Source organism: Bacillus cereus group sp. BceL291 (assembly GCF_051776705.1).
GTDB classification, from domain to species: Bacteria; Bacillota; Bacilli; order Bacillales; family Bacillaceae_G; genus Bacillus_A; species Bacillus_A cereus.
Genome location: NZ_JBPWAP010000008.1, coordinates 57,672 through 140,429, shown reverse-complemented (window position 1 = coordinate 140,429; position 82,758 = coordinate 57,672). Strand labels below are relative to the sequence as shown.

Below are 82,758 nucleotides of genomic sequence, written 5' to 3'. Positions count from 1 at the left end.
AAAAGTTGAAATAAAAGATGTTGAAGATTATGTTGGTGGAATCGGTAATCAAACTGTATTACGGAATGTTCTTTGGAAGAATGATACAAAATATTGGATACTTCAATCAGGAACAACAAGAGATACAACCGTTTTATATAAGGGGTGTAATACACTTCGTACAATCTCCACGGGAAATACAGCAGACGTATACAGGGGTGCAACACATGAAGTTATAAATGCCGGACCTGGTTGGAATTACGTTTTTTCTGCATACTTTTATACAGATAATAAGTCTAGCATTGATAATGGTGCGAAAATGGAGCTGAAATGTTTAGATGCAAATGGAAATGTGTTAAAGCAATACGGACAAGAGATTACGTTAACACAAGGAATGTGGGTAAGACATCATGTGTTTGGTCTACTTGTAGAAGGAACGAAAAAAGTACAAGTACAATACTGGCTGCGTAGAAATGGAAGGCTGTGGGCAGCTCAACCTATGTTGCAGATCGGCGATAAACCTTCTTCATTTATGGAGAATCCCGTTGATATTGTAGATATAGATAAAATCATGGAAGAAGTGGCCGATAAGATAGCAACTGAAGATTACACTAAAAAAGTAACCGAATTAGAAAGAAGTATTAGTGCTAATGAAAAAGGCGTTTCGATCATCTCTGGAAAACAAGAAACGTTTATAAATGAAACTTATAAAGCTTATGTAACCAAAACAGAATCTAGGTTAGAAGTGTTAGATGAAGGGATCTTAGCACAAATTTTAAAAGACGGTATCATTACTTCTATCAATATGTCACCTGGTAAGATTACAATCGATGCTGAGAAACTGAACATTAATGCCGATACAATGGTGAAATGGTTAACTGCAAAAGGCATTGATACGAATCTTATTAGAATTGACGGCGATAAGATAACTATTGATAAAGATGGTGTAACTGTTAAAATGCTAGACTTCCTATTCCAAGACGAATGGGGAACAAAAACAACTGCGGTATCAAGACGAAACCTAATAGCAGATCCCGACTTTTCTAGTGTTACAAAGAAAAACATTGGACATAACGATTATTATGGATTTGAAGGTGGATATGGCCTTACTTGGAAGTCCTGGGGAAATGTCGTAATAGAAAAGAATACACATATATTCGATTATGAGCAGATGGTGAATGCTGCAAGGGTAGATATGTATAACTACCCAGAAGCAATCGTGAATAACGGTATACATCCTGGTAATGAATATACAGCATCCGCTCATTTTAGAACTGCCATGATAAATGGCGTGCGTAAGACAGGAAAACCGAGAATACACATATGCTGTGTTAAATTCCGAGACAACGTAAGTTACGACATATTGAGTGAACAAAAAATGGACTTTCCTGAACCGTCTGCTTTTTATGGAGAAATCAGAAGATACTCTTTTACTTTCAAAGTGCCGACCAACTATATTCCGCAACAACACGCATTGATTATTAAAGTTTGTTCTGGAAATGCTGACATGAGACAAGGGACAGCGATTTGTGTAAGTGGTGTAACACTATACAGTGGGAAATATGCATCTATGTATAATTGGGATCGTGCTGCAGCAGAAAGGGCAGATGGCATTCAGCCGTTTAACGCACTTGCTGTAGGTGGTGTGAATAATAATATTGCTCCAGCAGCAGACGGACAAACGTTTGATATAAGTACTGAAAAAGAAGTTAAAATCTATAGAAATATACGAGCAATGCAGGGAATTAACTTAGGTGGCGGTGGATTCCAACAATGGGGCCATATACGTTTTACAGATGGTAATGCTGGAGCGGGTTTTTATGTGAGTACTCCAAGTGGTTGGAAATTTAACGCACTTGGATAGAAAGGGGAAGTAGGAATGAATGAGAATCAAATGATGCCACTTCAAGCAGGTGAAAGCTTTCCTTTTATGGGGAGGCTGGTGGATGCAGAGCGAACAGAAACAGGAGTTTTTGTTCAAATACCTGCTGATATGTTAAATAATGCAGGTATTCTACAAGGTATTAGCAGGGTTGAAGTATGGAGAGAGATGGATGGGACAGTAAAGTTTCGAATTGCTACGTTGTGTGAAATATGTAAACGCGGAGCGCGTCTGTACGCACTAGATATGGGATTCGCGAAAAAGAATATTTGTTTAGAGTGTTATACATCGCTGACAGGGAATTATCCATCTCAAGAACCGCTAACATCAAATAATGAAAATAACACACAAACAGAGCAAGAGCAGCAATAGCTGGTCTTTTTTTATTTTGTACAAAATACGGCTTTGAATAAATTCAAATCATAGATCAAGAGGGGCGATATCGCTTCTCTTTTTATTTTGAGGAGATGATTAGTGTGAAACGAATAGTAGACCAAGCAATTTACGAAAAGCATGTTAGCCAAGGAAATAAAAACCTAGTCAAAGATTTTCTGATTGAAAAGAAAGCACAAGGAAAAGCGGCAAGCACTTTAAAGCAATACGGTTGGGATTTACGAATTATTTTGTTTCTAATACATCAACACTTCGGAAATAAAAATCTTATTGATTTAACGCGTAAAGATATTCGAAATTTATCTATTATTTTTCAAGATATGGGGATGTCTAATGCTCGTGTGAACGGATTAATGAGTGCATTAAGGTCCGCGTTAGAGTTTTGTGCGGATGATGATGACTATGATTATGAATTTAATGTAGGTTCTCGAGTGCGTGGTTTACCTAAGAATCCAGTTAGAGAAATCACTTTTATAACAGAAGAACAAATTGAGTGGTTAATCGATGAGCTAATAGCACAAGAAAGATATATGTTAGCTACGTATCTAGCAATATCATATTACAGTGCAGCTAGAAAGAATGAGGTTTACCAGGTTCAAAAAGAAGGGCTTACAGAACATTATTATACAAATGTGGTACGAGGAAAACGTGGTAAGAAGTTTAGATTATATTACAATCACCGGGTGCAGAAATGCATTCGTTTATATATAAATCAACGAGGTAAGGATACTATTCCAGATTTGTTTGTGCGTGTTTATAAGAATGGTGAGAGAAAAAGATTGAACAAGAGTGTATTTAATTATTGGTGCGAAATATTTGCTAAGATGCTGAACGAAAAGGAAGGGAAGGGATTTAAAATTAATCCTCACTGTTTCCGTCACAGCAGATTAGATAATTTAAAAGTTCAAGGAGTACCGCTTGAAAAACTAAAATCACTCGCTAATCATTCTGATATCTCCACAACTGAATCTTATTTGAAAGATAGAAGTGAGGAAGATATTGCAGAAATATTTGGAATGGACCCAAGTTATTTTGCAGCTTAAAAAGGAGAGGAAAAGATGGATCGCATTGATGTATTACTGAAAGCATTTATAGCTATGTTTGGTGGCTTCTGTGGGTATTTCTTGGGAGGATGGGATGCAACATTGAAAATCTTAGTGACGATGGCAGTTATTGATTATTTAACTGGCATGATTGCAGCAGGATATAACGGAGAATTAAAAAGTAAAGTTGGTTTCAAAGGCATCGCCAAAAAGGTGGTGCTTTTTCTTTTGGTCGGAGCGGCCGCTCAACTAGATTCAGCACTGGGAAGTAACAGCGCAATTCGTGAAGCGACTATTTTCTTCTTCATGGGCAATGAGTTACTTTCACTTTTAGAAAACGCTGGTCGTATGGGAATTCCCTTACCTTCAGCATTAACAAATGCAGTTGAAATTTTAGGTGGTAAACAAAAACAAGAAGAGAAAAAGGGAGATGTTCAATAATGGAAATCAGAAAAAAATTAGTTGACCCAAGTAAATATGGTATAAAGTGTCCTTACACAATGAATCCAGAATTCATCACAGTTCATAATACGTATAATGATGCTACAGCAGAAAATGAAGTATCTTATATGATTCGTAACGATAACCAAGTATCGTTTCATATTGCGGTAGATGATAAAGAATCTGTACAAGGAATTCCTTTAGAGCGTAATGCTTGGCATTGCGGTGATGGTGGTGGTAACGGAAATCGTAAATCTATTGGAGTTGAAATCTGTTACTCTTTAAGTGGTGGAGATCGATATTATAAAGCAGAAGATAATGCAGCTATCGTTGTAGCTCAACTCATGAAACAGTACAATATTCCGATTAGCAAAGTTCGCACACACCAATCATGGAGTGGAAAGTATTGTCCTCATCGTATGCTAGCGGAAGGACGTTGGAATAGCTTTATTGAAAGAGTCCAAAATGCATATAACGGAAGTAATAATCCAGTAATGCAAAAACCTACTCCACCTTCAACTGATGGTACAAAAGTTGCTTACATTAATGGCGATAACGTGAATTTACGAAAAGGACCTGGAACTGGATATGCAGTTATTCGTAAGTTAGGTAAAGGAGAATGCTACCAAGTATGGGGGGAGTCAAATGGGTGGCTAAACTTAGGTGGCGATCAGTGGGTATATAATGATTCATCATATATTCGTTATACAGGAGAAAATGCACCAGCACCTTCTAAACCTTCAATTGATGGCATTGGTGTAGTGACTATTACAGCTGATGTATTACGCGTTCGTACTGGTCCAGGAACTAACTATGGTGTCGTAAAAAATGTGTATCAAAGTGAAAGATATCAGTCTTGGGGATATAGAGACGGTTGGTATAATGTTGGTGGCGACCAATGGGTTTCTGGTGAATATGTGAAGTTTGAAAAATAAAACATACTACTATACAAAAGAATAGTTTTATGAATAAAACTATTATCTGATTCTATAAGTAGGTAATTATATCTTGAATTTCAGATTTATAAATGTTAGTGTAAATATATACCGTTTCTTATTTATCTATGAACCAGTATCTGTAGAACGAATAGATTAATTTAAAAACTCCCCTTTCGCACCCATATGCAGAAGGGGAGTTTTTATTAATCAATATTGTTTAGATAGTACATGTAAACCAAATGCTCCGTTTGACCACTGACCACAAAAATGACCACACACTTGAAATAAATTAAATTCATTCAAAATAAAAAGAATGAATTTGGATTTATTTTCTTTGCAGAAGAATGCACTATAGTAGTATAGGGTACACCAAAAGATATGATATACTTTATACGACTCACGTAGAGTGTGTCGCTTGGCTTAAGTTAGTATAATAGGAAAGCAGTTGATATAGGAAAATCTATACCATCTGCTTTTTGGTTTACAAAAATACCATTCATAAGCGATTTTAGTTAAAATAAATATTGCTGATTTTCACAAATTATAAATTGAGATTTTGAAATTGTATTCATAGTGAGAGGATTTGAATTTAAAATGATAGATAATTTTTGGCGTGAATTACCACGACCATTTTTCGTACTTGCACCAATGGAAGATGTGACAGACGTTGTTTTCCGTCACGTAGTAAGTGAAGCTGGTCGTCCGGACGTATTCTTCACAGAGTTTACAAACTCGGATAGCTATTGCCATCCAGAAGGTATGAAAAGTGTACGTGGCCGTTTAATTTTTACAGAAGACGAACAACCGATGGTAGCACATATTTGGGGAGACAATCCCGAATACTTCCGTCAAATGAGTATCGGTATGGCAGAACTAGGATTTAAAGGCATCGATATTAATATGGGTTGCCCAGTACCGAACGTTGCATCAAGAGGAAAAGGTAGTGGCCTTATTCTACGTCCAGACGTTGCAGCAGAACTTATTCAAGCAGCAAAAGCGGGCGGACTACCTGTCAGCGTAAAAACAAGACTTGGCTTTAAAGAGTTAAGCGAGTGGGAAGATTGGTTAACGCACATCTTCAAACAAGATATTGCGAACCTTTCTATTCATTTACGCACAAGAGAAGAAATGAGCCAAGTAGATGCGCATTGGGAACTAATTCCAGAAATAAAAAAATTACGTGACCGCATTGCACCAAATACGTTAATAACAATCAATGGAGACATCCTTGATCGTAAAATGGGACTGGAACTTGCTGAAAAATACGGCATTGATGGCGTAATGATCGGACGAGGCATCTTCAAAAATCCATTTGCTTTTGAAAAAGAGCCAAGAGAGCATAGCAGTAAAGAACATCTAGATCTTTTAAGACTACAACTTGATCTTCAAGATCAATATGCAGAAGTACTGCCACGCTCAATCACAGGACTTCACCGCTTCTTCAAAATTTATGTAAAGGGCTTCCCTGGCGCTGCTGAATTGAGAAATCAATTGATGAGCACGAAGTCGACGGATGAAGTGCGTGGGTTGTTGGATAGATTTGAGGATAGTGTTGGTGAGGCTCAGGATAGTGAGACGGTTTAACTTTTAAGCACTTAAATCATTTCATATGTAGTGCATGACATGAGTGAGTCGAAAATAAGTGCAGAGCTAAAAAAGAACAGTGTATTTGAGAAATCAAAGCACTGTTTTTTCTTTTAGTTAATGTTAAGAGAGAAATCTTTTTATAGGCATATAAAAAACATGTAAGAGCTCTGTAGATACAATGATAGAGAAAAGTTCGGGTAAGACTATAAAACATATCTTTAAAATGTTAAAGTATTAATTTAGCGGACAATAACTAAAAGGTTAGATTAAACATGATAATTTAAAGCAGGTTATAGCATAAACTTTAACCGCTGAATAAATAATCAACATTTCAGGAGGAAACCCAATGGCAATGAGCAACAACGATATATTAAAAAGAGTAAGATACGCTTTAGATATAAAAGATATAGATGTGGTGGAAATCTTTAAACTAGGTGGCGTAGAAGTAACGAAAGAAGACGTAGTTGATATGCTTACAAAAATAAAGAGAGCTCCTCAGCATGAAGCTGAAAATGATGAGGTAGCTGAAGATGAGTACGTAAAAACATGCGATATGATGATGTTAGAGGCATTTTTCAATGGATTTATTACTTTAAAAAGAGGAAAGCAAGATCCGAAACCAGGACAACCAGCACCTGTACAGAGCAAGGAGAGTGCCAATAACCTTCTTCTAAAGAAAATGAAAATCGCACTATCTTTAACGAGTGAGGATGTACTTGATATATTAGATAGCGTGGGCGTTACGGTAACAAAAGGAGAGTTAGGCGCTCTGTTAAGAAAAAAAGGCCATAAAAATTACAAAGAGTGCGGCGATAGATACGCAAGGAATTTCATTAAAGGATTAGCTGTAAAGTATAGAGGATAATGAGTTCGTTAAAGCAGTAAATGATATAATAGGTAGAGTAGGACGTTCGTATCCTACTCTTTTTTATTTGTAAAAATACTATGCTAGGTGATGAAATGGTACATACATATTTAGGTGAGACAATTAATTTTCATATAACTTATAAGAAGAAAAAGTCCGTGCGTCTTTTTGTAGATTCGTATGGAAATGTAGAAATACAGGCTCCGAAAGGGACACCTGTTGAATACTTAGTCCAGTTGCTAGAAGAGAAGTGGGGCTGGATTCAGACAACACGTAAGGAAATGCAGGAGCGAGCGCATGGACCACAGGAAAAGGATTATGATCAAGGAGAAGGCTTTTTGTATTTAGGGAATACGTATCCGATACAGATTTCCCAAGATGCAAGCATTGAGCAAGACAACGCAGTATTTGAAGGGGATAAGTTACATATTTATGTGAAAGAGCTTAAGGATGAGAAAATACAACAAGCTTTAAAACGATTTTACTATAAGCAGTGTAAATCTTTAGTAGAGAAGAGTATTAAAGCGCATCAAAGTAATTTCAAAACAAAACCACGTTCTATTCGTATTACAGATAGTAGTCGTACTTGGGGTACTTGCGATTCGAATTTACAACTAACATTCAATTGGAAGCTAGCAATGGCACCACAGCGAGTAATTGACTATGTAGTTGTTCATGAAATGTGTCATATGGTTCATTTAAATCATGATCGATCGTTTTGGCGTCTTGTCGGGAAGATAATGCCTGATTATAAAGAAATGGAGAACTGGTTAGCTTTATCTAGTTGGAAGATGACGGTTTAATGTTGCGCTTTGTATAGGTTGCAATTATTGTCAATCTTTGTCGGTAAGTCGATATATTTCGAAAATCGCTGATATATTTGAAGTTGCGCCGATATATTTCGAAAATCGCTGATATATTTGGAGTTGCGCCGATATATTTCGAAAACCGCCGATATATTTGGAGTTGCAATCGATATGTTCAATGAAGAGAAAGTAAAAGGAGATGTCACAGCAGACATCTCCTCTTTTCGAGTATATAGATTATCGCCCAAACTTCACAATGAAAGTATCTGCTGTTTTCTCCATCTCATACCCACGATACCCCTCCGAAAGCAAAGCCTGCTGTCCACTAGCATCATTCATTAGAATACTTTGAACATCTGTCCAATCGTTTTCCTTATCTCTGCGCAATTCCTTCACAAAAACATACCGCAGACTACCACCATACTTTTCCTTCAGCGCAGCAATCTCCATTCCTTGCGCAAATTTATCCTTCAAACTCGGAATGTTAAAAGGAGCAACGGTGCAGCATACATAATCATATTTGCTGTCTTCTTTTTGCAATTCTTCCATAATGACTTTTGCTAATATTTTTTGCATACCATTTCCTCGGCAGTTCGGATGAACGTTTGAGATTTCTTGATAGATGAAGCGGTGTAGTTCATTTTCTGGCAAACCAATATCAAGCCCTAAATGTTCATCGTCGATAGGAGGGACGAGTAGAGCGCGAAATGCGATGAGTTCGTTTTCGATAAAAGCACCGATCATCATGCCGTTTCCTTCTAGAATGTATTGAAATTCTTCTTGTGAGAGTGGTTGTAAACGACTTTTATCTTCTAGTGCTTCAACTACGATGTTTTGTAGTGATAAAATTTGTTCGATGTGCTCTAGTGATAGTAATGTAACGTGAAATGATTCGTTATTTTGTTTTAATGTTCCTTCGTATAGAACCGTCATATGATAGTCCTCCTTTAGCGTACAACGTCTTGAAAGACGGTTAGTTCTTGTAGTGTATCTTCGTTTATTTCAATGCCGAGTCCGGGCTTTTCGTTTAAGCGAATGAATGGTACATCGTAATGTAAGTTTCCAATGTCTTTCGTGAATTTTAATGGTCCTGTTAGCTCTACGCTCGTAATGATTTTCTTTGAGAAAGCGACATGGAATCCTGCGGAAGAGGCAACAGATGATTCGACCATTGATCCCACTTGGCATTCAATGCCGGCCATTTCAGCTTGATGAGCGAGCTTTACAGCTGGATGTATGCCACCGCATTTCATTAGTTTTATATTCACTTTATCAGCAGCTTCTAATTTAATAATTTGGCGCATTTCACGAGAACTTTTTAGTCCTTCATCAATCATAAGCGGGAGGTCTGTCTTAGAACGAATATGAGCCATGGCATCAATATCGTCCGCGATAACAGGTTGTTCAATCCAGTCAATGTTTAAATGTCCTAATGACCGCAGTGCTGTTAATGTGTTTGCGCTATTTTTCCAGCCTTGGTTTACATCAACGCGAATAGCGATGTCATTTCCTACACGTTCTCGTACAGCTTCAATACGTTTCACATCTTCTTTTACATTCGTACCAACTTTCATTTTGAAAGATTGGTAACCTTTTTGAATCATAGAAGCAGCTTCTTCAGCCATATCTTCAGGATCGGCAATACTTAAAACGTGAGTGACAGGGAATTCTTCATGATAGCGCCCGCCAATTAATTGATATACAGGTTGATTTAGTTTTTTGCCCATTATATCAAAACAAGCAATATCAATTGCAGCTTTCGCTGTTGGAACACCGTAAATTGTATTGTCCATCATGTCGTGTATTTTTTCGATATTCATTGGATTTTTCCCGATTAGAGCAGGGGTTAGCGTATGTTTTAAAGTATGGAAAGTACTTTCCCATGATTCACCTGTGACGTGATCATCAGCAACGCCTTCACCGTAACCGATAATACCTTCATCTGTTTCCATTTTGACGATAATAGAGGGCATATCAGAATAAGAGCCATAACTAATAACAAACGGATTGCGAAGCGGTAAACGAATTGCGTAAAGATGAATAGCTGTAATTTTCATTGAATAGAAACCCCTTCCTGTTTACAATAGTTTTGTACATTTGATATAGTTGACGTTAAATAGTCGTTAATTAATGATAAGGAGTTAGAGAAAATGATGATAAAAATTGCAGTTGTCGGTTCAAAGGAGTTTATGGAGAACCTTTTTCCTATTGCTCAAAAATTAGAAGGAATAGAAATTGATCCATATATTTACCTTCATCCGGCGGAATCTTCTGAATTATTAAAGTGTCTAAAGCCTTGTGATGTCATCTTTTTCTCAGGTGCTTTACCTTATTATATGGCAAAAGAAATAAGAGAACAATTACGAATTCCAAGTACATACTTACAGCAAGACGAGACAACTGTCGCATCTTCAATTCTTTCTATCATGTATCATCAAAGTATTCAACCACATAACATTTCCATCGATTTAGTAGACCGCTCGTTTATTACAAATGTGTTCCATGATATTGGTATAAAAGAAAGCCCGCAAGTGTTGGATTATGAAAATATGCTGTGGAGTAAAGATGAGATAAATAGAGTTATCGATTTTCATGTAGCTAAATATCAATCTGGAGAGGCTCATTTAGCTTTAACTAGTATTCACGCTGTTTACGATGAGCTTCAAAAAATAGGTGTTCCTTCAGAGCGTATGATTGATCCAACACAATCCATTATACATGGTCTAAAAGATGCAAAAATAAAAGCTGAGTTAGCAAAAAGCTATTCAGCTACTGTTGGTGCTTGTATTATTTCTTCCTTAGAATTACGAGCGAGTTTGCTTGAAAAACTAGATGTCATTTCAAAAGAACTACGTGGTTCATTTAAACAAGTGGATGAAATGACATGCATTTTGTATACAACTCGTGGTGATATCGAATCAATTATTAAAACAAATGCGATAGATAACTTGTTTGCGAGCGTAGAAGGAACGATAGCTATTGGATTTGGTTATGGGAAAACCGTGAAAGAGGCGGAGCAAAATGCAAAAATTGCTCAAAGTTTTGCAAAGAATAATCCAATAGATCGTTGTTTTTATATACTAACAAGTGATAAAGATTTGTTTGGTCCGTTCCCGAAAGAACAGAGAGTACAAAGTTTGAAAAATGATAATCCGGAACTAATGAAAATAGCGAAGGAAACGAAGCTTAGTCCCGCGAACTTGTCAAAAATCATTCAATTTAGTCAATCGCATCCGTCATTGAAGTTTACAGCAGCTGACCTTTCTGAGTACTTACAAGTGACTCGAAGATCGACAGAAAGGTTGTTAAAGAAATTAGTTGATTACGGGTATGCTCATATTTGCGGCGAGGAAATGCCCTATCAACAAGGGCGACCTCGCGCACTATATGAACTGAATTTACCGCTATTTTTAAGCTTCTAGTTGAGCTTTTTGTTTCTTTAGTAATTCTGCTTTTTCAATGTCTGATAGTTTTACAATTGTGAAGCCTGTTATGCCATAAATGATTGAGATAATAGGTACGATGAAATTCAAAATAGCATAAGGGGCATATTCAAATGCACCTACGCCAAGTGTAGCGAGAATAAATACACCGCACGTATTCCAAGGAACGAAGACAGAAGTTAATGTTCCGCCATCTTCTAATGCTCTGGATAAGTTTTTTGAATGTAGTCCTTTTTCTGTGTATGCATTTGCGTACATTCTTGAAGGGACAACAATTGAAATATATTGTTCAGAGCAAGTAAGGTTTGTTGCAAAACAAGATGCGATAGTAGAAGCGATAAGCCCTTTTGCTGATTTCGCTAACTTTAAAATTTGATTTACAATTGAGCGAAGAATACCTGTATGTTCTAATACTCCTCCGAAAGTCATAGCGACAATTGTCATAGAGACTGTATTCATCATCGAATCTAAGCCACCGCGGTTAAATAGTTCGTCTACTAGCTTGTTTCCAGTGTCTATAACAAATCCAGCTTGGAGTGCACCGACAGATGCTGAGACAGAACCACCTTGAATAAAGACTTGTGATAAAAATCCTAAAATAATACCGACGAGAATCGCTGGTATAGCAGGAACTTTTTTTGCGACCAATACCATAACGACTACGGGTATAATGAGTAGGAAGGGTGAGATAACAAAGTTTTGTTGCAATACTTGTAACGTTTGATCGATGCTCTTCGCATCAATATTGTTAGCGCCGAAGCTTCTTCCTAAGAGCGCGTAAACGATAAGAGTAATAATTAAACCTGGAACTGTAGTAAATAACATATGACGAATGTGTGCGAATAAATCTGTATTTGTTAATCCTGCGGCTAGGTTAGTTGTATCTGAAAGCGGTCACATTTTATCGCCAAAATAAGAGCCGGAAATAATGGCACCAGCAACCATTGGAGCTGGGATTCCCATACTTAGGCCAATTCCCATTCCAGCAACACCAATTGTCCCCATTGTAGACCAAGAGCTACCAATTGCTAATGCAACGATAGAACAAATGACGGTAATGGAAACTAAAAATAGTGATGGAGTTAAAAGTTTTAAACCGTAATAAATCATCGTTGCGACGATTCCACCGCCAATCCAAGCACCAATTGTTAAGCCAACAAGAATAATAATGACGATAGCAGGTAATGCAAGACGAATCCCTTTATACATTGCTTCTTCAAGATCATTCCATTTGTAACCATAACGCCAAGCGACAATAGAAGCAACGGTTGTACCGATAATAAGTGGAACGTGAGGGGTTTGTTTTAATACAACAATTGTAACCATCATAACTGCAACGGTAATGATAATAGGGATAATCGCTATTCCAAAAGGTATTTCTTTTTTCATAAAGTTCCTCCTTGTTACGTATGTTTGTTTGTATTTTTAGAATTGTCGTAAAATAGACGTTTATTAGGTTATGATAACTAAAAGTTTATGTAAGCGTCAACGTAAAAAACAGAAAATAAGGAATATTCTAGTTGTTTGTTTAGTTTGTAATATAAGTGCAGAGTAAGGTTTTTAAGTATTTAAAAATAAACAATTGACTTTTTTCTTAAAATTCAATATGTTCATAAAAACATCTGTTTTTCATAAGTATAATTAACCCGAATCGTTTGTAATGTGGGAAGGAGACTGGAACGTTGAAAACATTAGAACTACAAGAGCGCTTAACGGAAATTTTTCAGCATTTACACGAAAACCCTGAAGTAAGTTGGAAAGAATATGAAACGACAGCGTATATTACTGACTTTTTAAAAGAAGAAGGAATTTCATATAGAACATTTGATGATTGTCCAGGTGTAATTGCTGAGATTGGAGGCGGGAATCCAGTTATTGCGATTCGTGCTGATATGGATGCACTTTGGCAAGAAGTAAATGGAGAATTTAAAGCGAACCATTCATGTGGCCATGATGCTCATATGACCATTGTAATGGGACTTATTTTACAATTGAAAAATATGAGATGGAAAAGTGGTATGGTTAGATTTATTTTTCAGCCGGCAGAAGAGAAGGGGAATGGTGCTTTGAAGATGGTGGAGAAAGGTGCTGTAGATGATGCTGATTTCTTATTTGGCGTCCATCTAAGACCAATTGAAGAACTATCTTTGAAACAAGCAGCCCCATCTATTCGCCATGGAGCAGCAGGATTTTTAGAGGGTATGATTCATGGGGAGGATGCACACGGGGCAAGACCACACCAAGGTGTGAATGCAATTGATGTCATTTCCATGATTAATATCGGTTTGAAAAATATTTGGCTGCCACCGCAAAGTTCCTATTCAGTAAAAATGACGAGATGCCAAGCAGGTGGTGATAATTTAAATATCATTCCAGGAAATGGTCATTTCAGTTTAGATGTAAGAGCTGAGAGTAATATACTATTAGAAGAATTAAAGAAAAAGATTGAGCATGTAATAGAATCAGCTGCATCGATGGGGTCGAAAACTTCATACGAATGGATGGATCTTGCACCAGGAGCAGAGGTTTCCGAAGAAGCAGAGCGCTTTATGCGTAAAGGTATTCTCGAAGTGTATGGGGAAGAGAGATGCACAGGGCCTCTCTATACGACAGGAAGCGATGATTTCCATTACTATACAGTGAAAAGACCACATTTAAAAGCTGTCATGCTTGGACTAGGAGCAGACCTACAACCTGGATTACACCATCCGTATATGAGATTTGATCATAATTGTATTATGGATGGGGTAGAAATATTGAAACAAACTGTATTGAAAGTGTTAGAAGACAGGGGCTAAAGAGCTCCTGTTTTTTTGTCGTGAATTGTCGGTAAATCGATATATTTGAAAAATCGTTGATATATTTGAAGTTATGATAGATATATTGAGAAAATCGTTGATATATTTGAAGTTACGATAGATATATTAAGAAAATCGTTAATATAATTTCACGTACCTATTAATTTGATGAAAAATGAGCCTCCAGTACATGGTGTATAATAATAAGTACCATTTTTTAATAGGAGAAAACGAATGAACGAACAATATTACGATGCAGTTTTACATATAAAAACAGTCGGTGAGCAAAAAGGGTTTAACAAATCTATGCATTATCACCGTTATGAACCGACGCCGTATAGCGGATTAGATGAGTTACTGAATCAATATGAAATAAAAAGTAGTGACCGAATTGTAGACTTTGGGTGCGGAAAAGGGCGATTAAACTTTTATATGCATCATAAATGTGGGGCTTCAGCAGTTGGAATTGAAATGAATGAAGAGTTTTATAAAGAAGCGATTGATAATCGAGATCGTTATGCACGAAAGGCAAGAAACAGTAAGGGGAAAATTCAATTCCAATGTTGTTTAGCGCAGGAATATAAGATTGATCCACATGATAATAGGTTTTATTTCTTTAATCCGTTTTCTGTGCAAGTGTTTATGAATGTAGTAAATAACATTTTGCTTTCAGTAGAAAATACGGGGAGAGAAGTGGATATTATTTTATATTATCCTTCTGAGGACTATATTTTCTTCTTAGAAAATCAGACTGCGTTTGAGCTGAAGAAAGAAGTTAGATTGCCAGGTGCTTATGAGAAGAATGGGAATGAGAGGTTTTTAGTTTATACATTAGGGTAATAAAAAAACAGGTGCCAAGGCACCTGTTTTTTATTAGTTACGGATTAAGTAATCAAATGCACCTAAAGCTGCGTTTGCACCTGAACCCATAGAGATGATGATTTGTTTGTACGGATTATTTGTACAGTCACCTGCAGCAAACACTCCTGGTACGTTTGTAGCGCCGTGCTTGTCTGTTACGATTTCACCGCGAACGCGTTCAACTGTTTCGCCTAACCAGTCTGTGTTTGGCACAAGACCGATTTGTACGAATACACCTTGTAATTCAACGTGATGAACTTCTTCAGTTTCACGATCGATGTAAGAAATACCGTTTACTTTATCAGTACCAGTGATTTCTTTCGTTTGAACGTTTTTCAGAACAGTTACGTTTGGTAAGCTGTTAAGACGCTCTTGTAATACAGCATCAGCTTTTAATTCTGGCATGAATTCAAGAACAGTTACGTGCTTAACGATACCTGCTAAGTCGATAGCTGCTTCAATACCAGAGTTACCTCCGCCGATAACTGCTACGTCTTTTCCAGTGAATAATGGACCGTCACAGTGTGGGCAATATGCTACACCTTTATTTTTGAACTCAGCTTCACCTGGTACGCCAACATTACGCCAGCGAGCACCTGTAGAAACGATTACGCTCTTACTTTTCAGAATAGCGCCGTTTTCAAGTTCCACTTCAATAAGTTCTTTTTTCTCTAAACGTTTCGCACGTTGTAGATTCATTACATCGATGTCGTATTCTTTTACGTGTTCTTCAAGGCTTGCTACTAGCTTAGGACCTTCAGTCTTTTTTACGCTGATGAAGTTCTCAATGCCCATAGTATCCATTACTTGACCACCGAAGCGCTCAGCAACGATACCAGTGCGGATGCCTTTACGTGCTGCGTAAATTGCTGCACTTGCACCAGCAGGGCCCCCACCAACAACAAGAACATCGTATGGATCTTTATCAGAAAGCTCTGATGCATCTGGACCGTTACCCATTTTAGCTAAAATTTCTTCAAGTGTCATACGACCGCTTCCGAAAGATTCGCCGTTTAGGTAAACAGTTGGTACTGCCATGATGTCTTTGCTTTCTACTTCCTCTTTGAATGCAGCGCCATCAATCATAGTATGTGTAATACCAGGGTTAAGAACGCTCATTACGTTAAGAGCTTGTACAACATCAGGACAGTTATGACAACTTAGGCTGATATAAGATTCAAAATGATATTCGCCTTGAATGTTTTTAATTTGATCGATTAATTTTTGTTCAACTTTTGGAGCGCGTCCACTTACTTGTAGTAAAGCTAACACTAATGATGTAAATTCGTGTCCTAATGGAATACCAGCGAATACGACACCAGTGTCTTCACCAGGGCGGTTTACGCTAAAGCTTGGTGTTCTCTCTAATTCAACTTTTTCTACTGTAATCTTAGATGACATAGTAGCTAATTCGTCTACTAGAGCTAACATATCTTTAGATACGTTATCGTCTCCTGCGCTTACCTTAAGTAAAATATCGTTCTCCATTAATTGAAGGTATTGGGATAGTTGTGTTTTTATATCTGCATCTAGTATCATTTTGATCGAACTCCTTAGATTTTGCCTACAAGGTCAAGGCTTGGTTTAAGTGTTGCAGAACCCTCTTGCCATTTAGCTGGGCAAACTTCACCTGGGTTGTTACGTACGTATTGAGCAGCTTTAATTTTGTTAACAAGAATGCTTGCGTCACGGCCGATACCATCAGCATTGATTTCCATAGATTGGATAACGCCGTCTGGATCGATGATGAATGTACCACGAGCGGCAAGACCTTCTTCTTCCATTAAAACGTTGAAGTTTGTAGTGATTGTGCGAGTTGGGTCACCAATCATGATGTACTCGATTTTGCCGATAGTTTCTGAGCTATCATGCCATGCTTTGTGAGTGAAGTGAGTGTCTGTAGATACAGAGTATACTTCAACGCCTAAGTCTTTTAGAGTTGCGTATTGGTTTTGTAAGTCTTCAAGTTCAGTTGGGCAAACGAATGTGAAGTCAGCTGGGTAGAAACAAACTACACTCCATTTTCCTTTTAAACTTTCGTCAGTAACTTGGATAAATTCTCCATTATGGTAAGCATTAGCTTTAAACGGTTTTACTTCTGTGCCGATTAATAACATATTAAAATTCCTCCTAAATGTTGGTTTTGAGCATCAAAAAATAGTGTGCTCATAAAATATATTTTTTAATTAACTATAATAATTCTAATTCGATATTAATTATCATATAGAAGTGGTTATTTTGTCAAGAGAATAAACCAACTTTATACCAATTTAATTAATATTTATTCTCAATTAAGGCTAACAGGGAATGGAAAGGTAACTTTAAGTTTATAAATTTTCAATGATTGTTTGAAAGAGTAGTGTGTATGTTAGAAATATGGTGTAAGTGTAAATTCTTAGGAAGGAAATATTTCTTAGAAGTTATGTATTTGAAAAGGAACTGCTTATTTCTATTTTACAAAGAATTGTGCGATAAATAAAATAAAATGAATCGAAATCTTTTTGAACAATTTTTGTCATCTCAAATATATAATTAGGAAGTATATTACGCTGATAGTTAGAAACATTGACTCAAAGTGCTAACAAGATATAATAAAACCTAGATATACCTTTCAAAAAGAAGAATACATATTTATAGGATGAAAAAATTCAACCTATTATTTTTTATAGCTTTTAGAAAACGCTTACAATTGGTGTGGAGGGGAAACCATGTCTAAGTTCACAAAGTATTTTTTAATGGAAGCTAGCGATGTGATTGCATATGTGAAAGAGAAATTATCTAAGTTTGAACATGCAAAGGGGCTAAAGTGTAAAGAAATAGGTGATGGCAATTTAAATTATGTGTTCCGCGTTTGGGATAAAAAAGAGAACATGTCTGTCATCGTAAAGCAAGCTGGGGATACAGCTCGCATTTCAGATGAGTTTAAGTTATCGACGAATCGTATTCGTATAGAATCAGATGTTTTGCAGTTAGAGAATGAGTTAGCACCTGGACTTGTTCCTAAGGTGTATTTATTTGATAGTGTGATGAACTGTTGCGTAATGGAAGATTTATCGAATCACACAATATTACGTACAGCACTTATAAATCATCAAATATTTCCGCAGCTTGCTGACGACTTAACTACTTTTATGGTAAATACACTTTTATTAACATCTGATGTTGTAATGAATCATAAAGAGAAGAAGGAACTTGTGAAGAATTATATAAATCCTGAATTATGTGAGATTACAGAGGACCTCGTATATTCAGAACCATTTACAAATCATAATAAGCGTAATGAGTTATTTCCTTTAAATGAGGGATGGATTAGGGAGCATATTTATAGTGATAAAGAGCTTCGTATGGAAGTAGCGAAACGTAAATTTTCTTTTATGACGAATGCACAGGCATTGCTTCATGGTGATTTACATACTGGTTCTGTTTTTGTAAGAGATGATTCTACAAAGGTTATTGATCCTGAGTTTGCTTTTTATGGACCTATGGGATATGACGTTGGGAATGTAATGGCGAATTTAATGTTTGCTTGGGTGAATGCAGATGCAACGATGCCACCTGGAGCTGAGAAAGATACGTATATGGATTGGTTACAAACTACGATGGTAGAGGTAATTGATTTATTTAAGAAGAAGTTTTTAGATGCTTGGGATATTCATGTGACCGAGATTATGGCGAAGGAAGAAGGCTTTAACGAAGTATATTTACAATCTGTATTAGAGGATACAGCTGCAGTGACAGGTCTTGAATTAATCCGCCGTATTGTTGGATTAGCGAAAGTAAAAGATATTACTTGTATTGAGAATGAGGAAGCACGTGCTAGAGCGGAGCAAATTTGTCTTAAAGTAGCGAAGAGTTTTATTTTACGAGCGAATCAATATAGAACAGGTAGAAGTTTTGTAGAAACGTTAAAAGAACAGTCAATGCACTACGCGGAGTAAGGGGAGAATATGATGGAAGAGCAATTAATACCAATTCAGTGGAAAGATGATGCTTTAGTTTTGTTAGATCAAACGTTATTACCGAATGAAATTGTCTATGAATCATTTAAAACAGCTGAAAGTGTGTGGGATGCCATTCAAGTAATGAAAGTACGAGGTGCACCAGCGATTGGTGTTTCAGCAGCTTATGGAGTGTATTTAGGGGTAAAGGAATTTGCTGAAAGTACGGAAGAAGGATTTATGGATGAAGTAAGAAAGGTATGTACATACTTGGCGACATCAAGACCGACTGCAGTAAATTTATTTTGGGCACTTGAAAGAATGGAAAGTGTAGCGGCAGATAATATTCATTTATCAATCTTACAGTTGAAAGATAGATTACTAGAAGAGGCAAAAGAAATTCATAGAGAAGATGAAGAAATTAACCGTCAAATTGGAGAACATGCATTAACATTATTCCATGATGGAATGGGAGTATTAACACATTGTAATGCTGGTGCGTTAGCGACGACTAAGTATGGTACTGCGACGGCTCCAATGTACTTAGCAAAAGAAAAAGGATGGGACTTAAAAATCTTTTCGGATGAAACACGTCCAAGATTACAAGGGTCAACGTTAACGGCATTAGAACTACAGCGAGCGGGAATTGATGTTACTGTCATTACGGATAATATGGCGGCTATGGTCATGTCACAAGGGAAGATTGACGCTGTAATTGTTGGATGCGACCGTGTGGCAGCGAACGGTGATATAGCAAATAAAATTGGAACATTAGGCGTATCTATTTTAGCGAAATACTACAACATTCCGTTTTATGTAGCAGCGCCAACGCCGACAATCGACTTAAAAACACCGACAGGAAAAGAAATTCCCATCGAGGAAAGAGATGCTTCTGAAGTGATTAATCGCTTCGGACAATATTCTGCTCCGAAAGAAAGTAAAGTATATAATCCAGCATTTGATGTTACTCCACATGAAAATGTAACAGCGATTATTACAGAAAAAGGGATTGTAAAGGCACCGTTTACGGAGAATTTAAAAAAGCTATTTCAATAAATAGATAAATATAAAAGTCAGTCATCATAAGCTTCATACTTAGGGGGATGTATATGTTATTACAAAAAGAAAGAGAAGAAATTGTAGCGTATGGAAAGAAAATGATTTCTAGTGGTTTAACAAAGGGGACGGGTGGTAATATTAGTATCTTTAATCGTGAACAAGGTCTTGTTGCGATTAGCCCAAGTGGTTTAGAGTATTATGAAACAAAGCCTGAAGATGTAGTTATATTAAACTTAGATGGTGAAGTAGTAGAAGGAGAGAGAAAACCATCAAGTGAATTAGATATGCACCTTATTTACTATAGGAAGCGTGAAGATATAAATGCGCTTGTGCATACACATTCTCCTTACGCGAAGACGATTGCGTCATTAGGATGGGAGCTTCCGGCTGTGTCATATTTAATTGCTTTTGCAGGTCCGAATGTCCGCTGTGCGCCGTATGAAACATTTGGTACGAAGCAATTAGCGGATGCTGCTTTTGAAGGCATGATTGATCGTCGTGCTGTGCTACTTGCAAATCACGGTTTAATTGCTGGTGCAAATAATATAAAAATGGCATTTACTGTTGCAGAAGAGATTGAGTTTTGTGCTCAAATTTATTATCAAACGAAAAGCATTGGGGAACCAAAGCTATTGCCAGAAGATGAGATGGAGAATTTGGCGAAGAAGTTTGAAGGGTATGGGCAACAGTAGAATGAAATAAAAAACACCCTCAAGAAAAAATCTTGAGGGTGTTTCTTACGCCTTTTTAAGCAATAAATACATAAAGTAAGGAGCACCAATTAAAGCAACGACAATACCAGCTGGAATACCGTTAGGATCGACGATATTACGTCCGATTGTGTCTGCTAATAACAATAGCCATCCGCCGATTAAAAGGGCGATAGGCATGAAAATTTGATGTCTTGGACCTACTAAAGATTTTGCAATATGAGGAGCCATTAGTCCGACAAAACTAATTCCTCCTGTTACGGAAACAGCTGCAGCTGCAAGCGCAACGGCTGCGACTAATAAGTATCTGCGTTCTTTTTCAATTTCAATCCCAACGCCGATTGCGACTGGCTCGTTTAATGCTAGAATGTTTAATCGATTTGCTTTATAGAAAACGAACGGAATTAATACGATTAACCATGGGAGCATTGCTAAAACGAAGACCCAGTCATCTCCCCAAGTATTTCCTGCAATCCATTTGGCGATAAAGTCCACTTTCATACGATCAGCGGATGAAATAAGGACAATCATCATTCCAGATAGTGCAAATGAAAAACCAATACCAGTTAATGTTAGTCGGATTGGCTGAAGTCCAGTTGATTTACTATAAGAAAATACATAAATTAGAACAGCTGTCAGAAATGCGCCGATAAATCCAACAACAGGTAGTAAGTAAAGAAATGAACCTACATCTATTGGAAAGTATAAAAAGAAAATAGCAACAGCAACACCGGCTCCAGAGTTGATACCGAGAATACCAGGTTCCGCTAAATCATTTCGGGTAATTCCTTGTAGGATAGCACCTGATAAAGCTAGAGCCATACCAGCTAATAATGTAATAACAATTCTAGGTAGTCGTAAAGAGTATAAAACAAACTCCTCTTTAAAAGTCCCTTGTCCCATTAATGTTGGGAGTAGCCGATCATAAGATAAAGATGCTGAACCAAGTCCCATTCCAACTACAATGGTTGTGATGGTTAGTATTAGTAAAGCGAGTATAATAAGACGTTGTTTTCTTAGAATAGATTGCATCATGAGAATGTTTTTCCTCCTTTACGTACAACGAATAGGAAGAATGGCAGCCCTACAATTGCGACAATAGCGGCAACTGGTGTTTCGTACGGAGCGTTAATAGTACGTCCGACTGTATCTGCAAGTAGCATAAAGGAAGCTCCAGTAATTGCTGACATTGGTATAACAAATCGGTAGTTTGGCCCGACAATTGGACGTACCATATGAGGTGCCATTAAGCCGATAAATGCCATATTTCCGACAAGAGCTACAGACGCACCAGCAAGTAATATAATAATGATAAATAAAATGGTTTTAATAACAATAATTTTTTGACCTAGTCCAATAGCAACTTCTTCACTGAAACTAAGAACTGTCAATTTTTTTGCTAGTAAGATAGCGATAAAGATACTAATTGAAATGACTGGAATAATAATTTTTAATTGGCCCCAAGTTGTTCCAATTACGCCCCCAGCAGTCCAAAGTGATACCTCTTGTGAAATTTTGAAGTAAATGCCGACTCCTTCTGAAATTGCGAGTAGAAATGCTGAAACGGCAGCACCGGCTAATACAATTCGAAGAGGGGACAGCCCGCCTTTTTTCACCATACCAATTCCAAATACCATAATCGCACCGATTGCAGCACCGATAAAGCAAGCTAATGTTAAGTAAAGATAGCTGATGGAAGGGTTGAAAGCAAGTGTCAGTGCAAGTGCAGCATTTGCTCCACCAGATAGCCCTAGTAATCCAGGATCTGCAAGCGGATTTCGTGTTAATCCTTGCATAATTGCTCCAGAAACAGCAAGTCCAGCTCCTACAAAAAGTGCAGCTACTTCACGTGGTAAACGAATTTCTCGAATAATAGATATTTTGTCCCCTTTAGCAGAGGAAGTGAGCGCTAACCATACATCTTTTATTGAAGTATCGGCAGCCCCTAATACCATTGCCACCATAAAAATAAGAAAGAATGCAATTATGCTCAAAATTAGTTTGTATGTAAAAGCTATAGAACGTGGATTGTCGTGATCTTTTGTCATTCGTTTCACATCTTTTCTGTTCATAGAATAAAGGAAGAGGAATTCTTAATTTAAGAATTCCTCATGTTTGTATTATTTACCAAGAAAGCTCTTCTTGAAGAAGTCTAGTTGGAAATCTAGTGTAAGTGGATCGTTGAAATAGAATTCCATCATGTTTGCTTCGTATACGCGATTATTTTTTACTGCTGGGATGTTTTTATATGATTCTGTCTCCTGGAATGAGTTATCAGTATCTTTGTTTTTACTTACGATTAAGTAATCACCAGCAAACTCAGGTAATACCTCAGTAGATAATGCGTAGTAACCTTCTTTTAATGCTTTTTCTTTTACTTTTTCAGGCATTTTTAATTTCATTTCTTGGTACAGAATTTCTGTTCCACGGCCCCAGTTTTCGCCGTATACATAAAGCTGTTTGTTGAAGTTTTCTACAACAGAAACTGTTGCATCTTCACCGATTTTTGCTTTAATTTCTTTACCAGCGTCTTGTGCACGTTTTTTGAAGTCATCAACCCAAATTTTTGCTTCTTTTTCTTTGTTTAATAACTTACCGATTTCTAAATGCTGTGTTAAGTAATCAACTTTTCCGTAAGTGTATGTTACAGTAGGAGCGATTTTCTTTAACTTATCAGCATTTTTAATATTTGATAAACCAATGATTAAATCTGGATTTAGTTCAGCGATTTTTTCAACGTTTTCATCTGATACTTCAGCGACATCTTTCAGTTTGCTATCAAAACGTGGGTTTTGTTTAGACCATGAATCTACCCCAACAAGATTTACTCCTAATGACATTACGTTACCAGCGAATGATGATAAAACAACAACGCGTTTTGGATTTGCAGGAACTTCTACTTTACCATTTTCAGATTGGTATGTAATTGTTTCTGAGTTACTACCTTTTGCATCATTCTTTTTGTTTGTAGAGCCATTGCTACAAGCGCTCATAACAAGAACGAAAAGAACTGTTAGTGAAATAAATAACTTTTTCATCGTCTTTCTCCTTTAACATAGATGATATGTGTATACAATAATTTGTTTAACTGTAATCTTTTTGAAATAGTAGTGGTAATGCAAAATAATTTATTAAAAATCTTGAATATAAGATTTTATAATATAGTAATAACCATATTAATGAAAGAAGATGTAATCTCAAATTTGCTAATTATTAACAAAATGATAATGATTATCAATATTGATTCTTTAAATAATATAATTTTATATAGGTGTATTGTCAATAGTAATTTTGATTGTAAATTTTGCGGAAACAGGTTATATTTTATTGAGAATGATAATCAATGATTAGTAGCTGAGGAGTGAGCACGAATGAATCGAGAAGAATTGTTTGATGTAACCGTGATAGGCGGAGGACCTGCAGGGCTTTATTCAGCTTTTTATAGTGGACTCAGAGAAATGAAAACGAAAATAATAGAATTTCAACCACATTTAGGTGGAAAAATACATGTGTATCCGGAAAAAATGATTTGGGATGTAGGAGGACTATTACCAGTTACAGGTGATAAGTTAATTGAACAACTTGTACAGCAAGGGTTAACATTTAAGCCAGAAGTTGTATTAGATACAAAAGTGGAATCAATTATTCGTAATCAAGATGGTACTTTTACATTAAAAACAAGTACTGGGGAAGAACACTTTTCAAAAACAGTTATCGTCGCAACAGGAAGTGGTATATTGAAACCGCAAAAGTTATCTATTGAGGGTGCTGAGCGATTTGAAGTATCGAATTTAAATTATACAGTTAAATCTTTAAAGCGTTTCAAAGGTAAAACAGTTATTATTTCCGGTGGAGGCAATTCTGCTGTTGATTGGGCAAATGAATTAGAACCAATTGCGGAAAAAGTGTATTTAACCTATAGAAAAGAAGAATTATCTGGTCATGAAGCACAAGTAAAACAACTTATGAACAGCTCAGCGGAGTGTTTCTTTAATACATCGATTACAAAATTAATTGCTGGTGATAATCATGAAGCAATCGAATATGTAGAATTAACAAATCATGAAACAGGTGAGGTTTCTCATTTACCTATTGATGAAGTTATTATTAATCATGGATATGAACGCGACATTACATTATTAGAAAATAGTGAGTTAGACGTTGCAATTATAGATAATTATTATATTGCAGGTAATGCAAATAGTGAGTCTTCAGTAGATGGATTATATGCTGCTGGAGATATTTTAAAGCACGAAGGGAAACTACATTTAATTGCAGGTGCATTCCAAGATGCTGGAAATGCTGTGAATAAAGCCAAACAATTTATCCAACCAGATGCAAGTGAGTACGGAATGGTTTCTTCTCATAATGAAGTATTTAAGAAGAGAAATCGCGAACTGATTAAGCAGATGATGAAATAATAAGGAACAAGTATACCCCCACGTATTTCTCTATTCAAATGGATGAGAGATGTACGTGGGGGTTTTCCTGTTTACTATATTTTCTATCATTATAATGACACCGGTTTCATCAGTTCGTATGATATGAACTTTTTATTGGTAAAGCATCCTAGAAAACAATTTAGCTATGTTTTGCTTACGCAGAACATGGCTAAATTACGCTGTCCCTTTAGCGCGTTCATTAGGAAATGGCATATTTAGTATAGAAGCAATATATTGTTTTCCATGCATTCGAGCTAATGATTCTAATATTTGGCGAACACGTTTTGTAAGATGACCTTGTTTTTTGATGGCTTCACAATATGCGTCATAGAAGGCATATTTAGCCCAAAGGAAATCATCTTGTTGGAATAAGAAATGATTTTTGTACCATTCACCAATTGTATGATAACAATTGTTTTCATGTATTGCTGTGCTTTGAGAAAGAAAACGATCAGATAAAGATACATTTAAATGAGAAATTGTGTTTTCTGTTTCAACTTGTAGTGTTTTTTCTAACATTGTAATGATGTGACGAGTAGCCATATGTTAACTCTCCTTTGTGTAAATGGGTAATACCATTCTATATTTAAAAAATTCTTACTATATAATACTATACAATATATGGAATGCATCTACCTGCTTTTTGAACTGCATTTACAAAATCTTTTTTATTTGTTTACAAAAATAAAGTAAAGTAAGATACAGTATAGATGAAAAAATAATAAAGGAATGAACGCATTGTATATAACAGTAGAAGAGACTGCGGAGTATTTGAATTTACCAAAATCGTATATTGAAGAGTTAATTCAGCAAAAGAAAATTCGTGCGCTATTCGATGGAGAGCAATATTTAGTAAATAAAGAACAATTTAATACACATTTAGAACAAATGGAGAAATATAAGCAATTAGTGGAAGAAATATTGAACGAACCAATTCCAGAAGATATGGATGTTAAAGACGAAGATTAAACTATGGAAAATCCCTTATGAAGATATGCAGAAATGTATATTCATAAGGGATTTTTTGTTTGAAGATATCAAAAACATAAGGAGTTCTTAGCCTTTCTTCAAATTTTGATAGGTAGTAGTCTACCATGTTAAAAGCATATTTTTTTCTAGCTAGGACAAACATAGAGAACGTAACCTGTACAGATACATATACTATCAGTGCAAAAGCTTATAAATTAATGGAAGGGGTTTTCTCGTGAGTTTATTTCATTGTGATTTTCTGAAAGACTTAATTGGATCTTTTGTGAGAGTAAACAGGGGTGGTCCAGAATCTCAAAAAGGAACAATAGTCGCTGTATGTTCGGATTACTTTGTATTAAAGAATGAAAAAGGAGAGCTCTATTACTATCAGATTCGTCATCTGAAAAGTATTACAAAAAATGCGAAAGATTGTAAAGCAGATGATTGGAATGTGAATGTGAAGATGACTTTGAAAAGTTACTTCAAAGCTTCAAATATTGCTGGGTGAAAATTAATCGTGGTGGCCCAGAGAAAGTTGAAGGTATTTTACAAGATGTTTCTTGTGAATTTGTGACACTAATTGTAAAAGAAGAAGTTATATTAGTTGCAGTATCTCATATTAAGAGTGTCGCAGTAGCTTGTAGAGAAAGCGAAGAAAGCGACAGTGAAAGCAATAGTGAAAGTGATGATTCGGGTCGAGCTCGCGCACAAAGACAGTCAAGAAGAGGAAGATAATAAGAAAGGAGGATACAAATTTGGAAAGTATATTATGCTGTGAACAAATTAAAGGCTTAGTCGGTGAGACTGTAAAAGTAAATCTTCGTGGACCAGAGAGTCGAGTGGGGGTACTTGTATCGTTAGGAAGAGATTACCTTACATTACAACTTCCTCTTGGTGAATTAGTATATTACCAATTGAAACATGTGAAGAGTCTAGTTAAGAAAGTGAAAGAAAGTAAATGTGGCGATGGCTATGTTTCATGTTTCTGCTCTGATGATGATACTTTCGTCGATGTATTACGTGACTTGAAGTATAAGTGGGTAAAGATTAATCGTGGCGGCCCAGAGTGTGTAGAAGGCCTATTAAGTGAAGTGCATGAAGAATGTATTACGCTAGTAAACGGTGATGAAGTTATTTATATCATTAATTATCATATTAAGAGTGTGAGTCAAGTAGTGAAATGTAAAAAGAATGAAGATGAATAATGTTTAATAAATAAGAGGGGCATTATGAGGGAAAGAGAAGAACAATTTCTTATTTCGATAGTATGAAAAGGAATTACTTACTATTAAGACAGAACATTGCCCTGATTATTTTTTTGAAATGGAAGATAGTAAAGCTGAAATTCATAGGAAGGAGGATATAGATGAATGAGTTAAACAAAAGTATTGGGGAAAATATATATGTTAAATTAATCGGTGAAAAAAGGTTTAAAGGTATATTAATAGACGTAGGAAATGACATTATTGTTCTTTACAATGGACAAGACTATGTATATATATCTTTATATCATGTACAATACTATAAATTTTTAAGAGCACATGACGAAGACATACTAAAACCAGATGTTGATTCTGTAATTAAGAGGGAATCCCCTTCAATTTCTTTGAGAAAAGTATTAAGTACTTCTAAAGGGATTTTTACAGAAGTTTATGTAGCAGGAAATGCTCCAATACATGGTTATGTTACAAGTGTGATGAACGACTATATTGTTTTTTATAGTCCGGTTTATAAAACGGTATATATATCTTTAAAGCATTTAAAATGGTTAATTCCGTATAAAGAAAACCAAGTACCGTATGCCCTCAATAAAAATGAACTCCCCGTAAATCCGTTAAATATTACATTAGCTAGAACATTTGAAGAACAGCTTATTAAAATGACTGGGAAAATTATGGTGTTTGATTTAGGTGAGGAGTCCAATAAAATTGGAAAAATGGCGAAAATTGATGAAGGTCATATTGAAATATCAAAAGCACGTGATGCAAAAATGTATGTGAATATTCAACATGTAAAATCCGTCCATTGTCCGTAGATTAGTTGAAAGGGCTGACTTTTTCTTTTATCCGGAGAAGAAAAGGTCGAGCCTATTTGTTTTAGTTTAATTTGGATATGAGGGGAAAATGAATTGAATATAAACATAGTATAGTGTGATTTTTTAAAAGGTAACTTTGCACTAACTTATAAAAATTGTGTACGAGCTATCTTTTTATGTATTCAATTTATTTTTTGAGGAGGAGCTGCTCAACTAATTTATTAAAGGGGTTTTGTTTGTGGAGCAGTTTCCGAATTCGTTATCAATTACATTGCTTGGTAGTGCTGGTGGAGCAGCAAAAGCAGTTTTAGCAATTTTAAATCAAGCGATAGCAAATGAAAAAGATCCAATTTATAAAGTATTAAAGAATGCTAAATTTCATTTGGTGGATATAAAACAAAAAGATAGGAATTATTACGATGAGTTGTTTTCGAATTTGAAAGATCAATTATATTTATATGAAATAAACCTTCAAAATGTAGTGGAATTTAAAAAACATTTAAAAGAAAAAAGAACGAGTGTTGTGATTGATGTTTCAGGGGCAGATACAATTAGAGTATTAAGCTGTTGTAATGAACTAGGAATTTGTTATATTAATTCAGCCTTGGAAAATGAAGCAGTAGATCAGGACGACAGCTTAATCGGCTTTCAGCTTACGGAAAGATATACAAGGTTTGAGAAGGAGAAAGAGAAATTTACAAATACAAAAGCGATTATAGGTTCAGGTATGAATCCAGGTGTTGTTCAATGGATGGTTGTTGAGCTTATGAAGGAACGACCAAATGAAAGGCCAAGAGCATGTTATATTGTAGAACATGACACGTCGTTTTTGCATGATACAGCACTTATAAAGCCACATACACTTTATGCTTCATGGGCAGTAGAGCGATTTTTAGATGAAGCAATCTGGAGTTATCCGATGTATATGAGTCATCATCGGCCTCTTTACTTTTATGAAGATGTATATGCTTCAGAGTATAAAGTGAAGTTAGGAGAAAAAGAATTCTATGGTTGTTTAATGCCACATGAGGAAGTATTAATTTTAGGGAAAAACTTCAATATGGAAGTTGGTTTTCTTTACCGAATTAATGAGTATACAACAAATATAATTAGACAGAACTTAGATCAAGTAGAAGATTTATGGAACTGGAATCGTAAAGTGTTTAATCCAGCGGAAGAAGAGGTTGCTGGAGAGGACTTGGTCGGTGTGTTACTCGTTTATGAAAATAGTGAGACATATATGTATAATGTAATGAATAGTAGCCAAGTTTTTCGTAAATATAAAACGAATGCAACGTATTTTCAGGTAGGGTGCGGAATTTATGCGGGCTTGTCTAGTTTACTTTTAGATCAATTTGAACAAGGTGCTTATTACGTCGAGGAGTTGTTATTAAATACAGAAAGTAAGTACGGTGAGTATTTAAATTTATATATGAAGGATTTTGTAATAGGGCATAATAATTTTACTGATGGATTGTTACATGATAGGGTAAGGTGGATATAAGTTGTTACTAAAAGGAAGGAGAGATCTCCTTCCTTTTAGTATTATAAGGTTAAATATTGCCCTGAAAGCAATTTCATACTTATACTTTAAGGAGATAACAATGAAAGTTTTTTGTATCGATCAAGGGGAGTTTTTATATGAACAAATACAAGAGCTTGATTTATGAAGAAAGAAGAGCCTTAAAGGTATTTATATTATTATTTTATATTATATTCTTTTTATATGACGCTATATATTATTTTGTATATCCTGCTATGAATATTAGTGGAACAGCGGTAGGGTGGCCAGAAGGTAGTCTTGGGATAGGTGTGCCTATATTTGTAATAGCATTATTTCCTATTTCTATATATCTTCAAAAAAGAGGGTATGTATATTCTGTAAAATATTTATTTTTATTTGGATACATGTTTATCAATCTTGTTAATAATTTAATGATTTATTTGCGAACGGATAGACCTTTTGAACATGGTAGTATGGTAGAAATGTTGTTAATTTTATTTGCCCCAGTTTTCGTGAATAGAAAATACTTTTATTTAGTTTCCTTTAGTGTAATTGGAAAGTACGTATTTTTCACATTGCTATTACAAGATTTAAAAGTGATAATTCCACTTGTTTTATGTGTATTTTATTTCATTATTTCACATTCTTTATTAAAACGATTTCAATCTTATGTAAGAACAGTGGTTGAAATGATGAACAATATGAAAGAGACGGAAAATTTAGCTGTGATTGGGACTATGTCTACAACAATTGCCCATGAAATTCGAAATCCACTAACAGCGTTAAAAGGGTTTACGCAAATGCAAAAAGAAAGAAATCCAACTGATACGATGAGCTACGACATTATGCTACAAGAAATTGAAAGGGTTAATGGATTTGTTAGTGAATTGATGTTGTTAGGGAAACCAAAGCCAACAAATTATGAAAGGTGTAATATACGAGACACCCTTCTATATGTTGTGCATCTAATGGAAAGTTATGCAACGCAATATAGAGTTAAATGTAATTTACAAGTAGATGGAAATTTACCGGCTATAAACGGTGATGATAAGCAATTAAAACAAGTGTTATTAAATATCATTAAAAATGGAATAGAATCAATGCCAGAGGGTGGAGAAATTCATATCTGTGCATATCAAAAAACGCAAGGACATTTGTGTATTTCTGTTGAAGACCAAGGATGTGGTATAGAGAATGAGAAGTTAGAAAAAATCGGCAAGGCGTTTTACACAACAAAGGAGAATGGTACAGGACTTGGATTAATGATTACATATAAAATTATTAAGGAACATCAAGGGAGTATCACGATCCAAAGTAGTCTAGGAGTAGGAACGAAAGTAGAAATTTTTCTGCCGACCGTTTAATGTATTTGAGAAAAGATTTTTCAGAAAAGTGTTCTTGTTGTGTAAATATAAACATTTTATAAAATGTTTCAAGAAGGGTTTTTTTTATAAAATACTTCGTTTATAATGGAGGAAAATATCGACATGAGATTGATTGCTCATGTAACGGTTCAGTAGTGTTATGAAAAGATAAGAAGGGGTGCACGCGCATCCTTTTTTCTATGCAGATATTATGAAAGAGGTGGTATGATGGAATTAACATTAAATTCGACTGTATGTTTACACACGATTCAATTTCGAAAAGAGCAAAAGAATTATACTGTAAAAGACACAATTACAGGAGAAAAATATGAAATGCCGCCACTTTGGATTGATGCATTGGCAATGATGCGTGACGGTTTTTTATTGGGGGAAATTGAGGAGAAATTAAAAGAAGAGTATCCATCCGAAGAAGTGAATATGTTAGCATTCACGAAGCAACTGTTAGAACTAGAACTTGTTGAAATGGTAGATGGGGAAGAAATAGCTTGTACAAAGAAGAAAGAGAAGGATTATTTAGCTTGGTTACGTCCTCATGTTGAGCAATTCTTTCTTAATTTAAATAAAAAAAATAGAAGCAAAGGTCAATGATGATCTTTGCTTTTTTGTATAGTTTGTTTAAAAAATTACAGCAAATGCTCTTGCAAAAGCACCGTCGCTATCTTTAATTTTTAAAGGTGCTGCTGAGAAGAAGAAACGTTTCGTGTGAATGGCATCTAAGTTTGTTAAGTTTTCGATTAAATAAATATTATTCCCAAGTAGTATGTGATGAATTGGTGATGTTTCTGTCGTTACCTCATCAGGAGAAATAAAATCTAAACCGACAGATTTTACTTTTAATTGTACTAGTTCCTCGGCTAATTCTTCAGAAAGATAAAAAGCTTCTTTCTCATACGCCTCTGTATTCCATTTAGTAGATAGATTGGAATGGAAAATAACAATATCTCCTTCTTTTATATCGGCATCGTCCAGTACTTCTTTAGGTAGTTTTCGTTCTTGTACATGAGTTACATCAATAAGAACCGCTTCGCCTACAAATTGATTTAGGGGTAATTGATCGATGGTCGTTGCGCCTGAAATAAAATGCGCAGGAGCATCACAATGCGTGCCAACATGAACGACAGAATGAAAATCTGTAACTTGATAGCCTGATTCTTCAACACTTGTAACAGCTTCTAGTTGTATTTTAGGTGTTCCAGGAAATTGAGACATATTATTTTCAAATGTTTGCGATAAATCAATTACTTTCATTTTACATACCTCCAATATATGTTTTTCAAATAATAAAAAGCTCACCCTTCAATATCAAGAAAGGTGAGCTTTACATGCTAGTTGAGTTTTATCTTCCAAAATGCAATGCATTTTGCAGGAATTAGCACCTATTCAGTTCGTATAAACTGAGGTTGCTGGGCTTCAAAGGGCCGGTCCCTCTGCCTCTCTTGATAAAGAAGTATTTAATTTTGAAATCGGAATTTTCCGATAGTTAAATTGTAATTCATTTCCTTTTTGCGTGCAATACAAAATAGGTATTCACCCAAATAAAGCTACGCGCATATTGTAGCTTATGTAAATACAATGCTGCGAAGGAGTGAGTGCAGTGACAGGAAATGTATTGAATTATTATGCTGGTGGTAATACAGCTAGGGGATTTCATAATTTATATGAAGAGAATTTAAAAGGGTTAGACAGATTATTTATCTTAAAGGGTGGTCCAGGAACGGGGAAATCTTCTTTAATAAAGGCCATCGGTCGTGAATGGGTTGAAAAAGGATATGATATTGAATTTTTACATTGTTCTTCTGACAATAAATCGGTTGATGGTGTAATTATCCCAAAATTAAAAGTAGGAATTGTTGATGGGACATCACCACATGTAATTGAGCCCAAAATGCCAGGAGTTGTTGAAGAGTATATAAATTTAGGAATTGCTTGGGACTCAGATAAATTAAGGAAGCAGAAGTTAGAAATTGAAAGATTTGTTTCAGAAGCAAGTAAAGCTTTTCAGTCTGCTTACGCACGTTTTAAAGAGGCATTGCTTATACATGATGAGTGGGAGAAGATATATATTGATAATATAGATTTTAATAAAGCAAATGAACTAACCGATCAGCTAATCCAGAAATTATTTGCAGATAAAAGCGGGAGAAAATCGCTTGTAAAACATCGTTTTTTAGGAGCTGCTACACCGAAAGGAGCAGTTGATTTTGTTCCTAATTTAACAGAAGGGTTACCACATCGTTATTTTATAAAAGGGCGCCCAGGTTCTGGAAAATCAACGATGCTTAAAAAGTTAGCTAAGGCAGCTGAAGAAAAAGGGTTTGAAGTTGAAGTATATCATTGCGGATTTGACCCGAATAGTCTTGATATGGTTATCGTAAGAGAATTAGGCTTTGCAATTTTTGATAGCACCGCACCGCATGAATATTTTCCAAGTCGTGAGGGTGATGAAATTATTGATATGTATGCCCTTATTGTTACGCCAGGGACTGATGAGAAATATGCGAAGGAAATTCGTGATGTTTCCATTCAGTATAAAGCAAAAATGAATGAGGCAATGTCTTTCTTAGCGAAAGCAAAATCGGTTCGTGATAAATTAGAACGAATTTATATTGCTGCTATGGATTTTTCAATAGTAGATGCATATAAAGAGGAGATTCAAAAAGAGTTTGAACGAATTGCTGCTACTGTAATTGAAAAGCAACAATAGAAGTTTTATTAGGCTGTCAGTAATTTCTGACGGTTTTTTTAGTATGTAGTAAAATTAATAGTGTATTGTCGAATTTCCAAGGAAATAATCAAAAAATGGAGATGTTATGAAATGAGAGAGAAAATTGAGTTGGAGTTAGAAAGAATTGAAAAAGAGAATGATGTGAAAATTTTGTTTGCGGTGGAATCAGGGAGTCGTGCTTGGGGGTTTCCATCGAAAGATAGCGATTATGATGTTAGGTTTGTTTATATACATCCGGTAGAATGGTATTTATCAATTCATGACAAACGAGATGTAATTGAATATCCAATTAGTGATGATTTAGATATAAGTGGTTGGGATATTAAAAAGGCGTTGCAACTATTCGCGAAGTCGAACCCAGCTTTACTTGAGTGGATTCGATCACCAATTTTTTATTCGAAAAACTCTAATTTTCCAGAACTACTTCAACAGATGAGTGAGAAGAATTTTGATCCAAAAGCAACGATATATCATTATTTACATATGGCGTCGAAAAATTATCGTGAATTTTTGCAAGGTGAGAATGTAAAGCTGAAAAAGTACTTTTATGTATTACGTCCTATTTTAGCTTGTAAGTGGCTAGAAGAGAAAGCAACTTTACCACCTGTAGAATTTGATCGATTGATTACAGAATTACCATTAGAACGTAGTGTATTAGATGAGATTGAAAAGTTGTTAATAAAGAAAAAAGCAGGTACTGAATTAGATGTTGGATTGAAAATTAAGGTGCTAAATCAATTTTTAGAAGAACAAATTCATTACTATGGGCAATATGTAAAAGGAATTGAAAAGGGATCAGGGATCGATATTGAAATTTTAAATACACTATTTCGAGACATGCTGTTTGAAGCATATGAAAAAGAGCACAAGTAAGTTTGTGCTCTTTTTATTTTGTAGGAATGAAGAAAACAGATATAGCTGCGATAAGACCTGCAAAGGAGAATAAGTAAAAATTCCATGCTAAGTCATATTGTATTGTCATAATAATACCGACGAGAATAGGGCCAGCAATTGCACCAACTCGGCCAAGTCCCAGTCCCCAGCCTAAGGAGGTAGCTCGGATATGTGATGGGAAGTATTGTGTTACATATGCATTTAATATTTGAGTAATACCGACAGATCCAATACCAGCAAGGCCAATTAAAAGATAAATGATTGTAACAGATGGCTTGATTGTTAATAGTCCGATACATATGGCTGCCATAAGATAAGAGATGCTAATAACAATTTTTGCGCCTATACGATCAGCAATTGCTCCAGCGAATAACGCACCAACAGCTGCGGTAATATTTAGCATAAGTAGAAAAGACAGACTAGATCCAAGAGGATATCCCGCCTGGCGCATCATCTGTGGTAACCAAGTATTTAAACCGTATATTAAAAACATTCCCATTATATAAGTGATCCAAAAAAGTAGCGTTGCTTTTATGTATTCTTTTGAGAATAAAGTAAAAAATCCATTTTTCTTTCGTATAGTAGATGGAGCTTGATGAGTTTTATTTTTTACATGAAATTCAATTTGAAAACGATTAAGAATTTGGTTCACTTCTTCTTGGCGATTACGTGATAATAAAAATTGAATGGACTCAGGTAAATAGCGAATAATGAAAGGAATGAGGAGTAGTGGAATCATTCCGATACCAAACATAATTCTCCATCCGAAATCTTCTAACATAAACATAGACAAAATAGCACCTAATACGATACCTAAAGGATAGCCAGTAAACATAAGAGCATAAATAAAAGATTGCCTTTTTTTTGGTGAATATTCAACAGTAAGTGCTGAAGCCGTTGGGATAACACCGCCTAATCCGATTCCTCCTATAAATCGAGATAATCCAAATAACTCAGGAGAAGAAGCGATAGCCGCTAAACCCATTGTGATAGAAAAAAGTGCTAAACAGCATATAAGCGTCCATTTACGCCCAATTAGATCTGTAATCGTTCCAACTAGAATAGCCCCAATAAACATCCCAAATAAAGCATAGCTTGCAATTGTACCAGCGTGCGCTGGTGATAGCGCCCAGCTTTTGTCTTCTAGGAGCTTTGGTAGAACGGCACCGTAAATACCTAAATCATATCCATCAGCTAAAATGGCTAGCCAACAAATAAAAACAACAAGTTTTGTAATAGAGCTTGAAAAGATAGTTTCTGTAGATTCTAGATGAGGTGGAGCTAAAGGTTGCATAATATTCACCCCTTTTAATTTGTAGATGAATATATTATTTTATTTAATGTTAATATTTTCCTTCCTGTGTCGAAATTTATCTGAACAGGTTTTATAACAAATAAAGAAGTTCAACCGTAATTCTGTTGAACTTCTTTATTTGTTTACTCATTATCAACGCGTTTTAACGGTTGATCTGCTGGGCCTTCAAGAACGTCTCCCTCAATTGAAAAACGAGAACCATGGCAAGGACAATCCCAAGTACAATCACCATTATTCCATTCAACTTCACAGCCGAGATGTGTACAAGTTGTATCGACGATATGTAATTTTCCTTCTTTGTCCTTATAAGCACCTGCTCGTTTACCGTTAACATGTACGACAGATCCTTCACCAACTTCGAGATCTTCTGGCTTACGTAATGCGGTTTCAATCTTTCCTTCAATTAAATGTTTCGCAACATCAATGTTCTGGGAGAGGAACGTTTTTATATCTGGATTTGCATGGAAGCGTGATGGTGCATACAGTTCTTTATAGGGACTGTGGACTTTTAGGATGGAGTCCTTCAGTAGGTGAGCGGCAGCAGTTCCAGTTGTCATGCCCCATTTGCGATATCCAGTTGCAACAAATATATTTGGATTTCTTTCGTTAATATGTCCGATATAAGGAAGCTTATCTAGAGTGATTAAATCTTGTGCTGACCATCTATAAGGAACTTCGTCTATTCCAAAAGTTGCTTCAGCAAAAGAATAAAGTGCTTCATAATGAAGCATCGTATTTATTCCTTGTCCTGTTTTATGACTCTCTCCGCCAATCAAAATTAATTTTTCTCCATTGTTTGTTATATAGCGTAAGGAGCGCTTTGGATCATCAATACTTAAATACATGCCACCTGGATAATCCGTTTTTGCTTTTATTGCAAGAGCGTAGGAGCGTTCTGCGTACATTCGCGTAAAGAAAAAGCTATTTGCATCATAAAAAGGAAAATGTGAACAAGAGACGACATATTCACAAGTGATATGATGGCCCTCTTTTGTAATTATTTGTGGATGATCTCCCTTTTCCACATCCATAGCTGTTGTTTGTTCGTAGAGCTTTCCGCCCATCTCCACAAACTTTTCTAAAAGTGTTTTTAAATAAAGAAGGGGATGGAATTGTGCTTGATTTTTCATTATAAGCGCAGATTGTACTGGAATAGGAATCGATAGAGATTGAACATAGTCACAAGGTATATTTAATTTTTGATAAGCTTCATATTCTTTCGATAAATTTCTTAATCCGTTATCGGTAGTTGTATATAAATATGAATCTTCATTTGAGAAATTACAGTCGATTTTATATGTTTGAACAGTTTCATTTATGAATTGTAGAGCCTGATTATTTGATTCATAGTAAAGCCCGGCCTTTTCTACACCGAAATGGTTTATTAATTCATCATAAATAAGATCATGTTGTGCTGTTACTTTCGCTGTTGTATGCCCAGTCGTTCCGTTTAAAATACGACCAGAATCAATTAAAACAACATCGATGCCTTCTTTTGCAAGTAAATAGGCAGTAGTAATACCTGTAATACCAGCACCGATAATAGCAACTTTCGTCTTTATATTTTCGGATAAACGAGGGAAAGTAGGAAACTGAGTAGATTCAATCCAATAAGATAGCGGCAGTTGTGGAAATGTATCACTTGTCATTGCGGAAACCTCCTGATTTTAGAACAATTTTCCTTTTAATATTTCCATAATATATGAAATTCATGTGTGTTGTTTTAGAAGTAGTCTATTTTTATTAAAAGAGGTTATAAATTATTTTAATATAATTAATTAGATGGGGCATTATGAAGTGGTAGGATTTATATAAAACTAAATTCAAGTGATTCTGTTTGTTGATTACATAGGGAGTTATTGAATGAGATAGAGTCTATGGCGTTTAAGAAAATGTCTATATATAGTGGGTAAATCCTTATGGAATCTATACATTTTCTTTAGTGAAATAAAGTATGATTATAAAAATATAACCACCTTTTATTACTAGGTCATAAAAGGTGTTGACAATATAGAAATTCTATTGTTATGATTCATCATGTGGAAAGGTTGATAGAGAGTAAAAAGAGAAATGTTTTTCATTGATAATAAAAGCGAAAAATAAGTGACGATAGAGTGAGTATATTTTCCTTATAATAGATGCTTTTTGGATCATCTAGTAAAATCAATCTGGAAGCAAGAATTGATATATGTAAGTTGCGCAAGGCGCGGCATAAGAAAGGAGCAAAAGGATGAAGGAGCTTCATACGTTTGGGTGGTATGCAGCACGTGTATCACCACATTTGCCGAAAAAAGCATTTAAACCAGTGCCTACTCGTTTATTTGGTGGACTGGCTTATTTGCTTGTGGCATTGGCGGGGTTAATATCGATTGGTGTATTTGAATTGAATGTGTGGGCGAATCTAGGAATTGCGATTGTTCTTGGATTATGTTTTGCTTCACTTGGATTTTTAGGGCATGAAATTTTACATGGAACTGTTGTAAGAAAGGCATGGCTTCGTGACTTCTTAGGCGCGATTGCATTTATGCCATTATCAACAGGGCCAAAGCTTTGGAGAAAGTGGCATAATGCAACGCATCATGTTCATACACAGCATGAAGAGAATGATCCGGATGCATGGCCGACACTTGAGAAACTTAAGAAGAGTAAGTTTTTGAGTTGGGTATATCGTATGCCTTTACATGTACGTTCATTCTTTAGTTTTCTGTCACTAACAATTCAATTTACATTGCATTCGACTCGAATGTTCTTTCATTTTATAAAAGAGTTCAAGTCATCCAATCAAAAATCTGTATGGCTTCAACTTCTTTTGCCTTGGACAGTTTGGATTAGTTTATTGTTTATTATGGGGCCTGGAAAATGGTTATTTGCATATGTCATTCCGTTGTTAATTGCTAACTTTATTGTAATGGCATATATCGCAACAAATCACCGCTTAAATCCAATTGTTCCAGTAAATGATCCGTTAGCAAACTGTTTGTCAGTAACAGTGCCGCGCTGGGTAGACGTTTTACATTTCAATTTCTCATATCATACAGAACATCATCTGTTTCCTGCTATGAGTTCTAAATACTATCCGTTAGTAAAAGAGAAGATTAAAGAAATGTGGCCGGAACGCTATCATGAGATGCCGATGACAAAAGCTTTGGCAGCGCTATGGAATACACCACGTGTGTATTATCAAGGAAGTGAATTAGTGGATCCGCATAGAGAGCATTTCTATGGTTCTTTAGGAAATGGACTAGATCCTCATAATATTTCATATCGTGAGGAACATATAGAGGAAGAAAAGAGTATTAAAAAAGTAAATCAGTAAAAATTAATATATTTTTGCAATGAAAAAGCAAGCCATCTCAGGCTTGCTTTTTCTTATAAAGAAACTTCCTTTTTGTTCTTTTTATGGAATTGGACGGAGTTAGTTTCTTTTCGTTGTAGTCGTTTTTCTAAGAGATTAACAAAATAAGTAAATAGAAGAACAAGTACGAGATAGTATACACCAACGATTATGTAAGTATCTAATTGTTGGAAGTTACCTGCTGCAATTGATAAACCTGATCCCCATAACTCGGACAGTCCTACGTAAGCGACAAGTGAAGAGTCTTTTAATCCGATAATAAATTGGTTTCCTAGAGGAGGAAGAGACAGACGAAATGCTTGTGGTAATATAATCCGGCGCATAGCTAAAGGGTAAGGCATACCTAAGGAGCGAGCGGCTTCCAATTGTCCCCGGTCGACGGATTGAATGGATCCTCGGAAAATTTCCGTAATATATGCACCGTTATGAATTGCTAAAGCGATTGCTCCTGCCCAAAAAGGGGAGAAAACAATGACAGATGTAATGCCAAAATAGAGAATTGCGATTTGAACGATTAAAGGTGTACCACGAATAATAGCAATATAGATATGAGCAATGCTATTTAAAACTTTGTTATTCGAGATCCGAAAGAAAGCAAATAATAATCCAATTAATGAACCGAGTACTAGGGAGGTTAATGTTAATTGTAATGTGACAATAGTAGCCTTTAAGAGTGTGGGATAGGTAGAGATAAAAATTTCAAACATGTGTTTCACCTCATATTGTATAGATTTTAGTAGAGAATGAAATGCCCCACATAAAATGAACATTTAATCAGTGGGGCACTGTTTATGAATCTTTTGAATGGCTAACTTACTTCGTTTTTTCCTCTTCACCGAGAATATTACGCCCGAACCATTTTTTACTGATTTTTTCATACGTACCATCTTTAATGATTTCATCTAACGCTTTATTTACTTTCTCAACCATTTCTTTATCATCTTTGCGAATAGCAATTCCCATTTCATCAAGATTTAATGGTTTTCCGGCTTCTTTTATATTCGATTTTCCTTCTTTTATCATACGTAGACCAACCATTTGATCCGTAATTACTGCATCAACACGCCCAGGCTCTAAATCCATAAGAGCAGTAATATCGCTGTCATATTCTGTGATTTGATCTGTATATTTTGCAACAAGATTTTTAAAGGTACTAGCTTTTACAACACCAATTTTCTTACCTTTTAAATCTTCTGGAGAAGAGATAGCGTTATTCTTTTTAGCTACAAAAATTTGGGCGCCAGAGCGATAGTACGGATTTGAGAAACTAACAGCTTTTAAGCGCTCCTCTGTAATTGCCATACTACCCAGTATTACATCATATTTCTTCGCTTGAAGACCTTGAATCAGCGTTTCCCATGGGTTTGTAACTGGCGTAGCCTTCATGTTCATCTTTTTAGCAAGAGCTTCACCGATTTCTACATCAAAACCGACAAGTTTGCCGTCATTTTCTTTATAGTTAAAAGGTTTGTATAATCCACTCATCGCATAGCGAAATTCTTTTTCACCATTTGTTGAAGTAGTAGAGCTTTCTTTGCTACAAGCTCCTAGTATGAAAGATGTACATAGTGTAATGCTCGCAACAATGGTTAATAGTTTTCTTTTCATAAAACCCCTCCTATATATTGATCATACGGATGGTTTTTTAGTATGTTATTGAAATATTTTATTTGGATGATTAGTTGTGCACCGTATGAATGTATTGTTTTTCGTTCGAAACAAAAGTTACATTATAAAACGTTGCGTAAAAATTGTTTTGCCCGTTCATGTGATGGAGCTGAAAAGAATTGTGCTGGCGGAGCATCTTCTACAATCTTTCCATCATCCATAAAGATGACGCGATCAGCTACATCTCTTGCAAAATTCATTTCATGAGTAACAATAACCATTGTCATCCCTTCTTCAGCAAGTTCTTTCATAACTTGCAATACTTCTCCAACAAGTTCAGGGTCTAAAGCTGAGGTAGGCTCATCAAATAGCATAATCTTAGGGCTCATTGCAAGAGCTCGTGCAATGGCAATGCGCTGTTTTTGACCACCTGAAAGAAGATGAGGAGTTACATCCGCTTTATCTTGAAGGCCGACTTTTTGGAGAAGTTGAGTTCCAATATCCTTTGCATTTGCTTTCTCTAATTTTTTTACGTGAATAGGTGCTTCTATGATGTTTTCTAGTGAGGTCATATGAGGAAAGAGGTTAAAGTGTTGAAAAACCATACCGACATTTTCACGGACTTTATTTAAATTTGAATGCTTTGGATCAATTCGCTCACCTTGTAAGTGAATTTCGCCTTCATCGTACATTTCTAAAAAGTTAAGACAGCGAAGTAATGTACTTTTACCAGAACCACTGGCACCAATTAAAACAACAACTTCTTTTTCTTTTACTTCTAAATCAATTCCTTTTAACACATCAAGTGAACCGAATGATTTTACTAGATTTCGAACTTGAATCATACAAAACCCCCAGTTAAAAATATATTTTACAAATGTTGCCCCTTATTTCTGTTATTAGTCATAAATTGTCAGAATCCTTTATTTTTTTCGTGCAATTTGATATTCAAAGAAATAATATTTTTAAAATCTCTATATCCTTCTATAATGAAAATATGGATAATAATATATAGGTAGTATTTATATTGCTTATAAAAAGGGGGAAAAGGAAGATGGAAAAAGAAAGGAAAACATTTTCTTTTGGATTACGTACACAACTTATGCTATTCACTACAGTTTTAGCTTTCATTACATATTCAACAAGTATCTTTTTTATTTACGTGATATACGATTATTTTCAAAGTTATGTAAGTCAAACTGTATATAATATTATCGTTATGTTATTAGGGGTAGTATGGTCTGGAATTTTAGCATATGGAGCAGCCGTATTTTTAATTAAACCGCTTCGCAAGTTAGAAGAGGCGGCAAGAAAAGCAGCTGAGGGTGATATTCGTGAAGATGTTCCATTACCGAAGACAGATGATGAAATTAAATCTTTAAGTGTTGCATTTAATATGATGTTAGGAAACTTAAGGGGCATGGTAAAAAATATTGATACAACATTTTCGTATACAAATAATCAAGTACAGCAGATTAGAAAACAAACAGGCGAAGCAACGAGACAAGCGCAAGGTGTATCTGAGACACTTGCAGAGATTTCTTCAGGTGCTGAGCAATCAGCGGCATCAATTCAAGCAATTGTTTCTGCTGTTGATACAACGACTTCTATTGCAAGTGAAGTAGAAGAAAAAGCGAAGCAGTCTGATACATTGTCTTCAGAAATGGTTGAAGCTTTAGGGCATAGTACTCGTGTCTTTACGTCTTTAATTCAAGGTATTCAAACATTGGCAAAAGAAAATGAAGATTCAATGCAAAATGTACAGAAGTTAGAAGAACGAATGAAACAAGTAGAACATATTGTGTCTGTTGTGAGTGCGATTGCTAGCCAAACGAATTTATTAGCACTAAATGCTTCTATTGAGGCAGCTCGCGCAGGAGAGCATGGAAGAGGCTTTGCGGTTGTTGCGGAAGAAGTACGGAAACTTGCAGATGAAAGTGATCATTCTGCAAGAAACATATCGCAGTTATTACGGAATATGCAAGATGAAGTACAACAAGTTGCAATGAAAATGACAGAACAAGTGAAAATAGCTAAAGAAGAGGCGAAACGTGGGGAAGCTACGGAATTAATTTTAAAAGAAATGTCATCAAGTGTTATGGAAGTAGCCGATGCAACTCAGCAAATTAGTAGTTATATGAATGAACAAGTGAGCCACATTCATCAAACAGGAGCACAAACAAAAGCTGTAGCAGCAATTGCTGAAGAAACGTCAGCTGGTTCGCAAGAAGTGGCGCGTGTGACGCTACAACAGTCTAAAAATATGATAGTAATCGATCAATTATTAAAGGATTTAGAGAAGCAAGCAACTGATTTGAAACAAACAATTGAACGATTTTCAATGTAAAAGGAAGAACAGAATGCTGTTCTTCTCTTTTTTATTTAGCTTGATTTAATATTTACAGTTAAACTATGAACGTTTCCGCAACATTCTTTTCTGTCCCTTTCGGATGAAAATTATAGCGAGCTATAATATTAAAAGGGGTGTCTTTTATGAAAAAAGAAAAAAGACAACGGTTAATTAAACAATTTGTAAAGGAGTATGAAATAGATAAGCAAGAAAGATTAGTAGAATTGTTAGCAAAAAAAGATGTATTAGTAACACAAGCTACGGTTTCTCGCGATATTCGTGAGTTAAACTTAACGAAGGTACCTTCTCAAGAAGGATTAATGATATATAAAGTTTTCTCAGAAGAGCATGTACAAACTGATATAAAGTTAAAGAAAAAATTACGAGAAGTGGTTGTGAAAATTGATTGTGTAGATCAATTAATGGTTATTAAAACATTACCTGGTAATGCACATGTTATTGGTGTTTTATTTGATGAGTTAGATTGGAAAGAAAAAATAGGATGTATATGTGGAAATGATACATGCCTTATAATTTCACAGTCGAAATCAGATAGGGAGATTATAGAAGAAAGATTAAATTTAATTATTTAGATGCAAAAATCCTGTTTTTAATAAAATTAAAAACAGGATTTTTGTTTAAATACGGAAGTTAAATATTCAACATATATGCGTAATATATGTATTTTTTATTGAGAAAGCGAGATAGTTTGTTATAAAAATACATATTCGTATGATTTTAAAAAAATAACTTGTTTAATATTTCACAATGATAATGTGGATACTTTCACAAAGATGAAAGTACAGAGCATTTATTATGTACTTGTAAGACATCAAACATATTTAAAAGGAGGTACAACAAATGAAACATCCGATACATGTTACTTCAGAAATTGGGGAATTACAAACGGTTTTATTAAAACGACCGGGTAAAGAAGTGGAAAACTTGACGCCAGATTATTTGCAGCAATTATTATTTGACGATATTCCATACTTACCAATTATTCAAAAAGAGCATGATTATTTTGCACAAACGTTACGCAATCGGGGTGTTGAAGTTCTTTATTTAGAAAAACTAGCCGCTGAGGCGTTAGTAGATAAAAAACTTCGAGAAGAATTTGTTGATCGTATTTTAAAAGAAGGACAGGCCGACGTAAATGTTGCACATCAAACTTTAAAAGAATATTTACTTTCCTTTTCAAATGAAGAATTAATTCAAAAAATTATGGGCGGTGTACGGAAAAACGAAATTGAAACAAGTAAGAAGACACATTTATATGAATTAATGGAAGATCACTATCCGTTTTACTTAGATCCAATGCCTAATTTATATTTTACTCGTGATCCAGCAGCTAGCGTGGGCGATGGCTTAACGATAAATAAGATGAGAGAACCAGCGCGTAGACGTGAATCATTATTCATGGAGTACATCATTAAATATCATCCAAGATTTGCAAAACATAATGTACCAATCTGGTTAGATCGTGATTATAAATTTCCAATTGAAGGTGGCGACGAGCTAATTTTAAATGAAGAAACAATTGCGATTGGAGTATCTGCTCGTACTTCAGCTAAAGCAATTGAACGTTTAGCTAAAAATCTCTTTAGCCGACAAAATAAAATTAAGAAAGTGTTAGCAATAGAAATTCCAAAATGTCGAGCATTTATGCATTTAGATACAGTATTTACAATGGTTGATTATGACAAGTTTACAATTCACCCAGCCATTCAAGGGCCAAAAGGGAATATGAATATTTATATTTTAGAAAAAGGATCAGATGAGGAAACTCTTAAAATTACACATCGTACTTCTTTAATGGAAGCATTAAAAGAGGTATTAGGCTTAAGTGAATTAGTTCTTATTCCATGTGGAGGAGGAGATGTAATTGCTTCTGCTCGTGAACAATGGAATGATGGCTCGAACACATTAGCAATCGCGCCAGGTGTAGTTGTTACATATGATCGCAACTATGTATCTAATACGTTATTACGGGAACACGGTATAGAAGTGATTGAGGTTCTAAGTTCGGAATTATCTCGTGGTCGTGGGGGTCCACGTTGCATGAGTATGCCAATTGTTCGTAAAGATATTTAGTATAAATAACGGAGAAAGTAGGGATGAATTATGTTAATGACTAGACCAAATTTAAAAGGAAGAAGCTTTCTAGCAGAAAAAGATTTTACACAAGAAGAATTATTATATTTTCTAGATTTGGCAGCAGAATTAAAAGAGAAAAAGAAAAATGGTATTCCGCATCATTATTTAGAAGGTAAAAATGTAGCGCTCTTATTTGAAAAAACTTCTACTCGTACACGTTGTGCATTTACAGTAGCATGTACAGATTTAGGAGCAAATCCTGAATATTTAGGGAAAGGTGATATTCAACTTGGGAAAAAAGAATCTGTAGAGGATACAGCAAAAGTGTTAGGGCGTATGTTTGACGGAATTGAGTTTCGTGGATTTAATCATGAAACCGTAGAATCTTTAGCACAAAATTCTGGTGTGCCGGTTTGGAATGGATTAACAGATATGTGGCATCCAACACAAACACTAGCAGATTTATTAACAATTAGAGAACATATAGGGAAATTGAAAAATGTGAAGCTCGTTTACGTTGGCGATGGACGAAATAATGTTGCTAATAGCTTACTAGTTGGTGGAGCAATCGTTGGAATGGATGTACGTATTTGTACACCGGAATCTTTATGGCCTGCACAAGAAGTAATTGATTTAGCAAAAAAATATAATGAACAGGTAATGATAACAAGTAATGTGGAAGAAGCTGTTGCGAATGCAGATGTAATTTATACAGATGTATGGGTGTCTATGGGGGAAGAAGAAAAATTTGCTGAACGTGTCGAGTTATTGAAACCTTATCAAGTAAATATGAAAATGATTAAAGCAACAGGGAATGAAAACGTGATTTTCTTACATTGTTTACCTGCATTTCATGATGTTGAAACGATGTATGGCGAAGAAGTTTATGAGAAATATGGGTTGAAAGAAATGGAGGTAACTGACGAAGTATTCCGCAGTAAACATTCAAAAGTATTTGATCAAGCTGAAAATAGAATGCATACAATTAAAGCGGTTATGGCAGCTACTTTAGGAAATATGGAGTAAAGAAGAAAGGGAGTCTTCCTTTCTTCTTTCTCCTCCTTTAGACACTATCATTCACTATTGCTTTTGTATTGTTATTGCAATTTAAGAGAGGTGAGTGGAATGGGTGAAGATAAGAAATTAGGGTTGTTTACACTAACGGCTCTTGTAGTTGGGTCTATGATTGGCGGTGGAGCCTTTAATTTAGCGAGTGATATGGCAAAAGGTGCTGGTGCTGGAGCCATTATTATTGGCTGGGTTATAACAGGAATTGGGATGATTGCACTTGGATTATCTTTTCAAAATCTAACTGTAAAACGGCCAGATTTAGATGGTGGTATTTTTAGCTATGCAAAAGCAGGATTTGGTAATTTCATGGGATTTAATAGTGCGTGGGGATACTGGCTATCTGCTTGGCTTGGGAATGTAGCTTACGGTACATTATTGTTTTCTTCATTAGGATATTTCTTCCCAATCTTTGAAGGCGGTCAAAATGTAGCGTCCATTATTGGTGCAAGCGTACTATTATGGTGTGTTCACATGTTAATTTTACGTGGAGTTCAATCAGCAGCACTTGTGAATTTAGTAACTACAATCGCAAAATTAGTACCTGTATTTGTATTTATTGTCATAGGAATCTTCGCGTTTCATATTGATACGTTCTTAGATGGATTTTGGGGGCAAACTGGTTCTTTTTCATGGGGAGCAGTTGGCAGCCAAGTTAAAAGTACAATGCTTGTAACTTTATGGGTATTTATTGGGGTAGAAGGGGCTGTTGTTTTATCCAGTCGAGCAAAAAATAGAAGTGATGTAGGGAAAGCAACCGTTATTGGCTTAATTGGTACACTCATCATTTATATTTTAATCACATTATTGTCTCTTGGACTTATGCAGCAAGCAGATATTGCAGGTTTGAAAAATCCGGCTATGGCTTATTTATTTGAAAGTGTTGTTGGAAAATGGGGTGCTATTTTTATTAATTTAGGTTTGGTCATCTCTGTATTAGGTGCTTGGTTAGGTTGGACTTTGCTCGCTTCTGAAATTCCATATTTAGCGGCTAAAGATGGAGTATTTCCAAAATGGTTTGCAAAAGAAAATAAAAATAAGGCTCCAGTAAATTCATTATGGATAACAAATGGTTTAATACAAATGTTCTTGTTAACATTCGTCGTTTCTGATCAGGCGTATAACTTTGCATTCTCTTTAGCATCTTCAGCTATTTTAATCCCATATGCTTTTTCAGCGTTTTATCAACTGAAGCATAGCTTAAAGTCTGAAGAAGCAGATCGAAATAAAAATATAATAATTGGCTTGATAGCCAGTATTTATGGCGTGTGGCTAGTTTATGCAGCTGGTTTAGAGTATTTATTATTAACAATGACTTTATATGCGCCAGGTATTTTTATTTTTTACAATGTTCAAAAGCAAAAGAGTTCGAAGCAAATATTTACTCGAGTGGAATTAGCATCATCCGTAGCAATTGGTGCTTTAGCATTCTTTGCGATTTATGGATTAATTACAGGCAGTATTACTTTATAAAGCGCTGTGAAAGCGAAATCAACTGGAGGGCTGGAATATGGCACGAAGAAAAATTGTAGTTGCACTAGGGGGAAATGCGATACAGTCTGGAGAAGCTACTGCGGGAGCGCAGCAAGAAGCGTTGGAAAAAACGGCAGAACAACTTGTGAAAATAATGGAAAATGATGTGGATACAGTAATTGCGCATGGAAATGGCCCACAAGTGGGGAATATTTTATTACAGCAAAAAGCTGCAGAAACGGAAAAGACACCTGCAATGCCATTAGATACTTGTGGGGCAATGAGCCAAGGAATGATTGGATATTGGATGGAAAATGCGATTGAAAAGGCATTGAAAAAACGGAATATAAAAAAAGACGTAGCAACGGTTATAACACGCGTTGTTGTGGATAAAAAAGATGAGGCATTTAAAAATCCAACTAAACCAATCGGTCCTTTTTATACAGAAGAAGAGGCCAGAAGATTAATGGATGAAACAAAAGCAGTGTTTAAAGAAGATGCTGGTAGAGGATGGCGACGTGTTGTTCCATCACCGAAGCCTGTAAGTATTCATGAACATAAAGTGATTAATTCTTTGGTCGAAGATGGAAATATAGTGATAGCTGTTGGCGGAGGTGGAATTCCAGTAATTGATTCCGAAGAAGGGCTAAAAGGAACTGAAGCGGTTATCGATAAAGATTTCGCTGCACAGAAATTAGCAGAATTAGTAGATGCCGATACGCTCGTTATTTTAACTGCAGTTGATCATGTGTATGTAAATTATAATCAACCGAATCAAAAAAAATTAGAGCATGTCACAGTGAATCAATTAGAAGAATATATTGAAGAACAACAATTCGCTGCGGGAAGCATGCTTCCGAAAATTGAAGCTGCTATTAATTTTGTTAATACAAATCCAAAAAGAAAAACAATTATTACGTCTTTAGAAAAAGTATATGAAGCACTAGAAGAAAAAGCTGGTACTATTATTTCAAAACAGAATGTATGCATGTATGTTTAAATTCTTATGTACGCTACTTAGTAGTAAAAAAGAATGGAGTTAGTAACTTCATTCTTTTTATTTATTAATATTTTTTGTACTCATTGTTCATAAAGTTTTCATGATGAAATCTGAATATGTAAGTTAATTATGATAAAATTCAAATTGAATACGCTTTCTTGATTTTTTCGCTCCAACATACAGCAAGAGAGAGGGAATTTTATGAATAGACGGAACGTAGTGAAAGACTTAAAGCAGTTCGAATTATTTGCTCATTTAACAGAAAAAAAATTGAAAGGCTTAACAGAGTTTGTTTATTGGCGAACTTATAAAAAAGGTCAATTTTTATTTTTAGAAGGGGATTCAAGAGAAAGAATTTACTTCATGTTAGATGGTTTTGTAAAGTTAGAGCGGGTTAATCAAAATGGGAACTTATTATACGATGACTATGTGAAGCGATATTCTATTTTTCCTTATGGTGGTATGTTTACAGACAGAGGATATAACTATACAGCAGAAGCAATGACGGATGTGGAGGTATATTATATTCCAACGGTAATCTTTGAAGATATGGTCAAGTCCAGCAGAACGCAATTGATGTACGTTGTTCAGCAATTATCATCTATATTAAAATTGAATGAAAATCGAGTGCAAAATATTACAATTCCTAATGCACAAGATCGTGTTATCCAAACGTTAAATTATTTAATGCAGGATTTAGGAGAACAGAGTGGGGAAAAGATTGTAATTTCATGTCCACTTACAACAATTGAAATATCCAAAATATCTGGAACATCTCGAGAGACAGTTAGCAGCGTATTAAAACAATTAAAAAATGATAGCATTGTTACAATTTTAGATAAAAAAATTACAATACATGATCCAACATATTTTGAAGAAATCTCTATGTGAAAATTGTATATTGATTTTTTAATTCATAGTGTATATTAATAAGGTTCTTTATATATTTATAAGGAACTTTTTTACGTTATCCTCTATAAAAAGATTGTATAGTATGGTAATAATAGCTAAAATCGATAATAAAATACAAAGTGAAGGGGAGAAAGAATGATTCGTATTGAGTATGATCGATTAGTAGCTATTTGTTACAGTATAGGGGTTTTGTTATTATTAAAAATTCCAAATGATAATGAATTAATTGGGGAAAAACTATTCAATGTCTATAAGGTTCCGATACATACGTATGTTTATATGGATTATAAAGTCTCAAATATATTGATTGTTTCTTTCATACTACATGTAATTGCATTTATATTATTTTTAAAATGGCTAGGAAAAAAGGAGTCTAGTACATTTAGAAAAACGAATAAGATAAAAGTAGTAGGCATTAGTATTTTGATTGTAATGATGCCGTTTATTTTAAATACAATCCTCCAGACATTGAATAAAACATGGTACTACGCAGGAAAAACAGGGGTAGAAGCAATAGAATATAAAAAAGAAGATAGCCAGTGTAGAATGGAGAAAAATGGAGAGAATATCCAACCGAAGTGCATTGTTACTTTAAAAAATTATCGTAATCATTCACAAGCATTAAAAGTTGTTTTATACGATAATGCAAACGAGAATTCAAAAAGCTATCCAGTACCGAAACCAGTCTATTTACAAAAACATGAGACAAAGCAATTCGAATTTCAAGTTCCTGTTTCTTATAATAGAGGTATTGAAAAAGATAAAGTACCAAATATTAAATTACATTCATTGCATGAAAATGATACGAAATACAATTAATCTGTAAGTAAAAGTTTATGAGTAGGAGAAAGAATTTGAAACGATATAGAAAATCAACTTGAATCATCCAACATACTGCGAGGTAACGGTATATTGGATGATTTTTTTATGTTATCCTTTTTTTCACGTATGAAAAGGAGGAATACTTTGTTGGAAATGAAAAACATCATAAGGATCATACATGGTTTTTACTTTACGTAATCTGTGAAAGTTAGAGCCATAATAACTAGTTTGCCAATTTTTAATGTCGATATCGGGCCAGTTCACATAGTCACCTAGTGTATAAGGATCTAAGCTTTCTCGTAAAACTTTAACCCAGCGTATATTTCGATTTTCTTCATCATCGCATTTCCAAGAGGTAATGTATTCTTGAGCAATAATTGCTTTACGATGAAAATAAGCCGTTTTATTCGGCGAAATATTTTCAACAGCACCTATGAGCGATTGATGCCAAATACTAGCATCTTTATTTGGTGCATGAGAAAGAAAGTATTGCATGATTTGAATGCCTTTAAGGGGAATAGGTTTATAGACATAGGAACCAGAGCGCTTGAAATTTTCAGGGATGTTACCGCCATTAAAAAATTCAACAGCCTTTATATAAGGAACTTCTTCTATAAAGAGAGAGGGGCTACCAGTTTCAAGAAGAGGTGAAGAATGAGATTTACCTTTGTGAGAAATAAATAAAGCATAAGAATAAAGAATCTACATAGAGTTCAATGAAAACAGTTGCAAACTGTTCATATTTTGTTATGATAGTGTTACGAAAACGTTTGCATAAAAATTCCGATGGGATGCAAAAGGAGAGAATGACTATGAATAAGACATGGTGGAAAGAAGCGGTTGCTTATCAAATTTATCCACGAAGCTTTATGGATTCAAATGGTGATGGTATTGGAGATTTACAAGGTATTATTGCAAAACTGGATTATTTAAAAGATTTAGGTATAGATGTAATTTGGATTTGTCCAATGTATAAATCGCCTAATGATGATAATGGTTATGATATTAGTGATTATCAAGATATTATGGATGAGTTTGGTACAATGGCAGACTTTGATGCTTTACTAGATGAAGTTCATAAGCGTGATATGAAGCTAATTATTGATTTAGTTATTAATCATACGAGTGATGAACATCCATGGTTTATTGAATCACGTTCATCTAAAGATAATCCGAAGCGTGATTGGTATATTTGGCATGATGGTAAAGATGGTGCGGAGCCAAACAACTGGGAAAGTATTTTTAATGGTTCGGCATGGGAATATGATGAAGAAACAGAACAATATTATTTACATCTATTCTCACGTAAACAACCAGATTTGAACTGGGAGAATAAAGAAGTTCGCGAAGTACTATATGATACGGTTAATTGGTGGCTTGATAAAGGTATTGATGGTTTCCGCGTTGATGCGATCAGTCATATTAAAAAAGAAGAAGGCTTTAAGGATATGCCAAATCCAAAAGAGTTAAAATATGTGCCATCTTTTGATAAACATATGAATGTGAAAGGTATTCAACCTTTATTAGAAGAGCTAAAAGAAAATACATTCTCTAAGTACGATATTATGACTGTTGGTGAAGCAAATGGCGTTAAGATTGAAGATGCTGAGCTTTGGGTTGGAGAAGAGCAAGGTAAGTTCAATATGGTATTCCAGTTTGAACATTTAAGTTTATGGGATGCAGAGAAGAAGAAAGACCTTGATGTTGTAGGATTGAAAAAAGTATTAACGAAATGGCAAAAAGGATTGGAAAATAAAGGATGGAACGCTTTATATATTGAGAATCATGATAAACCACGTATCGTTTCAACATGGGGAGATGACAAACAATATTGGCGTGAAAGTGCAACAGCTCTAGGAGCGATGTATTTCTTTATGCACGGTACACCGTTTATTTATCAAGGACAAGAAATTGGTATGACAAATGTTCAGTTGCCAAATATTGAAGATTACGATGATGTAGCAATTAAAAATTTATATCGCGAGAAAATTGCAGAGGGCGTACCACATCAAGATATGATGGAGATTATATGGGCTTCTTGCCGCGATAATTCCCGTACACCTATGCAGTGGAATGATGAGATGAATGCTGGTTTCACAACGAGTACACCTTGGTTTAGCATGAATCCAAATTACAAAGAAATTAATGTTGAGAAGCAAAAAAATGAAGAAAAGTCTATTTTCAATTTCTATAAGAAAATGATTGCTCTGAAAAAAGAGCACGATGTACTGAACTATGGTACGTACGATTTACTTTTAGAAGAAGATCCACAAATTTATGCATATACACGTACGTTACAGGATGAAAAAGTCATTGTAATTAGTAATATCTCAAAAGAGGAAGCTGTGTATAATGAGGGTTCATTTGCACTAAAACGCAAACGTTTGCTTTTAAATAACTATGAAGTTGCGGAACATGAAGAAGTAACAACAATTGCTTTAAAACCTTATGAAACAAGGGTTTATCGCATTTCATAATAAAAAAGGATGCTCTTTGAGCATCTTTTTTTATGAAAAAAATAAATTTCTATTGCAAAGTGAAAACGCTTTTATTAAAATAGATTTATGAAAACGGTTGCGCAAAGATAAAAATAAAGTAATATAAGGAATCGTTTTCATAAAGGGAACAGAAATTATAATTTAAATCATTATGTTGTTATAAATAAAGGGGAGGAAGAACAGATGAAAATTACGTCTTTTGATTTTTGGCAAAAGTTCGGGAAAGCGTTATTAGTTGTTGTAGCCGTAATGCCAGCAGCTGGTTTAATGATTTCCATCGGTAAGTTAATTGGTATGTCTGCTGGGGATGTTAACGCAGTTCATACAATCGCTCGCGTAATGGAAGACATCGGTTGGGCAATCATTACAAATCTACACATCTTATTCGCAATAGCAATTGGGGGATCTTGGGCGAAAGATCGCGCGGGTGGTGCATTTGCAGCGCTATTAGCATTCGTCTTAACAAACCGAATTACAGGAGCTATATTTGGGGTAAACGCTGAAATGTTAGCGGATTCAAAAGCGAAAGTTTCTTCAGTAATAGCGGGAGATTTAATTGTAAAAGATTACTTTACTTCTGTACTTGGTGCACCCGCATTAAACATGGGAGTGTTCGTAGGGATTATCACAGGTTTCTTAGGAGCTACTTTATATAACAAATATTATAACTATAATAAACTGCCACAGGCATTAGCATTCTTTAATGGAAAACGATTTGTACCATTCGTTGTAATTCTTTGGTCTACAGTTACTGCGATTGTATTATCACTTCTATGGCCATTCATCCAAAGTGGGTTAAATGAATTTGGTCGCTGGATTGCAGCTTCAAAAGATAGTGCACCAGTTGTTGCACCGTTTGTATATGGAACGTTAGAGCGTTTATTATTACCATTTGGTTTACACCATATGTTAACGATTCCGATGAACTATACAGAGCTAGGCGGAACATATACGATGTTAACTGGTTCAAAAGTTGGACAAGTTGTAGCAGGACAAGATCCATTATGGCTTGCATGGATTACAGATTTAAATAATTTACTAGCAAATGGAGATACGAAGGCATATAACGATTTATTAAATAACGTTGTACCAGCTCGTTTCAAAGCTGGACAAGTTATCGGCTCAACAGCAGCGTTAATGGGGATTGCATTTGCGATGTTCCGTAACGTGGATAAAGAAAAGCGTGCAAAATATAAACCAATGTTTTTATCAGCAGCATTAGCAGTATTCTTAACAGGTGTAACAGAACCAATTGAATTCATGTTCATGTTTATTGCTCCAGTATTATATGTTGTATATGCTATTACAACAGGACTTGCATTCGCGCTAGCTGATTTAATTAACTTACGTGTTCATGCATTTGGATTTATTGAGTTAATTACTCGTACACCAATGATGGTTAACGCAGGTTTAACAAGAGACTTAATCAACTTTGTTATTGTTTCATTAGTGTTCTTCGGTCTTAACTTTACACTATTCAATTTCTTAATTAAAAAATTCAATTTACCAACACCAGGGCGTGCAGGTAACTATATTGATAATGAAGATGAGGCATCAGAAGGAACAGGAAATGTACAAGACGGTTCATTAGCAACAAAAGTTATCGATTTATTAGGTGGAAAAGAAAATATTGCTGACGTAGATGCTTGTATGACACGCTTACGTGTAACAGTAAAAGATTTAGATGTTGTTGCACCAGAAGCACAGTGGAAACAAAATGGTGCTTTAGGGCTTATTGTAAAAGATAAAGGTGTACAAGCGGTATATGGTCCGAAAGCTGACGTATTAAAGTCAGACATTCAAGATATGTTAGGTGCGTAATAATATGAAATTGCTAACTTTAAACTGTCATTCTTGGCAAGAAGAGAATCAAATAGAAAAGATACAATACCTTGCTAAAGTAATTCAAGAAGAAGAGTACGATGTCATCGCATTGCAAGAAGTAAGTCAGTCCATACAAGCTGAAAATGTATGCGGTAACAAGAAAGAAGATAATTTTGGACTTTTACTATTAGAAGAGTTAAAAGCGCTACATGTAAAAGATTACAATATTACTTGGGATTTCTCTCATATTGGTTATGACGTGTATGAAGAAGGATTAGCGATTATAACGAAGCATAATATTATAAAAGAAGATACGTTCTTCATTTCAAAAAACGAGGATACAACGTATTGGAAAACACGTAAAATTGTAAGTACAACAATTGCTTATAATGGTAAGGATATAACGTTTTACTCTTGCCATCTCGGTTGGTGGAATGATGAAGAAGAGTCATTCAAAGGTCAAGTCGATCGTTTGATGGAGCGTGTAGATAGCAATAAGCTCGCCTTCTTAATGGGGGATTTTAATAACAATGCTCGGTTGGAAGGCGAAGGTTATGAGTATATGATGCAAAAAGGTTTGTATGACACATATGAATTAGCAATAGAGAAGGATGAAGGAACGACTGTCCAAGGTGAGATTGCTGGTTGGGATGAAAATAAACATAATTTGCGAATCGATCTAATATTGTGTAACCAAAGTAAAAAGGTTCATTCTTCAAAAGTTATTTTTAATGGTACAAACAGAAATGTAATTTCAGATCATTTCGGTGTAGAGGTTCAATTGGATATATAATAGAAGAAATCCTCACAGAGAATAAAAGCTGTGAGGATTTTTTTTGGAATACAAGTATTTCCAAGAGAAAATACTTGTATTTTTTATGACATTTCATATATATTTGTTATTATTGAATGTAAAACCGATTTGGTCATTTTGTATTCATACTTTCACTCACTTCGTTATATAATGAAGTAAGTGAAAGTTAATGGGAAAAAATAGTACGTTTTTGGTTAATACACGATGTAGAAAGTGATATAATTGCAAAATGCATGTATCATTTTCTAAAGAAGGAAAAATATATAATTAGGTGATAACTTCTATGAAACAAATTTGGCGTATTTATAAGACAGATTTACGGAATGTAGCCAAACATTGGGCTGCAATTGTTATTGTTTTAGGATTAATGATTTTACCATCGTTATATGCATGGTTTAACATTAAAGCTTCTTGGGATCCGTATGGAAATACAAAAGAGGTTCCCATTGCAGTTTCTAACCAAGATGCAGGTTCTAATTTAAGAGGGAAAGATATTAATATCGGGAAAGAGATTGTAGACTCCCTTAAGAAAAACAAAAATCTTGGCTGGAAATTTGTAGATGAAAAACAAGCAATTTACGGAGTTGAGCGTGGGGATTATTATGCAAGTATTACGATTCCAAAAGACTTCTCTGAAAAAATCGCAACTGTTCTGGATGAAAATCCGAAAAAACCAGAACTGGATTACTATGTGAATGAAAAAGTAAACGCGATTGCACCGAAGATTACAGCAAAAGGTGCATCAGGTATTACAGAAGAAATTAGTAAAAACTTTGTTAAAACAGCAAACGGTGAGATTTTTAAAATTTTCAATGACCTTGGAATCGATTTAGAAACAAACTTACCAAGTATCGAGAAAGTAAAAGATCTTGTCTTTAAGCTAGAAGCGCAGTTCCCAGAAATGAATACACTCATGGATAAGGCGTTAGATGATGCAACTCGAGCAGAAGATGTTGTGAAAGTAGCGCAGAAAGATTTACCTGTTGTAGAGAGTGTAATAAATGATGGGCAGGAAGCGTTGGCGAATTTAGATAAGTTCTTTGCAAGACAAGATCAAACATTAAAAAATGCTCCAGGGACGATAAGAAATGATTTAGTGGCAGCAAAAGGCGTTATGGATAGTGCAGCTGCATTTACTGACTTTTTAATGAATCCAGGTGTAGAATTAAATATTCCTGATTTGTCTGGAATGAATGGATTACCTGAATTCCCAGCGAGACCAGATCTTTCTAAGTTGAATAGTGATGGGTATAAAGGGATAGCACAAAATATTAATCAAACAGTAAATAATGTTCTAAGCTCATCACGTGCAGGAACAGCTTATGCACAAAGTGTTATGGATGGATTGCAAAATGGAAGCGTTGATCCAGAGATAGCTAAGAAAAATATTTCGACTATATCTAATAATCTTCAAACGCATATTGACAATCTTTCTTATGTAATTGATGTTATGGCTCGTTTAGAGCAAGGGGCTCAAACTGAGTTTGGGCAAAATTTCTTTAAAACAAGAAAAGAGCATTTAACGGATATTAAGAATGGACAACAAGATTTAAATAATCGTTTTAAACGTTTAAACGATTTAATTAGCACAGGTCAGGAAGTTAAACAAGATGTGCGTGATGGAATTAATCAGAAATTAAATGAAACAAATGCTTTAATTGATCGAGCTGAAAAAGATTACAATGAAACGTTTGTAGCTGATTATAAAAAGGCAGTTAGCGCGGTAGATCAAGCTAAAGCTGATGCAAATCAAATATATGATAATGCAAAAGCAGATTATGATAAAGCAAAAAATAGCCTTGAAGGCGCAAAAGCAGATTTACAGAAAGCAAAAGAAGATGTACAAAATAGAGGTATTAACGGTTTAGATTCAACGAAAGTAGCTTTAAATAGCTTAAATGGTCAATTCCAATCTGGAATCGGTTTAATTGATGATATGATTCCAGTTCTAGAAAGTACAAATAAGGTTTTAGCGGATGTAAATAGTGATAAAAACCTTAATAATGGAATCGCAAAATTAAACAAAGCGAAAAGCAGCTTACAAAAAGGTGTAGAGGCAACGAATAAGGGAATTACACTTCTTAACAATGGCCAGAAACCTACAAAAGATGTAATTGAAAGTATTAACAACGCTGCGAAGGGCGGATCAGCTCAATTAACAGATGTATTATCGACGTATGATTCAGAAATTGTACCTAATTTCAATACAGCAATTGCTCGTACAAAAGAGATGTCGAAAAATACAACTCAAATTTTAAATGATGCAGACAAAAAGCTTCCAGATGTTAAAAAATTACTAGAAGATTCATCAAAAGGCTTAGTAGACGGTAGAAAGAAATTAGTAGACATTAAAGCTGAAATGCCGGAGACTGAGAAAAAGATTAAAGAATTAGCAGATAAAATTCGTGATTTTGAATCTGAAGAGGATTTAAAAGACATCATACGCTTATTGAAAAACGATGTTGAGAAGCAAAGTGATTACTTTGCGAATCCAGTAAATTTAAAAGAAAATAAATTATTTGCGATGCCGAACTACGGTTCAGCGATGTCACCATTCTATACAGTGCTTGCATTATGGGTAGGCGCATTATTAATGGTTTCATTATTAACGGTAGAAGTACACGAAGAGGGCGCGAATTATAAGAGCCATGAAATTTACTTCGGACGTTTATTAACATTCTTAACGATAGGTCTTTCACAAGCGTTTATCGTATCGATGGGAGATATATTCTTACTCGGTACGTACGTAGTCGATAAGTTCTGGTTTGTGTTATTTAGTTTATTTATTGGTGGAGTCTTCGTTTGTATCGTATACTCACTCGTTTCTATTTTCGGAAACGTTGGGAAATCGATGGCGATTATTTTACTTGTACTACAAGTAGCAGGATCGGGCGGAACATTCCCAATCCAAATGACACCAGCGTTCTTCCAAGCGATTTATCCGTTCTTACCATTCACATACGCAATTAGCGCAATTCGTGAAACAGTTGGTGGAATGCTTTGGGATATCGTAACGCGAGATTTACTTGTGTTAAGTGCTTTCGTAGTAGTTATGATTGTTGCTGCGTTATTACTGAAAACACCAATTAACAAATCAAGTGAAAAATTTGTTGAGAATGCAAAAGGAAGTAAAATCATTCACTAAAATAAAAGGTTCCTACCGATAGAGGTAGGAACCTTTTTGTTTAATCAAATTTTAATTTTTTTAATGCTTCCGCGAATGGGTTATTTAATGGTTCTTCTTCTTTTTTCTGTTGTTTCATATATTTTTGAACGTCGCGTTTATCGGCTTTGTTTCCAGATTCTTTTTTACGTCGCTCTTGGAATGTTGATAATTTCTCGCGATAGCCACATTTACATGCGAAAATTTGGCCTGCACCCTCACCGCGTAATTCTAGTTTCTTTTTACATTGCGGACAGCGAGCATTTGTTGTACGAGATACATTTTTACGATGACCACATTCACGGTCTTGGCATACGAGCATTTTTCCCTTTTTTCCATTTACTTCTAGCATTGGTTTACCGCAATCTGGACAAGACTTCGTTGAAATGTTGTCATGTTTATATTTCTTATCACTCGATTTAATTTCAGAAACAATTTCTTTCGTATAGTTCTTCATTTCCGAAATGAATACTTCTTTCTTTAATTTTCCTTTTGCAATTGCTTCAAGTTTTTGTTCCCACTCACCAGTTAGTGTAGGTGATTTTAATTCTTCTGGTACTAAATCAAGTAATTGACGACCTTTTGATGTAATGTGAATATCTTTACCACGTTTTTCAATTAAGAAAGAATTGAAAAGTTTGTCGATAATATCTGCACGTGTCGCTACAGTACCTAATCCACCAGTTGATTTTAACGTATCAGCAAGTTGTTTATTTTGCGTATCCATATATTTTGTAGGATTCTCCATTGCTGAAAGTAAAGTTGCTTCATTAAAGCGTGCAGGTGCTTTCGTTTGACCTGATGTTTGCATAAGTAACTTTACAGTTAATGTATCGCCCTTTTCAATGTGAGGTAGAATCTGCTCTTTTACGTCATCAGTTACATCATCGTCTTCAAATCGATTTTCGTATACTTCCTTCCAACCAGCATGTAAAATCGTTTTTCCGCGTGCAATGAATGTTTCATTGCCGACCTTTGTGCGTAACGTTAGTTGTTCGTATTCGAATGCTGGGAATAAAACAGCTAAGAAACGTTTTACAACTAAATCATAAATTTTGCGTTCTTTATCTGTGAATGCTGCGAAGTTAACGTATCCTTCTGTTGGAATAATCGCATGATGATCGCTTACTTTACTATCATCAACAAATGATTTGTTAGGTTTGATAGGCTTTTGTAATACTTTATGTGCGAAGGGACGGTATTCTCCAACACCACATGCTTTTAGACGTTCTGGAAGTGTTCCGACGATATCAGATGAAATGTAGCGTGAATCTGTACGAGGGTACGTTAGTACTTTATGCTGTTCATACAATTTTTGCATAATATTTAATGTTTCTTTAGCAGAGTAACCGAACTTTTTATTTGCATCACGTTGCAATTCAGTTAAATCGTAAAGACCAGGAGAGAATGACTTCTTCTGTTTCTTATCAATTTCCACAACAGTAGCATTTTGTTTATCTAAACTTTTTACAATACCATCGATTTTTTCTTTATTAAAACTACGGCTATTGCCATTTGCATCTTGCCAAGTAAGTTTGAGCTTCTCCATTGTTTGAGCTTCGATGCCGTAGTAAGTTTGAGCTTTGAAGTTCTTTATTTCATCTTCACGACTAGCAATCATAGCAACAGTAGGGGTTTGTACACGGCCGCAATTTAACTGGGCATTAAAGCGAGTCGTTAAAGCACGAGTTGCATTAAGACCGATATACCAGTCAGCTTCTGAACGTGCAACTGCTGAAGCGTATAAATTGTCATAGGCTTTACCTGGTTTTAAATTTGCAAAACCATCTTTAATTGCTTTATCGGTTACAGAAGAAATCCATAAACGTTTGATTGGTTTATTTAGTTTAACTTTATCGATAATCCAGCGTGCGACTAATTCCCCTTCACGTCCAGCGTCTGTTGCTACAATAATTTCATTTACATCTTTTCTAAGTAGCTGACTTTTTACAGCATTAAATTGTTTACCAGTTTGTTTAATAACCGTTAATTTCAAACGCTCAGGTAGCATCGGTAAATCTTCTAAATTCCACTTTTTATATTTCACATCATAACTTTCTGGATCTGCTAATGTAACGAGATGACCTAAAGCCCAAGTTACAATATATTTACTACCCTCAAGATAGCCGTTTCCTTTTTTATCACACTTCAGTACACGAGCAATATCTCGTGCAACGGAAGGTTTTTCAGCGATTACAACGCTTTTTGACATATTAAAAACATCCTTTCAAATTTCCATAAGTTAAATATAGCATACATCTTCTTGAGATTCAGTTTCGCTCCATATTTGATCGGTTTTTAGTGGGATGAACAAAACACTCACTGATTAAAGTTTCACTTGATTATGTTTATTGTTATATAGGTTGCTTCTATATTAAATAGAAAAGTAAAGAACTTGTTATTTTACTAGAATAAGAGTAGACTTTGAAGTAGATGAATAATAAGCACATGGGAGTTTGTGGATACAAACTGAGAGTATGACTACTAGTCCGTCATTGACCATTTGAACCTGTTGGATAATGCCAGCGTAGGGAGAGTGTAAAAGCACATGTTCAGGCACTTTGCGTACGCGCAAAGTGTCTTTTTGTGTATCTCCCATCATTATAGTTAGGAGATGAAAAGGATGAATATGAAAGAAATTAGTAAAGTAGTGGATTTGGTGAGAGAATCTAATCCTCTCGTTCATAATATTACAAATGTTGTTGTAACAAATTTTACTGCTAACGGTTTGTTGGCACTTGGGGCATCGCCTGTAATGGCGTATGCAAAAGAAGAAGTAGCAGAAATGGCTAGCATTGCTGGAGCGTTAGTATTAAATATGGGGACACTTCGTCCTGAAGAAGTAGAAGCGATGTTACTTGCGGGTAAATCAGCAAATGCGAACAATGTGCCAGTACTATTTGATCCAGTTGGTGCAGGAGCAACTTCATATCGAACAGAAGTTGCGAGATATATTCCGGCTGAAATCGATTTAGCAATTATCCGCGGAAATGCAGCTGAAATAGCAAATGTTATTAATGAGAAATGGGAAATTAAAGGGGTAGACGCTGGTACTGGAAATGGCAATATTGTAAGTATTGCAAGGCAGGCAGCAGATGAACTAAATACAGTTGCGGTCATTACTGGAAAAGAAGATGTTGTTACAGATGGAGAGAGAACTATTGTTATTCGAAATGGTCACCCTATTTTAACGAAAGTTACGGGAACAGGTTGTTTACTAACTTCTGTAATAGGAGCATTTGTAGCAGTGGAAAAAGATTATGTTAAAGCAGCAGTAGCCGCATTAACGTTTTATGGTGTAGCTTCGGAACTGGCAGCTGCTAAGGCGGTAGAAAAAGGGCCTGGTGGTTTCCAAATTGAATTTTTAAATCAATTAGCGAATACAACTTCAGGTGATATTGAGAAGTATGGGAAGATTGTGGAGTTAGAGTAAGAGGGAGTGAAAGAAATGGCACGCATTGAAATAGATAAAATGTCTAAGCTATTGCAAGTGTATTTTATTATGGGAAGTAATAACTGCACGAGGGATCCTTTAGCTGTATTGAAAGAAGCGTTAGATGGTGGAGTGACACTTTTTCAGTTTCGCGAGAAGGGGGAAGGTTCTTTAATCGGAGAAGATAGAGTGCGCTTTGCAAAAGAATTGCAGACGCTTTGTAAGGAATATAGTGTTCCTTTCATTGTAAATGATGATGTAGAATTAGCCATTGAATTAGATGCAGATGGTGTTCATGTTGGACAAGATGATGAAGGAATTACATCTGTTCGTGAACAAATGGGAGATAAAATTATCGGCGTATCTGCTCATACAATTGAAGAAGCACGTTTTGCAATCGAAAATGGAGCGGATTATTTAGGTGTTGGTCCTATTTTCCCAACGAGTACGAAAAAAGATACGAAAGCGGTTCAAGGAACGAAAGGATTAGCTTATTTTAGAGAACAAGGAATTACAGTGCCAATCGTTGGTATTGGTGGGATTACAATTGAAAATACAGCGGCAGTTATAGAGGCGGGTGCGGACGGTGTTTCAGTTATTTCAGCAATTAGTTTAGCGGAATCTGCGTATGAAAGTACGAGAAAATTAGTTGAAGAAGTAAAGAGAAGTTTGTAGGGAAGGAAGTGTAGTATTTTAAGTGCTACATGAAGAAATAGACTGCCCAAAATTTAAACAAATATTTGATTAAAAAAGCACAAACCTTTTTAAATAAAGGTTTGTGCTTTTTCTTTAAAACATAATTGAAATTAAGAGCATTCCAATTCCGATAGAAGTAAATGTTGCAATTAGGCCCGGAATCATAAAACTATGATTTAATACGTATTTACCGATACCTGTTGTACCAGTACGGTCAAAGTTAATGGCAGCAACGATTGTTCCATAGTTTGGAATGAAGAAATATCCATTTACTGCAGGGAACATCGCAATCAGTAGCGCTGGTGGAATACCAAGAGATAGTCCAAGTGGCATTAAGGCACGAACTGTTGCTGCTTGGCTGTACAGTAAAATAGATAGAATGAATAGTGCGATAGCAAATAGCCAAGGTGCACTTGTTACTAAATGCTGAATCGATCCTTGAATCATATTTAAGTTTCCATTAAAGAAAGTATCTCCCATCCAAGCGATACCGAAAATAGCAACAACTGCTGTTGCTCCTGCTTTAAAGACGTTACCAGATACAATGCTTTCTACATTTGGTTTACAGAAAATAATAATAAGAGCCGCGATAGTTAACATAACCATCTCAATTGTGTTCGGCATGGAAAGACGGGCTAACTTCCCATCAACTATCCATCCTGGACGAAGTGCTTCAAATGAACCAAGAAGTACAACAAGGAAGGTTCCTACAAGGAAAAGGATAACTGATAATTTTGCGCCCTTTACACCTACAAATTCTTTTTTCTCTTCAAGCTTAGGAATTAATCCTTCTTTTAATCGTTTTAAGTATTCAGGGTCTTCATTTAATTCTTTTCCCATCTTACTAGCAACAAATGCAGCTATCATACAAGCGATGAAAGTAGAAGGGATACTTACTTTTAAAATATCTAATAAGGTGATTTTATAGTCAGCTAACATTGCTAAAAGTGCAACTGTTGCAGCTGATATAGGACTAGCTGTAATTGCTTGTTGGGAAGCAATTACGGCAATTGACATTGGTCGTTCTGGTCTAATTCCGGATTCGCGAGAGACTTCAGCGATAACAGGAAGTACAGAATAAGCAACGTGACCAGTTCCTGCACAAAGTGTAAATAAATAAGTAACAATTGGAGCAAAGAATGTAATGCGTTTTGGATTTTTTCGTAATGCCTTTTCAGCTAGATGAACAAGGTAGTCCATTCCTCCAGCGGCTTGCAAAGCACCAGCAGCTGTAATTACTGCCAAAATCATAAGCATTACATCGATAGGAGGCGCCGTTGGTTGTAAGTGGAAGACAAAAACGAGTATTGCCATACCAACTCCACCCATTACTCCTAAACCAACTCCGCCTAGGCGTGCACCAATAAAAATACAGAGTAACAAGGTAAGAAATTGTAGCCAAAACATGATAAACTACCTCCGAAATTCATTAGTTAAGATATATTCGAATAGTTTAATTTGAATGAAAATTAAATAAATACCCGAAGAAATCCTTGTTATTTATACATTTTTTATTATATAACATAAAAAATGTAACATTCACGTACTTTTTGAAATTATTTTGAAAAAGCAATTCATTAAAAATTTGTATTTATATCTCTAAATAAGTAGACATTTTGATTTATATGTTGTAATCTTTGAAAGAGAATAAATTAATTCTCATAGAACTCCCATATCGTTCAACTCGTTCAGCGAGAAAGGCAAACTGATGGAAACATGAGGACGCAAAACTACAGGAGCTAAGGTCGAAAGGCTACGCTAGCCAGTTACCGGACGGATAGGGTTGGTCTTGGCCAATGCTTTTACATTGGCTTTTTTTTATTCTCGAACATATTGAGAAACATTTTCAAACAAAATATTCATATATTTTGTTTTTTTGTTTATGTTGATTAAGGAAGGTGGATATTAATGAAAAAATATTGGCATAAGTTATCGTTCCTTCAAAAGAACGTCTTATTAACCGTATTAGTTATTTTGACACTTGTTGGAAGTATGGGTGCATTAAGTTTTAACATGTTTCAAAATAGTATGATGTCTTTATTTGAAAGGCAGTCTATTGAAACAGGAGAAATAGTATTGAAAAAACTGGATGTAGAATTAGTTAGAGACATGGCGAAAGATCCTACAGCCGAAAAAGTGAAAAAAGAAAAGTTAACAGAGAAATTAGATGAAGTATCAAAAGAATTGAAAAGCGTTGGACAAACGTATGTTACAGGAGCAAAGCCGAATGAAAAGCGAGAATTACAACTCGTTGGTTTGACTACAGAGTTAACAAATGCGTTTCCTATAAAGCCGGGAGATTATTATGAACAACCCGCTCATTGGATGAAGGCATACGATAAAGTGATTGATACGAAAAAGGCTCAAATGACAGAAGTATATGAAGATGAAATAGGTTCGTGGGTGACAATATTAGAACCAATTACAGATGGAGAAAACAATATTGTTGCAATTATTGCGGCTGACTTAGATGCTTCCATTGTTCCTATTACAAAAGAGAAGTTTATGATACAGGGCTTACTCTTCATCATTATTTCATTAGCAATTGCGACTATTACTCAATTCTTTATCGTGCGTCACTCGCTAGCTCCATTAAAAGATTTACGAGAAGGGTTACGTAAAATTGGTGAAGGTGACTTAAGTATTAAATTAAAAGAAAGACCAGATGATATTGGAATTATTAATGTTTATTTCAATAACACGATTGAAAAATTTAAAGGGATTATAGATAAAGTAAGGCAAACTGCTGAGCAAGTTTCTTCTTCTTCACAAGAATTGTCGGCGAGTACAGAGGAAAACAGCATGGCAGTTCAAGAGATTGCAAGTTCTATTGAAGGTTTAAGAGTAGGGGCGCAGTCTCAAAAAACTTCAGTACAACAATGTTTAGGAATTGTACATGGAATGGAAGATAAGGTAGAAGAAATAACTGGGGCTGCAAAACAAGTTGCGGTTGCTTCTGAAGGTATGGAACAACATTCAATTGAAGGTAATGAAGTGATTGGACAAATTATTAATCAAATGAGTTTAATCCAAAATGCAGTACAAGATTTATCTTCCATCATTTATTCGTTAGAAACAAGGTCAAAAGAAATTAGTGATATCGTAACTGTAATTACAGGTATTTCAAATCAAACAAATTTATTAGCTTTAAATGCTTCTATTGAGGCTTCACGTGCTGGAGCAGCTGGAAGAGGGTTTGCAGTTGTTGCTGATGAAGTACGAAAATTAGCAGAACAAACGGAAGCGTCTGCAAAAGATATAGCGAAATTAATTGGTGAAACACAAGCTGAGACAGAAGATGCTGTAGTTTCCATGCAAAAAGGTTCGAAAGAAGTAGAAACTGGAATTTCGCTTGTTCAAAGTAGTGGAGATTTCTTTGAAAAAATCTCAAAATCAGCGCAATCTGTTACAGATCAAGTAAAAGCTGTTTCCGGTAATTCGAGTGACATTTTACAAAATAGCCAGAATATTGTTCAAGTCGTAAATGAATTATCACATATTGCAAATACTTATGCCAACAGCAGTAGTAATGTTGAAGAAAGCATGAAAGAGCAAGAAATATCAGTACAAGATATTGCAGAATTAGCGACTTCTTTAAGTTGGCTTTCTCAGGAATTACAAGAGCTTATTGGTGAGTTTAAAAGCGAATAAGGAGAAAGTTCAATTCTAATCAAGGGGGGTATCTCCGCTACTGATTATGAATTGAACGAATCTGCCCTTTAATAAGGGATGAAAAAGGTGTGAATTTTCACACCTTTATTATATTTAAGAGAGGAATTTACATAAATATGAAATTAGCGATTTCTTATAATGAGATGATAAAAGAATTTTTAGGAAAAGTAGAAGGAAGTATTAAAATACCTAAAGATGTGCAAGGAACAGAACTTAGGATAAAAAGGAAAACGGAACTGTTTTCAAATTTGACTCACATTGTAGATTTAATAGGAGCGACTGCAACGTGGTTATATCATATTTCTAAAGAAAAACATATTGTCGTACTTTATCATGTAAGAGGAAGTTTATTTCCGATTACTATTGAAATTTCTAATTTTCTCTCCTATGAAAGTTTGAATTTACAGATTGAAGAGCAACTGGAACAAATTAAAGAAATGAATGAGGAAGAAATAAAAGAGTTTCAAAACGGTAATACATTATATGAAATGTCACCTATTATTATTGGTGAAACATATTATGAGCTACAAGACACGAATACATTACAATTTGTATTTAGTAAAAATATGCAAAGTGTAGAAATAATATTTAATAGTGTTAATTGGAAAGAGACAACAATTACTCGTTATGCACAACAAATACAAGGTGTTTTAATTAAAAAATCACAAAATAAGAATAATCATATAAATAATTTTAATATTATTACAGAGGCCGAGATGGCACTTTATAGTCAAGTGAATGATACGACAGCAGTATACCCTGAGAAAAGTATCGTCGATATGTTCTATAATACTGTTACTCAATTTCCAAATCGTATAGCTTTATCTTCAAGGGAAGGTACTTTAACTTATGAGGAGCTAAATAAAAAAAGTAATCAAATAGCTCATATGTTAATTAAAAACGGCGTCCAATTAGGAGACTATGTTGGAATATTTATGAAACGTAGCATAGACACAGTAGTAAGTATGGTAGCTATATTAAAAGCTGGTGCAGCGTATGTTCCGATTGATCCAGATTATCCGGAAAGTAGAATACAGTACATTATTCAAGATAGCCAAGCGAAAGTTATATTGATGAAAGAGACGCCTATAACATGTGATGGGGTTCAAACAGTTTCATTGTATGATAGTGAAACTTATGAAGATATAGATGTAAAGTTGTCTATTCATTGTGATGATGTAGCTTATATGATTTATACATCGGGTTCAACAGGGAATCCAAAGGGAACGATGTTAGCACATAGAGGCGTTGTTAATCTGTACACTTGGATGAAAAAGCAATATGAATTGACAGAAGAGGATGTATTTGCTCAATTTCCTTCCTTTAGTTTCGATGCTTCTGTATGGGAGTCATTTGCTTCTTTATTCTGCGGAGGAAACTTGTATGTACTATTAGAGGAAGAGCGATTGTCTGTAGAGGCATTTGCAAATGCAATCTATAAAGTGAAAGCAACTTCAATCTTGGCATTAGCAACAATTTTTGTTCGACAAGTAGCAACCTATTTAGCAGAAGAAGATATATATAAGCTAGCTTCCCTAAAAAGAATTGCGATTGGCGGTGAAATGTTGCCTGTAGAGGTTATTAAATTGTGGAGAGAAAGAATAGGTACAAATGTTGAAATTTATAATGTATACGGACCGACAGAATGTACTGTAGTGACGACAACCTATAAAATACCTAGTCAGTTAAATGAGGATGTTGCGAGTATTCCCATTGGTAAACCATGTGCTAATTATCAAGTTATGATTTTGGATGAGAATATGAATCTTTGTCCAATTGGTGTACCTGGTGAATTATATATAGATTCAGTGGGATTAGCAAAAGGGTATTTTAATAAGCCTAATAAAACAATTGAAGCTTTTATTCCGAATCCTTTTAATCCTATAGTTAATATATATAAAACAGGTGATATCGTTAAGTTGCTAGAGGATGGAAATATAGAGTTTTTACATCGGAAAGATGATCAAGTAAAAATTAGAGGACATCGTATTGAACTAGGAGAAATCCAAAGTAAAATTTCTCAAAATCATAATATAAAAGAAAATGCTGTTTTTGCTAAGAAGAGTAAGGAAGGTAGCCAATATTTAATCGCGTTCTATACAACTTTAAATAAAAAAGAAATACCAGAATTAGTTTATCAGTTACAAGAGCAATTACCAGATTATATGGTGCCATCTAAACTAATTTATATTAATGAATTACCACTTACACCTAATAAAAAGATTGATGTTAAGAAGTTAGCTCAGTTAGAAGAAAAGTATGAACCGGTTCGGCTACAAGAATATGTTGCACCTTCTAATAAAGCAGAAAAACAAATCGCGAACGCCTGGGCGGAAGTATTAGGAATTTCAAAAGTTGGAGTGCATGATGATTTCTTTACAATTGGTGGACATTCATTAAAAGTATTACGAGTCTTAACATTGTTAAAAGAAGATTTCTCACATTTAACAATTCAAGATTTCTTTAAAGAAAGAACGATATATGGATTAGCTCGAATTGAGCGAGAAGTAAAAGTAGAGAAAGAAGAAGTATTTCGTGAATATAAAGTGATTCACGAACCAGATACTATCACGTATGCAAACGTTTTGGAAGAAACCCAGATTTCAAATGTCTTTTTAACAGGAGCTACTGGTTATTTAGGATCACACATATTATATGAATTGTTGAGAGATACATCTGCTACTATTTATTGTTTAGTAAGACCAACCAAAGATGTGCAGCAAAGAATTATAAATACATTAACAGGCTACTTTAATGATGTATGTGAAGAATGGTTACACCGTATACAGGCCGTAGCTGGTGATCTGGGAGAAGAGTATCTTGGGATGAGTGAAGAAGAATTTATGTTCATCAGTTCTAAGATGGATACGATAATTCATTGCGGTGCAGATGTAAGACATTTTGGAGATGTAAAACAATTTAAAAATATAAATGTCCAAGGAACTAGCCGGATGCTAGCATTAGCGGAGAAAGGTGCTACATTCCATTTTATTTCTACAATTGGTATCCCGTTAGAATTAGCGGTAGATCAATGGGATACATACATGAAAACTGGTGATTTTAATTACAGTGTAGACTTAGAGAATGTATATTCAAATAGTAAACTACAAGCGGAAAACATTGTTCGTGAAGCAATGAAAAATGGTTTGCGCGGAAATATTTATCGTGCAGGTAATTTAGCATGTCATTCAGAAACAGGTTCGTTCCAACAAAATATTGAAGGAAACGCATTTTATCGTCTTATTAAAACAATGCTATTAATTGGGAAAGCACCAAATGTGAAGTGGAAAGTTGATTTCACACCAATTGATTTTGCTAGTAAATCAATTGTATCGTATTTACAAGATGCGCAAATTGTAGGAGAGACGTTACATATTTGTCATCCACATCAAATTGAGTTTGAACAATTTATACAGCTAATTGGAGAGTGTGGATACAATCTTGAAATGGTTCCGCTTTCAGAATATGTAAATACCGGACTTGCATTAGCGAAGGGAAATGAAGTAATAGCAGAGTTAATTGCTTCTCAAGTTGCAGGAGATGGAGCACAGCAATCTGAAATTGTAATGGGTACGCGTAGAACGAATGAATGGATTAAGAAAAAAGAATTGATAGTACCAGCAATTAATAAAGAATTTATACAGCAGTTATTAGCTCATGGTGAAAAAGTTGGTTATTTTCCAAAAATAATGAAATGATTATGCATGCTTTTGTTTGTTCAATAAAATAAATCATGCTACAATGAAAACGAATTAAGGACCGGGGAGCCAATTGGCTGAGAGGATGTAAGTAAACATCGACCCTCAACCTGATCTGGATAATGCCAGCGTAGGGAGTTACTTAAAGTGATGTAGCATATGTTATTCTGTAATAACTTGCATACAAGGCTTTCCTACGCAGTAGGAAAGCCTTTTCTTATTTTTGAAATTTAATTTTATAAGGGGGATTTTATTATGTCACAACAAGTTACAATGTCATTTTCAGTAGTACCACAAGCGAAAACGAAAGATGTATATTCTGTTGTCGATAAAGCAATTGAAGTTGTGCAACAATCGGGAGTTCGTTATGAAGTAGGGGCAATGGAAACAACTTTGGAAGGAGAATTAGATGTACTTCTTGATGTCGTTAAACGTGCGCAACAAGCTTGCGTCGACGCTGGAGCAGAAGAAGTGATTACTTCTATTAAAATCCATTATCGTCCAAGCACTGGTGTAACGATAGATGAAAAGGTTTGGAAGTACCGTGATGAATATGCAAAACCAGAAGCAATCTAAACTTATTACAACTATTTGGCTTATCCTTCTCATTGCGATATGGGAAGGATCTGTTTCATTATTTAAAATCGAACCGTGGATTTTACCAAAGCCTTCTGCCATTGTTCAAGAATTAATTGGGATGAAAGATTTACTATTACCAAATACGATGCAAACACTGCAGGAAGTTATAATTGGACTATTCTTTGCAATTTTATTGGGGACGAGCATCGCAATTATTATGGACGTTATACCGTTATTTCGTATTTTAATAAATCCATTGCTCGTTATTTCGCAAACAATTCCAATTGTTGTACTTGCACCGCTATTTATTATTTGGTTTGGATATGGGATGTTGCCGAAAGTAATGGTCGTAATACTCGTTTGTTTCTTCCCAATTGCGCTTAGTATTTTAGAAGGTTTTCAAACAGTAGATAAAAATATGCTGAAACTGTTACAAACAATGAAGGCGACGAAATGGCAAGTTTACCAGAAGGTAAAATTTCCAGCAGTGCTCCCATACTTTTTCTCAGGTTTAAAAATTGCAGTTACATATAGCGTAATGGGGGCAATTATCGGAGAATGGCTCGGTGCAAGTGAAGGATTAGGTGTTATGCTTACGAGGGCTACAAAATCCTTTTTGACTGCCCGAGTATTTGGTGTTGCAGCAATCATCGTTATGGTGACATTATGCCTGTATTTTATCGTAGAGTTTATGGCAAGAATAACAGCACCATGGATATATAGAAAGGACGGCAGAAAATGAAAAAAGGTTTGAAAGTTATGTTAGCTGCCTTAGTAGCGGTAGGTGTGGCTGGATGTAATCCGGCGAAGAAAGAAGAAAGTGCAAGTAAAGATCAAAAAGTAAAAGTAGTATTAGATTGGTTTCCAAATACGAATCATACTGGCTTGTATGTAGCGAAAACGAAAGATTATTACAAAAAGCAAGGATTAGATGTAGAAATTATTCAACCAGGTGACAATGTAACAGCAGAGCAAATGATAGCATCAGGAAAAGCAGACTTCGCAATAAGTGCACAAGAAAATGTAACGTTAGCTCGTGTAGAAGGAATTCCTGTTGTATCTGTAGGAGCGATTATTCAGCATAACACTTCAGCGTTTGCATCGCTTAAGAAAGACAATATGACGTCACCGAAAGATTTTGAAGGTAAACGTTACGGCGGCTGGGGAGGACCAGCAGAAGAAGCGACATTAAAGACGATTATGGATAAACATCAAGCTGATTTTAATAAAGTTGAAAAAATCATCTTAGGACAAACAGATTTCTTTAAATCAATTGGCCGTGATGCAGATTTCGAATGGATTTATTACGGTTGGGATGGTATTGAAGCGAAGCGTCAAGGAAAAGAGTTAAATACGATTATGGTGAAGGACTTAGATCCAGCGCTTGATTTCTATAGTCCTGTTATTATTACGAGTGAAAAACATACGAAGCAAGATAAAGACTTTGTGAAAAAGTTTATGAGTGCAACGACAGAAGGTTATAATTTTGCAATTAAGGAACCGAAAGAGGCTGCTGATATTTTAATTAAAGCTGTTCCAGATGTGAATAAAGATTTAGTTCAAGAAAGCCAAAAATGGTTAAGTACGAAGTATCAAGATGATGCTAAAGCATGGGGAGTACAGAAGGAAGAAATTTGGACGAATTACATGAATTTCTTATATGACAACAAAGTTATTAAAAAGAAAATCGATGTAAAAGATGCTTTTACAAATGAATTCCTTCCAAGTGAAAAATGAGCGGATTACAAATAAAAAATATAGTGAAATCTTTCGACGGAAAGAATGTATTAGAGAATATTAGTGCCTCTATACAAGAGGGAGAGTTTGTTTCCTTTGTAGGACCGAGTGGTTGCGGGAAAAGCACATTATTAAACATGATTGCAAATGTTGAAAAACCAACAAGCGGGAACGTAACGTATAACGATAAGCAAGTACAAGAGCAAGATGTTGTTAGTTATATGCCACAACAAGATTTATTACTACCGTGGCGATCAGCTTTGCAAAATATCGTTCTTCCGTTAGAAATTGAAGGAAAGCCGAAAAAACAAAGGCTGACAGAAGGAATGGAAGCATTAAAGCAGTTCGAACTAGATGAATATGCAAACCATTATCCAGATGAATTGTCTGGTGGTATGCGTCAAAGAATTAGTTTTCTGCGCACATATTTATGTGAAAAGCCAATTATGCTGCTTGATGAGCCTTTTGGTAAATTAGATGCATTTACAAAAATGGAAGTACATAGCTGGCTTTTAAACTCTTGGCATCAAGAGAAGCAAACAATCGTTATGGTTACACATGACTTAGATGAGGCAATCTTGCTTTCAGATCGCGTATTTATTTTATCTCAAAGACCAGCGTCAATAGTTGGCGAGGTACAAGTGAAATTACCTAGGCCGAGAAAGATGGATATGTTAACATCACTTGAATTAAAAAAGGATAAAGAAGAGATTTTAAGTGTGTTAGCTCCTTATATGAAAAAATAGAAAAAGCTGATGTTTTAATTTTAGACGAACCGACTAATCATTTGGATGTAGAAACTAAGATGGCTTTATAGGAAGCATTACAACAATACAAAGGAACGGTTTTAATTGTCTCACATGAACCTTCTTTCTATGAATCGTGGATAACAAAAGTATGGAATATAGAAGATTGGAATGCTGAACAATATGAATAAAGAAAAGGCATTAGCTTTTATGAGCTAATGCCTTTTCTTTGTGATTAACATGATTTTCGAGAACTCTTACATGAGAATTGTATGAAGAAGCACTCTTATGGTGCGCTTATAAGCGTGCTTTTTCTTTTGTTATATTTATAATAATACGAAAGCCTTTCCCTAACAGGTGACTATCTTTCTTTATATATATAGATAGTTCAAAATGGAATGAAAATAATTCCTTTATGTAAAGGATAATATGGATATTATAGGAAGACAATAGAAATTAAAGGAAATCCATGTAAAATTCAAATAAACTTCATATAAACTTCATATTAGAAACTAAATATAATTATAACAAGTTATTGAGATATTTTTGATTTTTCGTAAAATTAAAAGTTTGAATTTAGGAGGTATTGCTCAAACCTAAATTCAAACTTTAGTGAAGTAATTAATGGATATTACGTCTAGTTTTCGCTAATGACGGCATTTAAAAGTTCGGCAGGATTACCTGTTCCTGCACCGCCAATTGTAATAGATCCACCAGAAGGAATTTCACCATTCCATCCTGCGTTCGTAATTACATAATGATTATTTGTTTTACTACTAATTTTAGAATCCCAAACTTGTGTTAAATTGCCGCTATAATCAAATTCTAATTTCCAATTTTTAATAGGAGTCGTTCCATTATTTTTGATTATAATCGAGAAGTTATAACCGCTGCCCCAATTCGAAGTGACTGAAAATGTAGCAGTACCATTTCCATCAGGAGGTGTCGTATTAGCTTCATCCGTTTTGACAGTAAGAGCGGTAGGTTGTGATTTATTTCCAGCAGCATCTTTGGCAATTATTGAAAATGTGTATTCCGTATTAGGTTTTAAGTTTTTAATTGTAATGCTATTTGTTGTTGTACTCCATTTCTCTTCTCCAGCAGTAATTTCATATTCCGTAACTCCTACGTTATCAGTAGATGCAGTCCAGTTTAATTGAACTGAGTTTGAATTTTTATTCGTAACTACAATGTTTTTAACATTCGTTGGTGGCTCAGTATCTTTTTGATTAATAGGTCCACCAAGTAATTCTTTTACTAGCGTATCAAGTAATTTTGGACCACTGCAACTATATTTTGGACTTGTACGGCAATCTCCGCTTAGTTCCCAAAACATTGCTCCACTTAAACCTTTCGTCTTTATATAGTCTGTTTTGTATTTCATAGATTCATTGTCATCGTAGCTAATAAATGTGCCTGTAGTTGCATTATATAAGTAAGGTACTTTAGCTGTGTCATTCCAGTAGCGTACAAAACCATTTTTATTAACGTAATTGGCTGCTAAATCACCGTAATCATACACACCTGTGTCACCGGTAGAGTAATCATCCCAAGTACCTTTAGAAGCAAGTTTCCCATCACTACCTGGTTTGCAAGGTTGATATTGTCCGTTATTTTCTTTGCCACAACTTTTCCAGCCACGTCCGTAAAAGGGTACGCCTAATACTAGTTTATCGACTGGAACACCTTCATTTGTATAAACATTTATAGCACCATCTACGTAAAAATTCGTATTTGCTGCTGGGTCATTTGGATCCTTATATAGAGCTGCATTATGATTAGAAGTAGCTTCCCATCCGCCGTGGAAATCATATGTCATAATATTAATCCAATCGAGTATTTGAGAAATTTTCTTTAGTTCTGTATGATCAGCGTAGCGTTGGCTTGCACCTGAAGCGATTGTTAGTAAATATTGTTTGCCATCTTCAGCACCTGCTTTATTCAAAGCATTCCGGACGTCTTGAAGAAGGAGAGTGAAATTTTGTTTATCTTCAGGACGATAACTACCACCAGGAATCGTTTCAACGCCCGGATATTCCCAGTCTAAATCTACGCCATCAAACCCATATGCGCGAAGAAAAGCTACTGTAGATTCAGCAAATACTTTTCTTGTTTTTTCATCAGCGGCCATATCAGAAAAGCGGTTAGACCAAGTCCAGCCACCAACGGAAATAATTGTTTTTAAGTGAGGATATTTAGCTTTTAATCGTTTTAGTTCCCCGAAATTTCCGCAACGGGCATATTTATCGCAATCTTCCCAAGTTGTCCCTGAGACAGGATACGATTTGGTAACATCAGCCCATGGTTCCCCGAGTACGAGAGTACCATTAGGAACCTCTTTATTTTGCAATGGTACACCAGATTCTTTACAGTTCCACGTTTGTTTATTTGGATTATCAGGATGAGTAGAAGGGTTTCCATGTTTTCCATTCCAACAAATATCCGCGAAAGCATAGTTAAGGTGAGTAAGTTTTGATGCATCAATGTCAGCAACTTGATAATTACGTCCGTAAACGCCCCACGAAGGAAAGTACCCAACAATTTTTTGACTTTGCTTTGGTGAATCTGCTAATGCGAGATTTGGAGTAATAAAATTTGTGAGAAAAAGAGGTAAGAAAAGTAGTAGGGATAGTAATAGCAGTGTGAATTTTTGAGACCTCATAGCCATTTCTCCTTTCAAAATAAAAGATATATTTAAAGGCATACGCCAATAAATCAAAATGAATCTAGACGTGTGAAACGTCTAGATAAAATGATCAGACATCACGAAGTCTATACAAGGGAGCTGGGGGTGATTAAATCGTAACAAATGTAAGATTTAGTGTAAACGCTTTATTAAGTTGAAAAAGACTTTCTCAATACAAAAAGGCTTGAATACAAACTATATATGAAAACGAAAGATTGGTATGGGAGGAAATAGCTCATTATAAATAAATTTGAGAAAAAATTGTATGGAGCCAATTATTAAAGACGTAGAAAGATAAGGAAATATCATGTAAAATAATAGTAAAAATATGTAAAGGAGGGAATAGTGTGGATGTGTTTTTGAACATTGCTGAAGAAAAAATTCGACAAGCAATACGGAATGGTGATCTTGATTATCTTCCGGGAAAAGGAAAACCACTACAATTAGAAGATCTTTCAATGGTACCTCCAGAACTTAGAATGAGTTATAAAATTTTAAAAAATGCGGGAATGATTCCACCAGAAATGGAACTACAAAAAGATATATTAAAAATAGAGGATCTAATTGCTTGCTGTTATGATGAAGCAGAGAGAAAAGAATTACAAGAAGAGTTAACAGCAAAAACGCTTCGTTTTCAGCAGGTAATGGAAAAGAGAAAGATTAAAGATAGTTCAGCTTTTCGTATGTATCAAGACAAAGTATTTCGTAAATTACGCTAAGAGGGATAAGATGACTACATTTAAAACGATAGAAGAATTAGCGACCTATATCGAAGAACAACAATTGGTACTTCTGTTTATTAAAACGGAAAATTGTGGTGTTTGTGATGTTATGCTAAGAAAAGTAAATTGCGTATTAGAGAATTATGATTACGTAGAGAAAATAGAGATATTACTACAAGACATGCAGGAGATTGCGGGGCGATATGGAGTATTTACAGGGCCAACAATTTTATTATTTCATAATGGAAAAGAAATTCTTCGTGAATCACGCTTCATTTCACTTGAAAATCTAGAGAGAACCATTCAATTATTCGAGGAATAAGGGAGGCTTTTAAATGGAATTTATTATTGTCATACTATTATTTGTTGTAGTTGGAACAATCGTAACAGCAGTTCGATCGAACAAAAAGAAGGTAAATCTTACAAAACAAAATAACATTCATAATTCATCTAACAGCTCATCACCATTATTTTTCTTTGCTGGATCTGATAATGATAGCTCGCATGATGGCGGCTCACATGATTGTGGAGGATCTTTTGGGGGAGATAGCGGAGGAAGCTGTGGTGGCGGTGGTGATTGATAAAAATGCGCCTTATATAGGCGTATTTCTTTTTAAACAAACGTTTGATTAGTCGGCTTACATATGCATAAACACAGTTAAACAAACGTTTGTTTAATATTTTTAACATACTAAGGGGAATGGAAATGAAAAGGGAACCGAAAGTGAAAAATAAGGGGAAAGTAGTGTTATTTTTATTAGCTGCGGGAGGCGTATTTCTTGTTAAATTAGCATTTAAATTTGGAACCATACATATGATTCGAACTTGGTTTGAAAGTACGTTTTCTTAAATAAGGAATATAGCCTCTTGCGATAGAGGTTTTTGATTTGTTATTATTAGACTGAACGGTCGGTTTAAAGAGGTGTGAATATGAGAAGAAGCGCAGAAGAGATAAAGAAAGAAATTGCATATAAAGCAGAAAGTCTATTTTCACAGAAGGGCTACGCAGCTACATCTATGGAAGAGATTTGTGAAATTACAGAGCGAAGTAAAGGAAGTATTTATTATCACTTTAAAAGTAAAGAAGAATTATTTTTATTTGTAGTGAAACAGCATACGTATGATTGGATTGAAAAATGGAATGAAAAAGAGAAGTTGTATAGCACTAGTACTGAAAAACTATATGGTCTCGCGGAATATCATGTAGAGGACATACAGCAACCAATTTCAAATGCAATAGAGGAATTCTCTATGAGCCAAGTTGTAAGTAAAGAGATTCTGGATGAACTGTTAGCTTTAACTAGAGAATCATATGTTATGTTTGAGAAATTAATTGAAGTAGGTATACAGTCTGGAGAGTTCCGTGAAGATAATACTCGTGATCTTATGTATATTGTAAACGGATTATTATCAGGACTTGGAGTGCTTTACTACGAATTAGATTATAAAGAGCTGAAACGTATTTATAAAAAGGCAATAGATGTATTGTTAAAAGGAATGGCAGCTGAATAATAGGTCAGTTGCTTTTCTTACAAAATAAATTAGACCGAACGGTCGGTTTATGAAAGGGGAATGAAAATGAACGCTTTATTTAAAAACCGAGCATTTATGCTCGTTATGGCGTCTGATATTTTACAACAATTTGCAATTTGGATCAGAAATATGGCTCTTTTGTATTTTATAATGGAGCGAACGAATAATGATCCAGTTTCTGTTTCGTTGTTATCAGTTATGGAATATGCACCTATTTTTATTTTCTCGTTTATCGGTGGTGCGCTAGCTGATCGCTGGAATCCGAAAAGAACAATGGTCGCTGGAGATGTATTAAGTGTACTGTCTATTATAGGAATTGTCTTGTTGTTAAAGCTGGATTATTGGCAGGCTATATTTTTTGCAACACTCATTTCCGCGATTGTAGGTCAGTTTTCTCAGCCCTCATCTTCGCGTATATTTAAGCGCTATGTAAAAGAAGGAGAGGTAGCAAATGCGATTGCATTTAACCAAACATTACAGTCATTATTTCTGATTTTTGGACCAGTGGTAGGATCGCTTGTGTATACACAACTTGGTTTATTTACATCACTATATAGCTTAATCATTTTATTTTTGTTATCTGCTATCGCCCTTTCATTCTTACCAAAATGGGTTGAAAAAGAGCAGGTGGCGAGAGACTCATTAAAAAATGATATAAAAGAAGGTTGGAAGTATGTTCTTCATACGAAAAATTTACGTATGATTACGATCACTTTTACAATTATGGGTTTAGCTGTTGGATTAACGAATCCATTAGAAGTATTTCTTGTAATTGAACGTTTAGGTATGGAAAAAGAAGCTGTTCAATATTTAGCGGCAGCTGACGGAATAGGTATGTTACTCGGTGGTATTGTTGCTGCAGTTTTCGCTTCAAAAGTGAATCCGAAAAAGATGTTTGTATTCGGTATGGGTATATTAGCCCTTTCATTTTTAGTAGAAGGGCTATCTACATCATTTTGGATTACTAGTTTCATGAGATTTGGAACAGGTATTTGTTTAGCTTGTGTTAATATTGTTGTCGGTACGCTTATGATTCAACTTGTACCAGAAAATATGGTTGGAAGAGTAAATGGAACGATTTTACCACTGTTTATGGGGGCAATGCTAATTGGAACTTCATTAGCTGGAGGATTAAAGGAACTAACTTCACTAGTTACTGTGTTTTGTATAGCGATGGCACTTATTTTATTAGCGATAGGGCCAGTTGTACGTATGCAAATAAAGAAAGAAGATATCGCTAACAAAGAGGCACTAACAAATTCATTAGCTTCAAAATAACTATTGTAAGGGAGCAATATTGCTCCTTTTTTCTTTGAGGAACTTTTGACAACTATATGAGCCAATTATATACTGATGTTGTAAAAACGATTTTACAGGTTAGGAGCAATGGTGTGAAAAATCAAATCTATGAATTACGCACTGAAAATAATATTTCACAAGGCGCATTAGCTGATAAATGTAAGGTTTCTAGACAAACGATAAATGCAATTGAGAATAATAAATATGATCCAAGCTTAGCGTTAGCGTTCCGTTTAGCTGAAGTATTAGGAACAACTGTTGATAAATTATTTTTGTACAAGCAGTAGAGTCGTTCATTATAAGGCGCACCTTTAAAAATAAAAAAGATCCTCTTCTTATGAGAAGAGGATCTTTTCTTATAGCGTTTTAGTCTTTGGACTAGGTGGTGTAACGGATGTATTATTTTCTGGAACTCTAGTTAGTAAGAATCCTCCGATAATAAATAGAACAATAATACTAAGAACACCAGCGTTTGTTTTTCCTGTTAATTGCGTTGTAACACCGACTAATACCGGACCCATAATTGCGGCAAACTTCCCAAATATATTATAAAATCCGAAGAATTCATTAGCAGATTCTTTTGGTACTAGTTTTGCAAAGTATGAACGACTTAGTGCTTGAATACCACCTTGAGATGTAGCAACTAACATTGCTAAAATCCAAAAATCAAGTGTCGTTTTTAAAAAATAAGCATATGTGCAAATAATGATATAAATAATGATACCGACATATAGCATTTTTTTGCCAGTAAATGTTTCAGATAATTTTCCGTATAGTAAAGCAAATGGACAAGCGACAATTTGTGTTACAAATAATATGATTAATAGATTCGTTGCACTAATACCGAGATCGGTTCCGTAAGCGGTAGACATAGTAATAATTGTATCGACTCCGTCAATATAGAAAAAGTAAGCGATTAGAAACATAAATACAGTTTTATATTCTTTAATATTTTTAAAAGTATCAGCGAGACGTTTGAAGCTCATTCTAATAGGTCTTGGATGACGCTCAATATAGTGTGTTTGCTCTACGTTTTTTAGCATTGGAATTGTAAATAACCCCCACCAAAGAGCTGTTATTGCAAAGGAAATTTGACTAGCAATGCCGACCGATAAGGGAATAGTTCCTTTTTGAGAAAGAATAATAAGAGCGATACAACCGATAAAAGGAATTGTACTCCCGATATAACCTAATGCAAATCCTCTTGTAGAAATTCGGTCCATTCTATCTTCAGAAGTGACGTCTACTAAAAATGCATCATAGAAAATGTTTGCTCCAGCAAAGCCGATTAAGGCGAGCATATAGCACCCTAGCAATAAGTACCACTGAGAGGTTGGAACGACTGCTAACATACTTGTAAATACGATACCGAGTCCAAAGAAGAATGTGAAAAAACGTTTTTTAAATCCTTTATAATCAGCAACTGTGCCAAGAATAGGAGCAAGTATAGAAATTAAAAGTGTTGCGAATGAGTTTGCATATCCCCAATATGCTGTTGAAGTTGCCCCAGATAGTCCAGCTTCTTTTGCAGCTGCTTTAAAGTAAATTGGAAATAATGCAGTTGTAATGACGAGCGAGTATACAGAGTTCGCCCAATCGTATAATATCCAGCTTTTTTCTTGTCTGGACATTTTTTTCATATAATGTTCCCCCTTAAATTTGTTTTACTAACAGTGTACAAAAATAAAAATTATAAAAAGAGAAACAGTGATGAATTTTACATAACTTTTACATATATACACAGTTCTTTACAATTGGAGTAAATCCTCTACAATTGCTCCGTCTGTTTCACCTAAGTGTAAACCGAGTAGTCTAGCGATAGTTGGACCTTCATCAATAAGTCTCATATACGGGACGGTAAAGCCACTTTTTATTCCTTTCCCAGCAGCGATAAAAATTGTTTCATAGTTAGGTTTTGTTGGAGAGTATCCATGCGTACCAAATGTATATTTTTTACTAGGCGTAACATCTTTTTCAGTAATTTCTTTTATAAAATCTCCTGTATAGTTTTCAGTGAAATAATACCCTTCTCGTGCTTCTAACATGAATAAACAATTAACGTCTGCACCGCAGTCTTTGGCAGCTTCATCATGAAGTATAAATTCAATTCCGTTTTGTTTATTTTGAAGTAGTTCTTCAAGGAGTAGTTGTACCTCCCGGATTGTATCCGTATCATTTTTGTCCTTTACATATACATAGGCAGAGCCGTCGCAACTTTGGCAATAGGCTTTCCAGTCTACTAATTTTCCTTTTTTATTAAGAGATATAAGTCCTCTTTGATGGAATAGCACATTTAATTGGATGGATTTGTTTTCACTTAAAGCGCTATGATCACCAAGGGCAATAATTGTACTTTCTTCGTATAGGTTACTTTCTTTTAGTGCTTGAATAATTTTCCCTAGACGTTCGTCGTGTCTCTGGATAGCAGCTGTTGTTTCGTTAGATTCAAAGCCGTGATAGTGTCTTTGTGTGTCTAGATCGGTGAAATGTACGAACATGACATTAGGCTTTTTCGTCTGGATTGTATGCACAGCAGAGGCGAGGACGAAATCATCCAGCTCTGGTTGTGATAAACCATTTCTTATATGGCCGAAACGACGATTTAAATCTAATTGGTATAGTGGGCTACCGCTAAATAAGGAAACTAACACTTGATTTTGCCAAGGTCTATTGGGGAAAATTTCTGGTAAATTGTAATCGATGTTCGCTCTTCCAGTAACAGGCCATAGAAGGGCAGCTGTCGTTAAATTTGCTTTGCGCGCTTCATCATACAATGTTGTTCCTTTTATTGATTTTCGGTACCAATGCCAATCAGGTGATTCACGCCCTGGTTGAAGTAACGTATTGCTAACAACACCGTGCTTGTTAGGGTAATTACCAGTTACGATTGTTGAGTGGCTTGGATATGTTAGGATAAATTGGTTCTACTTTTTCGACAACCGTGCCCTTTTTTATTAGAGA

67 protein-coding genes, 8 pseudogenes and 4 riboswitches (1 of these 79 cut by a window edge) are annotated in these 82,758 nt (G+C 35.1%); of the genes and pseudogenes, 54 read left to right on the top strand and 21 right to left on the bottom strand.

From position 1 onward, the window contains the following. From ACS2CR_RS08815 to ACS2CR_RS08780, 8 genes and pseudogenes are all read left to right on the top strand, one after another. Window positions 1-1,843 (top strand): annotated as a pseudogene (locus tag ACS2CR_RS08815) (phage tail spike protein); the annotation flags it as partial. 15 nt (window positions 1,844-1,858) lie between these two features. Next, window positions 1,859-2,233 (top strand): hypothetical protein, encoded by a 375-nt coding sequence (locus ACS2CR_RS08810; RefSeq protein WP_088065280.1) that lies wholly within the window; start codon window positions 1,859-1,861, stop codon window positions 2,231-2,233. A gap of 95 nt (window positions 2,234-2,328) precedes the next feature. Beyond that, window positions 2,329-3,297, top strand: a complete 969-nt coding sequence (locus ACS2CR_RS08805) for a tyrosine-type recombinase/integrase (RefSeq protein ID WP_242300464.1) — start codon at window positions 2,329-2,331, stop codon at window positions 3,295-3,297. Between the two features lie 15 nt (window positions 3,298-3,312). Further along, the gene (locus ACS2CR_RS08800) at window positions 3,313-3,738 is read left to right on the top strand and encodes a phage holin family protein (RefSeq protein WP_086423940.1); all 426 of its coding nucleotides are present in this window, start codon (window positions 3,313-3,315) and stop codon (window positions 3,736-3,738) included. After that, window positions 3,738-4,673 (top strand): N-acetylmuramoyl-L-alanine amidase, encoded by a 936-nt coding sequence (locus ACS2CR_RS08795; RefSeq protein WP_153602560.1) that lies wholly within the window; start codon window positions 3,738-3,740, stop codon window positions 4,671-4,673. Before ACS2CR_RS08800 ends, ACS2CR_RS08795 begins: the two co-directional genes overlap by 1 nt. 597 nt (window positions 4,674-5,270) lie before the next feature. Beyond that, entirely contained in the window at window positions 5,271-6,260 is a 990-nt protein-coding gene (locus ACS2CR_RS08790; protein WP_053513271.1) for a tRNA dihydrouridine synthase, read from the top strand. 349 nt (window positions 6,261-6,609) lie between these two features. Then, window positions 6,610-7,128: a DUF1456 family protein gene (locus ACS2CR_RS08785; RefSeq protein ID WP_053513273.1), complete on the top strand. Its 519-nt coding sequence runs from the start codon at window positions 6,610-6,612 to the stop codon at window positions 7,126-7,128. 95 nt (window positions 7,129-7,223) lie between these two features. Then, window positions 7,224-7,931 carry a M48 family metallopeptidase gene (locus ACS2CR_RS08780; protein WP_053513275.1) on the top strand — a complete coding sequence of 236 codons (708 nt, stop codon included), beginning with the start codon at window positions 7,224-7,226 and terminating at the stop codon, window positions 7,929-7,931. A gap of 240 nt (window positions 7,932-8,171) precedes the next feature. On the opposite strand, the gene ACS2CR_RS08775 is transcribed toward ACS2CR_RS08780, so the two are convergent. Both ACS2CR_RS08775 and ACS2CR_RS08770 read right to left on the bottom strand, forming a co-directional pair. Continuing rightward, the gene (locus tag ACS2CR_RS08775; protein WP_053513277.1) at window positions 8,172-8,867 is read right to left on the bottom strand and encodes a hypothetical protein; all 696 of its coding nucleotides are present in this window, start codon (window positions 8,865-8,867) and stop codon (window positions 8,172-8,174) included. 14 nt (window positions 8,868-8,881) lie between these two features. Next, a complete protein-coding gene (locus tag ACS2CR_RS08770) occupies window positions 8,882-9,991 on the bottom strand; it encodes a mandelate racemase/muconate lactonizing enzyme family protein (protein ID WP_000704490.1) in 1,110 nt (369 codons plus the stop codon). Window positions 9,992-10,084: 93 nt separating this feature from the next. Between ACS2CR_RS08770 and ACS2CR_RS08765 the strand changes: the two genes are divergently transcribed. After that, entirely contained in the window at window positions 10,085-11,356 is a 1,272-nt protein-coding gene (locus ACS2CR_RS08765) for a hypothetical protein (RefSeq protein WP_000972806.1), read from the top strand. Here ACS2CR_RS08765 and nhaC read toward each other — a convergent pair. Continuing rightward, a pseudogene (nhaC, locus tag ACS2CR_RS08760) lies at window positions 11,345-12,766 on the bottom strand (Na+/H+ antiporter NhaC). The gene ACS2CR_RS08765 and the pseudogene nhaC sit on opposite strands and share 12 nt — an antisense overlap. A gap of 293 nt (window positions 12,767-13,059) precedes the next feature. Between nhaC and ACS2CR_RS08755 the strand changes: the two are divergent. Both ACS2CR_RS08755 and ACS2CR_RS08750 read left to right on the top strand, forming a co-directional pair. Further along, the gene (locus tag ACS2CR_RS08755) at window positions 13,060-14,175 is read left to right on the top strand and encodes a M20 peptidase aminoacylase family protein (protein WP_053513282.1); all 1,116 of its coding nucleotides are present in this window, start codon (window positions 13,060-13,062) and stop codon (window positions 14,173-14,175) included. 234 nt (window positions 14,176-14,409) lie between these two features. After that, a complete protein-coding gene (locus tag ACS2CR_RS08750) occupies window positions 14,410-15,015 on the top strand; it encodes an SAM-dependent methyltransferase (protein WP_048567395.1) in 606 nt (201 codons plus the stop codon). 33 nt (window positions 15,016-15,048) lie between these two features. Here ACS2CR_RS08750 and ahpF read toward each other — a convergent pair whose 3' ends face one another. Further along, complete coding sequence (ahpF, locus tag ACS2CR_RS08745) at window positions 15,049-16,575, bottom strand: alkyl hydroperoxide reductase subunit F (RefSeq protein ID WP_000599501.1); 1,527 nt, start codon at window positions 16,573-16,575, stop codon at window positions 15,049-15,051. A 14-nt stretch (window positions 16,576-16,589) separates the two neighbouring features. After that, window positions 16,590-17,153, bottom strand: coding sequence for an alkyl hydroperoxide reductase subunit C (ahpC, locus tag ACS2CR_RS08740; RefSeq protein WP_000924420.1), 564 nt, complete (start codon window positions 17,151-17,153; stop codon window positions 16,590-16,592). A 591-nt stretch (window positions 17,154-17,744) separates the two neighbouring features. On the opposite strand from ahpC, the gene mtnK reads away from it, so the two are divergent. The 3 genes from mtnK to ACS2CR_RS08725 are packed head-to-tail and all read left to right on the top strand — an operon-like array spanning window position 17,745 to window position 20,725. Then, a complete protein-coding gene (gene mtnK / locus ACS2CR_RS08735; protein WP_000033255.1) occupies window positions 17,745-18,974 on the top strand; it encodes an S-methyl-5-thioribose kinase in 1,230 nt (409 codons plus the stop codon). Window positions 18,975-18,983: 9 nt separating this feature from the next. After that, window positions 18,984-20,030 carry an S-methyl-5-thioribose-1-phosphate isomerase gene (gene mtnA / locus ACS2CR_RS08730; RefSeq protein WP_074642411.1) on the top strand — a complete coding sequence of 349 codons (1,047 nt, stop codon included), beginning with the start codon at window positions 18,984-18,986 and terminating at the stop codon, window positions 20,028-20,030. A gap of 53 nt (window positions 20,031-20,083) precedes the next feature. Beyond that, window positions 20,084-20,725 carry an L-fuculose-phosphate aldolase gene (locus tag ACS2CR_RS08725; protein ID WP_000926554.1) on the top strand — a complete coding sequence of 214 codons (642 nt, stop codon included), beginning with the start codon at window positions 20,084-20,086 and terminating at the stop codon, window positions 20,723-20,725. 45 nt (window positions 20,726-20,770) lie between these two features. Here ACS2CR_RS08725 and ACS2CR_RS08720 read toward each other — a convergent pair whose 3' ends face one another. Genes ACS2CR_RS08720 through ACS2CR_RS08710 form a run of 3 tightly spaced genes read right to left on the bottom strand, consistent with a single transcriptional unit; the run spans window position 20,771 to window position 23,781 of the window. Further along, window positions 20,771-21,778 carry a FecCD family ABC transporter permease gene (locus tag ACS2CR_RS08720; RefSeq protein ID WP_153602561.1) on the bottom strand — a complete coding sequence of 336 codons (1,008 nt, stop codon included), beginning with the start codon at window positions 21,776-21,778 and terminating at the stop codon, window positions 20,771-20,773. Beyond that, on the bottom strand, window positions 21,775-22,815 hold the full coding sequence (locus ACS2CR_RS08715) for a FecCD family ABC transporter permease (protein ID WP_153602562.1): 1,041 nt from the start codon (window positions 22,813-22,815) through the stop codon (window positions 21,775-21,777). The genes ACS2CR_RS08720 and ACS2CR_RS08715 overlap by 4 nt, the downstream gene beginning before the upstream one ends. A 48-nt stretch (window positions 22,816-22,863) precedes the next feature. Further along, complete coding sequence (locus ACS2CR_RS08710; protein ID WP_053513288.1) at window positions 22,864-23,781, bottom strand: iron-hydroxamate ABC transporter substrate-binding protein; 918 nt, start codon at window positions 23,779-23,781, stop codon at window positions 22,864-22,866. 333 nt (window positions 23,782-24,114) lie between these two features. Between ACS2CR_RS08710 and ACS2CR_RS08705 the strand changes: the two genes are divergently transcribed. Continuing rightward, the gene (locus ACS2CR_RS08705; protein WP_053513302.1) at window positions 24,115-25,164 is read left to right on the top strand and encodes an NAD(P)/FAD-dependent oxidoreductase; all 1,050 of its coding nucleotides are present in this window, start codon (window positions 24,115-24,117) and stop codon (window positions 25,162-25,164) included. Window positions 25,165-25,359: 195 nt separating this feature from the next. Here the strand turns inward: ACS2CR_RS08705 and ACS2CR_RS08700 are convergent, their stop codons facing one another. After that, a complete protein-coding gene (locus ACS2CR_RS08700) occupies window positions 25,360-25,728 on the bottom strand; it encodes a hypothetical protein (protein ID WP_000235475.1) in 369 nt (122 codons plus the stop codon). 186 nt (window positions 25,729-25,914) lie between these two features. Between ACS2CR_RS08700 and ACS2CR_RS08695 the strand changes: the two genes are divergently transcribed. The 7 genes and pseudogenes from ACS2CR_RS08695 to ACS2CR_RS08665 all read left to right on the top strand — a co-directional run bounded on the left by ACS2CR_RS08695 (window position 25,915) and on the right by ACS2CR_RS08665 (window position 31,666). After that, on the top strand, window positions 25,915-26,154 hold the full coding sequence (locus ACS2CR_RS08695) for a helix-turn-helix domain-containing protein (RefSeq protein WP_001998970.1): 240 nt from the start codon (window positions 25,915-25,917) through the stop codon (window positions 26,152-26,154). Between the two features lie 235 nt (window positions 26,155-26,389). Then, window positions 26,390-26,889: pseudogene (locus tag ACS2CR_RS08690) on the top strand (spore coat protein). A 20-nt stretch (window positions 26,890-26,909) separates the two neighbouring features. After that, window positions 26,910-27,359: a hypothetical protein gene (locus tag ACS2CR_RS08685; protein WP_000443836.1), complete on the top strand. Its 450-nt coding sequence runs from the start codon at window positions 26,910-26,912 to the stop codon at window positions 27,357-27,359. 161 nt (window positions 27,360-27,520) lie between these two features. Beyond that, complete coding sequence (locus ACS2CR_RS08680) at window positions 27,521-28,189, top strand: hypothetical protein (protein WP_001004266.1); 669 nt, start codon at window positions 27,521-27,523, stop codon at window positions 28,187-28,189. 238 nt (window positions 28,190-28,427) lie between these two features. Beyond that, the gene (locus ACS2CR_RS08675; protein WP_053513310.1) at window positions 28,428-29,693 is read left to right on the top strand and encodes an S-adenosylmethionine decarboxylase related protein; all 1,266 of its coding nucleotides are present in this window, start codon (window positions 28,428-28,430) and stop codon (window positions 29,691-29,693) included. A gap of 137 nt (window positions 29,694-29,830) precedes the next feature. Next, window positions 29,831-31,057 (top strand): ATP-binding protein, encoded by a 1,227-nt coding sequence (locus tag ACS2CR_RS08670; RefSeq protein WP_001046105.1) that lies wholly within the window; start codon window positions 29,831-29,833, stop codon window positions 31,055-31,057. A gap of 228 nt (window positions 31,058-31,285) precedes the next feature. Next, complete coding sequence (locus tag ACS2CR_RS08665) at window positions 31,286-31,666, top strand: hypothetical protein (RefSeq protein ID WP_000424119.1); 381 nt, start codon at window positions 31,286-31,288, stop codon at window positions 31,664-31,666. A 27-nt stretch (window positions 31,667-31,693) separates the two neighbouring features. On the opposite strand, the gene ACS2CR_RS08660 is transcribed toward ACS2CR_RS08665, so the two are convergent. Further along, window positions 31,694-32,326: a cyclase family protein gene (locus ACS2CR_RS08660; protein WP_000862985.1), complete on the bottom strand. Its 633-nt coding sequence runs from the start codon at window positions 32,324-32,326 to the stop codon at window positions 31,694-31,696. An 85-nt stretch (window positions 32,327-32,411) separates the two neighbouring features. Then, window positions 32,412-32,524: riboswitch (SAM riboswitch) on the bottom strand. Window positions 32,525-32,672: 148 nt separating this feature from the next. On the opposite strand from ACS2CR_RS08660, the gene ACS2CR_RS08655 reads away from it, so the two are divergent. Both ACS2CR_RS08655 and ACS2CR_RS08650 read left to right on the top strand, forming a co-directional pair. Then, the gene (locus ACS2CR_RS08655; protein ID WP_000147471.1) at window positions 32,673-33,782 is read left to right on the top strand and encodes a PRK06851 family protein; all 1,110 of its coding nucleotides are present in this window, start codon (window positions 32,673-32,675) and stop codon (window positions 33,780-33,782) included. A gap of 111 nt (window positions 33,783-33,893) precedes the next feature. Continuing rightward, complete coding sequence (locus tag ACS2CR_RS08650; protein WP_001208232.1) at window positions 33,894-34,676, top strand: nucleotidyltransferase domain-containing protein; 783 nt, start codon at window positions 33,894-33,896, stop codon at window positions 34,674-34,676. A gap of 13 nt (window positions 34,677-34,689) precedes the next feature. On the opposite strand, the gene ACS2CR_RS08645 is transcribed toward ACS2CR_RS08650, so the two are convergent. Further along, the gene (locus ACS2CR_RS08645) at window positions 34,690-35,991 is read right to left on the bottom strand and encodes an MFS transporter (protein WP_001182683.1); all 1,302 of its coding nucleotides are present in this window, start codon (window positions 35,989-35,991) and stop codon (window positions 34,690-34,692) included. A gap of 143 nt (window positions 35,992-36,134) precedes the next feature. After that, window positions 36,135-37,661 carry an FAD-dependent oxidoreductase gene (locus tag ACS2CR_RS08640; protein ID WP_000199977.1) on the bottom strand — a complete coding sequence of 509 codons (1,527 nt, stop codon included), beginning with the start codon at window positions 37,659-37,661 and terminating at the stop codon, window positions 36,135-36,137. Window positions 37,662-38,242: 581 nt separating this feature from the next. On the opposite strand from ACS2CR_RS08640, the gene ACS2CR_RS08635 reads away from it, so the two are divergent. Further along, a complete protein-coding gene (locus ACS2CR_RS08635; RefSeq protein WP_000661226.1) occupies window positions 38,243-39,328 on the top strand; it encodes a fatty acid desaturase family protein in 1,086 nt (361 codons plus the stop codon). 53 nt (window positions 39,329-39,381) lie between these two features. On the opposite strand, the gene ACS2CR_RS08630 is transcribed toward ACS2CR_RS08635, so the two are convergent. The 3 genes from ACS2CR_RS08630 to ACS2CR_RS08620 form a co-directional block, all read right to left on the bottom strand. Continuing rightward, entirely contained in the window at window positions 39,382-40,137 is a 756-nt protein-coding gene (locus ACS2CR_RS08630; protein WP_003283038.1) for an amino acid ABC transporter permease, read from the bottom strand. Window positions 40,138-40,180: 43 nt separating this feature from the next. Beyond that, window positions 40,181-40,975 (bottom strand): ABC transporter substrate-binding protein, encoded by a 795-nt coding sequence (locus tag ACS2CR_RS08625; protein WP_000823768.1) that lies wholly within the window; start codon window positions 40,973-40,975, stop codon window positions 40,181-40,183. A 122-nt stretch (window positions 40,976-41,097) separates the two neighbouring features. After that, entirely contained in the window at window positions 41,098-41,820 is a 723-nt protein-coding gene (locus ACS2CR_RS08620) for an amino acid ABC transporter ATP-binding protein (protein ID WP_000616925.1), read from the bottom strand. 209 nt (window positions 41,821-42,029) lie between these two features. Here ACS2CR_RS08620 and ACS2CR_RS08615 point away from each other — a divergent pair. The 9 genes and pseudogenes from ACS2CR_RS08615 to ACS2CR_RS08575 form a co-directional block, all read left to right on the top strand. Then, window positions 42,030-42,380, top strand: a pseudogene (locus ACS2CR_RS08615) (HAMP domain-containing protein); the annotation flags it as partial. Window positions 42,381-42,749: 369 nt separating this feature from the next. After that, window positions 42,750-43,322 (top strand): annotated as a pseudogene (locus ACS2CR_RS08610) (methyl-accepting chemotaxis protein); the annotation flags it as partial. Between the two features lie 146 nt (window positions 43,323-43,468). Next, window positions 43,469-43,918: an arginine repressor gene (argR, locus tag ACS2CR_RS08605; protein ID WP_000711827.1), complete on the top strand. Its 450-nt coding sequence runs from the start codon at window positions 43,469-43,471 to the stop codon at window positions 43,916-43,918. A gap of 268 nt (window positions 43,919-44,186) precedes the next feature. Then, the gene (gene arcA / locus ACS2CR_RS08600) at window positions 44,187-45,419 is read left to right on the top strand and encodes an arginine deiminase (protein WP_000682331.1); all 1,233 of its coding nucleotides are present in this window, start codon (window positions 44,187-44,189) and stop codon (window positions 45,417-45,419) included. A 30-nt stretch (window positions 45,420-45,449) separates the two neighbouring features. Further along, window positions 45,450-46,448 (top strand): ornithine carbamoyltransferase, encoded by a 999-nt coding sequence (argF, locus tag ACS2CR_RS08595; RefSeq protein ID WP_000930289.1) that lies wholly within the window; start codon window positions 45,450-45,452, stop codon window positions 46,446-46,448. A gap of 99 nt (window positions 46,449-46,547) precedes the next feature. Continuing rightward, window positions 46,548-47,963 carry an arginine-ornithine antiporter gene (gene arcD / locus ACS2CR_RS08590; protein ID WP_000503399.1) on the top strand — a complete coding sequence of 472 codons (1,416 nt, stop codon included), beginning with the start codon at window positions 46,548-46,550 and terminating at the stop codon, window positions 47,961-47,963. A gap of 37 nt (window positions 47,964-48,000) precedes the next feature. Further along, window positions 48,001-48,963, top strand: coding sequence for a carbamate kinase (arcC, locus tag ACS2CR_RS08585; protein WP_153602563.1), 963 nt, complete (start codon window positions 48,001-48,003; stop codon window positions 48,961-48,963). A gap of 201 nt (window positions 48,964-49,164) precedes the next feature. Further along, window positions 49,165-49,854 (top strand): Crp/Fnr family transcriptional regulator, encoded by a 690-nt coding sequence (locus ACS2CR_RS08580; RefSeq protein WP_001081905.1) that lies wholly within the window; start codon window positions 49,165-49,167, stop codon window positions 49,852-49,854. Window positions 49,855-50,010: 156 nt separating this feature from the next. After that, a complete protein-coding gene (locus tag ACS2CR_RS08575) occupies window positions 50,011-50,694 on the top strand; it encodes a hypothetical protein (RefSeq protein ID WP_000619194.1) in 684 nt (227 codons plus the stop codon). Window positions 50,695-50,817: 123 nt separating this feature from the next. On the opposite strand, the pseudogene ACS2CR_RS08570 reads toward ACS2CR_RS08575, so the two are convergent. Beyond that, window positions 50,818-51,354: pseudogene (locus ACS2CR_RS08570) on the bottom strand (BBE domain-containing protein); the annotation flags it as partial. A gap of 155 nt (window positions 51,355-51,509) precedes the next feature. Here ACS2CR_RS08570 and ACS2CR_RS08565 point away from each other — a divergent pair. From ACS2CR_RS08565 to ACS2CR_RS08550, 4 genes are all read left to right on the top strand, one after another. Then, window positions 51,510-53,174 carry a glycoside hydrolase family 13 protein gene (locus ACS2CR_RS08565; RefSeq protein WP_053513314.1) on the top strand — a complete coding sequence of 555 codons (1,665 nt, stop codon included), beginning with the start codon at window positions 51,510-51,512 and terminating at the stop codon, window positions 53,172-53,174. 204 nt (window positions 53,175-53,378) lie between these two features. Next, window positions 53,379-55,016: a PTS transporter subunit IIBC gene (locus tag ACS2CR_RS08560; RefSeq protein ID WP_153602564.1), complete on the top strand. Its 1,638-nt coding sequence runs from the start codon at window positions 53,379-53,381 to the stop codon at window positions 55,014-55,016. Window positions 55,017-55,020: 4 nt separating this feature from the next. Then, entirely contained in the window at window positions 55,021-55,812 is a 792-nt protein-coding gene (locus ACS2CR_RS08555; protein ID WP_053513316.1) for an endonuclease/exonuclease/phosphatase family protein, read from the top strand. 304 nt (window positions 55,813-56,116) lie between these two features. Next, window positions 56,117-58,978 (top strand): YhgE/Pip domain-containing protein, encoded by a 2,862-nt coding sequence (locus ACS2CR_RS08550; RefSeq protein WP_098364993.1) that lies wholly within the window; start codon window positions 56,117-56,119, stop codon window positions 58,976-58,978. A gap of 40 nt (window positions 58,979-59,018) precedes the next feature. Here the strand turns inward: ACS2CR_RS08550 and topB are convergent, their stop codons facing one another. Further along, window positions 59,019-61,208, bottom strand: coding sequence for a DNA topoisomerase III (topB, locus tag ACS2CR_RS08545; RefSeq protein WP_000047300.1), 2,190 nt, complete (start codon window positions 61,206-61,208; stop codon window positions 59,019-59,021). A 226-nt stretch (window positions 61,209-61,434) separates the two neighbouring features. After that, a riboswitch (TPP riboswitch) is annotated at window positions 61,435-61,547 on the top strand. Window positions 61,548-61,619: 72 nt separating this feature from the next. On the opposite strand from topB, the gene thiM reads away from it, so the two are divergent. Together thiM and thiE are read left to right on the top strand one after the other, a co-directional pair. Then, a complete protein-coding gene (gene thiM / locus ACS2CR_RS08540; RefSeq protein WP_053513323.1) occupies window positions 61,620-62,429 on the top strand; it encodes a hydroxyethylthiazole kinase in 810 nt (269 codons plus the stop codon). 15 nt (window positions 62,430-62,444) lie between these two features. Beyond that, a complete protein-coding gene (gene thiE, locus ACS2CR_RS08535) occupies window positions 62,445-63,104 on the top strand; it encodes a thiamine phosphate synthase (protein ID WP_053513325.1) in 660 nt (219 codons plus the stop codon). A gap of 114 nt (window positions 63,105-63,218) precedes the next feature. Here the strand turns inward: thiE and ACS2CR_RS08530 are convergent, their stop codons facing one another. Continuing rightward, window positions 63,219-64,532 carry an anaerobic C4-dicarboxylate transporter family protein gene (locus tag ACS2CR_RS08530; RefSeq protein WP_000498691.1) on the bottom strand — a complete coding sequence of 438 codons (1,314 nt, stop codon included), beginning with the start codon at window positions 64,530-64,532 and terminating at the stop codon, window positions 63,219-63,221. 282 nt (window positions 64,533-64,814) lie between these two features. Continuing rightward, window positions 64,815-64,899, top strand: a riboswitch (cyclic di-GMP riboswitch). Window positions 64,900-65,033: 134 nt separating this feature from the next. On the opposite strand from ACS2CR_RS08530, the gene ACS2CR_RS08525 reads away from it, so the two are divergent. From ACS2CR_RS08525 to ACS2CR_RS08495, 7 genes and pseudogenes are all read left to right on the top strand, one after another. Continuing rightward, window positions 65,034-66,776 (top strand): methyl-accepting chemotaxis protein, encoded by a 1,743-nt coding sequence (locus ACS2CR_RS08525; protein ID WP_000761081.1) that lies wholly within the window; start codon window positions 65,034-65,036, stop codon window positions 66,774-66,776. A gap of 137 nt (window positions 66,777-66,913) precedes the next feature. Continuing rightward, window positions 66,914-70,495 (top strand): non-ribosomal peptide synthetase family protein, encoded by a 3,582-nt coding sequence (locus ACS2CR_RS08520; RefSeq protein WP_053512354.1) that lies wholly within the window; start codon window positions 66,914-66,916, stop codon window positions 70,493-70,495. Window positions 70,496-70,547: 52 nt separating this feature from the next. Beyond that, window positions 70,548-70,649, top strand: a riboswitch (TPP riboswitch). A gap of 101 nt (window positions 70,650-70,750) precedes the next feature. Further along, complete coding sequence (locus ACS2CR_RS08515) at window positions 70,751-71,071, top strand: MTH1187 family thiamine-binding protein (protein ID WP_000082906.1); 321 nt, start codon at window positions 70,751-70,753, stop codon at window positions 71,069-71,071. Further along, window positions 71,043-71,816 carry an ABC transporter permease gene (locus ACS2CR_RS08510; protein WP_001057166.1) on the top strand — a complete coding sequence of 258 codons (774 nt, stop codon included), beginning with the start codon at window positions 71,043-71,045 and terminating at the stop codon, window positions 71,814-71,816. Before ACS2CR_RS08515 ends, ACS2CR_RS08510 begins: the two co-directional genes overlap by 29 nt. Further along, the gene (locus ACS2CR_RS08505) at window positions 71,813-72,811 is read left to right on the top strand and encodes an ABC transporter substrate-binding protein (RefSeq protein ID WP_000715568.1); all 999 of its coding nucleotides are present in this window, start codon (window positions 71,813-71,815) and stop codon (window positions 72,809-72,811) included. Before ACS2CR_RS08510 ends, ACS2CR_RS08505 begins: the two co-directional genes overlap by 4 nt. Beyond that, window positions 72,808-73,557: an ABC transporter ATP-binding protein gene (locus ACS2CR_RS08500; protein ID WP_053512353.1), complete on the top strand. Its 750-nt coding sequence runs from the start codon at window positions 72,808-72,810 to the stop codon at window positions 73,555-73,557. The genes ACS2CR_RS08505 and ACS2CR_RS08500 overlap by 4 nt, the downstream gene beginning before the upstream one ends. Beyond that, window positions 73,554-73,748: pseudogene (locus ACS2CR_RS08495) on the top strand (ABC transporter ATP-binding protein); the annotation flags it as partial. The gene ACS2CR_RS08500 and the pseudogene ACS2CR_RS08495, both read left to right, overlap by 4 nt. 446 nt (window positions 73,749-74,194) lie before the next feature. Here the strand turns inward: ACS2CR_RS08495 and ACS2CR_RS08490 are convergent. Further along, on the bottom strand, window positions 74,195-76,219 hold the full coding sequence (locus tag ACS2CR_RS08490; protein WP_053512352.1) for a glycosyl hydrolase family 18 protein: 2,025 nt from the start codon (window positions 76,217-76,219) through the stop codon (window positions 74,195-74,197). A 371-nt stretch (window positions 76,220-76,590) separates the two neighbouring features. Here ACS2CR_RS08490 and ACS2CR_RS08485 point away from each other — a divergent pair, with 371 nt between their 5' ends. The 7 genes from ACS2CR_RS08485 to ACS2CR_RS08455 all read left to right on the top strand — a co-directional run bounded on the left by ACS2CR_RS08485 (window position 76,591) and on the right by ACS2CR_RS08455 (window position 80,084). Continuing rightward, the gene (locus ACS2CR_RS08485; RefSeq protein ID WP_016111321.1) at window positions 76,591-76,962 is read left to right on the top strand and encodes a DnaJ family domain-containing protein; all 372 of its coding nucleotides are present in this window, start codon (window positions 76,591-76,593) and stop codon (window positions 76,960-76,962) included. A gap of 10 nt (window positions 76,963-76,972) precedes the next feature. Then, window positions 76,973-77,287 carry a thioredoxin family protein gene (locus ACS2CR_RS08480; RefSeq protein ID WP_000206517.1) on the top strand — a complete coding sequence of 105 codons (315 nt, stop codon included), beginning with the start codon at window positions 76,973-76,975 and terminating at the stop codon, window positions 77,285-77,287. 13 nt (window positions 77,288-77,300) lie between these two features. Beyond that, on the top strand, window positions 77,301-77,546 hold the full coding sequence (locus tag ACS2CR_RS08475; RefSeq protein WP_000394369.1) for a hypothetical protein: 246 nt from the start codon (window positions 77,301-77,303) through the stop codon (window positions 77,544-77,546). Between the two features lie 125 nt (window positions 77,547-77,671). Continuing rightward, window positions 77,672-77,815, top strand: coding sequence for a hypothetical protein (locus tag ACS2CR_RS08470; RefSeq protein ID WP_000817981.1), 144 nt, complete (start codon window positions 77,672-77,674; stop codon window positions 77,813-77,815). An 80-nt stretch (window positions 77,816-77,895) separates the two neighbouring features. Continuing rightward, window positions 77,896-78,477: a TetR/AcrR family transcriptional regulator gene (locus ACS2CR_RS08465; RefSeq protein WP_001254434.1), complete on the top strand. Its 582-nt coding sequence runs from the start codon at window positions 77,896-77,898 to the stop codon at window positions 78,475-78,477. Window positions 78,478-78,543: 66 nt separating this feature from the next. Next, on the top strand, window positions 78,544-79,776 hold the full coding sequence (locus ACS2CR_RS08460) for an MFS transporter (RefSeq protein ID WP_000992568.1): 1,233 nt from the start codon (window positions 78,544-78,546) through the stop codon (window positions 79,774-79,776). A gap of 56 nt (window positions 79,777-79,832) precedes the next feature. Further along, window positions 79,833-80,084 carry a helix-turn-helix transcriptional regulator gene (locus tag ACS2CR_RS08455; RefSeq protein WP_002023181.1) on the top strand — a complete coding sequence of 84 codons (252 nt, stop codon included), beginning with the start codon at window positions 79,833-79,835 and terminating at the stop codon, window positions 80,082-80,084. A gap of 69 nt (window positions 80,085-80,153) precedes the next feature. Here the strand turns inward: ACS2CR_RS08455 and ACS2CR_RS08450 are convergent, their stop codons facing one another. Continuing rightward, window positions 80,154-81,437: an MFS transporter gene (locus tag ACS2CR_RS08450; RefSeq protein WP_000738812.1), complete on the bottom strand. Its 1,284-nt coding sequence runs from the start codon at window positions 81,435-81,437 to the stop codon at window positions 80,154-80,156. 108 nt (window positions 81,438-81,545) lie between these two features. After that, window positions 81,546-82,758 (bottom strand): annotated as a pseudogene (locus ACS2CR_RS08445) (ectonucleotide pyrophosphatase/phosphodiesterase); it runs 96 nt beyond the window's last position.

Coding starts and splice junctions, on each gene's coding strand:
- ACS2CR_RS08455 (WP_002023181.1), top strand. CDS start 79,833: ATGAGCCAATTATATACTGATGTTGTAAAAACGATTTTACAGGTTAGG.
- ACS2CR_RS08645 (WP_001182683.1), bottom strand. CDS start 35,991: ATGCAACCTTTAGCTCCACCTCATCTAGAATCTACAGAAACTATCTTT.
- ahpF (WP_000599501.1), bottom strand. CDS start 16,575: ATGATACTAGATGCAGATATAAAAACACAACTATCCCAATACCTTCAA.
- thiE (WP_053513325.1), top strand. CDS start 62,445: ATGGCACGCATTGAAATAGATAAAATGTCTAAGCTATTGCAAGTGTAT.
- ACS2CR_RS08700 (WP_000235475.1), bottom strand. CDS start 25,728: ATGGCTACTCGTCACATCATTACAATGTTAGAAAAAACACTACAAGTT.
- ACS2CR_RS08450 (WP_000738812.1), bottom strand. CDS start 81,437: ATGAAAAAAATGTCCAGACAAGAAAAAAGCTGGATATTATACGATTGG.
- ACS2CR_RS08660 (WP_000862985.1), bottom strand. CDS start 32,326: ATGAAAGTAATTGATTTATCGCAAACATTTGAAAATAATATGTCTCAA.
- ACS2CR_RS08475 (WP_000394369.1), top strand. CDS start 77,301: ATGGAATTTATTATTGTCATACTATTATTTGTTGTAGTTGGAACAATC.
- ACS2CR_RS08780 (WP_053513275.1), top strand. CDS start 7,224: ATGGTACATACATATTTAGGTGAGACAATTAATTTTCATATAACTTAT.
- ACS2CR_RS08560 (WP_153602564.1), top strand. CDS start 53,379: ATGAAAATTACGTCTTTTGATTTTTGGCAAAAGTTCGGGAAAGCGTTA.
- arcD (WP_000503399.1), top strand. CDS start 46,548: ATGGGTGAAGATAAGAAATTAGGGTTGTTTACACTAACGGCTCTTGTA.
- ACS2CR_RS08555 (WP_053513316.1), top strand. CDS start 55,021: ATGAAATTGCTAACTTTAAACTGTCATTCTTGGCAAGAAGAGAATCAA.
- ACS2CR_RS08470 (WP_000817981.1), top strand. CDS start 77,672: ATGAAAAGGGAACCGAAAGTGAAAAATAAGGGGAAAGTAGTGTTATTT.
- arcC (WP_153602563.1), top strand. CDS start 48,001: ATGGCACGAAGAAAAATTGTAGTTGCACTAGGGGGAAATGCGATACAG.
- ACS2CR_RS08680 (WP_001004266.1), top strand. CDS start 27,521: ATGAATGAGTTAAACAAAAGTATTGGGGAAAATATATATGTTAAATTA.
- ACS2CR_RS08650 (WP_001208232.1), top strand. CDS start 33,894: ATGAGAGAGAAAATTGAGTTGGAGTTAGAAAGAATTGAAAAAGAGAAT.
- ACS2CR_RS08670 (WP_001046105.1), top strand. CDS start 29,831: ATGAACAAATACAAGAGCTTGATTTATGAAGAAAGAAGAGCCTTAAAG.
- ACS2CR_RS08710 (WP_053513288.1), bottom strand. CDS start 23,781: ATGAAAAAGTTATTTATTTCACTAACAGTTCTTTTCGTTCTTGTTATG.
- mtnK (WP_000033255.1), top strand. CDS start 17,745: ATGTCTAAGTTCACAAAGTATTTTTTAATGGAAGCTAGCGATGTGATT.
- ACS2CR_RS08775 (WP_053513277.1), bottom strand. CDS start 8,867: ATGACGGTTCTATACGAAGGAACATTAAAACAAAATAACGAATCATTT.
- ACS2CR_RS08805 (WP_242300464.1), top strand. CDS start 2,329: ATGATTAGTGTGAAACGAATAGTAGACCAAGCAATTTACGAAAAGCAT.
- ACS2CR_RS08550 (WP_098364993.1), top strand. CDS start 56,117: ATGAAACAAATTTGGCGTATTTATAAGACAGATTTACGGAATGTAGCC.
- ACS2CR_RS08565 (WP_053513314.1), top strand. CDS start 51,510: ATGAATAAGACATGGTGGAAAGAAGCGGTTGCTTATCAAATTTATCCA.
- ACS2CR_RS08695 (WP_001998970.1), top strand. CDS start 25,915: ATGAACGCATTGTATATAACAGTAGAAGAGACTGCGGAGTATTTGAAT.
- ACS2CR_RS08705 (WP_053513302.1), top strand. CDS start 24,115: ATGAATCGAGAAGAATTGTTTGATGTAACCGTGATAGGCGGAGGACCT.
- ACS2CR_RS08640 (WP_000199977.1), bottom strand. CDS start 37,661: ATGACAAGTGATACATTTCCACAACTGCCGCTATCTTATTGGATTGAA.
- ACS2CR_RS08810 (WP_088065280.1), top strand. CDS start 1,859: ATGAATGAGAATCAAATGATGCCACTTCAAGCAGGTGAAAGCTTTCCT.
- ACS2CR_RS08480 (WP_000206517.1), top strand. CDS start 76,973: ATGACTACATTTAAAACGATAGAAGAATTAGCGACCTATATCGAAGAA.
- ACS2CR_RS08625 (WP_000823768.1), bottom strand. CDS start 40,975: ATGAAAAGAAAACTATTAACCATTGTTGCGAGCATTACACTATGTACA.
- ACS2CR_RS08795 (WP_153602560.1), top strand. CDS start 3,738: ATGGAAATCAGAAAAAAATTAGTTGACCCAAGTAAATATGGTATAAAG.
- ACS2CR_RS08525 (WP_000761081.1), top strand. CDS start 65,034: ATGAAAAAATATTGGCATAAGTTATCGTTCCTTCAAAAGAACGTCTTA.
- ACS2CR_RS08750 (WP_048567395.1), top strand. CDS start 14,410: ATGAACGAACAATATTACGATGCAGTTTTACATATAAAAACAGTCGGT.
- arcA (WP_000682331.1), top strand. CDS start 44,187: ATGAAACATCCGATACATGTTACTTCAGAAATTGGGGAATTACAAACG.
- ACS2CR_RS08800 (WP_086423940.1), top strand. CDS start 3,313: ATGGATCGCATTGATGTATTACTGAAAGCATTTATAGCTATGTTTGGT.
- ACS2CR_RS08635 (WP_000661226.1), top strand. CDS start 38,243: ATGAAGGAGCTTCATACGTTTGGGTGGTATGCAGCACGTGTATCACCA.
- mtnA (WP_074642411.1), top strand. CDS start 18,984: ATGATGGAAGAGCAATTAATACCAATTCAGTGGAAAGATGATGCTTTA.
- thiM (WP_053513323.1), top strand. CDS start 61,620: ATGAATATGAAAGAAATTAGTAAAGTAGTGGATTTGGTGAGAGAATCT.
- ACS2CR_RS08520 (WP_053512354.1), top strand. CDS start 66,914: ATGAAATTAGCGATTTCTTATAATGAGATGATAAAAGAATTTTTAGGA.
- ACS2CR_RS08500 (WP_053512353.1), top strand. CDS start 72,808: ATGAGCGGATTACAAATAAAAAATATAGTGAAATCTTTCGACGGAAAG.
- ahpC (WP_000924420.1), bottom strand. CDS start 17,153: ATGTTATTAATCGGCACAGAAGTAAAACCGTTTAAAGCTAATGCTTAC.
- ACS2CR_RS08575 (WP_000619194.1), top strand. CDS start 50,011: ATGATTCGTATTGAGTATGATCGATTAGTAGCTATTTGTTACAGTATA.
- ACS2CR_RS08770 (WP_000704490.1), bottom strand. CDS start 9,991: ATGAAAATTACAGCTATTCATCTTTACGCAATTCGTTTACCGCTTCGC.
- ACS2CR_RS08630 (WP_003283038.1), bottom strand. CDS start 40,137: ATGTTCATTTTATGTGGGGCATTTCATTCTCTACTAAAATCTATACAA.
- ACS2CR_RS08505 (WP_000715568.1), top strand. CDS start 71,813: ATGAAAAAAGGTTTGAAAGTTATGTTAGCTGCCTTAGTAGCGGTAGGT.
- argF (WP_000930289.1), top strand. CDS start 45,450: ATGTTAATGACTAGACCAAATTTAAAAGGAAGAAGCTTTCTAGCAGAA.
- ACS2CR_RS08715 (WP_153602562.1), bottom strand. CDS start 22,815: ATGAACAGAAAAGATGTGAAACGAATGACAAAAGATCACGACAATCCA.
- topB (WP_000047300.1), bottom strand. CDS start 61,208: ATGTCAAAAAGCGTTGTAATCGCTGAAAAACCTTCCGTTGCACGAGAT.
- ACS2CR_RS08465 (WP_001254434.1), top strand. CDS start 77,896: ATGAGAAGAAGCGCAGAAGAGATAAAGAAAGAAATTGCATATAAAGCA.
- ACS2CR_RS08785 (WP_053513273.1), top strand. CDS start 6,610: ATGGCAATGAGCAACAACGATATATTAAAAAGAGTAAGATACGCTTTA.
- ACS2CR_RS08620 (WP_000616925.1), bottom strand. CDS start 41,820: ATGATTCAAGTTCGAAATCTAGTAAAATCATTCGGTTCACTTGATGTG.
- ACS2CR_RS08460 (WP_000992568.1), top strand. CDS start 78,544: ATGAACGCTTTATTTAAAAACCGAGCATTTATGCTCGTTATGGCGTCT.
- ACS2CR_RS08765 (WP_000972806.1), top strand. CDS start 10,085: ATGATGATAAAAATTGCAGTTGTCGGTTCAAAGGAGTTTATGGAGAAC.
- ACS2CR_RS08720 (WP_153602561.1), bottom strand. CDS start 21,778: ATGATGCAATCTATTCTAAGAAAACAACGTCTTATTATACTCGCTTTA.
- ACS2CR_RS08665 (WP_000424119.1), top strand. CDS start 31,286: ATGGAATTAACATTAAATTCGACTGTATGTTTACACACGATTCAATTT.
- ACS2CR_RS08490 (WP_053512352.1), bottom strand. CDS start 76,219: ATGAGGTCTCAAAAATTCACACTGCTATTACTATCCCTACTACTTTTC.
- ACS2CR_RS08530 (WP_000498691.1), bottom strand. CDS start 64,532: ATGTTTTGGCTACAATTTCTTACCTTGTTACTCTGTATTTTTATTGGT.
- argR (WP_000711827.1), top strand. CDS start 43,469: ATGAAAAAAGAAAAAAGACAACGGTTAATTAAACAATTTGTAAAGGAG.
- ACS2CR_RS08580 (WP_001081905.1), top strand. CDS start 49,165: ATGAATAGACGGAACGTAGTGAAAGACTTAAAGCAGTTCGAATTATTT.
- ACS2CR_RS08510 (WP_001057166.1), top strand. CDS start 71,043: ATGAATATGCAAAACCAGAAGCAATCTAAACTTATTACAACTATTTGG.
- ACS2CR_RS08790 (WP_053513271.1), top strand. CDS start 5,271: ATGATAGATAATTTTTGGCGTGAATTACCACGACCATTTTTCGTACTT.
- ACS2CR_RS08515 (WP_000082906.1), top strand. CDS start 70,751: ATGTCACAACAAGTTACAATGTCATTTTCAGTAGTACCACAAGCGAAA.
- ACS2CR_RS08725 (WP_000926554.1), top strand. CDS start 20,084: ATGTTATTACAAAAAGAAAGAGAAGAAATTGTAGCGTATGGAAAGAAA.